Source organism: Flavobacterium sp. 9AF, from assembly GCF_902506265.1.
Classification (GTDB): Bacteria; Bacteroidota; Bacteroidia; order Flavobacteriales; family Flavobacteriaceae; genus Flavobacterium.
Map to the genome: position 1 here is coordinate 173,015 of NZ_LR733556.1, position 115,343 is coordinate 288,357.

Here is a 115,343-nt window from a genome sequence, read left to right on the forward strand (position 1 = left end):
TGATAATGATATTTAATTTCTTTAAAATCATCATCAAACATCCATAATACAGGGTGGAATTCTACAAAAACAAATTTGCCATTGGGTTTTAAACTCTGTGAAATTACTTTTGCCCATTTGTTTAAATCGGGAAGCCAACCAATTGTACCATAACTCGTATATACTATATCAAATTTTTGATTAATATGTTGTAAAGTATCATATACATCAGAACAGATAAAAGTAGTGTCTAATTGTAATTTTAGATTGAATTCTTTTGCTTTTTCAATGGCTTTATCAGATAAGTCTATTCCAGTTACTTTAGCTCCCAAACGAGCTAATGAAAGTGAATCTTGACCAAAATGGCATTGCAAGTGTAATATGGTTTTGTCTTTTATGTTTCCTAATAATTCTAAATCGATTTTTGGAACCGAATTCTTTCCGTTCATAAAAGATTCCATATCATAAAATTTAGAATCAATATGAATGGGGACTTTATTGTTCCAAGAAGTCTTATTCTTAAAAATATAATCGTCAGTGTTCATAAAGCTTATTTCTTGTACACAAGATATAAAAAAGGAAAGCAAATACAATTCAATTTTAGGTGTTTTTTTGTATTACCTACTCTGTAATTATTATGCTTATTGTATATACGGTTAAACTAAAAATTCCATTTGAATGTCAGCCCTATCATACTCATTTTCTTTCATAGGTACTTCTGTAAAACCATATTTGATATATAAATTTAGTGCCTTTTTTAATTTTCTATTAGAGAGTAGCATTATCTTATTGGCTTTTTTTTTCTGTGCAAAAGTAATACAAGCATCCATTAGTAAATTACTTAATTTAAGACCTTGAAACTTTTTATCTACAGCTAGTTTTGCAAGTTCAAATGTTGTTTCGTTTACTTTTTGCATGGCAACTGTTCCAGCTATTTCATTGTTAACAAGGCAAAAGAAAATCATTCCGCCAGGGTCTAATATATAACTTTCAATGTTGTTAAAAACATCATTATCGTGTGGTTCTATTACGAAATACTCTTCAAGCCAAGCTTTGTTTAAATCGATAAAATGATTTTTATACTCAGTTTGATAAGAAATAATAAGCGGTTTCATTTGTAATTAATTAGAATAGCAAAATTAGATAAAGAAGAAGATATTTTATAGTTTATTTATAAATCTTTTAGATATAATATTAGTAAATTTGTAGCTTAAAATTTAAATAAACAAGAGATGCAAGACGGAATTTATGCAAAATTTACTACTCCTAAAGGTAGTATATTAGTAAAATTAACACACGATAAAACACCAGGGACAGTAGGAAATTTTGTTGGATTAGCTGAAGGACAGTTGGAAAACAAAGCAAAAGCAATGGGTACACCTTATTATAATGGATTAAAATTTCATCGTGTTATTCCTGATTTTATGATACAAGGTGGATGTCCGTTAGGAACGGGAACGGGTGATGGAGGTTATAAATTTGATGATGAATTTCATCCAGAATTAAAACATGACAAACCAGGAGTTTTGTCTATGGCAAATGCGGGTCCTGGAACCAATGGTTCTCAATTTTTTATAACACATGTGCCAACCCCATGGTTAGATGGTAAACATTCTGTTTTTGGTCATGTGGTAGAAGGACAAGATGTTGTTGATGCTGTTGCTCAAGGTGATGTACTAGAATCAGTTGAAATTATAAGAGTAGGTGAGGAAGCTAAAAATTGGAATGCAATTGAGGCTTTTAGAACTTTTGAAGGTTCTCGTGAGAAAAGATTAGCGGAACAAAAAAGATTAGCGGAAGAAGCTTTAGAAAAATTAGCAGCAGGTTTTCAAAAAACGGAAAGTGGTTTACGTTACCAAATTATTCAAAAAGGAAATGGTAAACAAGCAGAAAAAGGAAAAAAAGTTTCTGTACATTATCAAGGCGCTTTAGATAACGGCCAAGTTTTTGATTCTTCATATAAGAGAAAACAACCTATCGATTTTCAATTAGGTGTTGGTCAAGTTATTGAAGGTTGGGATGAAGGAATTGCTTTATTACAAGTAGGAGATAAAGCCCGTTTTGTAATTCCTTCTTATTTAGGATATGGTTCTAGAGGAGCAGGAGGAGTTATTCCACCAGACGCCACTTTAGTTTTTGATGTAGAATTAATGGATGTTAGATAATAAGGTAGTAGCGATAAGTAATTAGTTATCAAAATATTATTTCTCAATAAAAGCATAAATCCCGATTTTTTTTCGGGATTTTTAATTTTTGAAAAGTAAATATTGTAGGATGATTTTTTATATTTGATATTACAAAATCCAAAAAAAGATACACCATCGAAAATTCAGCAATAATTATACAACATTTTGAAAAGTTTATTTCTGTAAGTGAGCCTTTAAAAAGAGAGTTATTAAAAAGAATGGAATTTAAGCAGTTTCAAAAAGGTGAATTAATACACGATGCTTCTAAAGTCTGCACTAAAAGTTATTTTATACAAAATGGTCTTTTGAGAAGTTTTTTTCTAAAGGAAGGAAAGGAAATTACTGAATATTTTTGTTGTGAAGGAGAGTGGATAAATTCCCCTAGAAGTTTAAGAGAAAGAAAAGTGGATGTATACTTTATTGACGCTATTGAAAATACAGATACTTTTTGTTTGGATATAAAAGATTTAGGTTATTTATTTGATCATTTTCCAGAAATGGAAAGATATGCTCGACTTTCTATGGGAACCATTTTAGGTCATTTTCTTGAGCGAGTAACTATTTTAAGATTTACTACAGCTAAAGAAAAATATAATCATTTTTGTGAAGTATATAATGCTATTTATCATAGAATTCCATTAGGAATGGTTGCTTCTTATTTGGGAATCACACAAGAAACCCTCAGTCGTATTAGAAAATGATTTTTTTTGATATAAGTCAAAAGTTTTGAATTTTTAAAAGTTTTTCTTTGTTGAAATTAAAATCTTTTAAAATGAAAAAACTTTTAAAAATAGCAGTAATGCTTGTATTTCTTGTGTTCGGGATTTATGTTTTTTTAGAAAATTATAAACCAGCACTAGATAAAAATCATGGTAAAATAAGATGTACACTATATGTTGGTAAGTCGGAAAACCAACCTTTAATAGTGGGTTTTGGAGGTTCAGAAGGAGGTAATCCATGGGAAAGTAATTATTGGAAACCGACTAGAGAAGAGTTTTTAAAAAGAGGATATGCTTTTTTAGCTGTTGAATATTTTGGAGGTAAAACAACTGCTTCTAATTTAGATCGAATTTCTCTAAATGCAATTTATGATTCGATTATCAAAGCTTCAAGACATCCTAAAATTCAAGCAAACAAAATAGCGATTGTTGGTGGGTCAAAAGGGGGTGAATTAGTTTTGAATTTAGCTAGTTTATATCCCGAAATTGATGCTGTAGTGGCTATCGTGGCTAGTAATGTAAGTTTTGCAGGATTAACAATCATGAGTAATACATCTTCCTGGACTTATAACAATAAAGAAATTCCATTTATTTTACCTCCTTATTCAACTATTCCAGCATTGTTAAAAGGGGATCGTTTTACCGCTTTCCAATTGATGTTAAATGATGAAGATCAAGTAAAAAAGGCAGAAATTCCTGTTGAAAAAATGAATGCTAATGTTTTACTTATTTCTGCAACTAAAGATGAAGAATGGCCTTCTACTGCAATGAGCGAAGCTATTGTGAAAAGATTAAATGAGAAGAATTATAAAAAATATTACAAACATATTCCTGTTGTAGGAGGTCATACAGAGCCTTTGAAGCACTTTGATAGGGTGTATGATTTTTTGGATAACCACTTTAAAGATGAATAGAAAGTTGTTTTTACATTAAATATGTTTTGAAAAAATCGTCATAAGAGAAATTATATTTTCTTCGTTTTTGTATTTTTACCCAAAACTAATTTAAATTATGAAGATAAAAATAATTACAGGATTCATTCTCGGTGTTTTTTTAGTAGCTTGTTCTTCAAGCAAAAAAACGGTAGAAACAATTGAAGTAGTAGAAAAAAAACAAACTGAGCTTTCACCAGAACATGCGCAAGGTAAATTGTTGTATGAAAACAATTGCGGTAAATGCCATGCCTTATTTAGTGCAGATAAATATACAAAAGAACAATGGGAGCCTATTGTTTTAAGAATGCAAAAAAAGGCCAGAATTACAGATGAGCAACGTGAATTAGTCTATAATTATTTAGTAATGAATAAATAAACTTTTTTGGCTCGTTTTTTGCTTATTTTATAGTAAATAACGAGCTCTTTTTTTACTATGAAATATCTTTTTTCTATTCTCTTTCTTCTTTACTCTATTTTTGTTTTTAGCCAAATTCAACATTGTGGTTATGATTTTACTTCTTATATTGTAGTAAATGCACATGAAAATGGTGTCCTTGAAAATGCTAAAGATTTAAAAATTACAATTGTTAATGAAAACGGAAAAGAAGTAATCAACATAAATAATATGTATAGTTGGAATAAAGGGAATGAACCATTGATTTTTACTAAAAATTATTTGGTTAACAAAGAAGGAGAAAAAGAACGTTATTTTTTTCCTTATGCAAAGGACAATTATTTTATTTCAGTTGCCAATACTTTTCCCGCTGAAAACTTTAGCATTAAAATAGAAGACTCAAAAGGTATTTATAAAACGCAAACTATTTCTTTACAAAGTTTTAATTTGTATATATTATGTTCTTCTGAAAATGAAAAAGCTAAGATGTTTGGTAAAAGAACAAATAATCCGGTTGAGGTAATTTTGGAAAAAAAGTAGTTTTTATTTTTAATTTAATCATTTCATTTATAGTCTTGTAAAGTATGTGATTTTATGATTTTAAATGTTTTATATTTCTTCTTTTATATTAATTTTCCGAAAAAATGGATTCAGTATTTTGTTAAAAACAGAAAGATAAAAATATTGAAAATTATTGCTAAAAAGGGGCATTATAAAAATAGAATCCAGATTGCAGAAAGTTTAAAATTATTAAATGATGAAGAAAAAGCTGAATTAATTTCAATACAAATTGATGATTCTATTGAGGTTGTTTTTGAAAAAGCAATTGAAGTGGCGCATACTAGTAAAGTAAGCCGTCAACTTAAACAAAAAATGGAAGAACGAAAAACAATTTGGGCTGCTAAAAAAATAAATGAAGAACTGCAAAAAGAAATTACTTCTAAAAAATTAAAAGATACAACCAACTATAAACGTAAATTTGGTTCTGGTGAATCTTTGGATACGGTTAAAAAAATGTTGAAAAAGCCAATAAATACTGGGAAATGGTTTTAAATAATGTAATGAAAATAAGAAAAATAAGGAAAAAAAGCTTTTTATATTTTTATCTTTCTGTTCCAATATTATTATTGCTAACAATCTTCCTTATTTCTTTTTCTTATGAGAAATCATGGAGTTATAATTGGGAAGGTATTCGTGAAAATCTTAAAGATTCAATTAGTTTATATAGGACAAATTCTATAACAAGTGGTGTTGGAGAAAATGGTTCTGATTTTTCTTTTGAGGTAGAAAGAAGAAATTGGATAATGAAATATGCAACTATAAAAGAACTTGAAAAACTTAGTTTATATCCTGATGGGACAATTAAGGCTATAGCTTATGAAGGTTTGTTACGAAATAAATTATATTTTAAAAAATATGACTTAATTTTAAAAATTTTAAATGATGAAGATATTGTTGCTTATCAATCTGGATGTTTGGGTTATACAATTTCATTAAGGGATTATTTTATGGATTATGTTTTACAATTGAATCCTGAAAGAAGTTTTGAATTTACAACAAATTTAGGCTTTGGTTTAAGTGATGAAGAAAAATATAAAATTATTGCAGAATATAAAAGCTATTTGTTAATTAAATAAATATTTAGTTAGGGTTTATAATTTTATCGTTTTATCTTTTGAAAAGAGATTAATGTAAATTCCTAGCAAAATACAGTTAACCTAATCATACTACTTCCATTTTATTCCACATCCGATACTCGGTTTTTGTATTTCATTTAAATGTCTATTGTAAATAATACTGTCGATCGCATTTCTTAAATCGCTACCACTTACGGGAATTCCGTTCCCAGGTCGAGAATCATCGAGTTGACCTCTGTAAATTAAACGATCCATAGCATCAAAAAGATAAAAATCAGGAGTGCAAGCGGCATCATATTTTTTGGCTATTTCTTGGCTTTCATCAAACAAGTAGGGAAAATCAATTTTATTTTCTAAGGCAAAATCGGCCATTTTTTCAGGGCTATCTTGTGGGTATTTTATAATATCATTACTAGAAATAGCAACGATACCTATGCCTTGTACTCTATAGTCATTTGCAATCATTACAATTTCATCAATTACATGTAAAACAAATGGGCAATGATTACAAATAAAAATAACTAGAGTTCCTTTATGTCCTTTACAGTCTGAAAATGTAAAATGAGAATTAAAATTGGCTGCGGGTAATGAAAAATCAGTTGCTTTTGTGCCAAGAGAAAGCATGTTAGAAGGTGTTTGTGCCATTGCCTTTGAAATTTGATTTGATTTTGAAAATCGTTTTTCTATAATTATTATACGCAAGATTTGAAAAATTGTTACAAATTACTTAGTTTTATATGTTAAACAATAAAGCATGAAAACATTAGCTGATTGGTTCAAAGAATATGGTACAAGTCATCAAAATCAAACGAATAAAAAAATTCATTATATCTGTGTGCCAACTATCTTTTTTTCTGTAGTTGGATTAGTGTTAAGTATCCCAAATGATTTTTTATTATCTATCACTGACTTGCATCCCGTAGTTGCCAATTGGGCTTTTTTAATATTACTATTGGTGTTGTTCTTTTATTATAGATTGTCAGTTAAAATGGGTATTCAAATGACTTTATTTGCCACATTTTGTTTAGTAGGAAATTATTTAATTGCTCAGAAAGTACCTTTGTTTTGGTTTTCTATTGCTATCTTTGCGTTGGCATGGATTGGTCAGTTTTACGGGCATAAAATAGAAGGGAAAAAACCTTCTTTTTTAAAAGATTTACAATTTTTATTAATTGGCCCTGCTTGGGTTATATATTCTTTATTTAATGGAAGATAATTTAATTTCTTGGAGTGATTTTGAAAAAGTAGCAATTCATGTAGGAACAATTGTTGAGGTTAATAATTTTCCTGAAGCTAAAAAGCCTGCTTATCAGTTACAAATAGATTTTGGTAAACAGATAGGGATTAGAAAATCTTCTGCACAAATTACCGCTCGATATAAAAAGGAAGAGTTAATAGGAAAACAGATTATAGCTGTAATTAATTTTCCAAAGAAACAAATAGGTAAGTTTATGAGCGAATGTTTGGTATTAGGTCTAGTGGGTGATGTTAACGATGTAGTTTTATTATCTCCCGATTTTCCTGTTCCTAATGGTTTAAGAATGGCATAAAAAAAGTCCGAATTAACGGACTTTATTTTTTTCTAAAGAAAATGATTAAATATCATCAAAATCTATATTGGTGAAATTGTCTGTAGATGAAGTTTCAGATGTTGCTTCTGAATACATTTCTTTTTTGAAATCTTTTTGGTGTCTTTCAGAAATTACTTCTTCTCCTTTTTGTGATACAACAAAGTCTGTCATTTCGTCTAAAATCTCTTTAAAAGCAACAAAATCTTCTTTATATAAATAGATTTTATGTTTTTTAAAGTGGTACGAACCATCCTCTTCTGTAAATTTTTTACTTTCAGTAATGGTAATGTAATAATCATCAGCTTTAGTAGCTCTTACATCGAAGAAATATGTTCTTCTTCCAGCTCTTAATACTTTAGAAAAAATATCTTCTTTTTCTAACATTTCATTTTCTCTCATAATCCAAACTGTCAATTTTTAGTTTTATGTTTTCCAAAAGTCTAAAAAAAAAATGTATAAAGCAATATTTTAGACAATTTCTTTTTCAGATAGTTGTTTGTTATATAAATCTTTATAATAACCCTCTTGATTTATTAATTGATTATGAGAACCTTGTTGAATGATTTTTCCGTCTTCTAAAATAATGATAAAATCAGCATTTTTGGCTGAAGAAACTCTGTGACTTACTAATAGGGTGGTCTTATTTTTGCAAAAATCCATTAAGTTGTTAAGTATAGTTTCTTCAGTTTCAGTGTCTACAGCACTTAAACAATCGTCTAATAATAAAATAGGCGCGTTTTTAATAATAGCTCTAGCAATGGAAACACGTTGTTTTTGACCGCCTGATAAAGTTATGCCTCTTTCTCCTAAAATGGTTTCATATTGGTTAGTAAAACCTTCAATATTATGATGTACATAGGCTTTTTTTGCTGCTTCAATTACTTGCTCGTCGGTAGCATTTTCGTTTCCAAACTTGATATTGTTTTTTATGGTGTCAGAAAAAAGAAAAGCATCTTGTGGTACGACTCCAATGTTATTTCTTAAATCATTTAGGTTGACTTGTTTGATAGGGTGATTATCTATGAAAATTGTACCCGAAGTAACGTCATATAAACGACTTAATAATGATAATAAGGTAGATTTGCCTGATCCCGTTTTTCCAAGAATAGCTAAGGTTTGTCCAGATTGTACCGTAAAACTTATATTTTCTAAAGCTTGTATATTGGTATCGTCATAAATGAATGATACATTTTCAAAGCGAATATTTCCTTCAATAGTTGAGTGTGTTTCAACTTGATTGAAAATTTCTGGTTTGGTTTTTAAGAATTCGTTTATCCTTTTTTGTGAAGCTTCAGCTTCTTGAACTAGAGAAGAAACCCATCCTAATGATGCTACAGGCCAAGTAAGCATGTTAATGTATAAAATAAACTGGGCAATTACACCTATATCTGGAATCGTTCCATTGATATACATCATACCTCCTACATAAATAACAACTAAATTGCTTAATCCAATGAGTAAAATCATCAATGGACCAAATAATGAGTTAGTTTTGGCTAAACTCATGGCTTTTTCATTGCTATCCTTGGTAAGACTGGAAAATTCATCTATTTTTTGATTTTCTATGGAATATGCTTTGATAACTCTTATTCCAGAAAACATTTCCTGAGCAAAAGAAGATAAGGATGATAAGTTTTGTTGAAATAAACCACTTTTTACATTTATCTGCGAACTTATTTTAAAGACCCCGTAGGAAAGCAAAGGTAAAGGTATTAGAGAGTATAAGGTTAATGTAGGGGAAATCAAGGCCATTTGTATGATAACAACTATAAAAACAATAAGAGTGTTAACAGAGTACATCACTGATGGGCCAACATACATTCTCACTTTGCTCACATCTTCACTTATTCTGTTCATCAAATCTCCTGTTCTATTTTGCTTGTAAAATTTCTGACTTAAAACTTGATAATGATTATAAATTTCATTTTTTAAATCAAATTCAATGTGTCTCGACATTACAATTAAGGTTTGTCTCATCAAAAATGTTAAGAAACCTCCTATTAAAGCTGCTAAAAGAGTGTAAATGAAGTTGTCAACTAAAATGCTATAAGCTTCTTCTTTTGAAATAGCACTATTTTCAATAGCTCTAAGCGAATCTCCAAAAAATTTAGGTACAAATAATTTAAAAATTTGTGCAGCTATAGTAATTATTATTCCTAGTAAAAAACGGTATTTGTATTTTATGAAATATTTATTTAAATATTGTAATTCTTTCATATATGATTTCTGAGTGAAGTTTTTTTTGTTAAAAAGCTAAAAAATTATGAATTATAGTTGATAAAATAAAAATTAAAAATCGGCAATAAAATTATCATATCTGTAAAAATATTTTAAAATATTGAAATATTTTAAAATTATCCGTAATATTGTGTTTAATTATTGAATAATTTTCAACACTTAAATTATATGTCAACAGAACTATTACAAGCAAACGAGCTACATAAAATTGATCCAGTTTTTGGTCAAGTTTCATTTGACGGACATGAGCAAGTTGTTTTTTGCCATGACAAAGATACAGGATTAAAAGCAATTATTGGTATACATAACACAGTTTTAGGACCTGCTTTAGGTGGAACAAGAATGTGGAATTATACAAACGAATGGGAAGCTTTAAATGATGTTTTGCGTTTATCACGTGGTATGACGTTTAAAAACTCTATTTCAGGTTTAAATTTAGGAGGTGGTAAAGCAGTAATCATAGGAGATGCTAAGACACAAAAAACACCAGAATTAATGAGACGTTTTGGTCAATTTGTAGATTCATTATCTGGAAAATACATTACTGCTGAAGATGTAGGGATGGAAACGAAAGATATGGATACAGTAAGAGAAGTAACTCAATATGTATCAGGTATATCTGAAAGTAAAGGAGGATCAGGTAATCCTTCGCCAATTACTGCTTATGGTGTTTTTATGGGAATGAAAGCAGCAGCAAAATACCAGTTTGGTTCAGATAACTTAGAAGGTAAAAAAGTGTTAGTACAAGGAATTGGTCATGTAGGAGAAGTTTTGGTTGATCACCTTACAAAATCGGGTGCAATTGTAACAATATCTGATATTAATGAAGATAGATTACATGAAGTAGGTTCGAAATATGGTGCTAAAATATTTTCAGGAGAGGATCTATATGGTTCAGATGTTGATATTTACGCTCCTTGTGCTTTAGGTGCAACCATAAACGATGATACTATTGTAAAATTAAAAGCTAAAATTATTGCAGGTGCGGCAAATAATCAATTAGCTAATGAAGTAAAACACGGTCAAATTTTAAAAGAAAAAGGAATATTATATGCTCCAGATTTCTTAATAAATGCTGGTGGAGTAATCAATGTATATTCTGAATTGGCTCACCTTACAAAAGCTCAAGTAATGGAAAAAACAGAAAATATCTATAATACTGCACTTGAAATATTTGATTTTTCGGCTAAAAACAATATCACAACACATCAAGCCGCTCTTTCAATTGCTCAACAAAGAATTGATGACAGAAAAAAAGAGTTACAGAGTAAATAATATTTAAATAATATTGTATTTTTGCAAAGCGAAAGAGTTTCTTTCGCTTTCTTAATTTTTAAAAGTTCTTATAATAGGATGTTAAGTAGAAGACATATACGTGTAAAAGTAATGCAGAGTATTTATGCCATGCATCAACACCAAGCTGAAAACTTGGACAAAGAGGAGAAATTCTTGTTTCAAAGCATTGAAAATATGCATGATTTATATTTATTAATACTCTCAGCATTAATAGAAATACGCGAAAAAGAAGAGGAATATTTAGAATTAGCTTCAAAAAAATATTTAGCAACTAAAGAAGAGCGAAATCCCAACAAAAAATTTGTAAATAATAAAATTTTAAAATTGCTAGGTAATAGTGATTCTTTAAATACTATTCTAGATGATAGAAGTATCACTAATTGGAAACGTAACGATGATATTATTTTATTTTTGTTAGAAGCCATAAAAGAAAGTGAAATTTATAGTAATTATATGAAAAATGATACTATAAATGATGATTTTAATACTGATAAAGAATTTATCGCTTCTTTATTCACAGAGGTTATAGCTCCTAATGATAAATTATACGACTATTTAGAAGAGCACAAGCTAACTTGGCTAGATGATTTACCTGCAGTTAATACTTTGATTTTAAAACAATTGAAGCAAGTTAGAGTTACGGATGAAGATTTTAATGTATCTAAATTGTACAAAGATTTAGACGATAAGGAGTATGTTAAAAATTTATTTAGAAAAACAGTTCTTAACGAAGTGGAATTGTCTAAAGAATATATTGATAAAACGCCTAATTGGGATACTGAACGAATAGCCGAAATAGATACAATTATTCTTAAAATGGCCATTTGTGAATTGTTAAAATTCCCATCTATACCAGCAAAAGTAACAATTAACGAATATTTAGAAATTGCAAAAGAATATTCTACTCCAAAAAGTAGTATTTTTATCAATGGAATATTAGATAATTTAGTTAAAGATTTTGAAAAAGAAAACCGCTTAAATAAAGCGGGAAGAGGATTATTATAAACAAATAAAAATTTAGTTATGTTAAAAAAAACAGCAAACCTATTAATGGTGTCCTTACTTTTTTCTGCATTAGCATGTAAAGATAATGGTTCTGCAAAAATTACTGAAGAAGATATGAAAACTTTCGAATCGGAAGCAGTAGCTACAACTCCTGCAAATAATGCAGCTACCGTAACAGATGCACAATCAGTGCAAACTACGAAACCAGTTGATGGGAAATACCCTAAAATTCAATTCAATAAATTAGAGCATGATTTTGGAACGATAAAATCAGGAGAAAAAGTCGAAACTGAATTTATAGTTAAAAATATAGGTGAAGCTGATTTAGTTATATTGGATGCTGTGGGAAGCTGTGGTTGCACAGTGCCAAATCCTCCAAAAGAACCAATTAAGCCTGGAGCATCTGCACCAATAAAAGTTAGTTTTGATTCTACTAATAAATCAGGGCAACAAAGTAAAACGGTTACTTTAACCACAAATACTGAAATAGGTAAAGAAAACTTTACGATTAAAGCTAATGTACTTCCAAAAGAGGGAAGTGGAATTTCTAAATAAACTTAAACTATTGATATGGAATACGGAATGATTGCAAACATATTACTAATAATAGTGATATTTTACTTTTTTATGATACGTCCGCAACAACAAAGAGCAAAAAAAGAAAAAGCATTTGAAGCCTCTTTAAAAGTTGGTGATAAAGTAATTACTAAAGCGGGTATTCATGGAAAAGTTGCTGAATTAGCTGAAAATACTGTAGTTATAGAAACTATGGCAGGAAAGATTAAAATGGAAAAATCAGCTATTTCTTTAGAGATGAGTGCTAAACTTACAGAAAAAGAGAATAAATAGTCATTTTGTTTTCTAAGCTAAAAAAACCCAAATAACGTTTAAGTAATTTGGGTTTTTTATTTTACTAGTAATAATGTGTCTTTATTCCATTGATAATATTTCTTTAATATTGATCTACCATTTTCATTATAAATAATAGAGTCACTTTCTAGAAGATGCTTTTTGTCATTTCTAAATATATTGGGTAGATGTTTGCTCGTTTGTATAAATGTCATTTTTTTTTGAGCATCAATTAGAATTAGATATCCGTATGATAAGCCAAGTCCATTTGTAGCATATCTTTGAATATATAAATCATTTAAATTGTCAAAATTATAATCTTTTATTTTGTAATTAAAACTATGTAGATTAAAATCATTTTTTAAAAATAAATGGTCATTTAAAATCCAATTTCTCTTATTAAGACTATACAATTTTAAACCTATCAATCTTTTATAAAAATAGAGGACAGCAAGAATAAATTGAATTTGATGTGCTAAAAAAAATCCGCGCAGAAGATTTGACAAATAATCATAGGAACTAATTAAACTTCTATATTTATCATCTTTTTGTAATAAAACATACCCATTGATATTAAAAAAAAGAGAAGAATAGTTTTTTACTCTAAGTAAGATTTGATCAGCAGTTAAATCCTTTTGATCTTTTCTAACGTAGAATTTATTTGAATTAATAATTGTAGCTATCTCTGTAGCTGACAAAAAATTATTATTCTCTCTTAATACTTTCTCTATAGCTTCATGTAATGTCATAATCATTTTATTTTTGATCCTCCGCAACAATACCCAACTTGTCATCCTGAGCCTGTCGAAGGATCTCATCATCTACCATAACCTGCCTATTCATCAACATAGGCAACAACCAATTTCGTAGCGATGCGAGTTCATGGTTTTTTGTTAAATTATTTTTTTGCTTCTTTTAAACTTTTTAAAATCCACTCATAATTACTTTAGTTTTTTGAATTCTTCAACACCCTGAATTAATCCATTTACAACATCTCTAATGTCATTTTTATATTTAGTTATGTTTTCATTTTTCAAGTGTTGATTCACTTTAGGGTGATACATAATCTTTAAGACTTTATACGTTTTAAAAATTCTTTCAACTAATTCTTTTGATTCAAGAAAAATAGTTTCATTTATAATGTCTTTAGGAATTAAAAGCGAGTCTCTAAAGTCGGTATAAAAGCCCTTGTTTTTATTCTCATTAAATTGTTCTAATAATTTAATTCTCACCCCAGTTTTTATGAAAGGTTTAGCGGCATTTTTTAAATCAATCAATAAATTAAAAACCTCATTGAATGTTTCATTCTTAAATTTTTGCAACTTCGATTTTTCATTTTTTTCATATTCTAAACCACTTTCGATAAAGCCATTGATTATCTCTAACATTTTTGCCAGTTCGTGTCTTATTTTATGGTCGCTAAAAAACTTTTTTGCATCTTTAATGCGATAAACACTATAACCTTCACTATGCAATAAAACAAGCATAGCTTTAATAATTTCTTCTGAACTTAAAATAAGCAATGAGGAAGCTGTACTATAGGATTTATTCTGATTTGCAATAAGTAAAGCATCCTTTTTAAGCTTCTGAGCATTTTTATAAATGGGCTCATGTAGCTTTTTAGATTTCTCAGGAGATTGATTCAAAAAATTACTCATATCTAACCCTTTTTATATGCAACCTTATCCTCAGCAACCATACTTAACTTGTCATCCTGAGCCTGTCGAAGGATCTCATCACCCACCGTAACCTGCCCATTCATCAACATAGGCAGTAACCAATCGCGTAACGATGCGAGTTCTTGGTTTTCTTTTAGATTATTTTCGATTTGATTGTAAAATGACGAAACTACTTTGTTATAAATTTCTTTTAATTCCTTAGTACAATCTAAAATTTTAATATCAGAAAAATCCCCTTTATTCATATTCACTAAAACAGCTCCTTGTTTTGCTGTTGAACTGTTAAATTCAAAGAATTTTTTTAAAGCATTTAATAAAAAATATCTATTATAAGCTTTAGTTATTGAAATTGAATTAATTTGTTGATTTGTCTGACATTCTTTACCTACTATCCCTATAACACCAATAGTACCAATACATGAAACACAAATATCGCCAGGCCTAAGATATTTTGATGACTGACTATCTGCTCCAAGTTTTGTTAATGTTCTTTCACTATTAAATATATATAACTGTTTTCTAATGTCATCAATTGTTACAAAAGGAATTTCACCTCCAAAATACTCTTCAACTGCGGTAGAAGGAGTTTTTCCTGTCACAATATTATTTTCAATATCAATTAATCTTTTAACCTCCCACCCTACAGGAATCTCCCTCTTCAACTCTTCATTGTAAACCATTTTACCACCTGATGACTTATATGGCTTTCCATTAGCATCTGGAAAATCAAACTGTACAAACCAATAATCATAAAAGGTTTTAGCCATAGCTTCTAACTCCATATTGATTTTGTTGTTTAACTCAATTTTAGCATCTAAATCAGAAAGAACTTTGGCGATTTTTTGTTGTTCAGCTAATGGAATTAAAGGAAATTCTAATTTTCTAAAATTTGTTGTAGCTTGTGCTAAGGCTGGAACTCCAACATGATTTTTAAATGAAAGAAGTCTTTTTTGACCTTCATTCGTATGAAAGTAGTATGTAAAATATGCAGGATCTACTTTGTCAGCTTTTAAAGTAACTTTAAATTGACTTTGGGATATTACATAATTATCATATAATGAATTTTCTGGAATGAATGCAATTTGACCTAGGGTCCCTCGGTGTGTAATAACAATATCACCTCTTTTGACATTTGCTTTTTTTAATGACTTGGCCTTTTCTAGAGTAACATAATTGAATGATTCCTCTGTTAATCTCACACCAGTAACATTAGAGCCGTTAAGAACAGGAACACCTTTGTCTACAAAATTATCTACCTTTATATCTGAACCAAATGGCCCCATTGAAATTTCATCAATTAGTTCATTCATTTCAATCATAACTCTACTCATACATCAATCTCTTCAAATTATTTTGAATTTCATTTTCCAAAATTTTGCTTTTGTTAAATAAGCTTTCTAAATTGCTTTCAAAGGTTTTCATTTTACTAGTAAATTCATCAGCGGTAATATCCACATATTCAATTTTTACTTCAAAATATTGCCCGGCACTTAAACTGTAGTTCTTCGCTTTAATGTCGTCATAACTTACTACTACCGAGAAATCGTCAACAGCTACCTTATCGTTAAACGTTTTAATAATGTGTTCTTCTTCTTCGGGTTGCAATACCGTTTTTTGGTTTTTGCCTTCTTTTATGGTAACGCCTAATTTAGAGGCATCTATCAATACCACATCGCCTTGGTTTTGTTTGTCTAAAAAGAGTACGGAAACGTTGGTACCCGTAGTTGCAAAAATATTACTTGGCATGCTTACCACACCTGCCAACATTTTACGGGCTACCATTTGTTCGCGTATTTTTTTATCAATACCACTTTGTGCGGTAATAAAACCGGTAGGCACTACAATAGCGGCTTTTCCGTTATCAGTCAACGAGTGCATAATGTGTTGCAAGAACAGCAAATAAATCGCCATGCTTTCTTTTTTGGCTTTGGGTACATTAGGTATGCCTGCAAAAAAGCGGTCGTGGTTTTCTTTGGTATCTAACTCATCACGGTAATCTGAAAAATCCAATTTAAAAGGAGGATTACTCACGATGTAATCAAACTGTTGCAATTGGCCGTTTTTATCTTTGTGATATGGATCTAAAATGGTATTCCCTTTTACAATATTCGGTATCGAGTGCACCAAATTGTTTAAAATCAAGTTCAAACGCAACAAGTTAGACGATTTTTGCGAAATATCTTGCGAATACACCGTACATTTATCTTCTCCAATTTGATGGGCTAAATTCATTAACAAAGTCCCCGAACCCGCACTTGGATCGTAACAGGTAACACTGTGTACTTCTTCGGTTACTAAACAACGCGCCATAATTTTAGCTACAGCATGTGGGGTAAAGTATTCGGCATATTTTCCACCGCTATTGGTGTTGTAATCTTTAATTAAGTATTCAAAAATAGTCGCATAAAAATCAAACTTTTCATGAAAAATATGCTCAAAACTAAAGTTCACCAATTTGTTAATGATGGCTTTGCAAAACTCATCACGTTTATCGGTAACGTATTTACTAATGTTTTCAAACAATACAATTTTCTCGCCACCTTCTGTCATTACCGAGAAGATTTCACTATTTGCAGCAGCAATAGCCAACAAAGTAGTATCAAAAAGTTCCGCAAATTTAGGTTCGTTTTGACGTTCAAATAAACTTGAAATTAACTGCTCGGGTTTTATGTTTGCCGTGCTTTCACTCATTTGAAGTGTTAGCATTTCTAAATCATCCTCCGTTAAATTACGAAGTGTATCTTCCCATTTTTCAGCATTGGCAATGGTAGGTTCTAGTTCTTTAATTTCGTGAACAAACTTGTCGTTCAAGAATTTATATAGAAAAACTTGGGTTATAATTTTAAATTCGTTTCCGTCATTTCCCAAACCATAATTAGCACAAACGCTTTTTAGTTCGTCTATGAGGTTTTTGGTTTGCGTTTCAAATTGTAAACTAGTGGTCATTGTTTTTTTGTTTTTTATTTTTTTTGTTCTCTTTTTATTCTTTTCATAATCTTGTCATGCCGAGGTAACGAGGCATCTCTCTCCTTTGCCCTTCACTCTTTTTTGTCCTGCTGACGCTAGGAAGCATCTAGTTTCCTCCTTCGTCGGAATGACAAACAAGGGGAAAGTCAACGAGGCATCTCACAGAATTGTCCTGCTGGCGCTAGGAAGCATCCCTCTCCTTTGTCCTTCACTCTGTTTTGTCCTGCTGACGCTAGGAAGCATCTAGTTTCCTCCTTCGTCGGAAAGACAAACAGGGCGTCTGGATTCCTCCTTCGTCGGAATGACAAACAGGACGTTCCTCCTTCGTCGGAATGACAAACAAGGGGAAAGTCAACGAGGCATCTCTCTCCTTTGCCCTTCACTCTCCCTTGTCATGCGCTCTCCTTTGTCATGCTGACGCTAGGAAGCATCTGGATTCCTCCTTCGTCGGAATGACAAACCCAACGGAATGACAAATAAAGCGTAATGACAAATAAAGCGTAATGACAAACAGGATGCATTGATAATCTTTCTTAATACGCAATAAACGCCATGTCTGGATTCACTTTCCGTATTAGTGCGTCCTTTTTCTCTCTTCTCCAACCTTTTAATTCTTTTTCCCGAGCAATTGCCTCCTGTATCCAGGTAAACTTTTCATAATACACCAAATACTTTACATTGTATCGGGCTGTAAAAGACTTCGTTTTTTCAGCAATACCTTTTTCGTGTTGTTCCAATCTCACTTTCAAATTATTGGTTACACCAATGTATAACACCGTTTTGTTCACATTAGTGAGTATATAGACAAAATAAGTATGAAAGCCTTCTCCTTGTAACATAATTACGCCACTCTTCCGTAAAATTCGTTCATATATTCTTTTACAATCATATGATTGATGCGTTTAGATGTAGCGGCATCTAATGCAATATGATTTTTATTTTTGAATTGATCTATTAAAATACGAATCATCATTTTTTCTGCAAAGCTTTCATTTTCTAATACTTTTGCATTTTGCATGATTTGATTGTCGATTTCCTTTTTCAATCCTTGCAAGGCTTCAAACAGCTTACTTTCACTATCTGTTAACGGATCTTTTTCCATTAATCGTTTGTGCAAACGAGCGTATTTTTCATCATTATCATATTTGGCGCGAAGTAACGCATTTTTGCGTTCTAATTCTTTGGCTTTATCATAAATTTCTTGAAGTGCTTTGATATTCGCTTCCATTTCTTCTTTGGTCACTTCACTTAAATTTTTCTTTTTAAACAAGCGTTCCAATTCTTCTTTCAAGGAAACAAAATGCGGGTCTTTTTGGTCAAAATTACCTCCAAGCATTTCTCTCGTTTTTTGAAGCGTGTTTTTCAATTCATCAGCCAAAACCATTTCTTCTTCTTTGATTTTCACAAAGGCAAATAAAACGTCTTCTAAAGCTACATTCAATAAATTGGTGGTATCTACATTTTGCTCTAGAGCTTCTTTGGTATTGATTAATGCCAAATGATTATTAGCTTCACGCGATAAAATGGTTAATTTATGAAAATCGAGTTGTTGCAATAATTCATAATTTCCAGAAAGTCGGATTAAGTTGTACAAACTCTTCGCATTATTCAAAACACGTGTTAACTTCAACATGTCTGTTCTATTGCTAATTTGAGAAATTTGTTGTTGGAAGATTTCAGCATTTGAAGTATCGTAATGAAACAACACGTCTTTTATTTCCTTTATTTCTTCTTTAATTTCTTCAGCCGATTTAAAAAGATTAGAATAATGCACCATTTCATCACCTAACTCTTCTTGCAACTCATTAAAATAATCGCGATTGGTTTTGTCAAACTCTTTTTGAATGTCGGCAAAATCCACTACATAACCATAACGAAAATCTTTGTAGGTTCTATTTACGCGTGTTAAGGTCTGTAATAAATTATGCGCTTTGATTACTCTGCCCACATATAGTTTTTTCAATCGTGGGGCATCAAAACCAGTGAGCAACATATTGTACACAAACAACAAATCAATCTTTCCATCTTTAAAATCTTCTACCCGGTCTTTTCGCTCTTCTTTTGTACCAATGTCGTGCAATATAACCGCTGCCGATTTTACTTTGCTCTCTTCTAATTTTTGGTTTCCATACGATGTTTTATCTTCTGCAGCAATATTGAAAGATTGCTTTTGAACTTGATATTTTGCTTCAAAAATTTCATACATCATTTTAGCTTGATCGGAAGAATCACAAACCACCATTCCGCCAATAGAATTATCATTAAACGAAATTCTGGCTCTTTCAAAATCTTGCACAATGTAATCTAACATGGGTTCCACAAAACGATGATGCGCATATACTAGCGTTTTGTCGGCATTCCCTTTTAAAATGTCAATAGACTCTAAAGCCTCTTTTAATTTTAATTGGTAATTGGTTTCAATTTCTTCACGAATCAAACGCAAAGTATATCCATCGGCAATAGAAGAATTGTAGTAATATTTGTGAATATAACTACCAAATAAACTTCTTGTATTGTAATCCGTTCCTAATAATGGTGTACCTGTTAAGCCAATTTTAATGGCATTCTCATCTGATTCTTTTAGATTTGCTAAGAAACTACCTTTAGGGTTATAACTGCGGTGTACTTCGTCTAAAAAATACACACGTTGAATATTTAAATTGTAATCGGTATTTTGAACGACATCAGGATCGTCTTGAAACTTTTGGATATTTACAACTGTAATTTCAGGTTTTCCTGAGCTGTTATGAATAACAGAAGTGGTTTTAATGTCTTTTGCAAACTCTTCACGCGAATTGATATTGTGTACCACCAATCCTCTACTTCTAAATTCTTTTCCTGCTTGAATGAGTAAATCAATTCGATCTACAATAAAATAGAACTTTGGAACTACTTTCTTCGATTGAAAATAACGTGTTAAATATTTGACATTATAATAAGTTAAAGCTGTTTTACCACTTCCTTGTGTGTGCCAAATAATGCCATTTTTTACACCTTCTTCTAATTTCTGCTCAATAGCTTTTGTAGCAAACAATTGCGGATAACGCATAATGTGCTTTTGCAATCCTTTGTTATCTTTTACGTAAGCAAATCCAAATTGCAAAATAAACGCCAAACGTTCTTTTTGAAATAACGACGTACAAATGCTGTTCGTTGGCGATTTAGGATTTTTATTCGTTAAAAACTCAGGAGAATTTTTTATACTCAATAAATTATTATCCTTTAAAACAACGTTTTCTAAATCGTCTTCAACCGTAGATAAAAGCGATTCTAAATCAAAGGTTTCTTCTTCTCTAAAATAATTGAAAATGGGCTTATAGTAAGAAGTTGTCGAATAAAAAGCACCTTGTAAAGGTTGCAATGCATGGTCATCGTATTCCATGTTATTGGAGAACACCATAAACTGCGTTAAGTTGATAAAAGGTCGGAATTTTTTATTTTGAAAACGTGTTTGTAACCTTTTATGTTCTGCTTGAATCCCATCTAAATTATTTGGCTTTTTAACCTCTATAAAAACCAATGGCAATCCGTTTATCAAAAGTACTATATCAGGACGAAACTCGTCTTCGTCTTTTTTATACGTCAATTCAGTAACAACATGAAAAGTATTATTTTCAAAATTCTCAAAATCTATTAATCGAATCCCTGATTGATCAATTAGTTTTTCATAAAAAACTTTTCCTAAATCTTCATTTTCTAAAGTAAGCGCTAATTCCGCATAAAATTTATCGGCTTCTGCTTCATTAAGTTCATGATTCAAACGAAGTAGATTTTCTTTAAAAATATCCGTAAAAATATTGGTTGACACATCCCATACCTGATTTTTTAAAGAAAGATATTGATACCCTAAACGTATCAAATGCAGTATAGTAGGTATCTTGACTCTTGAATCTTCGTTGAATTTCATTCATTTACAATGTTAACTTTCAAACTTAGCAAAAAATATTGGTATAGTCAATAAGTATTTCTACCTGTTTTTACAAAGATAAAAAGGATATTAAAAAGAAGTTTACGGAAAACCGTATTTAGTAACTAGTGATTAGTAACTAGTGATTAGTAACTAGTAATTAGGAGTTAGTAATTAGGAGTTAGTAATTAGTAATTAGTAATTAGTAATTAGGAGTTAGTAATTAGTAATTAGGAATTAAGAATTAGTTGCTAACATATGAACACCAACCCAAACCTCACAACCCACAACAGACAACAGATAACAGATAACAGACAACCACCAACCCACAAAAAAAACTCCCTGCCACCACAGCAAAGAGTTTTTTAATAACTACATTCCAAAGTTTACAAAACCTCTAAAACATGCAGTACGTTAAACGATTCATTTTTCAACGAATACTGCACCCCATTAATCTCTTGGTAAAACGTGAGCGAAATTAAAAACAATTGCACACCAGTACCCGTAGGAACACTCGTAGGCGTTAGAGTAGGAGAACTAGCCGTTAAGTTAATCGGTACATTTACCACAGGGCTGTAGCGCAATTCCGAAACCTCAGTTTCAAAATCAATAGCTAACACCGCACTTTGCAAACTCACATGCGTGGCACCTTGAGGCAATTGCAATTGCTCAGCAGGTACAAAATCAACAATACTAACACTTCCTGTAGTCGTGTCTAAATCATAAGAAGCATAAAACACACTCTTAAATGGCGCATTACCATTAAAATCAAACCCTTTTAAAGCCAGTTTCCCCTCAGTAGAAGTTAAACCAATACTCACTTTACGTTTGCCCCTAGCAGAAACCGTATCCAAGTTTTTAACACGAGACATCATACCCAGTAAGCGACTCGATAATTGACTGTCCTTAGCCTTAAAAACCAAACTTCCTAAAGCCAAGCGCAACACCTTGCCACTGCTACCGCTATGCCCAAATTCGGAGTTATTCTCTCTCGTGCGCACAAAATTGTCCTCACTCTCAATGCGCTCTTTAGAAATTCCCCCTTTTCTTCTCACAAAAGTTCTACCGTCTTTTTTGTAGAAAGTTAAGTCTTCAACTGTCCCTTCAATTTTGATAATACCATTAGACTTGGCCATAATTAAAAAATTTAAAATTTATACTATGATGATCTCAAAATCACCCGCCTAACCAAAATCAAGCACAATGCCAAAAAGCCAAAAAAGAAACAAGCCATTGCCGTAAAAGGTTGATATTGCCTTTTTTGCCGAATAATACCAAAAGCATTGCTAAAAAAATGTTAATAGATAATTCCTACAAAAAATTGGAATAATTATTGTTTTCACAAAAAAATACAAAGCCGTATCAAAGCCGTATCAAAGCCGTATCAAAGCCGTATCAAAGCCGAGGATAAGTGGACTATAAAGTACGGAAACTGTTATAATATAAAAAAGATACAAAAAAAAGAATGATACCTCATTCTAGCAAAAGCATTAATTCGCCCTGTTAATACAATTGCATTTAAAAAAAAGACACTATTTCAAAAGAATAGCCATACAAACAAAATAAAAACAAAAAGCGAATTATAATTCTTTAAACAACAGTAAACATGAAAAGAGTATGTATCTACCCAAAAGACATTCAAAGAATAACAGGGAAAAGCGAAAGACAATGCAGAAATATTATAGCAAGAATTAAAAAAGAACTACAAAAAGAAAAACACCAGTTAGTAACTATTCAAGAATTTTGTGACTACATGGGTTTAGAAAGCACTTATGTACAACAATTTATAAATTAACACTAATTACAAACAAAATTGTATTTTAGCAACTTGTTTGTATTTTTGTTTTTAGCCCTGTTTTTACAAAGATGAAATGTAATACACCAGAAAGTACCTTTACAACAATACAAAAACAAAGCGCACAATAAAAAAAGACAGCATAAAAAAACAATTTGGGTAATAAAAACAAACTTTTGATACTATTCATAGATATATCAAAAGGCACATCCCGAAAAGCCTCAAAAGAGTAGGGTAATTTTACAAAAATAAAACATGAAAAAACAAATTGTAAAAGGAATCATTATTTCCTTTTTAGTGCTGTCTTTGCCAAGTTGCGAAAAAGAATTCGAAGACAATGCAACCACTACAGCCAAAGCAGAAGAACCCTTAGCCAGAGTACAAAACCAAAACGGAATACTCATATTTAGCGATTATGATGAATTAGAAGCAGTAAATGCACGATTAGCTTCATTACCTTTTGACCAACTCGACATTTGGGAAAATCAAAACAATTTTCTATCACTTGCCTCCATAGATAGAAAAATTAATGAAGCCGAAGTACAACACCAAGAAACCTTTTTTAAAGGACTCAATCCAGATCTTACAGTAGCAGAATACCAGTCTTTAGGATATCGCTATGAACACACAGCCATTTATAAAAACTATTTAAACAAAGGCACGATTGTTAGAAACATAGAAACAGATGGATCGATTTCAACCGAATTAGCAGTCAAAAATCATGGTTATCTAAACGTTCTGAACTTTGAAGGAAAAGTTATAGTAGGAAATGAATTAGTATGGTTTGCAGATGATGGTACATTTGTGTATAAAAAAAATAGTACAAATTTGCTACGTAAATCAAGTATAGATACCCATGTGGCCTCTAAATTAAACGGACAATACAATTTCAACAAAGGAACAGGAAATAGTAGCAATAGATGGATAACAGATCCAGCTAAAGGAAGCAATTATAGATATTATGGAAAAGTAATTTTTACTTCTAGCTTTACAGTATCTTCCTTAAGCCAAAACTTTTACTGGGAAGCTAGAGCAGAGCAAAAAAAGTTTGGAAACTGGAACACCAGAAACAACTATAATCCCATTTGGGGTTGTGCAGCCAACTGGTCTTATGATTACTGGATTATCTACCCAGGTGCAGGCTTTGGTACTGTAAGAGATGGAAGCATGTATCCACTACCTAATTCATCAGGAAAACCCACTTCCCCTTATTATGTATCCAATTTAAATACCAATTATACAGTAAGAAGTTTGCAGTTTTCAAGTATGTACACTATAGTTCCAGCCAGTATAGGATATTCTTTCTTTGATAATGTAAGAGTTTACAACTACAATTTCGTGTTTAAATATTCAGGAGGCGCTTCGGGATATAATTATACAGCGTATTAATAACTAACTTTTTTAAAAATCAATTAAAAGGAACTAAAAAGCATAAAAAAAACCGCAAAGTTTTTACTTTGCGGTTTTTTAGGTTACAGAAAATATTATTCTAAAAAACGTTCTATTCTCATTACTTTCTCACCTTTACAATAGGGTATTTTACATACAGGGCTATAATAGCAATTGCCATTATATATATAATCTACTTCTCCAGAAACTAATACGCCAATAACTTTATGAGTATAAAAATTAAAAACAGGCGAACCAGAGTTACCTTGAAAACTATCTAAAGAGGTATAAAAATAAAAAGGGTTAGTATTTTCTTCTATAAATGCATTTAACGCCACTTTTAAAGGTAAACCAGTGGGATGACCAATCATATAAACTTCACTTTCTTTTGCTACTGCGACAGATGAGTTTTCCCATTCTAAAGCAACTTTATCAAACTCACGATCAACAGTAAACTCAACTAGATCTAAATCAAGATTTTTTCTCAATATTGTTTTGGGAAAATAGATATCTTTCGCATTGAAATAATAATCTGTAGCTCCTGTTTTTGCTACTAAAATTTTATATCCAAAAACCACTATATAATCTTTTATATCTCTTTCAAAAACATGATTTGCAGTAATCATTGATGTTTTTGAAATAATGAATGCAGTACCAATCCCAGAAACAGGTTGATTGTAAAATGCTTGGTCACTACATAAATTATATAACTTGCCTAGTGTTTTTGAAGTATCTAAAAGATAAGTATCTTGAGCAAATTGTGTAAGATTCTCTTTTTCTATTAACATAGCAACAGATTCACTCTTGGTAAGTAACTGAAATTGCCAGTCACTATTTGGATTAAGTTGTAAAAGTTCAATTCGACTATCAAATTGAGAAGGGCCAGATAAACGAACCGTTGTATTACTATTCTCAAGATTTGTAGCATAATTTTTTTCAACAGCTGAAATTAATAACGAATCAATAGGCTTACTATCTTGTTGAGTTGTTTTGGAATTATTTTGTGCTTCCGTTTTACTTTCAATATTACCTAATTGCTGATCGATTTGTTGTAATAAATTTTCTTTTACAATAAATTCGGCATCGTTATGTAATAATTTTGCTTCATTACTTAAAACTTTTATGTGAGTTTCATCAACTTTTATTTGATTAATATTACTTTCAAATATTTTTTTATCAAGTATCATTTGCATCTTTTTTTCATCTATTTGTTTTTTTTCTTGATTTTGAGCATTAACAAGACTAAACAAAGGAGATGTTAGAAGATATATATAGAAAATAATTCTCATTTTTAATCTTTGTATTTCCCTGAAAGGGTTAATAAGGGAATATCAATAGTAATACCTAAATTTAATCTATAAGAATCAACAGATATAAAATCGTTAGTACCATTGGGAATATCTCTCAATTTAGGTCCATATTGGAATCCTAAATTAATTGTAAAAGGAGAATTTCTAAAACCGTACACACCATATAGACCAGGAGAAAAGATATCATTAAAATTAAAATCGGGTAGTGTTTCAGTGTCCTTTTCATCATCTAAACGTAAACGCACCGGAGCAGCAATATCAATTACAGGGATAAAAAGACCAAAGGTACCACCTTTTATTCCTGAGCACCAAGGTTGAATGTAGAAACCTATAGGTGCTGTAAAACCAATATTGTAAGCAGTATCTTGATCTTCTGAAAATTCAAAACCTCCTATTATACCTGGAAAAGAATTAATGGAATAATAACTTGTAGCACTTTCTTTTAATGAAGAGCTTCCTACTGGTAATGCAAAGGCATCTATAGCCTTTTCAACATCTTCTGCATTGGATGCAAGCGAAATATCATTAATAAAGTGAATAATTTTTAAGGCTTGTGTATCTTTTAAAACATCGTTATTATTGATATAATCAGGAATAAAAGCTATAAACAAATCATTTAACTCTCTTTCAATTGTTAAGGTGTTATCTTCTTCATGAAATATTTTAGTAGTAAAGAGAGATTCTGTATAGGTATCTAGTTTACTTGCAAAATATTTTTGTACTGTTTCTGATTGTCCTTTATCTTTTAAATACTGAATAATTTCTGTTTTTATTTTTTCTGTATTAATACCAAAATGAATTAACACATTTGTTCTATTTTTTTTTATCTCATTTTTTACATTTTTAAGTGCTTCTTTAAAATCTGAAACTTTCTCTTTTTCACAAAGTATATCTAAACTCTTTTTTAAATCATTTAAATTAATATTATCGCTTAGTTTTAGACTAATAATTTTTAAAGGGTTTTTTAATTCTTTAATAGCATCGTTATTAATTTCTGGATCAAATGATTTACTAATTGTTACTAGATCCATTTGCCCTTCAAGTAATATTTTAGTTTTATATAGATTGACTTTGACTTCTTGTTCCGTGTTTTTTAACCACAAAGGAATTTCAATGGCTTTTATAACAGCATTGGCATACTTTTTTTCATGTAAATCCAGCACTAAATCATTTGCACTAGATGAAATAGAAAAGTAAGGAATTAATTTTTGTTTGAAATCATAGTCTAAATTATTTGGTAAAGCAATTACACCATAATCGTTTTTTAAAAGTAAATCTGCAGTAGCTACTACTTCTTCGGTAAAACCTAAAATGTCCTTAATAAAATCATGTATTTCAATATAGGCTATAGTTTCATTATTTTTATTCTTCTTTTTAATTGATTGTGCAGTAGTATGAATTTTTTCGGCATATTTTACCACAGAAATCATATTGTCTTTTATAAAATAAAAATCTTTTATTCCTGATTTAATAGCATCTACTGTTAAAACACTCATTATATTTTTTATATCTAATTTAGAAATAGAATTGTCTTTCTTTCTGAAATCAACAGTAAAATATTTTAAATTTTGTTGGTGTAAAAAACCAAAATATAAAAAATAAAAGTTAGTCTCATTGCCATAATTTGAAATAAAATCAATACTAGCAAATTTTTGTTCACCATTATCTACAACGGTTAAACTATAAGCTAACATAGAGGCTAATCGCAAGCTTTGCGCAATATTATATTTGTCCTTATTTTCTGGATTATTTCTCCAATTAACCAAAGCCCTGCTATTTTCTAAAAGTTCAAAATAATCTACTGGGTTTTTAATTTTGGAAAGTTGCGAAAGTACTTCAAGACCATCAAAAGCAAACTCTAAATCAGGCTTGTCTTTAATATAGTATTGTATTTTAGGCAAATCACGTAAGTTTTTGGTATTTTCTAATATTGTATTTAAATCTTGTTCAATGTATTGTTTCAATTCATTTGTGAAATTTAATAATTGATTGGCATTAAAACGTTTTAGATAATTAGTTGTTTTAGGTAAAATAACAGTTAATTCCTGACTATAATTTTCTGGAGTAGGATTTTCTAAATACGTTCTTATTTTATCTATAGCATGGAGGGTTAATTCTTCTTTTATACGTTTTGCTAAAAAACGACTCAAGCCATCAATAATAGTTTCAAAAGCTAAATCACCACCTATAAAAGGTAATGATTTTTGAACAGAAGATTGATAATTATACTGAGCCAAATAATCAATCTGATTTTTATTTAATTTCTCATACTTATCTTTAAACAAAGTAATGACTTCTACTAAATAGGGATTGTCAGAACCATAAAGGGTTTTAATTTTTTCCAAATAATTAAAATCAAAAGCATATTTTTTATTGAAATAATTAATTCTAGAATTTTGTAAGTCATCTTGAATAGTTTTAAGGTCATCTTTTACAGTATCAATTTTGTAATCGTTGTTTATTGTAATGTTATTTTTTGAAAAAGAGTTAAATGCTTTTTGTGCATTTGTATATCCAGTATCACTTTTAATAAGCTCATCATTAATAGATGTATTTACCTGAAGTGTTTCTTTTTTAGTATCTTTTAAATAGGATTTAAAAATAGCTATTACCTTTTCTCTGTCTGTGTTAATTTCTTCTAATCGAGTATCTGGATTAATTGTACTATAATCTTTTCTTAATAGGTCAATTAATATAGCGGCATCGCCCATAACTGGAGCCGATTTCTGACTAAAAGTGACACAAGTAATTAGGAATAGTAATAAAGCAATTGTTTTTTTCATGTTGTTTTGGTTTTAGTTCCTATTATGAGTTATAAAATTACAATTTCAGCTACATCTTATAACAGGTATTTTTACCTGTTTTCCGCCTTTGTATGATGTAACTATTATTTAATTTATTGTAATGTAAAGAATTACTGCATAAAAATAAAATTTCCTATGCTAAAAATCAATACCCCTTTCGGGTAATTTTTGAGTCTTAAAGTCATAAAGTCGAAAGTCATAAAGTCGAAAGTCATAAAGTCGAAAGTCATAAAGTCGAAAGTCATAAAGTCGAAAGTCATAAAGTGGTTATGAATTAGGAATTAAGAATTAGGAGTTAGTTGCTAACTTATGAACACCAACCCACAACAAACACAGACAACAAACAACCATCGACCCAAACTTCACAACCCACAACCCATAACCCACAACAGACAACCCACAACCCACAACAGACAACCACCAACCACCAACCATAAAAAAAACCGCCTGATACAACTACCAGACAGTTTTTAAAAAAAATCAACAAATGGCTATTTATTTTGGATACTCTTTAAAATTACTTTTTCTAGTTTACCAAAATCATAGACATAAAAGTTTTTAGCATCGTTCATGGCTACAAAAATTCCTTTAGGAAAAACGGTACCCAATGTATTAGTCACTACATCACAACCGTCAGTTTCTAATGTGGTTAAGTTTACAGCCGTTATAAAAGCATTGGTTTTACGGTCATAAACATTAAAAAGCCCACGTTGCTGATCGGAAACAATAATATAACCCGATTCTACACCTGTTTTAGCAATAGCAATACCTTCAATATCACTTTCAAAATCGGTTGTCCCAAACAAACTGATTTCTGCATTGCCTTTTTCAGGTTCAGCATAATATTTGCGCACTCCGTGTTGCTCATCTGAATAATAAATAAAGCCCATTTCATTGTCTACTGCTATCGCTTCAATTTCTTTTTTACCGCTAAACTTCCCAAACTTACGCACGAGATTTAATGTTACTCCTGAAGAAGTGGAAACCAATTCGTATTGGTATAAATAATCTTCTTTTGGCCCAGTTTTTCTACCTACTATCAGATACACTTTGTCGCTCACAGGAGCATGATAAATCGCAATGCCCATAGGTGCTTGAAAGTCAGGTTGCGTCGCATCGGCAAACACCTTAAAACCACCATTGTCTAAAGGTTGCATATCGGGTACCGAAAACACACGTACTTGGTTCTTTTCTCTTTCCGTAAAAGCAATAATATCAACTTTAGTAGAATCGTTGAGTTTAAAATTATAGGTTAAATCAATATTGTTAGGACGTTCAATATTACGAATGGTTTTACTTTCGATAATTTTACCTTGTAAATCAAAAGCATAGATAGCTCCATTAGTTTCTTTATCGGTACCAAAAATAATACTTTGAGAAGCATCTTTTGGGTTAACCCAAATTGCAGGATCATCCGTATCATTGATGGTGTTTTCAGTAATAACATCAGGAGGTAAGGTCAAAACAACTGACTTTTGTTGGCAACTGCATACTGCCAGTAATAGGATACTATAAAAAATAGATTTCATGGTTTTAAATTATAAATAGTTGTTAGTTGTTAGTGATTAGGAACTAGTAATTCGTAATTCATAATTCGACTAATATAAATCATATTTAAGACCAAAAGTCAAGCGTTGCCCATAAAATTCGGCTTGTTGTGTTCTACTTCGTACCGATTGATAGTAACGTAACGGTTGGTTTGTAATATTCTTTAATTCGCCGTACAAACTTAGTTTTTTTGACAAGCTTATGCCAATATTAAAGTCTAAAAATAACTGTTGGTCATAATAACGATCTTCAAAACTATTGCCACCAATTTCATCGATATAAGCATCAGAGAAATTAGCTGAAAAGCGCGCATTAAAAAATTTATTCGCGTAGCCTAAGGAAGCGTTTAATAAATTTGGAGCTGTATTGGGTAAGTCTAAATCATCACGTTCTTCACCATCTTCGTTGCGTATTCCAGTGGCTTTAGAAGTTAAGAACGTATAGTTGAGATAGAAACTAAAGTTTTTAGCAAAACCAGGTAAGAAATCTAATTGTCTTTGAAAAGCAAATTCAGCACCCAAAATAGTAGCATCATCACCGTTTAAAGGTTGGTACACACGATAACCTGTAGTTCCATTACCCAATGCATCAGAAGTTGTTTCTGCTTGGTATTGGTACACAAAATCATTAATCTTTTTATAGAACAAACCACCAGAAAGCAAACCAACACTTTTAAAATAGTATTCGCCAATAAGATCAAAGTTCATCGAAGTAGTGGCTTTTAAATTGGGATTACCAATAAAAATTTCTTCATCACTAGAAACAATATCAATAGTAGGGATTAAATCTACATAATTCGGTCTGGCTAAAGTATTCGTCCATGCCAAACGGAAAACCGTATTGTTGTTAGGAGCATATTTAAAATGCACACCTGGTAATACATTGGTATATGCATTTTCCTTAGTAACTGTTCCTACTAAATCGTCTTCATCTTCAATTTGATTACCTGTAGCTTTTAAATCAGTTGCTTCTACACGTACTCCTACCAATGTTTGTAATTTATCGGTTATATTTTGAGTAGTCATAACATAACCTGCCCATACATTTTCAGTCACATTAAAATTGGCTCTTAAAAATTCAGATGGCACCGATTCGCCGTTTACTAATGTTAAATCACCAAGCCAATTCGCATCGATATACCCTCCTAAATTGTATTTATCACCCGCTAAGAAATCGTCATCTGATAAGTCTTTTAAACCGGTTAGATTCATTGTTGGATAGGCACTTTCTAAATCATATTCAAAGAAGTTGTTGTCTCTACTTTTCTTTTTAAAACGACCTCTGGCACCTAGTTTAATCGTTCCGTTTGATGTACCAAAAAGAGAAGCTGGTAGTTCAAAATGCGTAAAGAAATTGACATCATCTTCTTCCGTATATTGATATTCTTCTGTAATTTCATCAAATTCAAAAGCATCAAAGGCAGTAGCATCCGCTGGATTTTCAGCATATAACATAGGGAACTTGTTATCAGAAAAGTCATTTAGTACCGTATATTCGGTTTCATATTTAGCATAACGTTCGTTTTTTCTTTCTTCCGAAGCTTTGGCATACGAAACCATCCAATCGGTTTTTACTTTACCTAAGAAATGCTTTCCGCCCAAAGAATAGTTTTGCATTCTTTGGTCTTCCAAACGACGGTTTTTGTTTCTATTGTTATCAATACCCCCTTTGGTTTCTTTAGCTATTTCCGCAGGAAAGCGTGACGGTATACCATTGGTAATGGTAAAATCACCCGCTTCCATATCTTCTGCATCAAGCATTTCATAAGAAGTACGGTATCTATTTTCACGATCATCTCTCCAGTTGTACATCGATTTTAAATACAAATTATGGTTTGGGTTAATTTGGTAATCCAAGTTAGCCGAAAAGCTTCTTCTTACTCTTTGTACTAAGTATTTTCTGGTTTCAAATGCTTTGGTATATGGATTTACTGGTACTTCCTCTAAAATAGGGTCACCATTTACATCATCTACACCCGTATAATATTCAAATTCATCTGTCCATTCCGCTTCAATATTATCTGAACCAAAATCGGTATCATTAATAGAAGCGGCTACCATCCAACCTAATTTTTTGTCTTTGGTACGGTCACCAATAAGTAGCGAACCGTTTAAAATACGTTTGTTGGTTATAAAACTAATTCCAGAACCCAAAGTACTTGATAATCGGAACTGTTGCGGTGCTGTTGCCGTAACTAAGTTAATCGAACCCCCTAATGCATCCCCATCCATATCTGGTGTAACCGCTTTGGTTAACTCAATAGTTTGGATCATATCGGAAGGAATTAAATCCATTTGTACGTTTCTATTATCGCCTTCCGCGGAAGGGATTCTACTGCCATTTAATGTAACTGAATTCAATTGAGGGGACAAACCGCGAACAATAATATTTCGTGCTTCTCCTTGATCTACTTGCATAGTTACACCCGAAATACGTTTTACCGCATCACCAATATTCGCATCTGGGAATTTCCCAATTTGGTCTGTAGAAACTACATTTGTAATATTGATGTTGTTTTTCTGGGTATTTAAAGCCTTAGCTTGTCCGCTTAAGCCATAGGATATTAATTCAACCTCATTTAAAGTAACACTTTTAGGTTTCATAGTAATAAAAAGGGTAGTAGTTTGGTTTTCTACCACTGTAACTTCTTGTTTTAAGTCTTCATAACCTAAGAAAGCAATTTGAATTTGGTAAGTTCCTGCCGGAATAGAAAGCATTGAAAATTTACCATCGAAGTCGGTTGTTGCTCCTTTATTCAAGGAAGAAATAAGAACAGTTGCACCAGGTAAGTAGAAATTATTTTCATCTACAATAGTACCTGTAATACTTCCTTTTTGAGCAGTTGCAGTACACGTTATTAGGGTTAAAAACAACGTTACAAATAGCCTTTTAACAAAGCACATTTTTCTCATTTTTTTTAGTTTTACATTCTTAGCAAATGTAGTATTCATAAGGGTTTATTTATTTTTAACTAAGGCAACAAAGAGGCAACAAACTCTTTTTTATTAGTTACAACAAGGCAACAATAACAGTTTATTTACATTAAGCTAACTCTAAGAAAAAAAGACGATTTTTTTCTTACAATTCGAGTAAAAAAGTAATTAATTCTGCTTTAGCATCGATAGGTAATTTTTTTCTAAAACGATGTCTTGCTACGCGAACACTATCGGGTGTAACACGAAGAATAGTGGCAATCTCTTTGGAAGACAAATTGAGTCGTAATAAAATGCCCAGTTTTAATTCGGCAGGAGAGAGGCTTTCGGTGGCAATTTGAGAGAGTTTTTTAATAAAATCGGGGTGTATTTCTTCAAAGAATATGGTAAATTCTTCCCATTCATTCTCTTGTTGTAAAACAAAATCAATTTCGTTTGAAATCTCTTTAACTTTTGTTTCTAATAACTCGTTTTTTCGACCCATACTATTCTTTAACTTAGTTGAAAGTTCGGATAGCATTTTGTTTTTTTGAGCAATATGTAAGCTATAGCGAGAAAGTGCAGCTGTTTTTAATTCTAAATCGCGGTGTAAATTCTTTTCTTCGATTTCTTTTTTCTCTAATTCTGCCTTTAAGGTTTGTTGTTTGTAATTCTGAATTTTAAGTGTTGTTTTTCTCTTTTTTTGGTAATATATATACATAACAACCACAGCAAATAGGAGTGATAATGCTAAAATAAGTATGGTTTTTTGATTGGCTCTACTTGCTTTATTTTGTTCCTGTAAAATTTTTATTTGGTTTTCTTTCTGATTGATTTTATAATCGGCTTGTAAGAGATTAACTAGGTTTTTATTTTCATTGGCCACGGCTTTTTGATTGTAATCATCTGCTAGGAGTTTATGTTCATAAGCTTTTTCATAATTTGAAAGTAAGGCATAAGCCTTGGCTAAATCTTTATGTCCACTTTCTAATAAGTGATTGTCATTTAGTTTTTTAGCTAAGTTTAGAGATGAATTGGTATAAGGAATTCCAATGTTTACCTGTCCTTTTTTTCGGTACACATCGCCTAGATTATTTAAAACATTAGCTTCTTGTTTAGTTTGCGAGCCTTTGAGGAGAAGGAAAGCTTTATTAAAATAGTCATAGGCTTTATCAAACTGTTCCAAATCTTCATAAATACTCCCCATATTTTCATATACCACTGCAATTTCTAAGCTATCCTTTTGGTTATTAAAAAAAGTAAGGCTTTTATTTTCAAATGCTAAAGCGGTCTCATACTTGCCTCTTTTTTCAGCATTTTCCCCTAATAAACTAAAAGCTAATGCTTGTCCTTTGGTATATTGTAATTGTTTTGCAACAGTTAATGCTTCCTGTAAAAAAGGTTGTGCTTGCTCGTATTTGTGCATCGCATGATTGACTTTACCAATGGCATTATTAATTTGGACAAACAAACTGTCCTTTTTGCTAGTTTGTATTTGTTTTAGTGCTTCTTGATAATAAGATAAGGCATTGGCATATAAACCGTATTGACTGTAAATTGTACCTAATTCTAGCATTTTCAAAGCTATGGTTTGGTTGTTTTTACTTTTTAAAGCCAGATCAAGCCCACTTTTTTTATTTTTCAACTGGGTTTCAAGCCAATCATTTTGTGAAAATAGCGTAGTGGTAGTTAATAAAATCAGTAAAAATAAACGCTTAAACATCTAGATTAAATTAACTTGCAAATAAGAAAGAATTGCGTTAAACAATAATGATTTTAAAGTTAAGTAATGATTAAGATTTATGTTAATTAATAAAATAATAAGTTAAGTAAAAACTATAAATAAAAAAAGAGTGCCTTTACGACACTCTTTTTAAAGTAATACTTAACAACAAACTTGTAAACATGGCCAACAAATGACAGATTATTACTCGACTGTAATACTCTTTTTTGTTCTAAGAAACTATATACAAATGATATGCCACAAATGGTAAGAAGTGTGTAATAAATATGTTAAATGCATGAAAAAAACTGAAATTTTATGTACCTGTACATAAAAATTTAGGTTATTGGGATAAATTGATATAAGAAATAGATAAAAAAATAGGAGAGCAGAGTAGAAAACTACCTTTACAGATAAATTCCTGATTCAGCTTTTTTCAAAACCACCTTTGTTAGGCGCTTTGTATCTTCATTTTTTTAATCGTTTTATTTATTACAAATATTTCGAAAATCATTAAGCAAAAAACTAGGATTGTAGTCACCCAGAATGCTAATTTAGCTTCACTTTCTTTCATATAAGAAGCTGATGGATCTGAATAACCAAGACCAATATTGGGATTATAAAAAAAATTAGCAAAATAAATTAAAACAACAACACAGATTAGATTTACTACTAAAAGAATTGAGTTTGTAATTAAATTTTCAAATTTTTTAGATACCATCCTATAAATGTAAAATAACAGAAAAAATAGTAAAGTTACTAAGATAAAACCTTTCCAAAGTTCCATAAAAAGGTGAATAGATTGGAAAAATAGGTATGGTGTATGGAAGTCGAAAAATAATATTGAGGTAGTTATGCTACAGAATATTGGAGCAAAAAACCAAATTACTTCTTTTAAATATTTGTTCATGTTTATCAAGATTTTTTTTGTATTGCTCCCAATGTTTTCACAGCTACAAGTAGTGGCGTTGCATAAACACCAAGCCATAACAAATATAAACTTATTTTAGAAAATTCGTAGATACGAGCACAAAGTGCGAACTGGTGAAACAATTTTCGGAATAGAACTAAACTAGCCATTACTTGTAACCGCTTCTAGCCACAGTTAATTCTTTTCTATTTTATAATATTCAACCCAATCTTTTATTCTTCCAACAAACATTTTAAGATAGTTTTCAGTCAGAAATATATTTGACCAATCAAATCTTTGAGCTTGAACACCAAGATAAAAAACAAAAATTGATGCTCCAGTTTCTGGAATTAAGTTTATCTCTTCATCTGATAATTTTCGGAATTCTTTGTAACCTTCAAGAAAACATTTTACCTTTAATTCGTATTGATTTTTGTCTTGTTCGATGAAAAATAATTGTTTACAGAAATACCCAACATCTAAAATAAGTATTCCATTTCCACAATTATCAAAATCGAATATAGTTATTTCATTTTCTGTATTTATGCTGAAATTGTCATACCAAATATCAAGATGAACAATTCCCTTTTGGTTATCTTTTAAATTACTTTCTTTAAAGGTTTTTGATATTTTTTCACCAATTTCTTTTAAAAATTTCATTTCATTTAAATCTTCGGAAAAAAATGGCTTTAAATAATTATATGATTTTTTTAAAAGTATTTCTGAATCATAATTTACTCTATCGATTTTCTTGCTTGCCGTTATATTATGAATTTTGGCAATAAGAGAACCAATAGCAAAGCAATTCTCATTTGTCATAAGTCGTTTTTTCTCACCATTTGCAAATGAAAAAAGTACTACATAACGAATTCCTTCAGGAGCATTAATTTCTTGAATTAATTCATCATTTTTATCAGAAATTGGAAATGAAATAGAAAGGTTGTTGCTTTTGAGTATTTTTAAGAGTTCTAATTCCTCCTTGATTTCAGTTTTACTTCTCCAATTATGACAGTAGACTCTAGCTACATATTTTGTGTTTGAGTCTGATATAAAATAAGTATGATTTACTCCAGTTCTAAATAATTTACATTCAAAATTGTTATTTAGGTTGTATTTTTCTATTATAAAATTGCCTAAATCTTTTTCTGATAATGTAGAAGCAATCACTGGGAATGTTGTCATTCGGTTTCGTTTTGGTTTAATTGTGGCTAACGGTTTGGCAATAACTTGTTGTTGGCAGTTATTTTTTCATCAAGTTGCTATTCATTACGATTTCTCTAATTTTAATTTCAAACTCGTAAAACAAGTCTATGTTTTCATTAGACTGATTTTCTAAAACAACTACGTCCACGTCTGTTTCAGGAAAATAAACTTTAAATGATACAAAACCTGAACCGCCACCTGTATGTCCAACATATTTAATTGGTGTTTTGTCACTTATTCTTACTCCATAACCATAGCCAATCTTTTCTTTTCCAAAAGCGTTATGTTGTGCAGTAATGCTATAACTTGTCATCAATTTATAGGTTTCTGGTTTTAAAACTTTTCCTTTGTGCAATAACTTGTCCCAAATGTTTAAGTCAGTTATATTTGAGATAATTCCAGCAGCAGAAACTTTTTCGTTGTTCTCAATAGGTGTTTCTTCAAGTTTGAAATTATTGTTTGTATTTCGATAGCCTTGGACTCTATTTTGAGTTTTACCTTGTTCAAAGCAATAAGTATTTTTCATTTTCAGTTCTCTAAACAAGTCGTTTGCAACGTCAATATATTTTCGACCCGTAACTTTTTCAATTATCTTTCCAAGCATAATATAAGTAGTGTTACCATACTTGAAGTCAGAACCAGGTTTGAAAAGTAAGGGTTTGTCAATGTCAGTTATTCCAGCTGAAAAGTTTAATAACTGGTGAACTGTAACAGTGTCTGCCCAACTTTGAGGCAAGTCGGGCAAATATTTTCTAACTGGGCTTTGCAAATCAATTTTCCCTTTTTCAAACTCTTTTAAAGTCAAAACAGCAGTAATTTGTTTGCTGTTTGACATAATAATAAAATTGTCATTAGTTGTTAGTGGTGTCTTTTTTTTAAAATTTGAATATCCAAATGCTTTTTTATATTTTGTTTTTCCCTTTTGAGTAATCAAAATAACTCCGTTGAAACTTCTTGGGCTTGTCGTTTTGATTAAACTGTCAATTTTGGCAGAATAATCGTCTTTTTCTTGTCCGTAACTGTTACAACTTACTAAAAAAGTTGTAAAAAAAATGGTTAAAAGTCTAAGTGTTTGTTTCATTAAAATTGTCTTGATTTTTTTGTTCTGTTGTTTACGGTCGGTTTGTCATAATTGCCACCAACGGCAGTCTGTGAAAAAACTCAGAAACCCCACCAAATATAACCAAAATAGTTTGTTAAAAAAGACAAATTTTCGTATTTTTAATAATGCAACACATTCAAGGAATCTCCCGTAATCAGTTATATCTGTCCAGCTTAGAAGATAAAATTACCCTAGATAATCCAGTCCGATTTATAGATGCTTTTGTGGGTTGTATTGATCTACAAAAGATAGGGTTTGTGCCCGTAATTTTAAAAAACAAACCTCGTTTAAATCACTTTAAATGAGGTTTTGTAATATGTTTTTTTGGAGTTATTTTAAAAAATAGTAGTTGTGCAACAGTTACCGTTGTTGTAGGCAGTGCTTTTATTTGGTTTCTTTTTTTATTAAATTTTTACCCATAAAATATATTCCGATTATAATAAATGGAATACTCAAAATTTGTCCCATATTTAATTTCATTCCTTCTTCAAATTCCACTTGATTTACTTTTACATACTCGATTAAAATTCTCATTGTAAAAATTAAAGTAATTGCCAAGCCAAACATAAATCCATTTCCTAACTTTATTTTTTTAGTTTTGTAAACAGTAAAAATTATAATGAAAATTATAAAATATGAAATTGCTTCATAAAGTTGGGCAGGATGTCTTGGTAAATTGTCAACTTTTCTAAAAATAAAAGCCCAAGGCATTGTTGTCGGATTACCAATCATTTCAGAGTTCATCAAATTAGCAAGTCTAATAAATGTTGCTCCAAGTGGCGCAACTATAGAAATTAAATCTAGTATTTTAAGATATTTTATTTCATATTTTTTTGAATATAAAAAAAGAGAAATAATAAGTCCTATTGTTCCTCCGTGACTTGCTAATCCGCTATAACCAATAAATTTTATTTCTCCAATTTGATTTATTTTTATTGGTAAAAACATTTCTAAAATATTTTTTGAATAATATTCAAAGTCATAAAATAAACAATGTCCAAGTCTTGCTCCAACAAATATTCCGATTATTCCATATATGAATAATGCTTCGTGTGCATTATCTTTTAAATTTTCTCTTTTGTAAATTCCTTTTAGTATGTAGGTACTCAAAAGCAAACCACCACCAAAAAAAAGTCCGTAATATTTTAATGGAAATCCATAAATGTTAATTATTTCAGAGTCAAAATCCCAATTAATATATAATCCAATCATATTTTTTTATTAATTTCTGTTTTCTGCGTTTTTTTGGTAAACTAGACACTAACGTTTTGTCACTTGCTTTCAGTGGCGTAAATTTAAGACAAAAGGTTTCAAGTACAAAACTCTTTGTAGAATTTTCGGAGAAAATTCCGAAATAGCCCGAACTTAGCAATAGCGTAAAATCGCGATTAGCTGTGGTTTTTATTTTTTCTCACTGTTCAACATTTTCCTTTTCTTTTTCAGTTTATCATATTCGAAATATGATTTCATTTCTTGAATCAACAGTTTGTTGATATTTAGTATTTCATTAATACTTATTTCGTTTTCTCTCAAGAATTTTAAATCGTCCAAAATAACTCCTTGATTCTTTAAAACTGTTTTTTCAACCTTCAAGCCAATCCACCTTTTTTCTTTAATTTCCCTTTGAACTGATTTTAACGAATCAAACTTATCATGAAAAGTTATTATTGAATAATAATGCTCGATTAACATAAAAATTGCATTTAGCTTGTGATGTTCCTTCTTTGATAATTTATCTCCAAACTCCAAAGTTTTTTCATCAAGATTTTCAATATTTATACTTTTCAAAGCATTTTTGATTCTATGAATTGTAAACAATATGTTTTGAAAATTAAGTAATATTCCAAACGCAAATAATGGATGAATGGTTTCCTTATTTTTAGAATAATCTTTTTCAAACCCTTTAATGAATTCATCAAAAGTTAAACTTAAATCATCTAGATTTTCTGAATCTAATATTTTTTTATATGAGAACTTATCATAAGTCAAAAGATTCCAAACTACTCCAATTCTCTTTTTTATATAAAGATGAAACCCATATTTAATTTTGTTTTCTTCATATTTTTTTGAATGTAAGGTATTAAAACTGCTGCGATTAGTGAAAGAACTGCAATCAGTAAAAACCATAAATTCCAATCGATTTTATCGCCTTCTTCAATAATTTTAACTTTTATTGGTTCAGCTATTTTAATCGAATCTATCTTCTTTTCAATCATTAGTTTTTATTTTAGATTTACTTCTTTTGAAATTGAGGTGTCGGAAAATCACAGCTAACGTCCCGTCAGCTTTGTGTCATGCGAGGATTTTTATTACTAATGCTTACAAATATACCGAAAAGAGTGAAAGATAAATGTTTAAAATAGGAGAGAAGGCAAACATAGGATTCTCCCGATAAACATCCAAACCCCAATTTCTTAAAACCGCTGTTAGTGGTAGTAAATGTTTAAGATTCCACACCAAGTAAAATTTGGACTTTGCCATTTTCTAATTCATAGACTTCGATTGAACTTAAATCTAAATCACCAATATCATGTCCCCAAATTCCATATTTACCATCAGTTTCATTTCTATTGATTAAACCTTCTCTTTTCTCAATAGGAATTGTTTTTGTTTCAGCAGTTTTTTCTTCAGTATTGTAGATTTCGTGATACTTTTTGCTAATTTCTAGAATTAATTGTTTTCTAGTAAATCCTTTTTCGTTACTCTTTAAAATAAATGAAGCTGGATTATTTAATGGATAATCAATAACAACTGTTATTTCTGAATTTGGAATAACTATTTTGTCAGCATCAATTAATCTATCGATTTCACTTTTTGGATTTTCAATACTAACCCAAGGTATAATGCCGTCTTCAAAATCTTTTGCTTCGTCACTATTTGCTTTAATCCCAAATTCAATACTAGAAATTAGATTCCCAAGATTGTCTTGTGATTTATTTTGAGAATCTGATTCTTTTTGATTTAGAACTTTTAAATAATCTTCGTTATTTGAATTTGTTTTTTGTTCTGAAGGCTTTTGAAAATTACAACTGATTAAAAAAGCTGCAAAAGAAAGTAATAATGTTTTGGTTTTCATTTACTTATAGTTTGGTTTTTAATTGCCACTAACGGTCTAGTGTATGAGCAGTAGCGGATTAGAAACCACTAACTTTTCGGTTAAACACTTACCTTTATTTATATTCATTTAGTTTCAATTTAGCACAAAACCCGTTATTGCTTATACACATTGTTGTGTGCTGGCTATTTTCACTTTACTCTTAATATTTTAGCATCAAAGTCAGCCATTAAATATACTCGGTCAAACTTTGATTCCATTTTATAATTTTCAGATTCGTTTAATTCATATGATACAGAAGAAAGTGAACCAATTAAAAGAACTAACCATAATTCGGTTAATTGCTTTTCACTTGTCCTATATCCCAAAATTTTAGATTCTTTTTTTTCTATTTCTGTTTTCAAACGTTCTCTTGTCAGGTATTCCGCTTGCCAATTTTTTTCTTTATATGAAAATGAAACTTGAGAATGCCTTGTTGTTCTTATATTGGTAATTTTTTCAGGCAGTTCAAAGTCCGTTTCCATTCGTGTCCATTGCACATAATCTGCAATTTGTTCCGCTAATTTCGGTTTGTCCTTTTGTGAATAATTCCATTCGTCATTTTGTATTGAAATTGTCGCGTGAACATTAGTATCCGGATATTTTTTTTCAAATCTTTGTTCTGCATAGTCCAATAGGGTTTTAACTCTGAAATATCTTTGGGCGTCTTCTGTTAGAATTTGGGTGTGTTCAAGTCCGATTAAACTATTGTTTAGTTCAATAATAAAATCAGGATTTGGTGGTTGTGGTTTGTCCACAATCCGAATTTCAGAGTCAATTTTGTAGGCGAACTTTCCAATTTGACAAACTTCAAGAATTTCTTGTTTGTTCAAGTCGAAATTGTCAAGAATTGGATAAATAATTTGACCCAATTCCTGTTTTTCCTTTTTCGCTCTTTCAATTAGCTTTTTAAGTTCTTCTTTGTCTATTTGTAAGTTCATTTTTTCAGCTTGCACACAACTAGTATATATACGCTACTACCTAGCTCCAATCTACCTAATATAGGGTGTATAGGTCCTACAAACTAGCGTTTTTCAAATATATTATTTTTCTATTTACAAATGATAAAAAAAGTTTTGTAAAACCACATAAGTTAATTTTAGGGTGTTTCAATGTCAAATTCAATGGCAATAGCAATATCAAATTAAACGAACAACCAACAACCATCAACTGACAACCATCAACTCACAACCCACAACTCACAACCAACAACTCAAAAAAACAGGTATTTCTACCTATAAATGCCTGCCGTATTCTTTGTTACTTTGGGTAAACTAATCCAAACAATAAACAACCCGAATATGGCTAGTACCAAAAATCAAAAGGCAATGTATGACCAGGTGGTTTCTATTTTAGATACTGTACAAGGAAATACCATTCCCAGTTATCAAGGCCTGTATGCCTTCTGGCAAAATCCAGAGGTATTCCTCAATGCGTCTTTGTATGGGCAACGCTTAATTGCTCCTCAAGACGGACTTACGACCCAAACAACGGCTTCAGGATGTTGTGGTAGTAGTGCTCCCGCAACCCATACACCCGATAAAACCATGAGTCCCGTAAAAACAGAAGGCTGCTGTGGTTCTCAAGAAACCGCAACGGCACCTATCGATAGTCAACCGAAACTGACTTCTTCGGCTAACTTAGCAGCACCTAAAGTAACTACTGATTGCTGGCCTTCGGGTGGCAGTAGTGGTGGAGGTGGTGCTTTTCCAACGGTGAAAAGAAGCGATCAATCGGGGATTATCATCGGTTTAAAAGGCCAATATCCTTTCGATGGAAGTATGTTTCCTAAATTGTTATGGGACACAACCAATGAGGCAACTGCTGAACAAATTCAGTTTATTGCCAATTGGATCGATTCGGGCTGCCCGTTGACGTTAGAAGAGGAACAAACGAATAAATTGCAATTGGTTTCCACAGCCAAAGTGAGCAATTTAGTGGCTTTAGCTCGTGGTGAAATGTTACATACACAAGCGCAAGCACCTACCAATGAAAGCAAATCAAGTGTGAATGGCTTAACCGTTCGTAAAGAAATTAGTTCGTTAACTGCTGAAGAATTGGAAACGTTCCGTGAAGCGATTAATTGCATGAATCAATACAACGACTATTGGCAAGACGATAGAAGTTTCGATTATTGGGCACGCATTCACACCAATTCGTGTCAGCACGGTTGGGAGCAATTCTTACCTTGGCACCGTTTGTATTTGTATTTCTTCGAACAAAAATTACAAGATTACAATCCCAACATTTCATTGACGTATTGGTCTTGGACCGATTATGCAGATGTAAATACGAATACGTTTAACAATTCGCAATTCGATTTAGGAGTTATTCCCGATGCGTACGGTTGTTTTTTAACTACCAAAGGGTTTGAAAAACTAAGCACGATGAAAGCCACTGACGGTTCGTTGTTGTTTTCACCCAAAGAAACCACCGCATTGGCTTCGTTAACCAAAAAAGGCACGATTTTCAATTCGGGATTGCGTTTCTTAAAAGCAGCAGGTATCGATTATGAAATTATCAATCAGAATAATGTTGCCATTTGGTCACCCAAAATCAATGCCTTGTATACCGTTTTAAAAGAAGTCAATCCCTTATGGTTTCCAAATAGATGGCCAGGTTCTTTAAATGGTACGGCTGCCATTTCACAATACCCAACCAAAGACGATATTGCCTTAATTTTAGACATTAATAACTTTGCCGATATGGGTGGTGGTTCGGCTTACGACCACTATTTTGGCGCTTTGGAAAAAGTCCACAACGGCATGCATAATTTTTCTGGGGGAACCAATCCGAATTACCCTGATAATAACAAAGATTGGGTTAAGATATACCAAAAACTAAACCTAACTCCAGATCCACAAAATTTAGACAATCCTATTTACGGTTGGATGACCGATAATCGTACCACCGCATTTGATCCGTTGTTTTGGGGACATCATTCTAATGTAGACCGTATTTGGGCGAAATGGCAAGAACAACATAATGGTACGCCACTAGAAATGGATGCGGTTATGGCTCCTTGGACTTTAACGGTTAAAGAATCGATGAGCATTCAGAAATTAGGCTATACCTATATGAGAGATTCGGTGTTTTATCCGGTTTCTAATGCGGTGGGTTTAACCCAATTTAAAGCAGCTCCAGCACAAGTGTCGCAAACCACTTTACAAGCACACCGCAAAGCGGAAATTGTATTGCACCGCGTTCAAATGGGGAATTTGCAAAATGCGAGTATTCGTGTTTTCTTAAACACGCCTGATGCTTCTGTAGACACGCCTATTACCGATAATCCTAATTTTGTAGAAGCCTTTTCTACTTTTAACGGCAGTTGTTTTGGTGGTCCAGGACATTGTAATTTACCCTTACCCAATACGCGTACATTCGATAGAAGACCGTTGCACAATCACGAACCTCGAAATTATAAAATCGATGCTTCAGATGCGGTACAACGTGTTTTAAATAATGGAGCGAAAAACATTACTGTGCAATTGGTAATCGTAGGCTTAAACGGAAAACCAGTTGAAAATGCGGTATTCATAGAAGGGGTTTCATTAAATTTTATGGATTAAAAAAACAAAACAAATGAGCAAATCATATACGACATTCAAAATACATCCTAGTATCGGAATTGCGAGATTAGGGAATTCAGACCAATTTTACATCGCTCCAGAGCAACCAGGTACTTTGCCAATTGCTTGTGATACTTCGGGTAAAGAAAAACAAGATGCCAATGGAAATCCGGTACGTGTTTCTTCCTTTAAAGACGATAACGATTTATCAAAAATCAAAAAGCAAGCCGCTCGTTTTCGTGTTTTTGCTTATGCTGATGAAGGCGATAGCGAAGGCAAAGAGATTCAAGTAGGTGGTAAATATAATTTTATTTATCAAACGGCAGTAACCGCTCCAAGAATAGTGGAAGGAACCGTAACTGATATTGATTGGACCGTACATTTAGCGAATAAAAAGGCTTCTTGGTATGAGTTTCAGGAGACCAATGGCCAACACGGTTATGCGCCCGATCATCCGTTAAGAAACCCAGAAGTTACCCAACCCGATTTAAGAAGACAATTGATTATCGATCCAGGGCCTGTAACGGTGAACTTAAAGAACAATCAAGGTGCTTTTGCAAAATTTGGTTCGGAAAGTAAAAGAAATGACAACAGTAAAAATAAAAAAGTTGCCTATCCGCAAACCTTTCCTCCAGCAGATATTCAACCCAATTCGATTGAGACTTTGGGAAGTGTTTTGGTCAACGAACAAGATAAAAACATTCGTTTGTTAGTCCTTGGTGGGAATGGAAATTCGGGTTCTACCAAAACTCCTGTAATAGACAATTTTGTAAATAACGACGGTTGGTTTGACGATATTTCCGACGGACCAGTTACCGCTAAAATAGAATATACGTTTATTAATGTAACGTATGATGGGGACAAAGAGATCAAAACCAAAACCAAAGCGACTATGGAAGTTCAAGTTCCAGCTTGGGTAGTGGTGGGTTATCCCAGATATGCACCAGAACTGGAAGATATGATTACCATGGACGAAACCCTATACGATATTTTTGTACGTAATATGGCTTACGAACCAAGGCTTTTTGGAGTGCCACCTTTTACTATGGAAAATAATAGTCCTACAACCCAAGAAGAATTGGATTTTTGGAAAAATGCAGCGCGTTTTAATCCGGATTATTATCCTAAATTCTATAGAGATATTTGGCCTATTTTAAGAAGACCTTACGAACAAACTACGTTTACTATGGTATTTGACCCAAGTGATGGAGGTGATCCTCACAATAGAGGTACGGGCGGTAATTTAAGTCAGGCTGCCTTATCACAACCACCACAAAATGGAGAAGATCCTAATTTCAAGTTGCGCCAATTTGTATTGGGTATCATGAGAAAAAGTTCGCAAACCAATGAATATACTGTGGAAGGCAATGCAAAATCAGCAAACAAACCTCGTTTAATGCCGATGTTGTGTGGTAATAATCCGTTAACCAATGTTTCACCCGATAAGTTTTTAGCGATGCGACCTACCCAATTGTTCTTTTTAAGACAATGGGCAGCTGGTAAATTCGTTAATGAATGTCTGGAATGGGAGGAAGGCAATGCCTATTGTTCAAATCCTTGGGCATTACCACCTACAACCGGAATTGGTATCGATAGAGGCGTTTTAGGAAATGCCGTTGGAGGTGCATTTTGTCCAGGTGCAGAAATGACTTGGATTATGAAAAATCCAGCTATTTATAGTGAACCGTATCGTATCAAACATGCAAACTATGTTCCAGGAGCTTTAAGTATCCCCAAACCAATTGCAGATAAAGATGGCAGTACGGCTCCGAATCTAAAAGCGGGTTTAGAACCAGGAGATTTAACCAAATATATAGGCGTGCCTTGGCAAGCTGATTTCCATGAATGTACCGATCAAAATGTAGATGTTACCTATGAAAATTGGAATAACATTTACCCTGATTCCACGGGAGATCCAGTGCAACAGCAAATTGCGTACAACATTCCGTGGTGGCCAGCCCATAGACCTATGGTGGTATTTGAATCTTTGAACGGTCCGCAAGTGTATTGGGCTTCAGGAATTCCAGATAATAATGCAGGAGATTTACAAATGGTGGAAGCTTGGAAAGACTTAGGTTTCATCGTATCGAGTGGAGAAGGCAATAACAAACAATTTTATCAAGTAGAACGCAATAACGAAGCTTTAGGTGAACCCGTACAACCTGGAAACCGCATTTTAGGGCTTGGTGATACGCGTTCGAAATCAAAAAAATAAAACTATGAATACAGCAATAAATGGCGTCCCAGAAGTTCTTACCGGACTATGGACGTATAGAAGTTTTTTAAGTAATCCAGACGTAACAGCTGATTTTGACAGCTTGGAGTTTGGTCGAGGCACCATTAAAATTAATGAAGGTCCGATGCAAACCTTTGACGGATTAATATTTGGTCCGGGTTGGGAATTAAAACTAACCGGTTCTATTGGATATGGCAATCCATTTACGGTTCAATTTCAAGGAAAAGGAGTAGTAGGAGGAGCTGAATGGATTTACAATTATGTGGGTTATTTTGTACCAAATTGGGTAAATGGAGTCAATCAAAGACCAGCTTTGGTAGGAACCATAGTAAGAGTTATTCCACATCCAACAGGAGCAAATGGAGATTCCACAGCACCAGCTGGTGTAGTGGCCCAATGGATAGCTGTAAAACAAGATGAAGACTAAGAATGAAGTATGATGTAATCATAATAGGAGCAGGAGTAGCAGGTTGTGCTACCGCATTGGCTTTAAAAAAGGTCAATAAAGACTTGCATATTGCTATTATGGAACGCAGTGCATCAGCTGAGAATACTTTTAAAATAGGAGAAACATTGCCACCCCAAGCCTCTAAACAATTTCAAAATTTAGGGATTTGGGAGGCATTTTTAGCCTGTAATTTTTCTTCTTCTTATGGAACGTCATCGGTTTGGGGTTCCCATACGGTTTATACCAACGAATATATTTTTTCTCCTTATGGTTATGGTTGGAATTTAGACCGAAATGCTTTCGATCAGTTTATGATAAAGCAAGCCAAAGAAAAAGGAGTTGAAGTGTATTGGAATACGAGTTGTATCCATTCGCATAGGGAAAACGAACAATGGATATTGGCGTGTGAAAACAATCATGATAAACTACTTCTAAACACTTCTTTTGTAGTAGATGCTACTGGAAAAAAAGCCGCTTTTTCTGCGCTACAAGGCACGGAAAAAATAAAAAAAGACAAACAGGTAGGCGTGTATCGTTTTTATGATTTAAAACAAGCGAATACGACTGATATAAAAGAAGGTATAGTGGTGGAAACGGATGCTAATGGTTGGTGGTATAGTGCCACTTTGCCCAACCAAAAATTAGTTTTGGGTTACCTAACGGATTCTGATATTGCTTCTAATCTGAAAATGAAGGTCACCTCTCATTTTGAAGACCAATTACAACAAACGGCTATAACCGCGACAAGAGTAGCAACACTATCGGATACCACAACTCCTTTTTTAGTCGCTGCTCAAACCCAATATTTAAAATCGTGTGTGGGAGAAGGTTGGTTAGCAGTGGGCGATGCCGCTTCCAGTTATGACCCTATTTCTTCTTTGGGAATCTATAAAGCTTTAGTAATGAGTCAATGGGCGAGTTTTGCTATCCAAGATTTCTTAAAAAAAGAGCGTATTGGTTTGCGAAAATATCAAAATTTAGTAACCCATGATTTTGAAGTATATGAAAAGAAAAGAAAAGAATTTTACCAACAAGAAAGCCGCTTTTCCAATACTCTTTTTTGGAAAAGAAGACATGAAAATAATGTATAACTAAAACCAACTAGCATGAAACAACAAAAATTAGTAACTAAGATTGCACTCTTAGGCTTGGCAAGCTTTTTCTTCTCCTGTGATAAAAAAGGAGATCCTTATGAGAAAATCGAACAACCCTTTGAATTATCTGCCTCCATTCCAGTAGATGTAAACCCAGAACTGCAAGATAAATTAAAAAAACAAGGTGATATTTATGCATTAAATGAAGCTTTTAACGAATATAGTTGGCAAGCTATGATAGCCATTTTTTGGCCTAGAGATAAAGAAGGAAAACCAATGCCAAATTTTACAGATGAAGGAAAATCTACTTGGTTAGGCTGGAAAGAAGCGGCTCAAGTGTATCGAAAAGATGGAGGTGTACCTGCACCTTGGGAAAGTCCGAGAGTAAAAGCAGGTTATAATTTGACTGCTAATATGTTAGAAGAGCATACTGTGCGTGTTTTTTTATCCTCCGAAACGCCAACACATAAAGTTAAATCAAAAAATGTAGCAGATGAAACCGATCAAGCTTTTGCGGGTCAATTATTTGATCAGAATGGGAATCTGGTATATTATGAAGTATTGATGAATAAAGAAGAATTTGATTATGTTGTTGCTAACAAGTTATATAATATTAATGGTCAAATTGATTTTTCTAAAAATGGAGCAATAGCTAATTTCCCAGCGGGAGACTTTGCTACTACTCAACTTGGAGCGGTGGAAATTAAATTTGCTTGGAAAATATTAACCGACAGGGATCACAAAGAGCGTTACTATAGGAATTTTGGTTATGTTTTAGATCCTTCTGGAAAAATGGAGAAAAAAGAACTTGGCATGATAGGATTTCACATTAGTCAAAAGACGCCTACAGGGAAGCAATGGGTTTGGTCTACTTTTGAACATATTGATAATTTAGATCAGAATACGATGGAAAAAGAAGGAAAAAGAAAACTAATTCACCCTTCTTTAACAAATCCTGAATGCGAAATATGTCCTGTAAATGTAGATGTAACTAATGGAGGTACAACTTACAAACACAACACAGGAAAACATGGAAATTATTGGACAATTTCTGGAGATACAACAGATAAATATTTTGCCAATAGTGATATTATGAAAACACAAGCAAAAAGAATGGTTGATATTCCTGTGCGTGTACAACAGATTAATAAACGAGTTCAAAATTATTTAAAATCTGTCAATAGTGTGTTTCAATATTATCAATTAATAGATACTCAATATCCCTTAGATCAAAATTCAACTCCCGATTCTCACACTGAAGATGGGTATCGTTTGCCAGGCTCGGTTACAAATAAATCGGGTGGAAGACCTAATTTGGCATACTTGACTAATATAACTATGGAAACCTTTTTTCAAGGAGGCAACCAATTGGCATCTAATCTAATGGAAGCCAATCCTGCTAGTGATATAACCATTTTTGGAACAGAAAGTTGTATGGGCTGTCATTCCAGTGCAGGAATTTACAATGGAATTAATAATGGTCAATTTACTACTGGAGACCAATTATCTGGAGATTTTAGTTGGTTATTATCTCAAAGAGCACAATGGGATGAAAAAGTACCAAGGCCTTTAACTCCTCCAAATAAAAAATAACTAACTCTTTTATAATTTCAATAACATTTAAGTTATTGTTCACTTCTACAAAGGATACTTTTAATACTGTGATAAGTAAAAAAAGTATCCTAGGGGAGTTGAATTTTAATTTTCTACAATGGGTAATTGATGCAAAATTTTTATAACATCAATAGAAGAATCGGAAGAAGCACCATTAACAAATACTCCTTTTTTACCTTCTTTAGATTGAATTCCATATACCCAAGATTCATCATCGGGATTTGTATTTCCTTCATATCTATATATATGATGAATTTCAAAATTTTCAGGATTTTTTTCTAATTCTTTTTCGTTGATATTAAAATCATAATCGTATCCTTTTTCTTTTAACATTTTTAATGCTTCTGATACGGAAGCATAGTGATATCTTTTTTTCATAGCTGTTATATTTGAATGTATATTATAAAATTAGCCTTTTTCCATTTATTAATTTTTAAAGTAATGTTAAAGTAGGGGAAATTTAAAAAATGTTGTAAATTTGCATTCGCAGACTGCCTTATCGTTCCTTTTATTAGGAGAGGAAAGTCCGGACACCACAGAGTAGCATAATGGGTAATGCCCATCCATCGAAAGGTGAGGACAAGTGCAACAGAAAGTATGTACAGGTTAAGCTGTAGTGAAACCAGGTAAACTCTATGCGGTGAAATGCCAAGTATATCAACAACTCTAACTTCGGTTAGATAAGAGCTACTCGTTCGATGTTGAAGGGTAGGCAGCTTGAACTAAGCAGTAATGTTTAGTCTAGATAAATGATAAGGCTCCTTTTTGGAGACAGAATCCGGCTTATAGGTCTGCTTTTTTTAATCTTCTTTTATTTTTATAAATGTTATTAATTCGTTAAATACTAATTATCATAGCCGTATGCTGTTTTTTTTTAATTAAATTTATAAGAAAAAGGTAGAAATCATATTATAATTTAATTAAAACTAAAAATAGATATGGAAACTGAAAATTTAAAAATTGAATTAGTAAAAAAAATACTTTCAATAGATGATGTATCAATTTTAGAAAGTATTTCTCAGTTTATAGACGAAAAAAAAGAGAATAGCTATGATAAATTTTATTTTAATGAAGATGATGAGACACAAAAAGGAATCGAAACTATAATTAAAATGGTTAACGAATTTAAATAATTAAAAATTTTCATCATCATTTTCTTCTTCGTATTCCTCTTCGTCAAAATCAAATTCAAAAAAAGAAAAAACAGTACCACCATAACTTTTTGAGAAAGAAAAATTAATTAAATGGTCTAGTTTAGTATGCTTGGAATGTTCAATGATAAGCATTCCTTCTTCGTCAAGTATCTTGTTTTCAAATATTTGTAAAGCTATTTTTTCAAAATCTTCTTGAGACAAATCATAAGGTGGATCTGCAAAAATGATATCATATGAAGTATTACATTTTTCTAAATATTTGAACGAGTCCGATTTTATAGCTGAAATATCTAAATCTAATTCATGAGCCGTTTTTTTAATAAATGCGATACAACCCATGTCAGCATCTATGGCTACTACGGTATTACTACCTCTTGAAGCAAATTCATAACCAATGTTTCCTGTACCTGCAAATAATTCTAGAATTTTTAAACCACTAAAATTAAAATAATTATTCAAGATATTAAAAAGAGCCTCTTTAGCCATATCTGTAGTAGGTCTAACGGGTAACTTTTTAGGAGCTTGTATTCTCTTGCCTTTATGTTTTCCTGAAATTATTCTCATGAATGGAAAAGTATAAAATTATTTCTTATTTCTAATTCTGTTCGTTCTAAAATGTTGACCCATTGTTTGGTATCGAGTAGCCTGCAATTTCGTATAAATTTATAGGCTAATTTAAAATAATCGTCTGACTCTGTTATGTTTCCAAATAAGTGCATTTCAATTGTTTCCGCACTTAATTGCAATTGTTCATAGGTAAAAAGAATATAATAGATAAAATCTTCTGGAGTATTATATTCAAAAGAGTTGAAAAGGAGTAATTGTTGATTCTTTACTACAATTATTTCAAAATGATCTTTTTGTACATGTATAAATACTTCTTTCTCATCATTTCCAATAGATATATCTAAAACTTTTTTTACTACTATCGAATTTACATTTTTATATTCAAACGATTTAAATTGATCTAATAAGAAATTGTTAATATTTACATAAGGTACATAAATATTATTTATTCCATAATTATCTATTCTATCAAAAGAGAAGAAATCGGTATCAAAAACTTTTACATTATATTGTAAATAGCTTCCTAAATGTTGAGAATCAAATAATACTTCTGGAACAAATGTATTTAAAGCATTATCGTGTAAAACTAAAATTTCATCATATGAATTAGAAAGTATAGTATGATCAATGAATATTTTCCACAATTGCTCTTCAATTACACTGTTTTTTGCATACTCAACATTGTTATAGGCAATTACTTTTTTTGTAATTAAATCGAAAACACAAAAAGAAAGTCCACTCAGAGAAACCTGAATGGACAATTTTTTATAGTTTTTTGTTGTAATATCGTTATTCGTTATTACCATATCTTTTTGGCCAGTTTCCAGTTAGTGTTACATCCACTAAAGAACCTAGAACTATTTTATCTCCGTTTATTTCGTTAATATCTTCTACTTTATTCTCTTGAGCTAACAATTCTTCATCAAGACCAGCTAAAAGAGCATTTTTGTCAATTATAGCTTCTAAAACAGGAAGTTTTGTTTCATTTCTTTCTACAAAAGTAGTTTTCATTACAACAGGAACTTCAATATCTTTAAATTTAACAGAACTTAAATTTTTATATCTATCATTTCCTCTAAATAATGAGTCTTTTACAGAAACTGTACCAATTTTATTGATGATAACAGTATCTTTAAAGAATCCACCCACACCGTCAGCACCAACAGTAATTCTGAAAGCAGCATTTTTCTTGTGATCAATAATAGTTGTATCTTTTCGAGTTACAATATCAAAAGTTCCATTATCTATAAAAGCGACAAGCTTTTCAAATGAATCTGCATATTCACCATTTACTTTTTTATAACCTAATTGTGCTTTTTTAAGATCTAATAATGTTTTAACAGCTACTTTATAGCGCTCGTTTTTCTCTTCGTCAAAACGAATAGGTTTCATAATAGATTCATAAATTAGATATGCTAAGAAAATAGTTGCAGCCCATAAAAGTATAGAAACAACAGGTCTAGCACCACTCGGTAGAAATTTATCTATCAATTTAACCAAGGCAAAAGCAACAAGGCATGTGGCAATTACAGTAAAGATTAGTAACATTTATATTTAATTTTTTAGTTATATGGTACGCAAATCTACAATTTTTTTTTCTTCCCAAAAGAATTTCTTAAAAAAATCATCAGTATATTTGAAAAAATTATACAAGCCTACATTAAGTTATGACAAATTCTTCTCTGTTTTACAAAACTTTACGAGATAATTTTCCTTTTGAACCCACATTAAAACAAGATATATTTTTTCAAAAAATTGCTGATTTTGTCCAAAATAATAAGGAAAATGAAATTTTTGTTTTGAAAGGATATGCAGGTACAGGGAAAACAACACTTATTTCTACTTTAGTAAATTGTCTTAAAGATGTAGGAAAAAAATATGTTTTACTAGCACCAACAGGTAGGGCCGCTAAAGTAATTAGTAGTTATTCCCAAAAGCCTGCTTTTACGATTCATAAACGAATTTATTTTCCAAAAAAGAGTCAGTCGGGAGCTGTTGCTTTTACCTTACAACAAAATAAATTTAAGAATACAGTTTTTATAGTAGATGAATCTTCCATGATTTCAGACACTTCGCAAGAATCTAAGCTATATGAAAATGGTTCATTGCTAGATGATTTAATACATTATATAGACCAAGGAGTTAATTGTAAATTAATATTGATAGGAGACACAGCTCAGCTGCCTCCTGTTAATTTGGAAGTTAGTCCAGCTTTAGATAGTGATTTGTTATCTTTGAATTTTAGAAAGGAAATTCATCAAATTGAACTCGATGAAGTGATGCGTCAAGCAGTTACTTCTGGGATTTTATTTAATGCTACAGAAATAAGAGAAGAATTAAAATCTCATTTCGTAGAACGATTTAAATTTCAAGTAAAAGGCTTCAAAGACATTATTCGATTGCAAGATGGTTATGAAATTGAAGATGCCATTTATCAATCTTTTGAAAAAAATGGAGTAGAAGATACTACTTTTATTGTTAGATCAAATAAAAGAGCTAATCAGTATAACCAACAAATTAGAGCAAAAATTTTAAATAGAGAAGGTGAGTTATCTACTGGAGATTTATTAATGGTGGTAAAAAATAATTATTTTTGGTTAAAAGAAAATTCAGACGCAGGTTTTATTGCAAATGGAGATATTATTGAAGTTTTGAAAATTAATAAGATGCAAGAATTGTACGGTTTTCGATTTGCTGATGTTACTGTACGAATGATTGATTATCCTAACCAACCCTCTTTTGAAACCATGTTACTTTTAGATACTATTACCAGTGAATCGCCTTCATTAACTTATGAAGAATCAAATCAACTTTATCAGGAAGTTATGAAAGATTATGAAGAGGAGAAACAACAATATAGAAAATTTTTGAAGGTAAAAAATAATCCTCACTTTAATGCTTTACAAGTTAAATTTTCTTATGCAATGACTTGTCATAAATCGCAAGGAGGTCAATGGAATACAGTTTTTATTGAACAACCTTATTTACCTAATGGAATAGATAGAGATTATTTAAGATGGTTATATACTGCTGTTACAAGAGCAAAAGAAACCTTATATTTGATTGGATTTAAAGAGGAGAATTTTGAAAATTAAAGTATTTATATGGTAGAAACAATTATAAGTATCTGTTTAGGCATAGGACTAGCTGCTTCAGCTGGGTTTAGGGTTTTTGTTCCTTTACTTATTTTAAGTATTGCTACTTATTTTGACTATGTACCTGTAAGTGATACTTTTAGTTGGATAGGCAGTATAACAGCCATTATTTGTTTAACTATTGCTACAATAATTGAAATTATGGCTTATTATATTCCTTATGTTGATAATTTGTTAGATGCATTAGCAATACCCTTGGCTAGTATAGCAGGAACTCTGGTTATGGCTTCTACAATGATAGATTTAGATCCAATGTTTACTTGGGGTTTAGCTATTATTGCTGGTGGAGGAACGGCTGCAGCTATTTCTACTGCTACAACTACTACTCGAGCTACCTCTACTGCAACTACTGGAGGACTTGCCAATTCAATTGTTTCAACAACTGAAACAGCAACAGCTTCATTTGTTTCTATAACGGCTATTTTTTTTCCAATAATAGCATTTTTAGTTGTTATTTTTATTGTTATTTTCGGAATAAAAATATTCAGAAAGTTTTTTAGAAAATAAAATGAAAATTAACTTTTTATCAGAGAGATATTTTAAATATATTTTTAAGATTTAAAATAAATTGCAATGTATTGAAAATCAAATAAACACAATTTTAAAAATAAATATGTATTTATTTATGAAACATTTAAATCAAATCAACTACTAATCATAACTCATGAAGATTATAGTAAAATAAAAAATATTAGACCAATATAAATAGAACAAAATGAAGATTATAGCTGTTATTCCCGCACGATATGCATCTACTCGTTTTCATGCTAAATTAATGCAAGATTTAGGAGGTAAAACGGTTATTCTAAGAACTTATGAAGCGGCATTGGCAACCCAATTATTTGATGATGTTTTTGTAGTTACTGATTCGAAACTTATTTATAATGAGATAGTTATTAATAACGGGAAAGCAATAATGAGTAGTAAAGAGCACGAAAGTGGAAGTGATAGAATAGCAGAAGCTGTAGAAAATATGATGGTGGATATTGTAGTTAATGTACAAGGAGATGAGCCTTTTATTGATAAAAAACCATTGCAAGAATTAATTACTGTGTTTAATGAAGATGTAGAAAATAGAGTGGATTTAGCTTCATTAATGTTTGAAATAAAGGAGAAAACGGAAATTGAAAACCCTAACAATGTTAAGGTAATAACAGATCAAAATGGTTTTGCATTATATTTTTCTCGATCAGTAATTCCATATCCTAGAGAAATAAATGTAGGTGTTCGTTATATGAAACACATTGGTATTTATGCATTTAGAAAACAAGCTCTCATGGATTTTTATAGTTTGCCTATGCTTTCACTTGAAGCTTCAGAGAAATTAGAACAATTACGTTATTTGGAATATGGAAAAAGAATAAAGATGGTAGAAACATCTCACGGAAGTATTGGGATAGATACTTTAGAAGATTTAGAAAAAGCAAGATTGTTGATACAATAATTTTGTGAATGAGTGCTTATTTTTGGTTACAATTTACGATTTATAATAGAAAATTAAAAGAATTTGGTGTACCACCAATTCTTGCCTATTTTCTATTAGGGATTATTTTTTTCTATTTTTCAAAATTATTATTTGAAAAAGTAGAATATGGCAGTTATTTATATGCTTTTTTCCCAATTATTTTAGTAGTTCAATCTTCAGAAGTAAATAAAAACGATTTTTTGCGATTAATCTTTTCAAGAAAAATTTTTTATATGATAAAACTAATAGAAAATTTAATTATCACATTACCTTTTCTTTTAGGGCTGTTATATTTTAAACTTTATTTAATAGCAACTACGCTATTAATTTTAATTGTTGCACTGGTCTTTGTAAGTTTTAGAAAAACTTACCAAATTACTATCAAAACACCTTTTTCAAAACATCCGTTTGAATTTTGTATTGGTTTTAGAAAAAATATATTAATTTTTATAGGTTGTTATTTTTTAGCTTACATGGGAATTGAAGTATCCAATTTCAATTTAACACTGTTTTCATTATTTGCCACTCAATTGACTTGTTTGTCTTTTTATTTTTTACCAGAAGATATTTTTTATGTTTGGATGTATTCTTTCAATCCAAAAGAATTTATTAGGTACAAATTTAAAGTAGCAGTAGCTTATTCTTCAATATTAACTTTTCCTATTTTTATTTCAACCCTTATTTTTTTTCCTGAAGAGATTTGGATTGTATTAGGTGTAATGATCTTAAATGTTGTTATAATGCTAGCAGGAATTATTGCAAAATATGCAGCCTATCCAGATAAAATTTCCATTCGCGAGACCATTTTACTCCTATTTATTGTTTGGTTACCACCCCTTTTACTATTTGTAATACCGTATTTATATTCTCGTTCTCTAAAAAAATTAAAAACTATTCTACATGATTCAGATAATTAATCTAGAAAAATCTTTTGCAAATAAGCTTATTTTGGATCAAATAAATTTTGTATTTGAAGAAGGTAAAATATACGGCATTGTGGGTGAAAATGGAGCAGGAAAAACAACTTTATTTAAATGTATTTCTGGGATAGAAAATTATAAGGGAGTTATAACTTCAAATATGGGAGTATTAAAAGATAAATTAGGGTTTCTTCAAACAGAATCTTTTTTCTTTCCAAAAATGACAGGGAATGAATATCTCCAATTATTATGCAATGCTAGAAAAATTGATGAGCAAGAATTTGATAAAAAGAATATTTTCAATTTACCTCTGCAACAATATGCTTCAACCTATTCAACTGGGATGAAAAAAAAATTAGCTTTAACAGGCATTTTGTTGCAAAAAAATGATATTTATATTTTAGACGAACCTTTTAATGGTGTGGACATTCAAAGTAATATGATTATTACAGAAATCATATTGGCATTAAAAGAAAAAGGCAAATGCGTTTTAATTTCTTCTCATATTTTTTCTACTCTCAAAGACACTTGTGATTTTATTCTAATTTTAAAGAAGGGTAGAATTGAAAATTTAAATTTTTTCAATTAAAATAAGTTGATTGTAATATTCTACTTTTGAAAAACTTTTAGAATAATATTTCTCATTTTCAAATTGCTTAATAAAATTATTGTTACGATCTATTTTTTTATCGTCTAAAATCATGGTATTGAACAATATAAAACCTTTGTATTGAAGTATTTGTTTACAATTGTTAATGAATTTTTTTTCGAATAAAAAGTTAGGCATCTCTGTATCTTCAAAAATATCTATGATTATCAAATCATATTTTTTATCTCGTTTTTCTACAAATTCATTAGCATCAGCAATAACAGTTTGATAGTTTTGAATTTGATGAAGTCCAAAAAAACGATCAGCAATAGCAATAGTATTTTCATCAATTTCAACACCAGTAATGTTACCTTTAAAGCCTATTTCTTTAATTATCGTTTTAATTACACTTCCGCCTGCTACTCCCAAAATAAGAATCTCGTTCATTTTTAAGATTCGATCAAAACCAATAAAATATAATCCTTTTCTAAGTACTTTTTGTAAACTTCCATAGGAATAATTGGTATTTTTTGAATCGAGTACTAATTTTCCATTATTCCAAGTAACTTCAAGATTTCCACTTGTTTTAGACGATTTTTCATAAATTTTTATAGGAATAATATAGCTCAAAAGTCGTTTAATCATACAAATAGTTTCTATTTGTAAATATAATTTTAATTTTACATGAAATTAGTATAGATGAAACAAAAAATATATCAATTTTTATTTACTAAAGTTTTTGGATGGAAAGTTGTAGGAACTATTCAACCAGAAATTAAAAAATGCATTGTAATTGCTGTACCACATACAAGTTGGTGGGATTTTTTTTTAGGTGTTTTTGCGAGAGGTATATTAAATGTGGAGATTAATTTTTTAGCTAAAAAAGAACTTTTTATTTTTCCATTTAATTATTTTTTTAAATGGATGGGAGGTGCACCTTTAAACAGAGGAAAAAAAGAGAATAAAGTAGATGCTATTGCAAAAGTTTTCTCAAATAAAGAAGTGTTTAGATTGGCTATTGCACCCGAAGGGACTAGAAAAAAAGTAGAGGTTTGGCGAACGGGATTTTACTATATGGCTTTAAAAGCAAATATTCCCATTATTCCTGGCGTTTTTGATTATGGTAACAAACAAGTTATATTTCATAAACCATTTTATCCTACAGGAAATATAAATGAAGATTTAAAAGTATTGCATTCTTATTACAAAGGGGTAAAAGGGAAATTTCCAGAGAAAAGTTTTAATCTTTAAGATAGTAGTTACTTTTTAGGAGCATACTTTTTAAAAGTTCCGTCTTTAAAAAATATTACAATATAATCTATTGGTTCGTCTGTAGTGCTTATATTTTCAATAAATGAAGTAGACTCTTGTTTATTTTCATATATTGGATTATTTGGGGCTGTTTCAATTTCACTAAATAAATCAGTTGGATTTATAATTTCTTTATTTTCCGTTTTAATATTATTTTGAATAGGAGGAGTTACTTTTTTTTCTTCTATTTTTTGTTCCAATTTTGGAAATGTACCATTACCATTTAAAATCCAATATAAATCCACTTCAGGAAAAATTTCAACAACTTTTAAAATAAAATCCAAACTAGGCTTATTTCTACCCGATAGAAGATGAGATATACTTGATCGCTGTACATCTATTCTATCAGCAAAAGCTGAAGCGGATAATCCATAATAATCGAGTATTATTTGGAGTCTTTTAATAAAATCGTCTATGTTTACCATTGTAACTTACTTAAACTGGTTTTAGTGTTTACAAAAGTAAATAAAGAAAAAGAAATGACCAAATTTAATCAGGTTACAATTGTAAACATAAGAATTTTAGGTTACACTAATTATTTAAATTAATAGTTTTAAATAATTGATTTATAATAAATTACAGTATTGTTGTTGAAAATATTTAAATTAAATTGACTTATGTAAAACGGCTATTATAAATCGGTTTAAACCTGTTTACAAGAATAAACAAAAGAGGTTTTTTAAATGTTTACAGATGTAAAGAATATCTTGTTTACATTTGTAACAGAAACCTTTGTTATGAATAGTTTACAATTAGCAACAAAAAATTTTGAGCAAAATTTAACCGGTAGATATGTTACAAATGACCATATTTTACCTCTTTTAAAAAAATTACCATCACATTTTAAAGTACATGTTGAAGGTAAATCTGTTTTAGAAAATAATATTTATAGTGTGCAATATGGTGTGGGCAATATTAAAATTTTAGCCTGGTCACAGATGCATGGAAACGAGTCAACTACAACAAAAGCATTATTTGATTTATTTAATTATTTATCATCGGAAGACCAATTTACTTTAGATTGGTATAATAAGTTTACTTTATATTTTATTCCTATTCTAAATCCTGATGGAGCCAAAGTTTATACTAGAGCAAATGCAAATCAAATAGATTTAAATAGAGATTCTCTTGAAATAACTCAGCCAGAAAGCAAGCTTTTAAGAATGATTTATGAAGATTTTAATCCTGATTATTGTTTTAACCTTCATGATCAGCGTACAATTTTTGGTACAGAAAATTATGTTTTACCAGCAACAGTATCATTTTTGTCACCCGCTTTTAATGATTCTAGAGATTTTAATGAAACGAGATTGGCAGCTATAAATATCATCAATGTAATGAATAATCATTTGCAGCAGTATATTCCTAATCAAATTGGCAGATTTGATGACTCTTTTAATATAAATTGTATTGGGGATTATTTTACTTCTCGTAATACTCCTACAATTCTTTTTGAAGCAGGTCATTTTGAAAAAGATTACAAAAGAGATATTGTAAGAAAATACATATTTTGCGCTTTATTTTCAGCGTTAAATGCTATTAACGAAAACGTTATAGTTAATAAAAATTTGGACGATTACTTAAAAATTTCTCAAAATTCTAAGTGTTTTTATGATTTTCTTTATAAAAATGTTAGAATTTTTGATAATTCTCAAGAAAAATTAATTAACTTTGCAGCACAATATAATGAGATATTAAAAGAAGGAGAAATTCATTTTGAAGCTGTAATTGTTCAAATTGATGATTTAGAGCATATTGCAGGACATTATGAATTCGATGCCAAAGGAGCGTTATTTAATGCTAGTTATGGAAATCAACCTAAGATAGGTGAGTTAGCCAATTTTTCTATAGCTGAGACAATTAAATTTATAAATGGAGAACAATATCAAGAGCTATAAACCGTTTAAGTTAAAATAAATTTATATAATTCTCTTATGAGTAAGTTTCGTTTAGATGAAGTTGATCATCAAATATTAGATATGTTGATTGACAATACAAGAGTTCCATTTACAGATATTGCAAAAAAATTATTAATATCTGCTGGAACAGTGCATGTTAGGGTTAAGAAAATGGAAGATGCAGGAATTATTCAAGGATCTTCATTAACATTGGATTACGAAAAATTAGGTTATTCTTTTATTGCTTATGTGGGTGTATTTCTTCATAACACTTCTCAAACTAAGTTTGTTTTAGAAAGAATTAATCAAATTCCGTATGTTACGGTTGCTCACGTTACTACTGGTAAATTTAATATCTTTTGTAAAATTAGAGCTAGAGATACAAAACATGCTAAGGAAGTTATTTTTATGATTGACGATATTGATGGGGTTTACAGAACAGAAACGATGATTTCTTTAGAAGAAAGCATTAATGATAAAAAACGTTTAATGCATACTATTTTTAAAGAACTTTAATATAATAATCCCGATAATTCGGGATTTTTTATTTTATAATTGTATTGAAATGAAATTACAAGAAAATGAATTTGCTCCTTATTATGCAAATTATATTATAAAATCGTTACTGCATACAGATATATTAGAGGGATTAAAGAAGCAACAAGATGCAGTTGTTTCTTTTTTTACTTCATTGCCTTCAGATAAATTAGAATATCAATACCAAACAGGTAAATGGACACCTAAGGATATATTATTACATTTAAACGATGCAGAGAGAATTTTTGCTTATAGAGCATTGCGCATATCTAGAAATGATCAAACACCTTTGTCGGGTTTTGAAGAAGATGATTATGTACCTTTTGGGAATGCAAATGTAAGAAGTATCGAAAACCTAATTGATGAATATGTATCTATTAGAAATGCAACGATTACTTTGTTTAAAAACTTTTCCGAAGAAGATTTAATGAGAATAGGTATTGCGTCTAACGCTTCCGTATCTGTTAGAGCTATTGGTTATATCATTCTAGGGCATGAATTGCATCATATGAGTGTAATTAAAGAACGATATTTATAAAAAAAATAAAAAATAAGAGGCATTTTTAAATGCCTCTTATTTTTTATTAATGTTTAGTCTTCATCTGAATCATCATCGTCATCTTCATCTTCTTCTCCTTTTTCTTCCGTTTCATCTCTATCTCTATCATCATCGTCTTCATCATCATCATCTACATCATCATCAAGGTCAATGCCTTTGATAGGATCTAAAACTGGTACATCTATTGTATCGTCAATATCGTCATCATCCTCATAGTTTTCTATTCTATCAGCTAATTTTGTACTCACTTTTACCAAGTAAATAGTATCTTCAGTGCGTACTTCTACAGCTTCAATAGCTTCATTCTTAGCATTTTTAAAACGGATAATGTCTGACTCGTCATATCCTTCAGGAAATTTTTCAACTAATAAAGTCAAAATTTCGTTTGTCAATTTTGCGTAATCAACAATAACTCTTTTCATTGGGTTGTTTTTATTCATAGATATTTTTCAAAAGTAATATCCTAAATCAAATTATCAAACAATTTTTATAAAAAAAAATAAAAAAAATTACTGGCCTAAAATATAAGCGAAAATTAAAGGTGCAACTATCGTAGCATCAGACTCTACTATAAATTTAGGAGTTGTAATGTCTAGTTTTCCCCAAGTAATTTTTTCATTTGGAACTGCTCCAGAATAGGAACCATAACTCGTTGTTGAATCTGAGATTTGACAAAAATAAGCCCAAAATGGCACATCATGCATTTCCATGTCTTGGTATAACATGGGAACAACACAAATTGGAAAATCACCTGCAATTCCACCTCCAATTTGGAAGAAACCAATACCTTTTCCTTCACAATTATCTCGATACCAATCGGCTAACCACATCATATATTCAATTCCACTTTTCATTGTAGTGGCTTTGAATTCTTGTTTGATACAATATGAAGCAAATATGTTACCCATTGTACTATCTTCCCAACCAGGTACTACAATTGGTAAATTTTTCTCAGCAGCTGCAACCATCCAAGAATCTTTTGGATCAATTTCATAATATTGTTCTAAAACACCAGAATTAATCATTTGATACATAAATTCATGAGGAAAATATCTTTCTCCAGATTTATCTGCTTTATTCCAAATATCAAATAAATGCGACTGTAATCTTCTGAATGCTTCTTCTTCTGGAATACATGTGTCTGTAACGCGATTGTAATGATTTTCTAATAAATCCCATTCTTCTTGTGGAGATAAATCTCTATAATTAGGCACTCTTTTATAAGAATTATGAGCTACTAAGTTCATAATGTCTTCTTCTAAATTTGCACCAGTACATGAAATGATGTGAATTTTATCTTGGCGAATCATTTCTGCTAATGATTTTCCTAACTCAGCTGTACTCATAGCACCAGCTAAAGTAACCATCATTTTTCCATTATCTAACAAATGCTCTTCATAACCTTTTGCAGCATCTACTAAGGCAGCAGCATTAAAATGTAAATAATGTTTTTCAATAAATTGACTAATTGGTCCTTTCATTTTTTCTTTTTGTTATGATTATAGGGTTTAAATGCCCTTAATTCCCTAAATGGGAAAATTATTTATTTTTGACTCATTGGCAAAATGCTCTATTGACTCATTATTTTTTATTATAACCTAAAATATTTAAAACTTCTTCAGCATTTTGTTGTTGTGAAAACACTTCGGTTGCTAAAATTCCGTTTTTGTCGCGGTCAATTAAAATATGTTTTGGTTGCGGAATTAAACAATGGTGTAAACCTCCAAAACCTCCAATTGTTTCTTGATATGCACCTGTATTAAAGAAACCTATATATAATGGTTTCTCTTTATTATATTTTGGTAAATACACCGCATTCATATGCTGTTCAGAATTATAATAATCGTCACTATCGCAAGTCATTCCACCTAATAAAACTCTTTCATAAGTATCATTCCATCTATTTACAGCAAGCATAACAAATCGTTTGTTAATAGCCCATGTATCGGGTAGTGTTGTAATAAAAGAAGAGTCTATCATATTCCAATATTCTCTGTCATTTTGCTGTTTTTGGTACAAAACTTCATAGATAGCTCCTCCAGATTCTCCTACAGTAAAGGAACCGAATTCAGTAAAAATATTAGGTACATCTATTTCTGCTTCATCGCAAGCAATTTTAATTTGATTTAAGATTTCATCAATCATATATTGGTAATCATATTCAAATGCTAATGAGTTTTTAATAGGAAAACCACCACCAATATTTAAACTGTCTAAAGTAGGACACTCTCTTTTTAAGGCAATGTATACTTTCATACATTTTAAAAGTTCGTTCCAATAGTAAGCCGTGTCTCTAATTCCAGTATTGATAAAAAAGTGAAGCATTTTTAGCTCTAATTTTTTATTTTCCTGAATTTGTTTTCTGTAAAAAGGTAAAATATTTTTATAGCCAATACCTAAACGAGAAGTATAAAATTCAAATTTAGGTTCTTCTTCAGCTGCAATACGAATGCCAATTTTGATTTTACTTTTAATTTTTTCTTGTAAAAGATCTAATTCTTCATAATTGTCAATAATTGGAATAGTGTTTTTATGACCATTATTAATTAATCGAGCAATATTTTCAATATATTGATCTCGTTTAAAACCATTGCATATTACAAAAGTGTTTTTATTAATCTTTCCTTGTTCAATTAAATTTTCTACAATATTAATGTCAAATGCAGAAGAAGTTTCTATGTGAATATTGTTTTTGAGTGCTTCATTCAAGACAAATTCAAAATGCGAACTTTTTGTACAATAGCAATAAAAATATTTTGCATCGTAATCGTGTTTTTCCATTGCATTACGAAACCAAGTTTTCGCTCTTTTTATATTTTTTGAAATTTTAGGTAAATAGGTGAATTTCAGAGGTGTACCATATTCTTCCACTAATTTCATTAAATCAATGCCATGAAATTGTAAAGTATCTTTATTTAAAGTGAATTCTTCTTGAGGAAAATAAAAAGTTTGGTTAATTAAATCGTAATATTTTGTATTCATTTTGAAAAATAAGATTTTAAAGTTTATAGAATAATAAATGGAACTGGATTTATTATTTTTTACACTCTAATATTTGAAAATTGAATTAAAAGTTTTTCCTTAAAGGTTTTAGAAAAAATAAAGCTATCAATAAAAGAAAAAGTAGTTAATAAAAAAGACAAACTGACAAGGAAGTCAGTTAATAATTTTCCACTACAGTAGTATTTTGTAAAAATAAAAATTTCGTTTTCTTTCATTCGCACAAAGGTAAAAAAATATTATTACGAAATATAATGATGTAATTAAAATTAATTAAGATTTATAATCTTCAAAAGCTTTGTAAATTAGATTGTTTTCACATGTTTCATTGATTTTACAGTGACCAATTTTATTTAGTAAAGCAAATTGTACAGTACCAAACTCATTTTTTTTGTCATAAATGAGTAAATCAATACAATTTTCAATATCGTTTTGATCAAATGTTACTTTATGATAAATATCACTCAAAATGTATTTAATTTCATGATGTTCTTCTGTGCTAAGTAATCCTTTTTCTTTAGAAATATAACTTTCTAAAATCATTCCAATAGCAATAGCTTCACCGTGAAGTAAGCTTTTTTTATTTTCATTTTCTAAGAAATAACTTTCGATGGCATGACCTAAAGTATGTCCGAAATTTAATGCTTTTCGAATACCGTTTTCTGTTAAATCTTGTGTAACAATTTCGTTTTTTATGACTACAGATTGATGAATTAAATTATCTAAATCATCTGTATTTAATGTAGATATATTTTTTAATTTATTCCAATAACTTATGTCATATATTAAACCGTGTTTCAGCATTTCAGCAAATCCCGAACGCATTTGTTCGCCAGGTAAGGTTTCTAAAAAATGCGTATCAATAATAACTGCTGTGGGTTCTTTGATAACCCCAATTTGATTTTTTAAGTTTCCTAAATCAACACCATTTTTTCCACCAATTGAAGCATCAACCATAGATAATAAGGTGGTAGGAATATTAATGAAATCTATCCCTCTTTTAAATGTACATGCAATAAATCCTCCAATATCGGTTATCACTCCACCACCTAAATTTAAAATGATGCTTTTACGATCACCGCCTAATTCGGTTAAAGAATGCCAAACTTGCAAACAAGTTTCAATATTTTTAAATTCTTCACCTGCTTCCAATTCAATTATTTCAATTTCAATTTCAGTGGCTACTTGAGCTAAAAAATGAGGTAAACAATAATTTGAAGTGTTCTCATCAACTATAATGAATATTTTGGAATACGTTTGAGGTAATAAAATGTTATTTAGATACTCATATCCCTTTTCGTTGAAAAAAACCTGATAATTATTGGCTTGAATGGTTTGCATGATAATAGATTTCAATTTATTGCAAAATAAGGCATTTTTTATTTAAAATTACAAAGGTGTAAAGTATATTTGCATCACTAAAACTAAGCCAAATAATGGAAAAAATATTTAATAACACAGAAGTTGCTTTTTCACTAAAAAGTGATACAGAACTAGAAAGAGCTTATTTCTTGTTTAAATTAATTGAAAGTCAGCCACTTGTAAGAATTGGAACCGCTGTAACAAATTTTGCTTTAAAAGCACATTTACCTGTAGAAGGATTAATTAGGAGTACAGTTTTTGATCATTTTTGTGGTGGAGTTAATGAAAAAGATTGTCTTTCAGTTGTAGATAAAATGTTTACTAAAGGAGTTTCTTCTGTATTAGATTATTCAGTTGAAGGAAAAGAAGAAGAAGATCAGTTTGATGCTGCTTTAGCCATGACTTTAAAAACTATTGAATTTGCTAAAGAACGTTTGGCCATTCCTTTTGCTGTTTTTAAACCTACAGGTTTAGGTCGTTTCGCATTATATCAAAAAATAGGTGAAGGAAAATCGTTTACTGATGAAGAAAAAGCAGAATGGAATAGGGTTGTAGCTCGTTTTGATACGGTTTGTAAAATGGCTTATGACAAAGATGTAGCGGTTTTAATAGATGGAGAAGAAAGTTGGATGCAAGACGCAGCAGATGATTTAGTTATGGAAATGATGCGTAAGTACAATAAAGAAAAAGCCATAGTTTTTAATACCTTGCAAATGTACCGATGGGATAGAATGGAATATTTGAGAAAATTAAATGCTATTGCTAAAGCTGAAGATTTTTACATTGGAATGAAACTAGTGCGTGGAGCTTATATGGAAAAAGAAAACGCAAGGGCTGAAGAAAAAGGGTATAAATCGCCTATTTGTCCTAGCAAACAAGCAACGGATGAAAATTATGATACTGCAGTTACTTATATGTTAGATCATATTGATCATATGGCAATTTTTGCTGGTACACATAATGAAAACAGTTCGTATCAATTAATGGAATTAATGGCAGAACGAAATATTGCTAAAAATGATTCTAGAATCTTTTTTGGACAATTATATGGCATGAGTGATAATATCAGCTATAATTTAGCGGCTAATGGTTATAACGTCGCAAAATATTTACCTTTTGGACCAGTTAGAGATGTTATGCCTTACTTGATCAGAAGAGCAGAAGAAAACACTTCTGTTGCGGGACAAACAAGTAGAGAACTTGATTTAATTAAAAAAGAAAGAGCCAGAAGAAAATTATAAAGCAAAAATCCCTTGAAAAAGGGATTTTTTTATTATTAAAAGAAATAATTGACTAAATGTTTTGTATTTTTAGTTTACCAATAAACAACAAATATGAAAAATGATAATTCTAAAGAACCCTTTGTAATTGTAATTCCTATTTATGACGGTGTAGATTATATGGATATTGCTGCTCCAAGAGAAATATTTGGATGGCTTTCTAAAGACACTACTTTTGAAAGAGAGGTGAAGATTTATTACGTAGGAGGAAATCAGCCTACTTTTACAACCATTAATGGAGTAAAAATAGCGATTGAAGCTACTTTTGAGGATGATTTTGTACAAAAACCGAACTTGATTTGGGTACCCGGAGGAGATGCCGATGTATTAGCAACAATGATTGCGGATAAAGATTCACTATTTACAGCTTATATTACTAAAGTAGGTTCTCAAGCGGATTGGGTTTGTTCGGTTTGTGAAGGAGCAATATTGCTAGCTAATACAGGATTATTAAATGGTCATACGATTACTACGCATTGGGCTTTTGTTAATTGTTTTGGAAAATATCCTGAAGTAACTGTTGCAGAAGGACATCCTAGATATGTAAAATCTGGAAATAGAGTTACTGGAGGAGGCATTTCTTCTGGTTTGGATGAAGCTTTATATTTAGTGGAGTTAATTGCAGGAAAAGAAAGCGCAATTTCGGTGCAAAGAACCATACAATATTATCCTAAACCTCCTGTTCATAGTGAAATACCTACTGCTGGTTTATGTCCTGTAGTTAATCTGAATAGTTAGTTGTTATTGAGGTTTTTGTTAAAAAAAAAGATGTTTAAATTTGTTTAATTAATCTTATTTTTTGAGCATCAATTTCATTAAAATTGGATATAATTTGATTCGCTAAAGACAAATCTTGGTTTTTTGAATTTTCACTTCTGTATCCTAAACAATAAATACCAGCCGCTTTAGAAGCAATAACACCATTAGTACTATCTTCAATTACAATGCAATTATCTTTGGGATGAATTGATAAATTAGCAGCATATTCAAAAATGGCAGGATGTGGTTTGGATTGTGGAAAATCTTCACCTGAAACGATATGTGAAAAATAAGGATGCAAATGGAATCGATTAAATACTTTGTTAATGGTACTTTTTGAAGCTGATGAAGCAACAATTAATTGAAAATCATTATGAAATAGATCTTTGATTAAATTTTCTACACCATCTATTAAAAAGAGGTCGGGTTTCGAATCGAAAGCATCATTAAATAAATGACGTTTTCTTAAAATTAAAGATTCAACATCTTGGTCAAGAGCATATAAATTTTTTAATTTTTGAAACACATTGCGAGTAGAATTACCAGTAAAACTAGCATATATTTCATCTGTAACAGAAATATTTAATTCTTTAAAATGTTGTTGATAAGCATAATGGTGAACGGGTTCTGTATCAACAATAACGCCATCCATATCAAAAATAACAGTGTGAATCATTTTTTTAAATTTTCACAAAAATAGGATTAAAAAAGAAATTTTATCTAAGTATTAAACCTTTTTAATTAATTTTAGTCTAATGTTAAAAGTGAATAAAATTGCAAGACGAAAAAGTATTCATTCAACGCTTATTAAATACGAAAACTCAACAAGAAGCTTTTCGTGAGTTATTGCAATTATATCAAAAACCACTATATAATCATATAAGAAATATAGTTTTAAATCACGACGATACAGATGATGTTTTGCAAAATACATTTCTGAAAATATTTCAAAATATCCCAAAATTTAAAGGTGAAAGTAAACTTTTTTCTTGGATTTATAGAATTGCAACAAATGAAGCGTTGACTTTTCTTCAACAGAAAGCCAAGAAAACAGGAATAAGTAGTGAAGAAATTCAACAGAAAGAACTTAATAAATTAGAAAGTGATGTTTTTTTTGATGGTAACGAAATTCAATTGAAATTACAAAAAGCTATTGCTACCTTACCTGAAAAACAACAGTTGGTTTTTAAAATGAAATATTTTGAAGAATTAAAATATGAAGAAATTTCTGAAATTGTGGATACCTCTGTTGGAGCACTAAAAGCAAGTTATCATTTAGCAGTAAAAAAAATTGAAGATTATTTAAAAACAAATTAAACCATAGTAAGAAAATAAAGTCTAATGAATATGAAAGATTTTAATTTAGATGTTGAACCCAAAATAAAATCAGGATTTCAGATTCCTGAAAATTACTTTGAACAATTTGAAAGTAAGATGTTAAATCAATTACCTAAAAATGAAAGCAAAGTAGTTTCTTTATTTCATAGAAAGCAAATTTGGATATCAAGTATTGCAGCTTTATTATTAGTAATGATAGCCATTCCTGTATATCAATCGATGAATAAAAACAATGCAATTGAAGTAACAACATTAGAAAATTATTTAGTTAGTGAATATTCAACTTATGATATTATAGATAAATTAAGTACAGAGGATATCAATGCATTAGAAAACGATCTTACCTTAAATGATGATGCTGTAGAATCTTATCTATTAGAAACACAAAATATAGACTACTATTTAAATCAATAACCATGAAAAGAAAATTGACTTTATTACTAATTTTAATAGTTAGTTTTTCGTTTGCTCAAGGAGGGATGAAAGAAAAAAAAGAAAAAATAAAAGCATTAAAAGTTGCTTATATCACTGAAAAATTAGATTTAACTGCCGAAGAAGCTCAAAAGTTTTGGCCTGTTTATAATGCATTTGACGATAAGCAATTTGAAATCAAACATAATAAGATGAGAACCATTGTAAATCAGTTTGAAAGCGGTGGTTTTGAATCCTTATCCGAAAAAGAAGCTTTAGAACTCATTACTAAAATGGAAGATTATGAAGATGAAATGCATACTTTGAAAAAGAAGTATATAAAAGATTTGATAAAAGTAATACCAGCTAAAAAAATAATTAAATTAAAAAAAGCTGAAGAAGAATTTAATCGAAAATTATTAAGAGAGTTTAGAGGAAAAAAAGACTAAAAGAATAGCTGTTATTAAATTTTTAAGACAATAAATTAACAAAAAAGGTTTGACGATGTATATTACGGTCGAACCTTTTTTATTTAGAGTTTAGATTTAATTGTTTTTATTAACTATCTAATGCATTTTTATAAGCCCTTAAGCATCTTTCCCTAGCTTCTTTATGATCTACAATTGGTTTTGGATATTTTGAAGTTTCATATTCAGGAATCCATTTTTTTATATACACTAAATCTTTATCAAATTTTTTAATTTGTTCCGTAGGATTGAAAATTCGAAAATAAGGTGCTGCATCAACTCCTGAACCTGAAGCCCATTGCCAATTGCCCACATTACTTGCTTGTTCATAATCTAATAGTTTTTCAGCAAAATAGGTTTCACCCCAACGCCAATCAATCAAAAGGTGTTTACATAAAAAGCTGGCTACAATCATACGCACCCTATTGTGCATATGAGCCGTAGCATTTAATTCACGCATACCTGCATCAACAAAAGGATAACCTGTTTTTCCTTCACACCATTTTTTAAATTCATCCTCCTTATTTCTCCATTCAATGGCATCGTATTTTGGTTTAAAGCTTTTAGTAATTGTAAGTGGAAAATGCCATAAAATTTGCATAAAAAATTCTCTCCAAATAAGTTCCTTTAAAAAAGTTTCATTTTTTATAGACATTGCTTTTTTTACCATTGCTCTAATCGATACCGTACCAAATCGTAAATGTATTCCAAGTAAAGAAGTGCCATGAATAGCTGGAAAATTCCTGTTTTCTTCATAATTACTGATTAATTTTTCCGAAACATTATATTCTGGAAGCTTAATTTTTGTTGTTTTAAAACCAATATCATCTAAGCTAAGAAAAGGGTAATTGTGTTTTGCAATTTGATCTAATTTATCTTCGGAAGCATAATGTAAAAGTGGGGTGTTTTGTAATCTTTCTTTCCATTTTTTACAATAAGGAGTATAAACAACATAAGGACTGCCATCATCTTTTATTACTTCCTCTTTTTCGAAAATAACTTGGTCTTTTGATGTTTTAAAAGTAATATTGTTTTCTTTAAATAATTGGTAAACTTCTTTATCTCTTTTACGCGCGTAAGGCTCGTAATCATGATTAGTAAAAACCGTATTTATTTTATTTTCTTGAATTAATTTTTCGAATATTTTTTTGGGTTCACCTAAGAATACAGCTAGCGATTTTCCCTTTTTTTCAAGTTGCTTTTGCATCAAATCTAATTGCTCATGAATAAATTGAACACGTGGATCTTGTTTAGTTAATTCATTTAAAATTGTGAGATCGAAGATGAATAGGGGTAATACTTTTTCTGTTTCATTTAAAGCATGAAAAAGCCCTGTATTATCATGTAATCGCAAATCTCGTCGGAACCAAAATATATTCATTGTTATTATTATTTAAGCGATTAAGTAGTTTAATAATTAAAGGTTTAAGCGTTTAAATTGGTTACACTAACAAAATTAAATAATCTAAAAAGGTAACTTTTAAACATTTTTTAAAATTAGATAATGACAGACAAAGTTGACATTCCTCCATCAACATGAAAAACTTGGCCCGTAATCCAATTGCTTTTGTCTGATAATAGAAAAGCGGCCATTTCTGCAATATCGTTTGATGCTCCAAATTTCTTTAGAGGATTTCTCTCAGCAGCTTTTTCTCTTTTAACATCATTATTCAAAAATTTATCTGCAAGAGGTGTATCTGTTAGGGAAGGAGCAATAACATTTACTCTTATTTTTGGAGCATATTCTGCGGCAAAAGCTTTTGCAAATCCTTCAATGGCTCCTTTAGAAGCCGCTACACTACTATGAAATGGCATTCCAATGTTTGTTGCTATTGAGCTAAAAAACACAAGACTTGATTGTTTTGATGCTAAAAGATTGGGTAAAATAGTTTGTAGAACTTTTACCATATTAAGAAAATTTATTTGTAAATCATTTTCAAAAGCTTCAATTTTAATATTTTTAAATGGTCTTAGATTAATACTACCAGGTAAAAATACAAATCCATCTATTGGGTAAGGCAACATTTCTAAATTTATTGCGTCTGAGTTGGCATCGAATGGGATATGATGTATTGAAGAATCTAAGTTTTCCGCGGTCCTAGAAGCTATATAAACAGTATTTTCTTCTTTTAAGATTTCAGCTAATGCATAGCCTATACCATAAGATCCACCTATTAATAATATGTTTTTTTTCATAATGATAAAATTAGTAATGATAATTCAATGTTATTTAATGTAAAAAGAAATACGGTAAACTTTTGATAGTGAAAATTTTAAATTTTATTTGTATTCACCAAAAAGTTCGATTAACTTATTTTTTCTATATTCAAAGATTTCATTTAATTTAGGTTTTACTAAAAATGGATGTAGCAATTGACCTATAATTCCTAAAGGGATTTTATAATCTACAATATCTTCCATTTCAACACCTCCAGGAATTTCTTTTAAAAAATGCTTGTGATGCCAAAGTGAGTATGGACCAAAACGTTGTTCATCAACAAAATATTTTTTGTCTTGAACATGAGTAATTTCAGTTACCCATTTTGTTCTAATATTAAGAACTGGTGTTACAATATATTGAATTATTTGCCCTGCATACATTGGTTTATCCGCACCAGTTAAGATGTGAAATCCCATATAATCAGGTGTAATTGTTTTTAAATTTTTTGGATTAGACAAAAAATCCCAAGCTTCTGAAATTGATATTGGCAAATTCTGTTTCGTATGTAATGTATATATTCTCATAAAATTATTTTTTGTTTAACAAAAATACAAAAATATTAAACAAAAATATTTTAATTTTAGGAATAGCTTAACATAATACACATTGAAATTTATTAATTTCGTAGGATAGATAATTATTATAAATAAATAAATAAAAAATGAAAAAGTTATTTTTTACAGGTTTGTTAGCTGTAAGTATGTTTGCTTCACAAGCACAAGTTAAGACTCCTCAAGCTAGTCCTGCTGCAAAAGTAGATCAAGTTGTGGGATTAGCAGATATTGTTATTGAATATTCAAGACCTGGAGCAAAAGGAAGAACAGTTTATGGGGATTTAGTTCCTTATGGAAAAAATTGGAGAACTGGGGCTAATGCTAATACTATTTTTACTGTTGATCAAGATATTAAAGTTTCTGGAAAAGCATTAAAAAAAGGAAAATATGCATTATATACTACTCCAAAAGCGGATAGCTGGGATGTTATTTTTTATTCCTCTACAGATAATTGGGGTTTACCTGAAAATTGGGATGAAACTAAAGTTGCTTTAAGAGTGAGTGTTAAACCAGAAACTTTAATGCGCTCAGTAGAATCATTTACAATTTCAATTAATAATATTACGAATGATGCAGCTACATTAGATTTAGAATGGGAAAGAACATTAATTTCTGTTCCGTTTACGGTTCCTACAAATGAAGTGGCTATGGCAAGTATCGAAAAAGCACTTGCGGGTCCATCTTATGCAGATTATTTTTCTGCCGCTCAATATTTTTATCAATCTAATAATGATATGAATAAAGCATTAACATGGGTAAATAAGGCAATTGAATTAACCCCGAGTGATAGAGAAACGCCATTTTGGTATTTACGTTTAAAATCTTTGATTCAAGCAAAAACTGGAGATAAGAAAGGTGCTATTACAACTGCTAAAGCTTCTTTAGAAGGGGCTAAAAAAGCAGGTAATGCCGATTATGAAAAAATGAACAAAGACAGCATAGCTGAATGGTCTAAATAATAAAAAAGTGACTAGTTTCATAAAATTAATTTTTACGAACCTAGTCACACAATTAACAATATAAAAACTTTTGTTAGATGCTAGTTAGATTATTCTTAGCATCTATTTTTTTGTAAATTTCTGATATTCCTTTGGATGACAGAAGTGCATCATCTTCAGATACAGCAATTTCATAAGAAACTTTTTTTAAATCATTCTCAATTTTTAAAACATATTTACCAGAAGGAAATTGCTCTAAATTGTAAGTTTTTTTAATTCCTTTTTCTCCCGTAGCTTTTTCAGAATAAATTTTCTGACCTTCTTGATCATAAATTGTTATTGTAGCCTCTTGAATACTATTTATTGAAAAAGTAATTTGTTTCCCATTTTTGTTTTTAACATAAAGCAAAAAATCTAAACCATCATTTGCTTGAACCTTCACAGTAGATAAAAATACTACTAATACTAAACTTAATTTTAAAATACTTCTCATAATTGTAATTTTTAAATTAAAACTTGTTTGTTTGTTGATGTTACAAATTTATATAGCTAACAATTGAAAAATCACAAGAAAATTGACTAATATATATGTTATATTACCTTTTTCGAAAACGTTTTAGTGAATATGGGTTAAAATAACATATATTTAAAATGTAATTTTTCAACAAATTATTTATCACTATAATAAAAAAACAATTGTTTTTTTTAATTAAATTTATTTTTATGCTTTTTTATCATCGTTTTGGTTCAGAAAAATATTTAATTTTAAAATAATTTTTCCAATGAAGTGTAAATATGAAAAATTATTTTTCCTCAAAAAGAAAAGGCAGATAACACAATAATAATTAATGTTTTACGAAAACGATATAGGTTAAAAATTCAGTTTTTATGTGAAATTTAGCTATTTTTAAAAGTAATTTTATTTCATATGAAAAGTTATGCTCCTTCTTTTGAAGTTATTGTTCCTAATTTTGGAAGTTCATTTACCTATTCACTTTATACAGAAAGTACTAACAATAAATCTGAAATTTGGCATTATCACCCAGAAATTGAACTTGTTTATATAAACGGTGGTTCTGGAAAAAGGCAAATAGGTAGCCATATATCATATTATACCGATGGAGACTTAATTTTAATCGGCAGTAATTTGCCTCATTGTGGATTTACTAACGAACATACTGGAAATAAAGTTGAAACTGTAATTCAATTTAAACCTGATTTTTTAGGGTCAAGTTTTTTTGATATAATTGAAATTGAAAAGATAAAGAGTTTGTTGCAACATGCTAAAGTAGGTATTGCATTTGATAAAGAAACAAAGACTAAAATTGGTATTCAAATAGAAAAAATGCAAATTCAAAAACCGCTTGAAAGGTTATTAATGTTAATTAATATCTTAAATGAACTTGCTATTTCAAAAGATAGTATCCTTCTTAATGCTGATGGATTTTCATTAGCGACGCAAATGCAAGACAATGATAAAATAAACATTGTATTTAATTTTGTTAAAGATGGTTTTCAAGAGCCTATTGCTTTAGAAAATGTTGCGGACTTAGTGAGTATGACGGTACCTTCTTTTTGTAGATTTTTTAAAAAAATTACCAATAAAACTTTTACCACTTTTGTCAATGAATATCGATTGGTTCATGCTTGTAAATTGTTAAGTGAAAATCCAATTAGTATTTCTGAAGTTTGCTTTCAAAGTGGTTTTAATAATTTTAGTCATTTTAATAAACTTTTTAAAGAATATACTGGAAAAAGCGCTTCTCAATATAGAAATGAATTAAAAAAAGTGATAAAATAAAAAGAGCCTATTTAAATAAGCTCTTCTGAATCGTTAGGAATCTTTTTTTTATTTATTATCAACTGAGCTAAATAGGAGAGGAATAAAGTAAGCACTACACCTATAAAATTAAGCCATAAATAGCTTAGTTTATCATCTTCTTCTTGAATATGTATATAAAAATAGTAGATTATAAAAATAATTGTTTGACTTATACATGCTCCAATAAAAATAGCGTTTCCCTTAATATATTTAATATAAAAACCAACCAAAAAAATTCCTAATACTGTACCATAGAAAATAGATCCAATAATATTGACTAATTGGATTAAGTTTTCAAATAGAGAGCTAATACAGGCAAATCCTATAGCAACAATCCCCCAAAATAATGTAAAATACTGAGTAGCATAAACATAGTGTTTGTCAGATTTATCACCCACATTTCTTTTATAAATATCTATTGCTGTAGTGGCAGCTAAAGAATTTAATCCAGAAGCACTTGATGACATTGCTGCACTAAAAATAACAGCAAGTAATAATCCTAATAAACCTTTTGGTAAATAATGAAGAATGAAATACAAAAAAACATAATCCTTATCATTTGTTTCGGAATTAGAATCCACTTTTTTAATAATTTCTTTAGCATCTTCTCTTAATTCTTTTTCCTTTAGTGATAAAGCCACCATTTGTTTTCTTAGAGCAGGATTATCAAAATCATTGTGTTGTAACTGTTCAATGTATATTTTATTAACTACTTTTTTCTCCTCATTAACAAATTGTAATTTTTCTTCAATTTTTTCATAATTTGTTTTGTAAACAGAAGCTTTAACTTTATTTACATTATTAGGGTTAAAATGGAGAGGTGTATCATTAAATTGAAAAAAAACAAAGACAAGTACACCAGTAAGTAAAATAAAAAATTGCATAGGGACTTTCAAAATACCATTCATAATTAATCCCATTTGACTTTCACTTATTGATTTTCCTGAAAGATATCTACCTACTTGAGATTGATCGGTTCCAAAATAGGAAAGCATTAAGAAAAAGCCGCCTGTTATACCACTCCAAAATGTATATCTTGTTTTGGGATTATAGGAAAAATCTAGTATGTCCATCTTTCCATTGGCACCAGCTACATGCAGAATATTACCAAAGTCAATTTCTGGAGGTAAATAATTTAGTATTAAGAAAAAAGTAATAAACATACCTGAAAGAATAACAAACATTTGTTGTTTTTGGGTTATGTTTACAGCTTTTGTTCCACCTGTTACTGTATAAACGATTACCAAAACCCCTATAATGATATTTAAAAAGGTGAGATTCCAACCCAATAAAGCTGACAAAATTATGGAAGGAGCATAAATTGTAATTCCAGTACCCAAACCTCTTTGTATTAAGAATAATACTGCTGCCAATGTTCTTGTACGAATATCAAATCGCTGTTCTAAATATTCATAAGCCGTATATACTTTTAATTTGTGATATATAGGAATGAAAGTATAAGCAATAACAATCATTGCAAGTGGTAGTCCAAAATAAAACTGAACAAATCCCATACCATCATGATATGCTTGACCCGGAGTAGAAAGAAAAGTAATAGCACTTGCTTGAGTTGCCATTACAGATAAACCAACTGTAAACCAAGGGGTTTCGTTATTATCTAAAAGATAATCTTTTACGTTTGCACTGCCTTTGGTTTTTAATGCACCATACACAACAATAAAAAGAAGGGTACAAGAAAGAACAATCCAATCTAAATTTTCCATTTTATGAATAAATTTCCATGATTAAAACGAAAATTAAAATATATAGTGCATTTAAAATGAGCACATAATTATAGCTTCTTTTCCATTCGTTTTTTTCTCTTTCCATATTGTTTTATTTATCTAGTGAAATTAGATTAACTAATAAACGGTAAGCTCCAGATACACCTTCCGGTAATTCTCTAAAGAAACTTAAACCTGTATAAATATAATTCCCTTTTCCATACTTTGCAACTAATAAAGCTCCTTGTTTTTGTTCTTCCCCTTCATCTGCAGCTGATAGAATAGGAGTGAAGGCATTATCCCATTTATTTGGATAATATAATCCTTGTTCTTGAACCCAATTTTCAAAATCTTTTGCCGTGATTTTATTTGGGGTATTCAAAACTGGATTTTTAGGATCTAAAAAAGTAACTATTGCATTTTCATTGGTTACACGATCTCTTGAAATGCTTAATTCGTAAGGCGCAACTTCATTTGTAAGTAAACCATTATTAGTATTATATTGTACAATTAAATTTCCGCCATTTTCAACATATTTGAATAATTCTTTTTGCTTGAATTTTAAATCTTCAATGGTATTAAAAGCCCTTATTCCTAGAATGATAGCATCAAATTTTGTTAAATTTTCAAATTGTAATTCTGTAGGATTTATATAAGTAATATTGTATCCTATGTTTTCTAAATATTTACCCACTTCATCTCCAGCTCCTATCAAATATCCAATATTTTTCCCTTTGGTTTGAATATCTAATTTTACCAGTTTTCCTTCTGAAGGTTCTAAAATTGTTTGTTTAGGTATATGGTTGTAGTTAATTTCTACATATTCGAATTGGTGTTTTTCGTTATCAGATTGTAACTCAACACTAAAATCTGTGTTACTTTCTTCTTTGGGTGGAAAAACTTGAAATGTAATTATTTTTTCATCATTTTTTGCAGCAATAGAAAAGGGAATCTCTTTGGGTTGAATATGCCAATTATTTGGTAATATTAATTTTGCAATCCCAGAACTATTATTTTTATGAGCTTTAAGTTTAATTGAAACCTCTTTTGGTTGATTAGTATTAAAGATAGATACTTTATTAATAATTTCTGAAGTAGTTTCAGGTAAAATTGAAAAAGGTATATAGGTTTCTCCTATTTTGCTATCGTTTTTTTTATATACTAAATTTTTCACAAAATCGATTGTAATCCCTTCAATTTCTGCAGTAAAAATAATAGGGAATTGAATTTTTTCTTCAGGCAGTATGCGTATTGTTTTATTAGGTACTTGATACATACCAATTGAAGGTTTTTCTTTCAACCAAAATAAATTGGTATATTCAAATGTATTTGGAATTGTAAAGTTTTTTTCTTCAAATGTTACTTTTTGGTTATTTGAAAGAGAAATTTGTTTGTCTTTTTTTTCTTGATTTAAAAGGGCATAGCTTAATAATTTTATATTAGAATTACTTCTATTAATGGCTTCTATATTTAGAGTTATTACTTCATTTTTTGTAGCTGTTTCTACAGATGCTACTGCTTCAAGATATAAACCACTACATGCTTCAATAATTTTTAAAATTTGTTTTGATTTATCAGTTTTCCAATGGGAATTTTCTAATTTTTGAATAAGTTGATAAGCTTTTATCAGTTGTGGAATATGTTTTTCTGGATTTTTGAAATCAAAATTTTCTTCAATAGGGTATAAAATTTTCCCAATACTTTCACCACCTTTGATACGTTTCCAAGAAGTGTCAATTCCTTGAAAAAGGGTATTAGCATTTGGTAAGTCACCTTTTAATAACTCTAAGTATTCTATTTCACTTCCTCTTGAACCTGTTGAGCCAAAACCTTGGCATTGATGCTGACTTCTACTTAAAGCAGCAATTTCATGGTTGCTTTTTCCTTTTAATGGATAATAGACATTAGCATTAAAACCTACCAAATTTGATTTATCGGCTTTTTCAAATGCTTCTTCGCTACCATAAAACCACCAAGAAGTATTAAAAAAAACGCGTTTAGGCTTTTCAGATAATTTATCATAAGCTTCCAAACTTAAAAGAGCTGAAGCAGTATGATGACCATGAGTTGTACCAGGTGTTCTGTGATTGAAACGATTAATAACTATATCTGGACGAAAACTTTCCATAACTTGTATTACATCTTCTAAAACTTGTTCTTTATTCCATATGGAAAATGTTTCGTTTGGTTCTTTTGAATAACCAAAGTCATTAGCGCGGGTAAAAAATTGATTACCACCATCTATGTTTCTTGCTGCTAATAATTCTTGTGTTCTAATAGCCCCTAGTTTTTCTCTTAGTTCTGGACCAATCAGATTTTGACCACCATCTCCTCGAGTAAGAGATAAATAAGCTGTTTCTGCATGATAATAATTTGAGAAATAAGTAATTAAACGGGTGTTCTCATCATCTGGATGTGCGGCTACATATAGTACTTTACCTAAAAAATTTAGTTTCTGTATTTCTTCAAAAATTTGATTCGAATTTAATTTTTTAGGAGCCTGTGCTTGAATAAATATTGTAAATAGTAAAACTAAATATGTAATTTTTTTTGTCATGAGTCTTATTTTTAATTTCATTAATTGAAATTCAGCCTAAAATTAAAAAAGGAAGCTTTAAATTCTTCCTTTTTAACATTAATTTATAAGATAAACTAATCTGTAAACTCTCTATCTTCAAAAGTATGTTTAATTAATAAGATACCTTTTTGCATTAAAAGAGTATTCGGATAAGTAATTGTTTCATCATCACTATTTTTCAAGACAATATAAAAGGCTTTAATATCTTCTATTTCGCCTTCTAATGGAAAGTCTTTATCTAAAATCTTTATTTTATCCCCTATTTTAAAAGGATAAGAAAAGAAAAGAATTATTCCTGCTGTTATATTACTTAAAATAGACCATTGTGCAAAAGAGGCAACACCCACAACAGCAAATAGGGAAGAAATAAAAAGAAGTATTTGCTCTCTTTTAACACCCCAAATAATTACTATTGAAATTATTGCTAATAAGCCTATTAAGATATTTATGTACTTAATTACTAGATTTGTTCTGTGTTCTAGTGATTCATTTATTTTTGCAAATTTCTTGACGATTTCAGAAGAAGCAATTCGCAAAATAAAATAAATACAAATAGTAATGAAAGTTAATATTTCTTCGTGTAAATAAGGATTATCAATTAATTTTAGCATATTCTAATAGTTTGGTATATACTTTTTCTACAGGTAAACCGACTACATTTGTGTAGGAACCGTCTATGCATATAATGCCTATTAGCCCAATCCATTCTTGAATGCCATAAGAGCCAGCTTTATCAAAAGGTTTATAAATTTCAAGATAATAATTAATTTCATCATTTGATAATTCCTTAAAACTCACCTTAGTTACTTCATGAATTGTTTCAATAGAATTTATAGTTTTAAAACAAACCGAAGTAATTACCTGATGTGTTTTACCTGATAATGAAAGTAACATTTGAAAGGCATCTTCATAATTTTTAGGTTTACCTAATGCTTGGTCTTCATGCCAAACAATTGTATCACTTGTTATTAGTAAATCATTAGTATGCAACACTTGAAAAGCATTCGCTTTTAATTGAGCAAGATAGTTGGTTATTTCTTCTGCTTTTAAAGATTGAGGATAAACTTCTTCAATTTCTTTCAATTGAATAACAAAAGGTACATTCATTTCTTGAAAGAATTGTTGTCTTCTAGGAGAACCAGAAGCCAAAATAATATTGTATTTAGATAATTTGTCCTTGAGCATTTTTAATTGAATATGTTATGACTACAATTGATAAAATTCCAAATAATAAAACCAATTTTAAAATAGTACTAATATGTTTAAATTCATTTTTTGTTTTTGCTGACCATAATTTAATTATTGTATAAATTAATGGACCAATTATTAATAATAAGCCATAAATTAATACTAGATTGAAGGCAGCTAAATTTTCGTTAATATAATAAATAAGCAGAAGAATTGGAAGTAAAAGTAAGATACTTAATAATTTAGCTGTTCTTGTTTTACCTAAAACAATTGGAATAGTTTGTATTCCAGATGCATAATCTCCATCCGTATCTTCAATATCTTTAACGATTTCTCTTATCCAATTAATTATAAAAGCAAAAACCGCATAATCAAACAAAACATTATGTGCTTGTTTCATTTGTTGAATATTACCTTCATATATTGTTGGGAATAAATCAAAAACACCTATAATTATAATACTGAATGATAGTGTAAGAGCAACTACAAGGTTACTTATAATTATAATTTTTTTTAAATAAGTCGAATAAACATAAAGTAAAGCGGCTATAAATATAAACAAAGTGAATAATCCTTTTTTCCCAATAGCATTTGATAAATAAAACCCAATTCCCACACCTGTAATATTAAAAAAGACATATAAGTTGTAGGCCGCATTTTCAGTAATTGTTTTACCTACAATACGACTTTTGGGCTTTGTAATTTCGTCATTATCTTGATCAATTATATTGTTAATGATATAACCAGCCGCAGCAATGCAAACAGTAGAAAGAACAAGCAACGCAAACTGAAAATCTGATAATGCTAAAAAATTTCCTGAAGGAGTTAATAATGTAAATGTAGCATATTTTAAATAGGTATATCTAAAAAGAAATTGCATCAAGGCAATCATAATTAGATTTTGATATCGAATGAGTTTGAGGTATTTCATTTTTTTAAGTAAAAAGTAAAAAGTAAAAAGTGAATTGACAAAATTAAGCAATCAACACATTAATCATATTTAGCATCAAAATGTTCCATCCATTTATGTTGTACTTTCATTACTTGTTCGATAACGTCTCGAACGCATCCTTTTCCTCCCTCTTTATGAGAAATATATTTAGATAAGGCCTTTATTTCAGGTACTGCATTTTGAGGACAAGTTGGTAATCCCACTAATTTCATAACATGATAATCTGGAATGTCGTCACCCATGTATAAAACTTGTTCGGGTTGAATATTATAAATATCGATAAACTCTTTAAACGTTTCTACTTTATCGGAAACGCCTAAATGAATATCGGTAATGCCTAAGTTTCTTAAACGAACGCGTACACCTTCATTACTTCCTCCAGAAATAATGCAAACCGTATAACCATTTTCCACTGCAGCTTTCATGGCATATCCATCGCGAATATTCATATTGCGAAGCATTTCTCCTGTTTGAGTAACATGTATGGTTCCATCAGTAAGTACTCCATCTACATCTAAAATAAACGTAGTAATGTTGTTCATTAGTTCTTTATAGCTCTTTTGCGACATGTTGTATAGATTGCGTTAAAAGTTGGTAAATATCTTGATAATTTGAGTTTTTTAAAAATTCTAAATGCTTTTCTATTGTTTTAGTATCGTTTCGTAATGCAGGACCAGTTTGTGCCTCTTTAGGATTTAATTGAGTAATCTTAGCAGCAGTTTCTAAAATAAGAGCGTGTAAAATTTCAAAAGGAATGTTGTTTTCTTTACAAATTTGATTTCCAATTTGAAATAAATGATTGGTAAAATTATTTACAAAAACAGCTGCGACATGTAATGCTTTTCTTTGTTCAGAAGAAATGGCATATACCTTATTTGATATCGCTTTCCCTATAATTTCTAAACTTTTATAATCACTCATGTTTTCAGTCTCTAAACAAAGTGGAATGGAAGAGAAGTCCACTTCTTTACTTTTTGAAAATGTTTGTAAAGGATAAAAAACACCTTTTCTATTCTTACTATTTAAAATGGAGAGTTCGGAAGTTCCAGAGGTATGTACTACTAATCTATTTTCAAAGGGTAATTGATTGGAAACTTCTTCAATGGCATTATCAGAAACAGCAACAATATATACATCTGCTGCTTTAATAGCTTGATAATTAAAAATAATTTGATCTTCAGAAAGTAAAGCTGTCATCGTATTTTTGGTACGAGCAACTACTTGAACTAATTCAATATTTTTTGCTTTCAGAAGCACTTTCACTAGATGATGTGCTACATTACCACTACCAATAACGATTACTTTTAACATGTGGCTAAAATACTATTTTTTTGCTTAATGACATTGTTCAACACGATCAATCTTAAGGAATTGTTATTTATAAAATTTAAATGGTTCAAACTTAATTTTTTGAAGTATTTTTGCCTTCTTAAAAATATTTTATGAAGAAAATCTACTTTTTATTACTTGTTTTATTTGGATTGAATGTACAAGCACAAATTATTAACTTTCCTGATGCTAATTTTAAAGCGAAGTTGTTGAGCGCGAGTTCAAGCAACCAGATTGCTTCAACTGAAGTTCCTAATGTATATGGAAATGTTACTACTTATACTACTATTGATACCAATAATAATGGTGAAATAGAAGAAAGTGAAGCGGCATTGATTACTTATTTGAATGTTCAACAATCAAATATTGCAGATTTGACTGGAATTAATTATTTTGTTAATCTTTTATCTTTGAACTGTATTATTAACCAATTAATAGCAGTTGATGTTACACAAAATATTAATTTACAGCGATTAAGATTAGATTTAAATGATTTAATTAGTTTAGATGTATCTCAAAATTTATATTTGAAAAAGCTAAGTATACCATATAATGATATATCAACATTAGATCTTACTCAGAACTTATATTTAGAAAGCTTAGATTGTAGAAATAATGACTTAGTTAATTTAAATTTAACTCAGAATCCTTATTTAAATGATCTACTTTGTTTAAGTAATCAATTGACATATTTAGATGTTACTCAAAATCTACTTTTATTATCTCTACAATGTGGTTTAAATCAGTTATCTAGTTTAAATGTTACTCAGAATACACTTTTAGAAACTTTAAATTTTCAATACAATCAATTAACTGATATTGATATAAGTCAAAACTATAATTTAATAAGATTGTTCTGTAGAAATAATCAATTAACTAATTTAGACATTACACATTTGCCACAATTACGAACATTAGATTGCAATAATAATCAATTAACCACTTTATTAATCAAAAATAATAATCCTTTATGGATAAACAATATAGGAGATACTAATGGTGTTGGTCTACAATTTTCCAATAACTTTAATCTTCAATATATTTGTGCAGATGAAGAAGATTTACAAATGGTAGAACAAAAAGTATTAAATTATGGTTATACGAATTGTCATGTAAATTCCTATTGCTCTTTTGTTCCAGGAGGTGATTATTTTTCAATTGAAGGACAAACCATATACGATTATAATAGCAACGGTTGCGATTTAAATGATTTAAATTATTCCAACTTAAGATTTTCAATTACTGACGGGACAAATTCTGGACATTTAATATCAAATCAATCAGGTAATTATTTTATCCCTGTTCAAGCAGGTTCACATACAATTACGCCAATATTAGAAAACCCGACTTATTTTAATATCTCCCCAACAAGTCTTACAGTAGATTTCCCAGCGCAAGCTAATCCTTTTACTCAAGATTTTTGTGTTACTGCAAATGGTATTCATTCAGATGTTGAAATAGTTGTTTTACCAATAATTTCAGCAAGACCAGGTTTTGATGCTAAATATAAAATTTCGTATAGAAATAAAGGTAATCAAGTTGAAAATGGTAGTGTTTCGCTAACTTTTGATGATGCTATTTTAGATTATCTATCTTCAAATCCTGTTTTTAATAGTGCTGCAACAAATTCTTACACATGGAATTATAGCAATTTACAACCTTTTGAGACTAGAGAAATTGAAATAATTTTCAATGTAAATTCACCTACAGAAACTCCATCTGTAAATATTGATGATGTTTTAAATTACACTGCTGTTATTTCAACTGCAAATACAGATGAAACTCCAGATGACAATGAATTTACTTTGCATCAAACGGTTGTAGGATCTTATGATCCAAATGACAAAACCTGTTTAGAAGGAGAAACGGTTGGTCCAGATATGATAGGTGAGTATGTGCATTATTTGATTCGCTTTGAAAATACGGGAACCTATCCTGCTGAAAATATTGTAGTAAAAGACATGATAGATGTAACTAAATTTGATATTGCAACTTTAGTACCTTTAAAAGGGAGTCATGATTTTTATACACGAATTAANGTGTTTAATGACTTAATTAACTGTCCAGTTAAAGAATAAATGCTAACTTTTGTAGTTTCTGTTATATTTGATAAGTGAACTTTATTGTCTGCACAATAGACGTTTGTAATCATTTTATCATTAAATGAATCTGAACTTAAAGTAGCACTAACATTTGCTCCTGTAACTTCCATTTTATATAAATTACAAGCTGAACTACCATATACATATAATCTACCTCCTGTAGGTGAAGTATAATTTGCTGTAAAAATGACTAAATCAGCGTTAGTTCCATCATTTGAAATTCCTTCACCAATAGAGCTACTTCCGTCAGTTACATAAACTGTTCTTTGTGTGCCATTGCTTCCTGTTTTAAACCATACTTTAACCGTACAAGGTCCATCTACGTCAAAAAACAGATAACGTTGTATAGGCATATAAGTTGGAGGTGTTACACCACCACCACCATTTAACTGGAATCTTCTTGGTGCTGTAAATCCATCATCAAATGTGGCATTACTACTCGTAACCGCTCCAAAGTTTGAATTAGTTGCTATTGGATATAATCCAAGATTGTCTACAATTATTGGTGAAGTTCCTATTCCAGAACTTAATGGCCAAGTAGTATCATCATTTCCAAAATCCCAAACTTTTGTTTGTGCCATTGAGATACTTGAAAAAAGTATCAAAGTTAAAATTGAATAAAGTAATTTTGTTTTCATATTTCTGTTTTTTATAAGTTTTGTAATCGATTAAGTAATTAAAAAAAATATTGAATTAGTTCTTAACAAACTTCCAAAATTCTATTTTATCATTGTATTTTATATTGCAAGAATAAGCACCTACTGCAAGGTTTTCAATAGAAATTTTTAATGTATCATTAGCTAGAATATTCTTATATTTATGTTCGCTTATTTTTTGTCCATTTAATGAATATATTTCTAATTCAACTTTATTATTTATTGCATATGGAAAATAAATTCCAATACTTTTATCATCCATAGCACTAAAAAAGCGAATGTTTTGTTCATTTAACTTTGGATTTGAAAGTGTTGAACAACTACTTGGGCTTATTGCTCCAGATGAGGAAACTTGTAAAGTAGCTCCAGCACCACAGGTTGGGTCTGTTAATAATGCTTCCACTTCATTTACTGGAACGGGTGTTGTACTATAAGATGGTGCCGAAACAGAGCCAACATTTGAAGCTCCATTTAAGCAATTGTTAAATGCAATAGCTACAGTTCCTCCATCCCCACTATAATAAGTATAAGCATTTGCAACATTGGCAAAATTAGTATTTTCTACATAGCAAGTAGAATTATTGGTACCACCACCTAATCCAATAGCTTTTGCACTAGCCACAGAAGTATTATAGTAGCAACTTAATAAATGCAATTCCGCATTTCTTGCACGCGGCATTCTTTCTTTACATCCATTTGCCCAATAACAATTTTGAAAAGTAATACTGTAGTGACCATCAGCAGTAACATCAGTTGCGGAAGAGCCAACTAAATTGGTAAAACGATGATCATTTGATCCACCTGATCCTCCAGCAATTGGCGCTTTTAAATAAGTAAATTTGCACCATGAAATGGTTATGTTATCTGCAGCACCTTTATTATCAAAATTACCATCCATTCCATCTTGAAATTCACAATGATCTACCCAAATGTTTGTACCTTCATTGGTTAGATTATCTCTTCCATCAACATCATACGCTCCAGGACCTTCAAAAATTAAATTTCTAATAATCACATTATTAGAGTTTGGTTTGATATTTAAAATGCCAGAATTAGCAGCAGAAAGAGCCGAGTTTCCAACTGTAATTTGTGTATTTCTTAATTTGGCTCCAGGTAATCCTATAATTGATTTATTATTTAATTGTACACTAGTATAATCACAATCAATCGTTCCCGATACTAAGATTACAGCGTTAGCAGCAGAAGTTGATAATAATGCATTTTTAAAAGCGGTGTAAGTTGATACAGTTACTGGTGTTGCATTACCTCCACCTGTCGTATTTGTACCAAAACCTTGAGGGGTTGCCATATAATAGTTTTGTCCAAAAGAACTGATTGAATAAATTAGGGAACAGAAAACTAAAAGGTATATTTTCATATTTTATTTTTAAAACGTTATAACTTTATGAGATTGTTGATTGTTAGCATCATTTATTATAACTAACCAAATTCCTTGACTCATTTCAATTTGTTTGTCTGAATTGATTTCAAATGATTGTGTCAACGCACCGTTGAGAGCATAAATTTTAACAGCTGTAAGTGATGTTACATTTTTAATATAAATTTGGTTCTTAAATGATGTAACTTTTACTGTTGGAATTTGTTCAAAAGGAGTATTTCCTAATACATCATCAGCAATTAATTGTGGAAATGGGTCCCAATTATCATTACCTTTTGTAAAGTTAAAAGTTGTAATTTCAGTACCATCATTAAGGTATGGAGTACTTAAAGAAGTGCTCCATGAAGCTCTATTAGGTGTATTATTTACTGAAGATTGTTCAATACTTCCATATTCATACATACCACTTGAATTTCCACCAAGTGTATTTTGCCAACCTAAAGGCATAATAAGAGAGTTACCCACAAAACTAGGATAATTAGAGGTTTCTATTGTAGTATTGTAAAATACAACCTCACTTGTATTGGCTTGCCACGGACGTCCAAAATAACCTGGTTTTGCTCTGTAGATAGAAGCTGTTTCTGTACCAGGTTGTGCAGTAGTAATTGTACACTCATACATTAAAAAGCCACGTCCCGAACTTTGTTGAGCTGCAGTAATATAAGCCGAATCATTTGAAGCATCACTTACATTCATGCTTAATTTAGACTTATAAAATACCACATCCATTGCTCCAAAAATATAATCGACAGCTCCCATTATTTCTCCTTTATAAACCGCTACTCTAGCACCAGTTCCTCCAAAAAATGAATCTTGTCGGCCTACTACTCTACAATTATTTAAAACTACTTTTTGTATATTATTTTTTATAGCAATTGCAGCCGCTCTTTCCACAAAAGTTCTATCTTGTACTGAAGTATTACCAACATTTGTTGGCCTAATACCTGGACTTCCATTTGTCCATGCAACAACTACATCTTGTGCCTCTTTATTGGATATATATTGATTAAAAGAATTTTCAAAAATGATGTTTTCTGCTTCAAAACCATCGGCAGCAATAACTACAGTAGCATTCCAATAGGAACCATTCGTTGTTCCTGCACCAGTATTTATATAAGAAGCATATCCATTTTGAATATTTACATTTAAAACATCTTGATGCCATTTTTGATCTGATGACATACTGTAATAGGTATATCCATGCCCGTAATATGAAGTTATTCTAACTGCATTTGGATCGATATCAACTCCTGCATTTAAAAGTCCAATAGTAGGATTAGTTGCAGCATTTTTCAATGCTACTAATGGTTGATTTATAACCAACATTTCTTCATAATTTCCAGGATCTATTAGAATTGTTACTCTTTCAGTATTAGTTCTTACCATTTGTGAAACAGCCGTTAATGCTTCATTAATTGTTTCAAAATCTTTATTTATTCCAACTGTAATAATTGGACTATATGGCATTGTTCCCCCAATTTTAATATTGGTAAAATAAGTAGTTGCATTAACATTAATTGTAATAAAACCCGAACCTGAACCCGTGTATGTATATTCTATACTATCAGTAGTTGATGTTGTTCCAGTTGAGTTTATTGTACTAATTGGAGAGCCATTTTCAATTAAAAAATTAGCAGAATAATAGTATTCAATTGTAATTTTGTCTCCTACATTAACAGGTATTTGAATGGAAGAACCTGCTTGAGCTATTAAATGACCTTGACTGATTGAATTAGAAATGTTTCCTGAAAAAAGTAACCCTTTGTAAGCTGAATTTGAAGTTGTGATTACTTGGTCATTAAAAGGCCAATTGATAACGGGTTCAAAACTAACATTCTTAGAAGTTGCATTACCGTTAACAAAAAGATTAGATGTTAATGCCATTTGTAAAGGATAAAGATCTAAACCACTTGCTGTAATAGCATATACGCCATCTCTTAAACTTATTCCATTAATTGATGAAAAATTATAATTATAATTCGGTTCATTTAAATTAGAGAAAGTAAGTTGTAAATCGTTTTCTTCTGCAGATGTTAATCCTGTTGTAGTAATTGAAATGGGATATGTTTGCTTTAGTGAAAAAGTAATATCTGAATTTGTATTAGCATTTGATATTGTAATTGCATTTGAATCTAATTGATAATCATTTACACCTATTCCAGCAATAGTATAAGTAATATTTGCTTCCAATTGAACTGAATATGTTGAGTTTGAAACATTAATTATAGGATTTGGAACATAAGTTGTATTGGCTGAAGCATCTGCTGTATAAGATAATTGTAAATCATTTATCGTTGTTCCTAAACCAATAATTGAACCCGTTACTTCATATAAATTAACTTCTAAAATGGATATATTATGTGTGAAAGTGGAATCAATAACTGTAGTTAAATCTAGTATTTCCCCATTTGTTATAATAAATCCATTGGCATCCATTAAACTTACATTATAACTATATCCTTGTGGTAAATTAACTTCATAAGTATTATTTGCATTCATTTGAGCTGTCCAAGACTTTCCTGCCAAATTGGTAAACACAATTGCATAATTACTAGGAATAGAAGTAGCTTGAGATAGATCTATTGCACCTGAAACATTCGTATAAACAGCTGATTTTCTGTAAATTCTATAAAAACTAGCTTTTCCATTAGCAACATAAAATCTAAAATCACCTGCATTTTTTGCAACAAATTTAGCCTCAGTAGTTGCACCACTAGTAGATGTTAAATTTATGATGTCTGTTTGTAAACTTGGATTGTTTACATCAATAAAAGTTAAATCGCCTCCAGCATCTGTCCTTGATACAATTGTTACTTCGTCATCTTCGTTCAAAGTTAATTGCATGAATCTATTTATAGGATTTCCGTTAGACATATTTGGAGTGCCATTACAATATACTCTACCTGAGAAATTGCTAACACTTGCTATATTAGCATCATACCTCGTTAAATTTGTATTTGTGGTTCTTAGCCTATCTCCACTATTTCCTGTCCAAGATAAGTTACCAGAAGTGAAACTTACTGGAAAATTAATTGCTGTACTTCCAGGTGTTATAGTATTATTATACCAAGAATTGATAATTGATTCATCTAAATGATTGTTATAAGTTGAAACATCTAACTGAGTCGCTCCAAAATCCCAAACATCAATATTTTGAGAATAACTTTTAAAAATTGAGCATATAGTTAAGAAAGCTATAAAAAGTATTTTTTTATTCATAATATTGTATTTATTTGATTTTGAAATAACTATATTTTATCTATGTTATTGAGTTTTTTAAATAATTTGTTTACCGAATAAATAGTCTTTATAAAACCTATTTATTCGATAAAACAAATCATTAACTATAATCTAACTCAAATATTTACATACTTAGTAACCATAATCATTAACAAGAGCTCCATTACTAGAATCTAAGAACACTTGCCAAATAGGCCAAAATTGTCTGTTATTAGGATTTGTAGCACTACTATATAATGCATTTATTTTAGAATCGGTAAGATTATCCCATTGGAAAGCGGTATAATCTGGACCAGGAACCGTATTTTCATTTCTATTTAGTCCATAAATTATTAATGTTTCATTATCAGCAGCATATTTATAGTATAAAGTGGTAGGAACATCAAAATAATCACCCGCTCTCTGTTGTAAATCAAACATTTTTGATTTAGCTTCAATTAATTTAGTTTCTAGTAGATTCCAACGTATTAGTGCTTGTTTACGTTCCATTTCTCCAGTAAATTCATATTTATGCTCTTCAACTATGGCATCAAACATTTGTTGTTTGCTTCCTAAAGCGTTCACATAAGCATCTACTTTGGTTGTATGTAAAGAAGAATCAAACGCTCTCATTCTTAACTCCTTCAAATAGGGAGCTGCTGCACTAGGTCCTTGCAATTCATTAGCCGTTTCTGCTGCCATTAATAAAATTTCAGCATAACGCATATATATTTTATTCACTCCATCATCATTAGTTGAAGTAACAATTCTACTCATCCATTCATAGCGATATTTCCCAAAATACCATTTATTTAATGCTCCCAGTTGTTGCTTTGCTATACCATTTGAAGCAGCACCATATAAATAAGGTACACAAGTAACGTCTCTTCTAGTATCTTCTTCATCATAATCGTAAAATATAAAAGGTAATGGACCCGCTTGACCACCTCTATTGTTACCATTAGAATGGTATTGGTCATTAGTTGTATGTTTCACTGCAAAAGTGAATAACATTCTTCCTCTTCCCGCAGAAAAAGGAATTTCCCATAATGATTCTCCTCCAGCTTGTGTATTTTCTTGATTGTATTTTCTCCATAAGCCTTCAAAAGTTGTTTCTAAATGAGCTGTTCCACTATCTATAATTGATTTACATTCGTTGAAAGCTAAAGTGTACATATTTTGAACCGAAAGTGCAGGATCATTACTTCTTCTTACACCATCAGGATATTGTTGAAACCCAGATGCTGCAAGTGCCAGTCTAGCTCTTAAACCTTTTACAAAAGCTTTATTTACCCTTTCTACACTTGTAGTTGTTGCGTTTCCATTTGGCCATGGAACCAAATCTGAAGCTTCACCTAAATCATCAATTAATTGTTTGTAAATAATATCTCTACTAGATTTAGGTAAATAAAGTGTTTCTGTAGTTATAGGTTCAAAACGAGCTGGAACATCTCCCCATGTTTTTAATAAATCGGCATAATAAACAGCTCTAAGCGTTAAAGCTTCACCTAATAAATAACCTAATTCTGATCCAGGTGTTGGATTACCATAAGTACGTAATCCTCTTATACAAATATTAGCTCTCTCAATACCTTGATACATTTTATCCCAAGCATTGTTAGAAGTATTCATCTGTGAATTATTTGGCAGAGCATTATAGTTACATAATGTTGCATTGTCATTAGATGTTGATTCTGAAGAGTTATACCATTCAATATCTGTATTCATTCCATACCAAGGTAAGAAACGACCTCTATAAGAATTGGTTTCACCAAAAGGCACTTTTATACCATCTACTGCACCTTGAGCTAAACCAGGAGTTGAAAAAATAACTGATTCATCTAAAGTAGATAAAGTCTTTGATTCTAAATAATCTTCTTCACAAGAACTTAAAATTGAACTTATGATTATTGCAAAAACTAATATTCTATTTTTCATTTTATAATAGTGTTTTAGTTATTAAAAATTTAAATTTAATCCTAATAGTACCTGTCTACTTTTTGGATAAGGTGAATAATCAACTCCAGGAGTATATGGGGTTTGTCTTCTTGTAGATACTTCCGGATCAAACCCTGAATATTTTGTCCAAACAAAAACATTACTTACTGTACTATATAATCTTAGTCTTGAAATACCTATTTTTTCAATAGCATCTTTAGGCAAACTATATCCTAAAGTGATTGTGTTTAATCTTAAGAAAGAACCATCTTCTACTGCCCAATCTGAAAATACATAATTTGAAAAAGGTGACCACATGGTAGTATTTTCATTTAAAGTGGCTAATTGAGTGGGATCAGTAACTAAACTTCCTGTTGCTGGATCAACATTATTCCATCTAGTACCTTCTGCCATAGTAGTTAATAAATTTCTAAATTGACCACCGTTTGGAGTTGCTGTAGAATGCTCAATCTTAGTAGCATTATAAATATCGTTTCCATAACTCCAGTTGAAACCAGCTGAAAAATCAAAGTTGGAATAATTAGCGTTAATAATAAATCCACCAGTGTGCTTAGGATTTGCATTACCAATTATTGTTCTATCTTCTAAATTAATAACTCCATCACCATTTGTATCTTTAATTTTCATTGAACCTGGAACTACAGTAGTTCCAATAACCGATGAAGAATTAGGAATTCCACTTTTTAAAGTATATGTACCACCAGAATAATCAAAATCAGATACTTCATAGCGTCCATCATTTTGAAAACCATACATTAACCCAATAGGCTGACCCACATTAACTAAAAAATCATTGTCTATTGCTGTTGATGCCCATCTAGAAGCTGCGCCAAAATCACTTAAATCACCTAGAGAATTAATACTATTTTTATTTAAACTAATATTAAAGGCAAAATTTAAATTAAATTTATCATTTTTAACTGCATCTATATTTAAAGTTGCTTCAATTCCTTTATTTTGAATTTCACCCATATTTCTATATTGCGTATTATATCCTGTTCCTGGAATAGGGAAATTAATTAATAAATCACTAGTCAAATTCTTATAGGTGTCAAATGTTCCACTAACTCTCCCATTAAGAACTTCAAAATCAATTCCTAAATTTTGAGTAGTAGTCGTTTCCCATTTTAAATCAGGATTAGCTAGTACATTTGAAGCAGCCCAATAACTGTTTACGTTATTAATCCAAGAAGTTACTGAAGATTGGAAAGGCTGAATTGTTTGTCCTACAGGTATGTTATTATTACCTGCTTTTCCATAACTAACACGAACTTTCAAAAGGTCTAACCATTTGGATTCTTGTAGAAAACTTTCTTCAGATATTTTCCAAGCCGCTGCTAAAGATGGGAAATAACCCCATCTATTTTTTCCTAAGAATTTACTTGATCCATCTGCACGGTAAGTTGCTGTAAGCAAATATTTATTTTTAAAATCATAATTTATTCTTCCAAAAAACGATAACAATTTATCTTCTGGCAAATTGTAATTTTCTGTTGAAAAAGGTACACCTTGAGTGGTTAAATTAATTGCATTCTCAAATGAGAAAAATTTTGGATATGCATGAATTGTATTAGTTAATGTATTGGAAGTAAAATTAATAGTTTCTCCTCCTAATAAGATTTTTAAATTATGATTATTACCGAGTAATTTTTTAAAATCATAATTTAAAGTAGTTGCGTTTCTAAATCTTTTATCATCTCTATTACTAAATATTAATGCTGGCATACCTTGATTCTCAACAGCAGGAGCATTATTTACATAATACGTACTTTTTCCATAAAAACGATAATCAGAAAATTTATAATAATCGATACCAAAATCTGTAGATAATTGAAGTTCATCTGTAATATTCCAAGAAATACCTCCTAACATATTAAAATTTCTTCTAAATTGACGTCTGTTATTATCTTCAACAGTTATATAAGGATTTATTAAATTACTAGCTAAATCTTCATCTGTACTACTACTTGTAACACCATCAATATCAAAAGGTGCATAACCAATGAAATGTTTCATACGAGAATCTGCAGTAGATTTTTCATTTTGTTCGTTGGCTCCACCTCCATTTATTTCTGTATTAGAATAGCGAACCGTATAATTCAAATTGATTTTATCATTAGGTTTACTTTTTAAACGTAAGGATAAGTTATCTCTCTTATAATCGGAACCAACCATTATTCCTTTTAGATCATAATGAGTATAATTAAAATTATAATTAATTTTATCTGAACCGCCTCTTACACTCAAATCATGATTTTGAACAATTCCTGTTCGTCCAAAAATATTATCTTGCCAGTTAGTCGTAGGCGTATTGTTGTATTGATTAATATCAGACCATGTTCCTAAATAATCTTCAAAAGAAGCAAGATCATTACTTAATAAAGCGTATTCATATTGCCAATTCACGTAATCTCTTGAATTATTTATATCAAGTGTTTTACGAATTTTATTAAAACCTGCGAAAGTATTATAGGATACTTCAATTTTATCTCCTTTTGTGCCTGATTTTGTTGTAATTAAAATAACTCCATAAGCTCCTCTTGAACCATAGATGGCAGTTGAAGAGGCATCTTTTAATACTGTAATTGTCTCGATATTGGATGGAGAAATATCACTAATACTTGTTACTGGAAAACCATCAACAATGTATAATGGAGAAGCATCTTGAGACAAAGAACCACCACCTCTTACTCTAATATTAATTTCGGCATCAGGAGCACCTTCAGAAGCAGTAACTTTAAGCCCTGCTATTTGTCCTGTTAAAGCTTCTGCAACATTTGTAACAGGTCTTTTAAGAATTTCTTCGCTACTCACTGAAGCTACGGAACCTGTTAAATCTGATTTCTTAGAAGTACCGTAACCAATTACAATTACTTCGTCTAGTTTTTTAGTATCTTGAATAAGATTAACATTCAATTTAGTTTGCCCATTTAATTGAATTTCTTTGGTTTGATAGCCAATATAACTAAAAACTAAAATTGCATTCGGATTAGTTAATTCCAATGTAAAAATACCATCAAAATTAGTTGATTGTCCATTTTTAGTCCCTTTTTCATATATATTTACACCCGGTATAGGTAGTTTATCTTCTGAATCTACAACTGTTCCAGTAATTTTAATTCTTTCATTTTGAGCGTATCCTTTATCAAGGAAAAAGAATGACAGAAATAAAGCAATTAAAAAAAGATGCCTATTGGTTAATAAAGTTCTCATCTTCATAATTTATTTAGTTTTAATTAAGGTTGTTAGTTACTTTTCTTTTATTTATATAGGTATTAATAAACTTCACATTATTTACATTTTTTAATGAAAAATTATTTTGAACGGTATCCACTGATACGTTTTTAAATTGTATATTTTCAATAATAGAGTTTTCTAATCCATCTGCTAGAATGACATATTTTCCAGAATTTTTGACAGTTACATCTTCTAAAAAAATATTTTTTACTTTAGGTATAAAAGAACCTTCTTGGTTGTCATAGATGCTGTATTTCAAATTTATTTTTAAAAGAGCTTCTTTTACTTCTCCTACTTTTAAATTTTTAACATATACACCATCAACAATACCTCCTCTTCTTGTATTGGTTTTTATGCGAATGGCACGTTCTAAATTTGGACTATCCATGCTACAATTTTCAACAAAAACGTTTTTAACACCAGCAGACATTTCACTTCCTATAACAACGCCTCCATGACCATCTATCATTTTACAATTTTGCACTACAATATTTTCACTACTAATTGCCACTCTTCTACCTTCAGCATCTCTACCCGCTTTAATTGCTATACAATCGTCACCTGTATTAAAAGTTGAATTTTTGATAATCACATTTTTAGAATATTCAGGATCACAACCATCATTATTTGGACCATGACTTTTAATATTAACATTATCTACAATAACAGCATTACATTTAATGGGATGAATAATCCAAAATGGAGCATTTAATATGGTTATATCTTTAATTAACACATTGGTACATTCAAAAGGTTCAATAAAATTTGGACGTAAATAATGGTTTGTACCAAATATCCTTTGTTCGACTGGAACATTATTTTGTCCCATATCCATTAATGTGGGTAAGTTTAAACTGTCCTTTTGCGAAGGTTGTCCCTCTTGGTATCCATATGTATGTCCTTCTGATGTACTTCCTTTCCATGGCCACCAATTATTTTCATTTGCTTGACCATTTAATATTCCTTTTCCTGTTATAGCAATATTGTTTTTTTTATAAGCATAGATTAATGGTGAATAATTCATTAATTCAATTCCTTCAAATGAAGTATGAACTAAAGGCAGATAATCATTAGGATTTGTTGAAAATATAATTTCTGCTTTTTCTTCTAAGTGTAGATTTACATTACTTTCTAAATGAATTGGTCCAGTTAAATATTTTCCAGATGGAACTAAAACTATACCTCCTCCTTCTTTCGCACATTTATCTATTGCTTTTTTTATAGCCATGCTATTTAAAGTTTTTCCATCAGCAATAGCGCCAAAATCTTTTATATTATAAATAGCATTTTTAAATTTTGGTTCTTGAACATTTTTAATTATAGCATCTAATTGAGAAGTATATTTATCTTCTTGAATAGTGTTTGTTTGTTTTTCTTTATTTTGATTACATGATGCAAATATTGTTACTGTTAATAGCAGACAAAAAATCCCTTTTATTTTAAAATTATATTTCATATTAAAATTATTATTTACCGTAATCGATTACGAAAATAAATAAAACACTTCTATCAAACAAATATTTTTTAATAAAAAATAAAAAAAAATATATAATAATTATTTGATACATAATAATTATATGAAATATTTGTGATATTGCTATTATAAAATAATTGAATAAGTTCATAATTATAATTATTTTTGTCATACTAAATCCGGATTTTAATAGTTATTTAGTTTAAAAATTTAGATTACTTTCGATACATGAAAAAAAAAACAACTATTTACGATATTGCTAAGAAACTAAATATTACCGCTGCAACAGTATCGAGAGCGCTTAATAATCAAAATGATGTTAGTGAAGCTACTAAAGAATTAGTAGTTAAGACAGCAAAAAAGATGAATTATGAGCAGAATAAATTGGCATTAGCACTAAAAAGTGGAAAAAGCAACAATGTAGGTGTTATTGTGCCTAGAGTTGATAGTAATTTTTTTGGCTCAGTAATACGAGGTATTGAACAAGAATTAAATCCACATGGGTATCATATTATCATCTGTCAAACTGATGGAAACGAAATAAAAGAAGAAGATAATATTGAAGCTCTTTTAAATGCCCAAGTTGATGGTATTTTAATATCTACATCAAGTAGTAAAAATTCAATATTTGAAAGAATTCTAAAAAAAGATGTTCCTCTTATCTTTTTTGATAGAAAAAAATCATTAAATAATGTGAGTTCGGTTACAATAAATGATTTTAATGGTGGTTACAAGGCTACACAACACCTAATAGACACAGGCAGAACAAAGATTGCTCATTTTTCAGGGGATACCAATATAGAAATTTTTAAGGACCGCTTTTTGGGTTATAAACAGGCATTATTAGACAACAATATCGATTACGAACCTGATTATGTTGTACGAATAGAAAGTAATTTGGATGATGGAAAAAAAGCGATTAAAAAATTACTTTCCATGAAAAATCCTCCAGATGCTTTATTCTCTGCCAGCGATTTTGCTGCTTTAGGTGCGATCCAACAATTAAAAGAAAAAGGAATTAAAATTCCTGAGGATTTTTCTGTAATTGGATTTAGTAATGAACCTTTTACCAAATTTATGGAACTTTCCATTAGTACTATAGATCAATTTCCTAGAGAAATGGGTAAAATGACAGCCAAAGTCTTTTTGGAACAAATCAATAATACAGAGAAAGTAAAAATTGAGAAAAAAGTTATTTTAGAACCCGAATTAATTATTAGAAAATCGACAAGCAATTCATTATAAAAGAAAAGCCGTTTAAAATAAACGGCTTTTTTTATCTATAAGGAAACTCCTCTTTTCCAAGGAATAAAATCATTTTGATTTAAAAGTTTCGCTTTTGTTATCGTTTTACCACTTGCAACATCAATAATAAAATGAAGCATCTCCTCTCCCATTTCTTCAATTGTCTTTTCTCCTCTAATAATGGCACCTGTATCGATATCAATAATATCAGGCATTTTTTGAGCTAATTCTGAATTGGATGATACTTTAATTATGGGAGCAATGGGATTACCTGTTGGTGTACCTAAACCAGTAGTAAATAATACAACTGTTGCTCCCGAACCTACCATAGCGGTTGTACTCTCTACATCATTTCCTGGTGTATTTAGTAGATTTAAACCTGTAGTGGATACATATTCTCCATAATCTAAAACATCACAAACGGGTGAAGTACCTCCTTTTTTTGCTGCACCTGCCGATTTCATAGCATCTGTAATTAAACCATCTTTAATATTTCCAGGAGACGGATTCATATCGAAACCAGAGCCAGCATCCACAACCGATTTTTCAAAGGCTTTCATTAGGTCTAAAAATTTTTCACCTTTTTCTTCTTTGACACAACGATTGACTAATTCTTGTTCGACACCACATAATTCTGGAAATTCTGATAAGATAGCTGTACCACCTAAAGCCGCTAATAAATCAGATACATGGCCTAAGGTTGGGTTAGCAGAAATACCTGAAAACCCATCAGAACCCCCGCATTCTAAACCTACTCTCAGTTTAGATAAAGGAGCTGGTTTTCGTTCTATTTTATTGGCTTCTTTTATTGCTTCAAAAGAATCTTTAATAATAGCAGATAACATTTCATCAACGGTACCCATTTTTTGTTGTTCATAGATAATTATAGGCTTCTTTGAGTTTGGATTAATGGTTTGCAACGCTTGTTTAAAAATTTCAATTTGCAAATTTTGACAACCTAAACTCAACACCGTAGCACCCGCAACATTTGGATTATTAACATAACCCGCTAATAACTTTGCCAATAATTCAGAGTCTTGTCTAATACCTCCACACCCCCCTTGGTGTGTGATAAATTTCACATCAATATTTTCAAAAACATTCTCAGAAACCGTTTCTTCATCAGCTGATGCGCCACTATTTACTAAAGAACGCAACAACATTTGATGTTTATTAACCTTATGTTTTAAAAGTTCTTTTTCAAATATTTCTTTTAAAATTTCAATGTTTCTATTTTCACAAAAGACCAAAGGAAAAAACAACCAAACGTTTTCTGTTCCCACTTGTCCATCTTCACGATGATATCCTAAAAAAGTTTTATCTTTCCATTTTTCAATATTTGGAGCAACCCAAGAAATGGAACCTGTTTTTCCGAATACTTTTTCACTTTGATGTGAAACGTTAATCGTAGTTAGTACTTCCCCTTTTTCAATAGCAGTATCGGCCTTACCTACTAATACTCCATACATGACTATTCGATCTCCTTTTTCAAAATCCTGAGCTGCAATTTTATGTTTTGCTTTCACTGATTTTGTAATCGTAATTGTAGTACCTTCAAAAGTCACTTTTTCACCTTCATTTAAATCGACAAGTGCTACAATCACATTGTCTGAAGGATGTACTTTTATTAATTGCTTTTGCATGATTACCTTCTTAAGAATTGAATTTCATTTTAAAATTTTCAAAACCAATTTCTATTCCATTGGTTTCAATTTCACTTAGAGCTGTTACAACAGCTTCAGCTAATCCTTTTACTTCGAGTAAATTGCATTCCCAAAAATCTTTATTTTCTAAAGTTAAATTGACAATTTTAGGTAAGTCTTTGGTTTTCCAAAGTGTGCTAAAAAAAGATATGATTTCAGCGTTATCATTAATTGGCAAAGCTTTTCCGTTCCAATCACCCTTATAGAATTGGATTAAACAAGCCAATGAAAAAGTGAGATGTAAAGGTAATTCTTGAGTATTGGTAACATATGTTAATAGACTTGGCAAAACTCTTACTTTAAATTTTGAAACGGTATTTAAAGCAATATCCGATAATTTATGAATGATAAATGGATTTCTAAAACGATCCATTACCTCTTCTGCATAATTCGCAATCTCAGTAGGATTCATGTCAAGCGTACTGTTGATTTCGTGTATTACTTCATCCACAAAATTTCCAGTAAATGTACCGTCTACTGTTTCTCTTACCGTTTCATTTCCATATAAAATAGAGAATGGTACCATGGATGTGTGTGCTCCATTTAATATACGAACTTTTAAAGTTCTAAAATCTTGCATGTCCTCTACAATTTTTACATTCAAATCGGTTTTATGAAAGGGCAGCTTTTGTTTTAAAGCTTCATCACCTTCAATTACCCAAAGAAAAAAAGGTTCTGCTGTAACAATTAAATTATCGGAATAATTTAGTTTATTATTGTATTCTTCTATTTCATTTTTTGGATAACCAGGAACAATTCTGTCAACTAAAGTATTGTGATAGGTACAAGCTTCTAATAACCATGTTTTGAATGCATTATCCAAATTCCATAAATCACAATACTGCAATAAAATACTCTTTAAAGTAGCTGCATTATAATTTATTAATTCACAAGGTATAATGGTTACTCCTTTGCTAAAATCACCTTTAAAATGTTGAAATCTTTCGTGCAATAAAATAGCTAATTTTGCAGGGAAAGAAGCCGGAGGTTGCATAGTTGGTAAATCGCTATCTACAAATTCGATTCCTGCTTCAGTCGTATTTGAAATTATAAATTGCAACTCTTCTTCTTTAGCTAAATCTAAGAAATTTTTAAATTCGGTATAAGGATTAATCCCTTTTACTACATTTTTAATTAAGGCAATATCTTGAATTTTTTCTCCTTTTTTTACACCATTCATGAAGAGTGTATATAATCCATCTTGATCATTTAGCATATGCACTAAACCACCGGCAAGTGGTTGTACCACTGCAATACCAGCATTAAAGTCGAGTTCTGTATTCAATCTTTGAAAAGCATAGTCTACAAAGGCTCTCAAGAAATTACCTTCACCAAACTGTACCACTTTAATAGGAAAAGAAACTGGTTCTTGTATGCTTGCTCTATTTAATTTTTGTTTTATTGTATTTTTCATTTCTTTAAAATTTACTTTTTATTTATAAAGTAATTACGGGTTCATTTATAAATTAGTAATCGGACTGTATTTTGGTACCAAAGTTTTCATTACCATCCAACCAATTAGATAACATACAGCGCAGATAGAAAAAATAATGAAATATCCAGCTTCGATTCCTTTAAATCCAAGGAATACCATATTTGTGTTTTCGCTAAAATCAAATAATACTCCTGATCCTTTATTGATTAACGTAGAACCTAATCCACCTGCTAAACCTCCAATTCCAGTTACAGTTGCGATGGCTTTTTTAGGGAACATATCACCTACAGTTGTAAAAATATTGGCTGACCAAGCTTGATGCGCTGCTCCAGCAATACCAATTATAATTACAGGAATCCAATACGTATAATGTCCTAAAGGTTGTGCTACTAATGCTAATAAAGGGAAAAAAGCAAAAATTAGCATGGCTTTCATTCTACCTTCGTATGGGTTCATTCCTTTTTTATCTACAAAATAGGTTGGTAACCACCCTCCTACAATTGAAACTAACGTAATCATATATAAAATAAACAAAGGGAATGCTGCTTGTGTTGCGTCCATTTGATATACAGAACTCAAATAAGCTGGTGTCCAAAATAAGAAAAACCACCAAACGCCATCAGTCATAAATTTTCCAAAAGCAAATGCCCAAGTTTGTTTGTATTTAAAACATTCTAGTAAAGAAGTTTTTTTAGAAGATTCTGGAACATATCCTTCTATTTTGCTATCCGAAATGGTATCTTGTTGTATGTATGCTAATTCCGCTGCATTAACACGTGGATGTTTCTCTGGTTTGTCATAGATAAATATCCAAAATCCCATCCAAACAAATCCCAATGCACCAATAATTATAAAAGCCATTTCCCAACCGTAAGCATCTGCGATGAAAGGAATAGTTACTGGGGCCATTAAAGCGCCAACTGTTGCTCCTGCGTTAAAAATACTCGTTGAAAATGCCCTGTCTTTTTTTGGAAAATATTCCGCAGTAGCTTTAATAGCTGCTGGAAAATTACCCGCTTCTCCTAAAGCAAGTACAAAGCGAGCAAATATAAATAAAGTAACACTGACTGATATCACCAAACCAGTATCGTTAATAGTTTCAATGATATCCTTTGCTTCCTGAAAACCAACAAACCAACTTCCAGTAATGTATCCTGAGGTTGCGATACCAGCAAAAGCGTGTAAACAAGCTCCCACAGACCAAACGCCTATAGCCCATAGAAACCCTTTTTTGGTATCCATAACATCCACAAATCTACCAGCAAATAATAAGGATATAGCATAAAATATTGAAAATAATGCAGTTATATTTCCGTAATCGTTATTTGTCCAATGAAATTCAGGAGCGATATAATCTTTCCAAGTTAAGGAAAGCACTTGTCGGTCCAAGTAATTAATTGTTGTTGCGACAAATAAAAGTCCGCAAATGGTCCATCTAAAATGACTGGTCTTTTTTGGAGTTATTTCACTCATATATTTTGTATTTAGCTCTATTTTTAAAATAGATAGTATTATTTTCTTATTTTTTGAATGATTGCCAAAGTATTTTTTACTTGATTGGTAAGTACAATATACTCTTGATTCTTAATGATTTCGTTTGAAATTAATTGTGACCCCATTCCCACACATGTTACACCTGCTTGAAACCAGTGGGCTAGATTTTCTTCATTTGGAGAAACTCCACCCGTTGGCATAATAGCGGTCCATGGTTGGGGTGCTAAGGCACTTTTAACAAAATTCGGACCGTAGATATCACCTGGAAATAGTTTTACAATTTCACAGCCTAGTTCTTCTGCTTTGGCTATTTCTGTTAAAGAACCACAACCTGGTGACCATAACACTTTTCTTCGGTTACAAACGATTGCAATATCTTCTCTTAAAACAGGAGTTACGATAAAATTGGCTCCCAATAACATGTATAAAGATGCTGCTGCGGCATCTGTTACTGAGCCTACCCCTAGAATCATTCCTGGTAATTCTTTTGTGGTATATTGCATTAATTCTGTAAAAACATGATGTGCAAAATCACCTCTTGAAGTAAATTCAAATAAGCGCGCACCACCATCATAGCAAGCTTTTACTACTTTTTTACAAATTTCAATGTCTGCGTTATAGTACAATGGTACTAAGCCCGTTTCTTTCATTTTCTGAAATACTTCAATACGAGTAAATTGAGCCATAACTATTTTATATTTTTTAATAAATTTTCGAAAATGGATAAGCAATAGGTTTTAGACACTTTATCACTTTCTTCTTTTTGAATTTGTATACACGCTACTGGAATATTTTTATTGGGAGCATGTTTATAACGGATAATTTTTTCGTCAAATGCTGAAAAAACGATTGCCGCATCCACACTTCCATCATTTACATCATACAAATATTCGGTCACTTTATTAATTTCTTCGAAAGATTGAAATAACATAATTCGGTAACCGAATTTTGTAGCACTTAATTCTAATTCACAAAGAATATCACTATAAATTGAGTCATTTATTTTGGGTACAATAACCGCTACAATATACGATTTACACCCTCGAAGTGCCAGAGCATTTTTATTAGGCTTATAATTGATTTTACAAGCATAATCTTGAATTATTTTTTTGGTATCGTGATTAATGTCATCTTTATCATTCAAGGCTTTAGAAACCGTTGAAATGGAAAAACCTGTTAAATGCGATATTTTCTTTAATGTAATCATCTTTTTTAAATTTAAAGCTATTTAACGAGATACTTTTGCAGAACCATCTCCTTCAATAATATGCTCAATTTCTTCTAAAGTAGCTAAATTATAATCCCCTACAATTGTATGTTTTAAACAGCAGGCAGCGACTGCAAATTCTAATGTCTTTTGATTCTCAAAGGATGGATTCAATAACCCATAAATTAATCCTCCCATAAAAGCATCACCCGTACCTACTCTATCGACAACTGGTGTAACTTCTTTAACCGCTGCTTTATAAATTTTTTTTCCGTCATATAAAATACCTCCAATTTTTTGATGAGATGCGTTAATGGAATATCGTAAGGTGGTAGCAGCTATTTTTAAATTTGTGCAATGATCAAAAAGCTTTTCATACAAACTAGGTAATACATTTTCATCTGTGTAATTAGGAGCCACTTTTTCTTTTCCTAGCATAAAATAAGCCGTATCTATATCTCCTAAAATAACATGACAATACTGAAGTAATTCAGGCATAATATCAGCAGGAGTTTTACCATATTTCCATAGTTTAGAGCGATAATTTAAGTCACATGAAATGGTTAGACCTAATTTATGAGCCGTTTTAATAGCTAACAAACATTCATCAGCTGCATTTTGTGAAATTGCGGGAGTAATACCACTCCAATGAAACCATGTTTTTCCTGTTAGAATTTTTTCCCAATCAAAAGTTCCAGGTTGTATCGTTGCAATTGCACTATTAGCTCTATCATAAACCACATTACTGCCTCTATTACCTGCTCCAGTCTCTAAAAAATAAATACCTAATCGATCACCTCCAAAAAGAACATTTTCAGAAGTAACATTCATTTTACGCATTTCTTTTAAGGCACAATGTCCAATTTCATTGTCTGGTATGCGCGTTACAAACTCTGCCTCAACACCATAATTCGCTAACGAAACAGCAACATTGAATTCACCACCACCATAAGATGCAGCAAAACTTTTCGATTGGCTGAATCGCAAATGCCTTTCAGTTGACAAACGCAACATGATTTCACCAAAAGTAACAACATTATTCATAACCCACTTATTTTAAAAAGTCTTCTCTTGATGGACTAAACGATTCTATTAATACACCCTCTTCTAAACAGATAACTCCATGTTTTTGATTAGATGGAATAAAAAAAGAATCCCCAGTATGTAATATTTTTTTTACTTCTTCTATTTGTACTTCAAAAGTACCTGAAGCAATGTAAGCTGCTTGAGAATGAAAATGATGATGTAAATATCCAATTCCACCTTTTTTAAAACGAACAATTGTTAACATTAAAGAATTATCGTATCCAACTATAGCTCTTTGTAAATTGTCATCAATTTTTTCCCAATTATAATTTTTACTCTCTGAAAACATATTTTATTGAAAATTAAAATATTCTTTAGCGTTAAAATAACTAATATCTGCAACCATTTTACCTATCCATTCCATTTCATTTGGCAATTCACCTCTTTGAATTTCATCTCCTAAAAGGTTACATAAAATTCTTCTAAAATATTCATGTCTTGGAAAAGATAAGAAACTTCTAGAATCGGTTAACATTCCTATAAAACAACTAATTAATCCCATATTTGATAAGGCATTCAATTGTTTAGTCATTCCGTCTTTTTGATCCAAAAACCACCATCCTGATCCAAATTGTACTTTGCCTTTAACACTTCCATCATTAAAGTTACCAATCATCGTTGCCATGACTTCATTATCAGCTGGATTTAAATTATAGATTATGGTTTTGGTTAATTTATCTTTACTATCTAAAGCATTTAAAAAAGTAGATAATTTTTGAGCCTGTGGATAATCTCCGATAGAATCCCAACCTGTATCTGGTCCTAAAATGCGGTGCATACGTGCATTATTATTTCGTAAAGCCCCTAAATGAAATTGCTGAACCCAACCTAATTCATGATAGGATTCTGAAAGAAATAATAAAATAGCACTTTGAAACTTTAAAATTTCGTCCTGATTTAAAACTCCATTTTGACGCTTTCTTTTAAAGATAGCATCAATTTCAGCTTCTGTAAAATTTTCAAAATAAATATGTTCTAAACCATGATCTGAAAGTCTACAGCCATTTTCATTAAAATAATTCATTCTTTTTAGAAGCGCTTCACATAAGTTGGTGTACGAATTAATTTCTATTCCTGACACTGTAGCCAAAGTATCTAAGTAATCATTATAACCCTCATTAGATATTAAAATAGCTTTATCAGGCCTAAAAGCAGTACTGACTTTTATTTCAAAATTACTTTTTGCTAATTGCTTATGATAATTTAAGTTATCAATTGGGTCTTCTGTAGTACAAACAAACTCTGCATTTACTTTGCGCAATAAGTTTTGTGTACTGAATTCCTTATTTAAGATTTTTTCAGTCGCTTCATCAAAAATTCGATTAGCCGATTTTTCATTTAATAATTCATTAATATTAAAATATCTCGCTAATTCTAAATGTGTCCAATGATACAAAGGATTTCGCATGGTATAAGGAACTGTTTTCCCCCATTGTTGAAACTTCTCTCTATCAGAAGCATTACCCGTTATAAATTGCTCCTTAATACCTAAAGTACGCATGGCTCTCCATTTATAATGATCGCCATTGATCCAAACTTTAGTTATATTTTCAAAAACATGATCCTCTGCAATTAATTGAGGAGATAAATGATTGTGATAATCTATAATCGGTTGGTTTTTAGAATAGTTATGATATAACTCTTCCGCATATTTATTTTCTAGTAGAAAATTATCGTGTATAAAGTGTGTACTCATTTTTATAAAATTATTCTTCGTTAGAAGGTTTACCAATGGTAGCCAAAATACCACCGTCTACATATACAATTTGACCATTTACAAAGTCACTAGCATTAGAGGCTAAAAAGATAACAGTTCCAGCTAAATCATCAGGATTACCCCATCGAGCTGCAGGTGTTCTGTTAATTATAAAATCATTAAAAGGATGACCATCAACACGAATAGGTTCAGTTTGTGAGGTAGCAAAATAACCTGGTCCAATTCCATTCACTTGGATATTGTATTTTGCCCATTCAGTAGCCAAATTTTTTGTTAACATTTTCAAGCCACCTTTTGCTGCTGCATAAGCTGAAACCGTATTGCGACCTAGTTCACTCATCATGGAACAAATATTAATAATTTTTCCTTCTCTTCTTTCAATCATCTGTTTCGCTACTAGTTGAGACATTATGAAAGGACCTACTAAATCCACATCAATTACTTTTCTAAAATCGGATACAGGCATAGTAACTGCTAATTCTCTTTTGATAATTCCAGCATTATTTACTAATATGTGTATGTCTCCTAATTCTTTAGTTATAATAGAAAAGTATTTAGCTGCATCCAATTCATTGGTAACATCAAACAAATAACCAGAAGCGGTAAATCCTTTACCTCTATAATAATTTAAAGCTTCTTCCATTTTTGAAGGAGTTGTTCCAGTAATAACTAATTCTGCACCAGCATTAGCGAGACCTTCAGCCATAGCCATACCTAAGCCATGTGTTCCTCCTGTTATTAAAGCTCTCTTTCCTTTTAGGCTAAATAATTTCATTTTATTTTAATTGGTTAGGTGCAACAATATCCATATCTCCATAATCTAAATTTTCTCCCGCCATTCCCCATATAAAGGAATAATTTGAAGTACCACAACCTGAATGAATAGACCATTCAGGAGACAATACAGCTTGATTATTTTGTAAAAAAATATGTCTTGTATGCTCTGGTTCACCCATGAAATGCGAAATTGTTTGTCCTTCTTCTAAATCAAAATAAAAATAGGCTTCCATCCTTCTATTGTGAGTATGTGCTGGCATGGTATTCCAAACATTACCAGATAAAAGTTCCGTTAAACCCATTTGCAATTGACAAGTTTCCACTACACTATTCACAATTAATTTATTGATGATTCTTTTATTGGCATATTTTTCATCACCTAAATGCACAACCTCTGCATTTTCTTTAGTTACTTTTTTAGTTGGAAAATGTTTGTGAGCGGGAGCAGAATTAATGTAAAATAAAGCAGGATTTTTATCACTACTTGAAAACAAAACAGAAACGGCACCTGATCCTATATATAAAGCTTCTTTTTTATTTAATTCGTATACTTCCCCATCTACCGTAACTTTACCTTTTCCTCCTACGTTGATTATACCTAATTCTCTTCTATCTAAAAAGTTTTCAGATTTTAAATAAGGTAAAGTTTGTAATTGTAAATCTTCAGTTACAGGCATTATTCCTCCTACGATATACCTATCATACATAGAATAAGTTAAACGGATTTCCTCAGGTTGAAATAAATTCTCAATTAAAAAATGTTTTCTTATTTCATTTGTATCATACTTTCTTGCATCTTCAGGATGAGTTGCATATCTAAAATCTGTTGTAATCATATATTTATTTTCGTAATCGATTACGTAAAAGACATAGAACCATTATATTAAACCCAGATGGAACAATCAAAAATGCTTTTGTCAATTTATTTGATGCACATTTTGAAAAGAATTTATAATTATAAATTTTTCATAAAATATAAAAGAGCGGTTTTCATAGAAAACCGCTCTTTTTAGTTAAATATAATTCTAAAATAATTATTTATTTCCTTTTTCAAAATCAGCAATAAACTGAGCTAAACCAATGTCTGTCAAAGGGTGTTTTAACAATCCTAATATAGATGACAATGGTCCTGTCATTACATCAGCTCCAATTTTAGCACAGTTAACTACGTGCATAGTATGACGTACAGAAGCTGCTAAAATTTGTGTTTCAAAACCATAGTTGTCATAAATTTGACGAATTTCTTCAATTAAATTCAAACCATCTGTAGATACATCGTCTAATCTTCCTAAAAATGGAGAGCAATAAGTCGCACCAGCTTTAGCTGCTAACAAAGCTTGTCCTGCAGAAAAAATTAAAGTTACATTCGTTTTTATTCCTTTATCAGAAAAATATTTACATGCTTTGATTCCTTCTTTTGTCATCGGTAATTTCACAACGATTTGCTCATGTAAATCTGCTAATTCTTCACCTTCTTTAATCATACCATCATAATCTACAGCATTTACTTCTGCACTTACATCACCATCTACTACATTACAAATATCAACATAGTGCTTTAAGATATTGTTTTTTCCTGTAATTCCCTCTTTTGCCATTAATGATGGATTTGTTGTTACTCCATCTAAAATCCCTAACGCTTGTGCTTCTTTAATTTGGTCTAAGTTAGCTGTGTCAATAAAAAATTTCATACTTTTTTGTTTTATATACTAAGTGTGTTGTTTTAAAAATGCAAAATTACAATTTATTTGTTGAGATTTAGAAATAAAATACTACAACTTATAATGATTCATTAATAAACGTTCATAAACAGTATCTGGTAATATTCTCTTTAAAACAATAGAAAACTTTTGCATAAAAGCTCCTACTTTATAATGAATTCTTGGTTTTTTAGTATTTATAATTTTTAAAACTACTTCAGCCATTTCTTTAGGATCACTGCCTGAATCAACATGTTCGTTCATCATTTCTAATGTCATCCCATAGGTCTTTTCATAAGCAGATCCTTTTATAACAGGTGCATGATATCTTCTTGCTGCAATATTGGTAGCAAAATCACCAGGAGCTACATTTGTAATTCGAATTCCAAAAGATTGTACTTCCATATTCATGGCTTCAGTAACGAGTTCCAAAGCACCTTTAGATGCCGAATAAACCCCTCTAAAAGGCAATCCCATATACCCAGCTATAGAAGTTATATTGATAATTAATCCTTTTTTTTGCTCGCGCATTTGTGGTAAAACCGCTTTCATTACTTCTATTGGTCCAAACAAATTGGTTTCAAAATTATTTTTTATTTCATCACTTGGAATTTCTTCTAGTGGTCCAGTAATACCTACACCAGCATTATTAATCAGCACATCTATCCTGCCTTCTTTGGCAATTAATTCTGCAACTGCTTGATGAATACTTTCAACGTTTCTTACATCTAAAGCTAATAGTGGTATTCTTGAATTTGAAACATTTTGAGGATTCCTACTCGTACCATATATAATAAATCCTTTATCTAATAAATATTCTCCAATGGCTTTACCAATTCCCGAAGATGCTCCTGTAATAAAAATAACTTTGCTCATTTTTTATATTTAAAATGCTAAATTAAAACTTTTAAGAAGTTATTTAAAGCTATTTCAAATAAATTCCTAAACCTGGTTTTTCAGATAGTAGAATTTTACCATTTTGAATAGTTGTTCCAATTGCTAAATCGTTAGCAATTAAATTTGCTCCATCTAAATCTACATAATCTGCAAAAGGACTTAAGACAGCACCAGCCGAAATACCAACAGTACTTTCCGTCATACATCCAATCATAATTTTGAAATTATTTGCTTTTGCTTCTTTAATTAATTCTAATGCAGGTGTTAATCCACCGACTTTAACCAATTTAATATTAATTGTCTTATAATGTGATTTTAAATTAAATAAACTTTCTTTTCCTTGACAATCTTCATCGGCCATCCAATTCACTTTTTTTGAGGCATTTAATTGTACATAATTGGAATAACCAACTGGCATAGGTTGTTCAATATAATGCAATCTTTCAGCAAGTGAAGTATCTTCTAATAGTTTGCAATCTTCAATTGAAAAACTACCATTAGCGTCTAAAGCAATTTCTTTTTTCGTATTTAAAAGTGTTCGAATAGAATCAAGATTACACTTATTACACTTTACTTTAAATTTTTGCCAATTTAAGACATTAATTTTCTCAATTTGTTTCTCAATTGGAGCAATACTTATGGTGAATGATGATTCTGGAAGTGTCGAATAGGATATGCTATTAAGATTTAAAAAATTTTTATTTTCAAGTTTCCCAAATAAATCCCAATAAGCGCAATCTAAAGCTGAAGTTAAAAAAGAAGATAAATTATTTTTTTTCAATAATTCATAAAATGTAACGGGATGCTCCATTTTATAGGTTTCTATTTTGCATTGAATTTGTCTTAATTCTTTTACTAAATCGTCAATTTTAATCCCATAGTAATCTATTGCAGTACACTCTCCATAACCAATAACTCCATTCTTGTTTAATGAAACAATTAACGCTTCACGGTAACTATAAGCACCATAACTGATAGTAAAAGTCTCTTTCAATTGGAATCGAATTACTTGCCAATCTAATTTCATAAGCAAAAGAATTGGTATAAAAATAAAAAATCTCCTTTAAGGAGACTATAGATAAGCAAAAAGAATATAAATAAAAAAATGGCAAGCGACCTACATCGCACCGCTACAACCACATACCCTTGCTGCGTTCCCACCCTGGGGGAGTCTGCAGGAGCTGGTCGTGTAGGACTTGCCGGTGCAAATATACAAACATTTTATATTTTTGCAAGGACAATTGTAACTTTAAAAAATCGTTGTATATTGTACTAATAAAATTTTACTCCAATGATGAATCTTAAGCCTTTCGCTTTCATACTATTAAGCATTTTTATCCATTCATGCGGTAATGATAAAAATATTGAAAAAAATTTATTTTCTATTGATACTTCTTCACTAAAACAGGTTTATCAGCTTGATGAACAAGTTGATTTAATAATAAAAAATGAAAAAAATGAGACTATTGATTCTGTTATTTATACCATAAATGGGGCAAAAATTGGTTCAACAAAAAATAACAACACATTAAAATTTGAATTAGCTAATCAAAAATTAGGATATCAAAGTATAAAAGCAATGGTGTACGCAAATGGTAATTCACATGAAGTCGATGCCAATTTTATGGTGGCTTCAAATATTGATCCCAAACCATTAAAGTATAAAATTGTAAATACGTATCCTCATGATAGTAAAGCTTACACGCAAGGTTTTGAATTCTATAGAGATACCCTTTTTGAAGGTACTGGTAATGGAGAAGGAAAAGGAACAGGAACTAGAGGTATTTCTAGTTTACGTAAAACCAATTATAAGACAGGCGAAGTATATAAAATAGTTCCTCTTGCACAAGAATATTTTGGAGAAGGAATTACTATTTTAAACAACAAAGTATACCAATTAACATGGTTGAATAATGAAGGATATGTATATAATGCTGATAATTTAGAAAAAATTAAAACATTCAAGTATTTTAAACAAATGCAAGGTTGGGGTTTAACTAATGATGGCACAAAACTGTACATGAGCGAAGGCAGTGAAAAAATATATGTTTTAGATCCAGAAACGCTTCAAGAAGTTGACTATATTAATGTTTACACCAAGAAAGCTAAAATTGAATCTTTAAATGAATTAGAATGGATTGAAGGCAAAATATGGGCCAATGTATATGGACGAGATGCTATAGCAGTAATAAATCCAAAGAATGGTGCTGTTGAAGGTATTCTAGATTTAAGTAATTTAAAAACAAAAGTCACTCAACATCCTGATATAGATGTTCTAAATGGTATTGCTTATAACCCAAAAACAAAAACCGTTTTCTTAACAGGAAAAAATTGGGATAAAACATTTGAAATTGTCTTAGAATAAATTAATTACAATGGCAACTAAAATTAGAATAAATGTCCCCTCTCCTTGTCATGAAAATTGGCATGCCATGGCAAAAGTGGAAAAAGGGCGATTTTGTTCTAGTTGTCAGAAAAAAGTACACGATTTTACAAACGCTACAGATACTCAAATCATCGCTGCTATTGATGGTAATGACAATTTATGTGGCCGTTTTTTGAAAAGTCAATTAGATCGAACGATTGAAAAACCCAATCAAAAAAGAAAGAAATGGTTGGCTTTAGCAACCTTAACTGGATTTTTAAGTTGGGGTACACAAGAGGTTTTTTCTCAAGGTGAACCTGTTAAAATGGTTCAAACGGATACGAAAGTTAACTTTAATAAAATCTCTCCTACTTTAAAACAAGAAATAATGTTTGTAGGGTCAGTTTATGATACGGAAGGACCTTTAGCTGGTGCTACAATAAATGTAAAGGGAACACAAAATTACACAACTTCAGATTTTAATGGCAACTTTTCAATAAAAGCGAAATCTGGTGACACCTTAGTAGTTAATTATATTGGTTACAAGACTTACGAAGAAATAGTTTTTCAAAACATAAAAGAATATAAAATTATTTTAGAAGAAAACAGGAGAATCGAGGATGAAGTAATTGTAGTTGCAGGTGGTGCTTTTATTAAAAGAAGCTTCTTCGGCAGAATCTTTCATAGAATTGGAAATTTTTTTCGATAAAATGTGTTCGAAAAGTAGTATTATATAAGTTATTTTAACTAATTGTATAAACACTTTTCGAACACACCATTTTTTATACAGAATATAATAACGGTTTTATTTTGGGCAAATAATCAGTAACTTTATCAATCCACTTTTTAGCTATTCTCATTTCTTCTCCCATGATAAAATCCTTTGAATCTGCTTTAAAAAATTGTAGTACAACTTTTTCTTTATGCTCTTTTAATTCAAAAACGACTTCTAAACTATCTGTCATTTTTAAACTAGCTTTTTTTAAATTAGTATAACAATCTTTTATTTGATTTGTAGGAATTTTTATTTTTTCATTATAATCATTTTTATTTCTGATAAAAAAAATAAACTCTTTGTCTGTACTAATTCCTATTATTGAATCATCTGTCCAAGTGTCAAATTCAATAATACTTTTATTTTCTTCTTGAGCAAAACTATTTAATTTTGCTAATAAACGTTTTCTTTTTTTATTTAATCTATTATTTATTATTAGAATAGGAATAAATATTATTACAAAGAATATTATTCCCATAAGACTACCAAATGTATCCATTATATATTTTATTTTTGTTAATTATTCTTCTTTAAGTCTTAAAAAAAATAATTACCAAAAACTATGAAAAGGGTATGCAATGTGAAACTTTTGAAAATAAAGAAAATTAGAATTCAATATTTTCTTCTTGATATTTAATGTAAAGGATAAGAGTTTTTCTAAATATCTTAAAGGTATAGAATAATAATTTGAAAAGGGTTTATAGT

The 115,343-nt window shown here is 30.4% G+C and carries 106 protein-coding genes and 2 other RNA genes (1 of these 108 cut by a window edge); 42 read left to right on the top strand and 66 right to left on the bottom strand.

Going from position 1 to position 115,343, the window contains the following annotated elements; all coding sequences use genetic code 11:
- Positions 1 to 524 carry the 5' portion of a bifunctional 2-polyprenyl-6-hydroxyphenol methylase/3-demethylubiquinol 3-O-methyltransferase UbiG gene (locus HALO113_RS00880; RefSeq protein ID WP_159777224.1) on the bottom strand. 277 nt of this gene lie to the left of the window's left edge, so only the first 524 of its 801 coding nucleotides appear in the window; it begins with the start codon at positions 522 to 524; its stop codon lies off the left edge, out of view.
- A 111-nt stretch (positions 525 to 635) separates the two neighbouring features.
- Positions 636 to 1,094 (bottom strand): GNAT family N-acetyltransferase, encoded by a 459-nt coding sequence (locus HALO113_RS00885; protein WP_159777225.1) that lies wholly within the window; start codon positions 1,092 to 1,094, stop codon positions 636 to 638.
- A gap of 117 nt (positions 1,095 to 1,211) precedes the next feature.
- Between HALO113_RS00885 and HALO113_RS00890 the strand changes: the two genes are divergently transcribed.
- The 7 genes from HALO113_RS00890 (at position 1,212) to HALO113_RS00920 (ending at position 5,850) form a co-directional block, all read left to right on the top strand.
- Positions 1,212 to 2,144, top strand: coding sequence for a peptidylprolyl isomerase (locus HALO113_RS00890; RefSeq protein WP_159777226.1), 933 nt, complete (start codon positions 1,212 to 1,214; stop codon positions 2,142 to 2,144).
- Positions 2,145 to 2,383: 239 nt separating this feature from the next.
- The gene (locus HALO113_RS00895; protein ID WP_159777227.1) at positions 2,384 to 2,866 is read left to right on the top strand and encodes a Crp/Fnr family transcriptional regulator; all 483 of its coding nucleotides are present in this window, start codon (positions 2,384 to 2,386) and stop codon (positions 2,864 to 2,866) included.
- A 71-nt stretch (positions 2,867 to 2,937) separates the two neighbouring features.
- Positions 2,938 to 3,798 (top strand): acyl-CoA thioester hydrolase/BAAT C-terminal domain-containing protein, encoded by an 861-nt coding sequence (locus HALO113_RS00900; RefSeq protein WP_159777228.1) that lies wholly within the window; start codon positions 2,938 to 2,940, stop codon positions 3,796 to 3,798.
- A gap of 97 nt (positions 3,799 to 3,895) precedes the next feature.
- Positions 3,896 to 4,195 (top strand): cytochrome c, encoded by a 300-nt coding sequence (locus HALO113_RS00905; protein WP_159777229.1) that lies wholly within the window; start codon positions 3,896 to 3,898, stop codon positions 4,193 to 4,195.
- A gap of 57 nt (positions 4,196 to 4,252) precedes the next feature.
- Positions 4,253 to 4,753 (top strand): hypothetical protein, encoded by a 501-nt coding sequence (locus HALO113_RS00910; protein WP_159777230.1) that lies wholly within the window; start codon positions 4,253 to 4,255, stop codon positions 4,751 to 4,753.
- Between the two features lie 144 nt (positions 4,754 to 4,897).
- A complete protein-coding gene (locus HALO113_RS00915; protein WP_159777231.1) occupies positions 4,898 to 5,266 on the top strand; it encodes a hypothetical protein in 369 nt (122 codons plus the stop codon).
- 74 nt (positions 5,267 to 5,340) lie between these two features.
- Complete coding sequence (locus tag HALO113_RS00920; protein WP_236554557.1) at positions 5,341 to 5,850, top strand: hypothetical protein; 510 nt, start codon at positions 5,341 to 5,343, stop codon at positions 5,848 to 5,850.
- A gap of 90 nt (positions 5,851 to 5,940) precedes the next feature.
- Here HALO113_RS00920 and HALO113_RS00925 read toward each other — a convergent pair whose 3' ends face one another.
- Positions 5,941 to 6,495 carry a thioredoxin family protein gene (locus HALO113_RS00925; protein WP_159777233.1) on the bottom strand — a complete coding sequence of 185 codons (555 nt, stop codon included), beginning with the start codon at positions 6,493 to 6,495 and terminating at the stop codon, positions 5,941 to 5,943.
- 109 nt (positions 6,496 to 6,604) lie between these two features.
- Between HALO113_RS00925 and HALO113_RS00930 the strand changes: the two genes are divergently transcribed.
- Together HALO113_RS00930 and HALO113_RS00935 are read left to right on the top strand one after the other, a co-directional pair.
- Positions 6,605 to 7,066 carry a DUF962 domain-containing protein gene (locus HALO113_RS00930; protein WP_159777234.1) on the top strand — a complete coding sequence of 154 codons (462 nt, stop codon included), beginning with the start codon at positions 6,605 to 6,607 and terminating at the stop codon, positions 7,064 to 7,066.
- Positions 7,056 to 7,400, top strand: a complete 345-nt coding sequence (locus HALO113_RS00935) for a tRNA-binding protein (RefSeq protein ID WP_159777235.1) — start codon at positions 7,056 to 7,058, stop codon at positions 7,398 to 7,400. Before HALO113_RS00930 ends, HALO113_RS00935 begins: the two co-directional genes overlap by 11 nt.
- A 45-nt stretch (positions 7,401 to 7,445) precedes the next feature.
- On the opposite strand, the gene HALO113_RS00940 is transcribed toward HALO113_RS00935, so the two are convergent.
- Both HALO113_RS00940 and HALO113_RS00945 read right to left on the bottom strand, forming a co-directional pair.
- Positions 7,446 to 7,820, bottom strand: coding sequence for a PUR family DNA/RNA-binding protein (locus tag HALO113_RS00940; RefSeq protein WP_159777236.1), 375 nt, complete (start codon positions 7,818 to 7,820; stop codon positions 7,446 to 7,448).
- Between the two features lie 69 nt (positions 7,821 to 7,889).
- A complete protein-coding gene (locus tag HALO113_RS00945; protein WP_159777237.1) occupies positions 7,890 to 9,638 on the bottom strand; it encodes an ABC transporter ATP-binding protein in 1,749 nt (582 codons plus the stop codon).
- Positions 9,639 to 9,827: 189 nt separating this feature from the next.
- On the opposite strand from HALO113_RS00945, the gene HALO113_RS00950 reads away from it, so the two are divergent.
- The 4 genes from HALO113_RS00950 to yajC all read left to right on the top strand — a co-directional run bounded on the left by HALO113_RS00950 (position 9,828) and on the right by yajC (position 12,809).
- Positions 9,828 to 10,934: a Glu/Leu/Phe/Val dehydrogenase dimerization domain-containing protein gene (locus HALO113_RS00950; RefSeq protein ID WP_159777238.1), complete on the top strand. Its 1,107-nt coding sequence runs from the start codon at positions 9,828 to 9,830 to the stop codon at positions 10,932 to 10,934.
- Positions 10,935 to 11,012: 78 nt separating this feature from the next.
- On the top strand, positions 11,013 to 11,960 hold the full coding sequence (nusB, locus tag HALO113_RS00955; RefSeq protein WP_201297543.1) for a transcription antitermination factor NusB: 948 nt from the start codon (positions 11,013 to 11,015) through the stop codon (positions 11,958 to 11,960).
- A gap of 18 nt (positions 11,961 to 11,978) precedes the next feature.
- Positions 11,979 to 12,515: a DUF1573 domain-containing protein gene (locus HALO113_RS00960; protein WP_159777239.1), complete on the top strand. Its 537-nt coding sequence runs from the start codon at positions 11,979 to 11,981 to the stop codon at positions 12,513 to 12,515.
- Positions 12,516 to 12,530: 15 nt separating this feature from the next.
- On the top strand, positions 12,531 to 12,809 hold the full coding sequence (yajC, locus tag HALO113_RS00965) for a preprotein translocase subunit YajC (RefSeq protein WP_159777240.1): 279 nt from the start codon (positions 12,531 to 12,533) through the stop codon (positions 12,807 to 12,809).
- 56 nt (positions 12,810 to 12,865) lie between these two features.
- On the opposite strand, the gene HALO113_RS00970 is transcribed toward yajC, so the two are convergent.
- From HALO113_RS00970 to HALO113_RS01000, 7 genes are all read right to left on the bottom strand, one after another.
- Positions 12,866 to 13,558 (bottom strand): hypothetical protein, encoded by a 693-nt coding sequence (locus HALO113_RS00970; RefSeq protein WP_159777241.1) that lies wholly within the window; start codon positions 13,556 to 13,558, stop codon positions 12,866 to 12,868.
- A gap of 192 nt (positions 13,559 to 13,750) precedes the next feature.
- A complete protein-coding gene (locus HALO113_RS00975) occupies positions 13,751 to 14,467 on the bottom strand; it encodes an AbiV family abortive infection protein (RefSeq protein WP_159777242.1) in 717 nt (238 codons plus the stop codon).
- Positions 14,468 to 14,469: 2 nt separating this feature from the next.
- Positions 14,470 to 15,819 carry a restriction endonuclease subunit S gene (locus tag HALO113_RS00980; protein ID WP_159777243.1) on the bottom strand — a complete coding sequence of 450 codons (1,350 nt, stop codon included), beginning with the start codon at positions 15,817 to 15,819 and terminating at the stop codon, positions 14,470 to 14,472.
- A complete protein-coding gene (locus tag HALO113_RS00985) occupies positions 15,812 to 17,434 on the bottom strand; it encodes a class I SAM-dependent DNA methyltransferase (RefSeq protein WP_159777244.1) in 1,623 nt (540 codons plus the stop codon). Before HALO113_RS00985 ends, HALO113_RS00980 begins: the two co-directional genes overlap by 8 nt.
- A 554-nt stretch (positions 17,435 to 17,988) precedes the next feature.
- On the bottom strand, positions 17,989 to 18,294 hold the full coding sequence (locus HALO113_RS00990; RefSeq protein WP_159777245.1) for a GIY-YIG nuclease family protein: 306 nt from the start codon (positions 18,292 to 18,294) through the stop codon (positions 17,989 to 17,991).
- Positions 18,295 to 18,296: 2 nt separating this feature from the next.
- Positions 18,297 to 21,362: a type I restriction endonuclease subunit R gene (locus tag HALO113_RS00995; protein WP_159777246.1), complete on the bottom strand. Its 3,066-nt coding sequence runs from the start codon at positions 21,360 to 21,362 to the stop codon at positions 18,297 to 18,299.
- Between the two features lie 386 nt (positions 21,363 to 21,748).
- On the bottom strand, positions 21,749 to 22,363 hold the full coding sequence (locus HALO113_RS01000; RefSeq protein ID WP_236554558.1) for a hypothetical protein: 615 nt from the start codon (positions 22,361 to 22,363) through the stop codon (positions 21,749 to 21,751).
- 605 nt (positions 22,364 to 22,968) lie between these two features.
- Between HALO113_RS01000 and HALO113_RS01005 the strand changes: the two genes are divergently transcribed.
- The gene (locus tag HALO113_RS01005) at positions 22,969 to 23,157 is read left to right on the top strand and encodes a hypothetical protein (protein ID WP_159777248.1); all 189 of its coding nucleotides are present in this window, start codon (positions 22,969 to 22,971) and stop codon (positions 23,155 to 23,157) included.
- A gap of 255 nt (positions 23,158 to 23,412) precedes the next feature.
- On the top strand, positions 23,413 to 24,546 hold the full coding sequence (locus tag HALO113_RS01010; protein ID WP_159777249.1) for a hypothetical protein: 1,134 nt from the start codon (positions 23,413 to 23,415) through the stop codon (positions 24,544 to 24,546).
- Positions 24,547 to 24,641: 95 nt separating this feature from the next.
- Here HALO113_RS01010 and HALO113_RS01015 read toward each other — a convergent pair whose 3' ends face one another.
- From HALO113_RS01015 to HALO113_RS01070, 12 genes are all read right to left on the bottom strand, one after another.
- Positions 24,642 to 25,835 (bottom strand): serine protease, encoded by a 1,194-nt coding sequence (locus tag HALO113_RS01015; RefSeq protein ID WP_159777250.1) that lies wholly within the window; start codon positions 25,833 to 25,835, stop codon positions 24,642 to 24,644.
- Between the two features lie 2 nt (positions 25,836 to 25,837).
- Complete coding sequence (locus tag HALO113_RS01020) at positions 25,838 to 28,639, bottom strand: hypothetical protein (RefSeq protein ID WP_159777251.1); 2,802 nt, start codon at positions 28,637 to 28,639, stop codon at positions 25,838 to 25,840.
- A 512-nt stretch (positions 28,640 to 29,151) separates the two neighbouring features.
- Entirely contained in the window at positions 29,152 to 30,189 is a 1,038-nt protein-coding gene (locus HALO113_RS01025; protein ID WP_159777252.1) for a phytase, read from the bottom strand.
- A 69-nt stretch (positions 30,190 to 30,258) separates the two neighbouring features.
- A complete protein-coding gene (locus tag HALO113_RS01030) occupies positions 30,259 to 33,159 on the bottom strand; it encodes a TonB-dependent receptor (protein ID WP_236554560.1) in 2,901 nt (966 codons plus the stop codon).
- A 127-nt stretch (positions 33,160 to 33,286) separates the two neighbouring features.
- Positions 33,287 to 34,843, bottom strand: coding sequence for a tetratricopeptide repeat protein (locus HALO113_RS01035; RefSeq protein ID WP_159777253.1), 1,557 nt, complete (start codon positions 34,841 to 34,843; stop codon positions 33,287 to 33,289).
- A gap of 1,105 nt (positions 34,844 to 35,948) precedes the next feature.
- Entirely contained in the window at positions 35,949 to 36,935 is a 987-nt protein-coding gene (locus tag HALO113_RS01040; RefSeq protein ID WP_159777254.1) for a phosphotransferase, read from the bottom strand.
- 58 nt (positions 36,936 to 36,993) lie between these two features.
- Complete coding sequence (locus HALO113_RS01045) at positions 36,994 to 38,037, bottom strand: serine hydrolase (RefSeq protein WP_159777255.1); 1,044 nt, start codon at positions 38,035 to 38,037, stop codon at positions 36,994 to 36,996.
- Positions 38,038 to 38,442: 405 nt separating this feature from the next.
- Complete coding sequence (gene lgt, locus HALO113_RS01050) at positions 38,443 to 39,270, bottom strand: prolipoprotein diacylglyceryl transferase (protein ID WP_159777256.1); 828 nt, start codon at positions 39,268 to 39,270, stop codon at positions 38,443 to 38,445.
- A gap of 189 nt (positions 39,271 to 39,459) precedes the next feature.
- Complete coding sequence (locus HALO113_RS01055) at positions 39,460 to 40,047, bottom strand: hypothetical protein (RefSeq protein WP_159777257.1); 588 nt, start codon at positions 40,045 to 40,047, stop codon at positions 39,460 to 39,462.
- 29 nt (positions 40,048 to 40,076) lie between these two features.
- On the bottom strand, positions 40,077 to 40,274 hold the full coding sequence (locus HALO113_RS01060; RefSeq protein ID WP_159777258.1) for a hypothetical protein: 198 nt from the start codon (positions 40,272 to 40,274) through the stop codon (positions 40,077 to 40,079).
- Positions 40,275 to 40,501: 227 nt separating this feature from the next.
- The gene (locus HALO113_RS01065) at positions 40,502 to 41,134 is read right to left on the bottom strand and encodes a hypothetical protein (RefSeq protein ID WP_159777259.1); all 633 of its coding nucleotides are present in this window, start codon (positions 41,132 to 41,134) and stop codon (positions 40,502 to 40,504) included.
- 170 nt (positions 41,135 to 41,304) lie between these two features.
- On the bottom strand, positions 41,305 to 42,093 hold the full coding sequence (locus HALO113_RS01070; protein ID WP_159777260.1) for a hypothetical protein: 789 nt from the start codon (positions 42,091 to 42,093) through the stop codon (positions 41,305 to 41,307).
- Positions 42,094 to 42,453: 360 nt separating this feature from the next.
- Here HALO113_RS01070 and HALO113_RS01075 point away from each other — a divergent pair, with 360 nt between their 5' ends.
- From HALO113_RS01075 to HALO113_RS01095, 5 genes are read left to right on the top strand one after another with little or no spacing between them, the layout of a single operon-like run.
- Positions 42,454 to 44,721: a tyrosinase family protein gene (locus HALO113_RS01075; protein WP_159777261.1), complete on the top strand. Its 2,268-nt coding sequence runs from the start codon at positions 42,454 to 42,456 to the stop codon at positions 44,719 to 44,721.
- Between the two features lie 13 nt (positions 44,722 to 44,734).
- The gene (locus tag HALO113_RS01080) at positions 44,735 to 46,936 is read left to right on the top strand and encodes a LodA/GoxA family CTQ-dependent oxidase (protein ID WP_159777262.1); all 2,202 of its coding nucleotides are present in this window, start codon (positions 44,735 to 44,737) and stop codon (positions 46,934 to 46,936) included.
- 4 nt (positions 46,937 to 46,940) lie between these two features.
- Positions 46,941 to 47,384, top strand: coding sequence for a hypothetical protein (locus HALO113_RS01085; protein ID WP_159777263.1), 444 nt, complete (start codon positions 46,941 to 46,943; stop codon positions 47,382 to 47,384).
- A 2-nt stretch (positions 47,385 to 47,386) separates the two neighbouring features.
- Positions 47,387 to 48,496: an NAD(P)/FAD-dependent oxidoreductase gene (locus tag HALO113_RS01090; protein WP_159777264.1), complete on the top strand. Its 1,110-nt coding sequence runs from the start codon at positions 47,387 to 47,389 to the stop codon at positions 48,494 to 48,496.
- A 15-nt stretch (positions 48,497 to 48,511) separates the two neighbouring features.
- A complete protein-coding gene (locus HALO113_RS01095) occupies positions 48,512 to 50,092 on the top strand; it encodes a hypothetical protein (RefSeq protein ID WP_159777265.1) in 1,581 nt (526 codons plus the stop codon).
- A 105-nt stretch (positions 50,093 to 50,197) separates the two neighbouring features.
- Here the strand turns inward: HALO113_RS01095 and HALO113_RS01100 are convergent, their stop codons facing one another.
- Positions 50,198 to 50,491: a hypothetical protein gene (locus HALO113_RS01100; protein ID WP_159777266.1), complete on the bottom strand. Its 294-nt coding sequence runs from the start codon at positions 50,489 to 50,491 to the stop codon at positions 50,198 to 50,200.
- A gap of 105 nt (positions 50,492 to 50,596) precedes the next feature.
- Between HALO113_RS01100 and rnpB the strand changes: the two genes are divergently transcribed.
- Positions 50,597 to 50,915, top strand: an RNA gene (gene rnpB, locus HALO113_RS01105) — RNase P RNA component class A.
- Positions 50,916 to 51,051: 136 nt separating this feature from the next.
- A complete protein-coding gene (locus HALO113_RS01110) occupies positions 51,052 to 51,246 on the top strand; it encodes a hypothetical protein (RefSeq protein ID WP_159777267.1) in 195 nt (64 codons plus the stop codon).
- On the opposite strand, the gene rsmD is transcribed toward HALO113_RS01110, so the two are convergent.
- The 3 genes from rsmD to HALO113_RS01125 are packed head-to-tail and all read right to left on the bottom strand — an operon-like array spanning position 51,247 to position 53,382.
- Entirely contained in the window at positions 51,247 to 51,831 is a 585-nt protein-coding gene (rsmD, locus tag HALO113_RS01115) for a 16S rRNA (guanine(966)-N(2))-methyltransferase RsmD (RefSeq protein WP_159777268.1), read from the bottom strand.
- The gene (locus tag HALO113_RS01120) at positions 51,828 to 52,640 is read right to left on the bottom strand and encodes a DUF3822 family protein (RefSeq protein WP_159777269.1); all 813 of its coding nucleotides are present in this window, start codon (positions 52,638 to 52,640) and stop codon (positions 51,828 to 51,830) included. The genes rsmD and HALO113_RS01120 overlap by 4 nt, the downstream gene beginning before the upstream one ends.
- Positions 52,624 to 53,382, bottom strand: coding sequence for a hypothetical protein (locus HALO113_RS01125; RefSeq protein WP_159777270.1), 759 nt, complete (start codon positions 53,380 to 53,382; stop codon positions 52,624 to 52,626). Before HALO113_RS01125 ends, HALO113_RS01120 begins: the two co-directional genes overlap by 17 nt.
- 119 nt (positions 53,383 to 53,501) lie before the next feature.
- Here HALO113_RS01125 and HALO113_RS01130 point away from each other — a divergent pair, with 119 nt between their 5' ends.
- From HALO113_RS01130 to HALO113_RS01150, 5 genes are all read left to right on the top strand, one after another.
- Complete coding sequence (locus HALO113_RS01130) at positions 53,502 to 54,929, top strand: ATP-dependent RecD-like DNA helicase (RefSeq protein ID WP_159777271.1); 1,428 nt, start codon at positions 53,502 to 53,504, stop codon at positions 54,927 to 54,929.
- 9 nt (positions 54,930 to 54,938) lie between these two features.
- Complete coding sequence (locus HALO113_RS01135) at positions 54,939 to 55,496, top strand: DUF4126 domain-containing protein (protein WP_159777272.1); 558 nt, start codon at positions 54,939 to 54,941, stop codon at positions 55,494 to 55,496.
- Between the two features lie 208 nt (positions 55,497 to 55,704).
- On the top strand, positions 55,705 to 56,433 hold the full coding sequence (gene kdsB, locus HALO113_RS01140; RefSeq protein ID WP_159777273.1) for a 3-deoxy-manno-octulosonate cytidylyltransferase: 729 nt from the start codon (positions 55,705 to 55,707) through the stop codon (positions 56,431 to 56,433).
- A gap of 8 nt (positions 56,434 to 56,441) precedes the next feature.
- Complete coding sequence (locus HALO113_RS01145) at positions 56,442 to 57,371, top strand: hypothetical protein (protein WP_159777274.1); 930 nt, start codon at positions 56,442 to 56,444, stop codon at positions 57,369 to 57,371.
- Positions 57,355 to 57,963, top strand: coding sequence for an ATP-binding cassette domain-containing protein (locus tag HALO113_RS01150; RefSeq protein ID WP_159777275.1), 609 nt, complete (start codon positions 57,355 to 57,357; stop codon positions 57,961 to 57,963). Before HALO113_RS01145 ends, HALO113_RS01150 begins: the two co-directional genes overlap by 17 nt.
- Here the strand turns inward: HALO113_RS01150 and HALO113_RS01155 are convergent.
- Entirely contained in the window at positions 57,946 to 58,608 is a 663-nt protein-coding gene (locus tag HALO113_RS01155) for a spermidine synthase (protein ID WP_159777276.1), read from the bottom strand. The genes HALO113_RS01150 and HALO113_RS01155 overlap by 18 nt on opposite strands.
- A gap of 54 nt (positions 58,609 to 58,662) precedes the next feature.
- On the opposite strand from HALO113_RS01155, the gene HALO113_RS01160 reads away from it, so the two are divergent.
- Positions 58,663 to 59,214: a 1-acyl-sn-glycerol-3-phosphate acyltransferase gene (locus tag HALO113_RS01160; RefSeq protein ID WP_159777277.1), complete on the top strand. Its 552-nt coding sequence runs from the start codon at positions 58,663 to 58,665 to the stop codon at positions 59,212 to 59,214.
- Between the two features lie 8 nt (positions 59,215 to 59,222).
- Here the strand turns inward: HALO113_RS01160 and HALO113_RS01165 are convergent, their stop codons facing one another.
- On the bottom strand, positions 59,223 to 59,699 hold the full coding sequence (locus tag HALO113_RS01165; RefSeq protein WP_159777278.1) for a helix-turn-helix transcriptional regulator: 477 nt from the start codon (positions 59,697 to 59,699) through the stop codon (positions 59,223 to 59,225).
- 258 nt (positions 59,700 to 59,957) lie between these two features.
- Here HALO113_RS01165 and HALO113_RS01170 point away from each other — a divergent pair, with 258 nt between their 5' ends.
- From HALO113_RS01170 to HALO113_RS01180, 3 genes are read left to right on the top strand one after another with little or no spacing between them, the layout of a single operon-like run.
- The gene (locus HALO113_RS01170) at positions 59,958 to 61,172 is read left to right on the top strand and encodes a M14 metallopeptidase family protein (protein WP_370519285.1); all 1,215 of its coding nucleotides are present in this window, start codon (positions 59,958 to 59,960) and stop codon (positions 61,170 to 61,172) included.
- Between the two features lie 36 nt (positions 61,173 to 61,208).
- Positions 61,209 to 61,688, top strand: coding sequence for an Lrp/AsnC family transcriptional regulator (locus HALO113_RS01175; RefSeq protein WP_130733730.1), 480 nt, complete (start codon positions 61,209 to 61,211; stop codon positions 61,686 to 61,688).
- A 49-nt stretch (positions 61,689 to 61,737) separates the two neighbouring features.
- Complete coding sequence (locus tag HALO113_RS01180; RefSeq protein WP_159777279.1) at positions 61,738 to 62,247, top strand: DinB family protein; 510 nt, start codon at positions 61,738 to 61,740, stop codon at positions 62,245 to 62,247.
- Between the two features lie 53 nt (positions 62,248 to 62,300).
- Here HALO113_RS01180 and HALO113_RS01185 read toward each other — a convergent pair whose 3' ends face one another.
- The 4 genes from HALO113_RS01185 to aroB all read right to left on the bottom strand — a co-directional run bounded on the left by HALO113_RS01185 (position 62,301) and on the right by aroB (position 66,609).
- On the bottom strand, positions 62,301 to 62,690 hold the full coding sequence (locus HALO113_RS01185; RefSeq protein ID WP_159777280.1) for a DNA primase: 390 nt from the start codon (positions 62,688 to 62,690) through the stop codon (positions 62,301 to 62,303).
- 87 nt (positions 62,691 to 62,777) lie between these two features.
- Positions 62,778 to 63,749 carry a deoxyhypusine synthase family protein gene (locus HALO113_RS01190; RefSeq protein WP_159777281.1) on the bottom strand — a complete coding sequence of 324 codons (972 nt, stop codon included), beginning with the start codon at positions 63,747 to 63,749 and terminating at the stop codon, positions 62,778 to 62,780.
- Positions 63,750 to 63,849: 100 nt separating this feature from the next.
- A complete protein-coding gene (locus HALO113_RS01195; protein WP_159777282.1) occupies positions 63,850 to 65,250 on the bottom strand; it encodes an arginine decarboxylase in 1,401 nt (466 codons plus the stop codon).
- Between the two features lie 291 nt (positions 65,251 to 65,541).
- The gene (gene aroB / locus HALO113_RS01200; protein ID WP_159777283.1) at positions 65,542 to 66,609 is read right to left on the bottom strand and encodes a 3-dehydroquinate synthase; all 1,068 of its coding nucleotides are present in this window, start codon (positions 66,607 to 66,609) and stop codon (positions 65,542 to 65,544) included.
- 95 nt (positions 66,610 to 66,704) lie between these two features.
- Here aroB and HALO113_RS01205 point away from each other — a divergent pair, with 95 nt between their 5' ends.
- The gene (locus tag HALO113_RS01205) at positions 66,705 to 67,871 is read left to right on the top strand and encodes a proline dehydrogenase family protein (protein WP_159777284.1); all 1,167 of its coding nucleotides are present in this window, start codon (positions 66,705 to 66,707) and stop codon (positions 67,869 to 67,871) included.
- 93 nt (positions 67,872 to 67,964) lie between these two features.
- Entirely contained in the window at positions 67,965 to 68,648 is a 684-nt protein-coding gene (locus HALO113_RS01210; RefSeq protein WP_159777285.1) for a DJ-1/PfpI family protein, read from the top strand.
- A 34-nt stretch (positions 68,649 to 68,682) separates the two neighbouring features.
- On the opposite strand, the gene HALO113_RS01215 is transcribed toward HALO113_RS01210, so the two are convergent.
- Complete coding sequence (locus HALO113_RS01215) at positions 68,683 to 69,345, bottom strand: HAD family phosphatase (RefSeq protein ID WP_159777286.1); 663 nt, start codon at positions 69,343 to 69,345, stop codon at positions 68,683 to 68,685.
- A gap of 98 nt (positions 69,346 to 69,443) precedes the next feature.
- Between HALO113_RS01215 and HALO113_RS01220 the strand changes: the two genes are divergently transcribed.
- From HALO113_RS01220 to HALO113_RS01230, 3 genes are read left to right on the top strand one after another with little or no spacing between them, the layout of a single operon-like run.
- A complete protein-coding gene (locus HALO113_RS01220) occupies positions 69,444 to 69,986 on the top strand; it encodes an RNA polymerase sigma factor (RefSeq protein ID WP_159777287.1) in 543 nt (180 codons plus the stop codon).
- 30 nt (positions 69,987 to 70,016) lie between these two features.
- Positions 70,017 to 70,421: a hypothetical protein gene (locus HALO113_RS01225; protein WP_159777288.1), complete on the top strand. Its 405-nt coding sequence runs from the start codon at positions 70,017 to 70,019 to the stop codon at positions 70,419 to 70,421.
- A gap of 2 nt (positions 70,422 to 70,423) precedes the next feature.
- The gene (locus HALO113_RS01230; RefSeq protein ID WP_159777289.1) at positions 70,424 to 70,867 is read left to right on the top strand and encodes a sensor of ECF-type sigma factor; all 444 of its coding nucleotides are present in this window, start codon (positions 70,424 to 70,426) and stop codon (positions 70,865 to 70,867) included.
- Between the two features lie 109 nt (positions 70,868 to 70,976).
- Here HALO113_RS01230 and HALO113_RS01235 read toward each other — a convergent pair whose 3' ends face one another.
- The 3 genes from HALO113_RS01235 to HALO113_RS01245 all read right to left on the bottom strand — a co-directional run bounded on the left by HALO113_RS01235 (position 70,977) and on the right by HALO113_RS01245 (position 73,630).
- The gene (locus tag HALO113_RS01235) at positions 70,977 to 72,266 is read right to left on the bottom strand and encodes a deoxyribodipyrimidine photo-lyase (RefSeq protein ID WP_159777290.1); all 1,290 of its coding nucleotides are present in this window, start codon (positions 72,264 to 72,266) and stop codon (positions 70,977 to 70,979) included.
- 116 nt (positions 72,267 to 72,382) lie between these two features.
- Positions 72,383 to 73,081, bottom strand: a complete 699-nt coding sequence (locus tag HALO113_RS01240; RefSeq protein ID WP_159777291.1) for an SDR family NAD(P)-dependent oxidoreductase — start codon at positions 73,079 to 73,081, stop codon at positions 72,383 to 72,385.
- An 84-nt stretch (positions 73,082 to 73,165) separates the two neighbouring features.
- On the bottom strand, positions 73,166 to 73,630 hold the full coding sequence (locus HALO113_RS01245) for an SRPBCC family protein (RefSeq protein ID WP_159777292.1): 465 nt from the start codon (positions 73,628 to 73,630) through the stop codon (positions 73,166 to 73,168).
- 137 nt (positions 73,631 to 73,767) lie between these two features.
- Between HALO113_RS01245 and HALO113_RS01250 the strand changes: the two genes are divergently transcribed.
- Positions 73,768 to 74,619, top strand: coding sequence for a DUF2911 domain-containing protein (locus HALO113_RS01250; protein ID WP_159777293.1), 852 nt, complete (start codon positions 73,768 to 73,770; stop codon positions 74,617 to 74,619).
- A gap of 73 nt (positions 74,620 to 74,692) precedes the next feature.
- On the opposite strand, the gene HALO113_RS01255 is transcribed toward HALO113_RS01250, so the two are convergent.
- On the bottom strand, positions 74,693 to 75,091 hold the full coding sequence (locus HALO113_RS01255) for a T9SS type A sorting domain-containing protein (RefSeq protein WP_159777294.1): 399 nt from the start codon (positions 75,089 to 75,091) through the stop codon (positions 74,693 to 74,695).
- 435 nt (positions 75,092 to 75,526) lie between these two features.
- Between HALO113_RS01255 and HALO113_RS01260 the strand changes: the two genes are divergently transcribed.
- On the top strand, positions 75,527 to 76,399 hold the full coding sequence (locus HALO113_RS01260) for an AraC family transcriptional regulator (RefSeq protein WP_159777295.1): 873 nt from the start codon (positions 75,527 to 75,529) through the stop codon (positions 76,397 to 76,399).
- Between the two features lie 11 nt (positions 76,400 to 76,410).
- Here the strand turns inward: HALO113_RS01260 and HALO113_RS01265 are convergent, their stop codons facing one another.
- The 7 genes from HALO113_RS01265 to HALO113_RS01295 all read right to left on the bottom strand — a co-directional run bounded on the left by HALO113_RS01265 (position 76,411) and on the right by HALO113_RS01295 (position 84,173).
- Complete coding sequence (locus HALO113_RS01265; protein WP_159777296.1) at positions 76,411 to 78,144, bottom strand: sodium:solute symporter; 1,734 nt, start codon at positions 78,142 to 78,144, stop codon at positions 76,411 to 76,413.
- 112 nt (positions 78,145 to 78,256) lie between these two features.
- Positions 78,257 to 80,701 (bottom strand): PIG-L family deacetylase, encoded by a 2,445-nt coding sequence (locus HALO113_RS01270; RefSeq protein WP_159777297.1) that lies wholly within the window; start codon positions 80,699 to 80,701, stop codon positions 78,257 to 78,259.
- A 95-nt stretch (positions 80,702 to 80,796) separates the two neighbouring features.
- Entirely contained in the window at positions 80,797 to 81,333 is a 537-nt protein-coding gene (locus HALO113_RS01275) for a mechanosensitive ion channel domain-containing protein (protein WP_159777298.1), read from the bottom strand.
- On the bottom strand, positions 81,317 to 81,907 hold the full coding sequence (locus tag HALO113_RS01280) for a Maf-like protein (protein WP_159777299.1): 591 nt from the start codon (positions 81,905 to 81,907) through the stop codon (positions 81,317 to 81,319). The genes HALO113_RS01275 and HALO113_RS01280 overlap by 17 nt, the downstream gene beginning before the upstream one ends.
- On the bottom strand, positions 81,885 to 82,841 hold the full coding sequence (locus tag HALO113_RS01285) for a geranylgeranylglycerol-phosphate geranylgeranyltransferase (RefSeq protein ID WP_159777300.1): 957 nt from the start codon (positions 82,839 to 82,841) through the stop codon (positions 81,885 to 81,887). Before HALO113_RS01285 ends, HALO113_RS01280 begins: the two co-directional genes overlap by 23 nt.
- Before the next feature lie 59 nt (positions 82,842 to 82,900).
- Positions 82,901 to 83,431 carry an HAD family hydrolase gene (locus HALO113_RS01290; RefSeq protein ID WP_159777301.1) on the bottom strand — a complete coding sequence of 177 codons (531 nt, stop codon included), beginning with the start codon at positions 83,429 to 83,431 and terminating at the stop codon, positions 82,901 to 82,903.
- Positions 83,412 to 84,173: a Rossmann-like and DUF2520 domain-containing protein gene (locus tag HALO113_RS01295; RefSeq protein ID WP_159777302.1), complete on the bottom strand. Its 762-nt coding sequence runs from the start codon at positions 84,171 to 84,173 to the stop codon at positions 83,412 to 83,414. The genes HALO113_RS01290 and HALO113_RS01295 overlap by 20 nt, the downstream gene beginning before the upstream one ends.
- A 131-nt stretch (positions 84,174 to 84,304) precedes the next feature.
- On the opposite strand from HALO113_RS01295, the gene HALO113_RS01300 reads away from it, so the two are divergent.
- On the top strand, positions 84,305 to 86,229 hold a 1,925-nt coding region (locus HALO113_RS01300), incomplete at its 3' end, for a leucine-rich repeat domain-containing protein (RefSeq protein WP_370519286.1).
- A 757-nt stretch (positions 86,230 to 86,986) separates the two neighbouring features.
- Here HALO113_RS01300 and HALO113_RS01305 read toward each other — a convergent pair.
- The 5 genes from HALO113_RS01305 to HALO113_RS01325 form a co-directional block, all read right to left on the bottom strand.
- Positions 86,987 to 88,258 carry a T9SS type A sorting domain-containing protein gene (locus HALO113_RS01305; RefSeq protein WP_236554564.1) on the bottom strand — a complete coding sequence of 424 codons (1,272 nt, stop codon included), beginning with the start codon at positions 88,256 to 88,258 and terminating at the stop codon, positions 86,987 to 86,989.
- A gap of 78 nt (positions 88,259 to 88,336) precedes the next feature.
- Positions 88,337 to 91,567 carry a pectinesterase family protein gene (locus HALO113_RS01310; RefSeq protein ID WP_159777306.1) on the bottom strand — a complete coding sequence of 1,077 codons (3,231 nt, stop codon included), beginning with the start codon at positions 91,565 to 91,567 and terminating at the stop codon, positions 88,337 to 88,339.
- Between the two features lie 153 nt (positions 91,568 to 91,720).
- Positions 91,721 to 93,505, bottom strand: coding sequence for a RagB/SusD family nutrient uptake outer membrane protein (locus HALO113_RS01315; RefSeq protein WP_159777307.1), 1,785 nt, complete (start codon positions 93,503 to 93,505; stop codon positions 91,721 to 91,723).
- Positions 93,506 to 93,526: 21 nt separating this feature from the next.
- Positions 93,527 to 96,739, bottom strand: coding sequence for a TonB-dependent receptor (locus tag HALO113_RS01320; protein ID WP_236554566.1), 3,213 nt, complete (start codon positions 96,737 to 96,739; stop codon positions 93,527 to 93,529).
- 19 nt (positions 96,740 to 96,758) lie between these two features.
- Entirely contained in the window at positions 96,759 to 98,219 is a 1,461-nt protein-coding gene (locus tag HALO113_RS01325; protein WP_159777309.1) for a glycoside hydrolase family 28 protein, read from the bottom strand.
- A gap of 246 nt (positions 98,220 to 98,465) precedes the next feature.
- Here HALO113_RS01325 and HALO113_RS01330 point away from each other — a divergent pair, with 246 nt between their 5' ends.
- Positions 98,466 to 99,482: a LacI family DNA-binding transcriptional regulator gene (locus HALO113_RS01330; protein WP_159777310.1), complete on the top strand. Its 1,017-nt coding sequence runs from the start codon at positions 98,466 to 98,468 to the stop codon at positions 99,480 to 99,482.
- A 35-nt stretch (positions 99,483 to 99,517) separates the two neighbouring features.
- On the opposite strand, the gene HALO113_RS01335 is transcribed toward HALO113_RS01330, so the two are convergent.
- From HALO113_RS01335 to ffs, 14 genes are all read right to left on the bottom strand, one after another.
- A complete protein-coding gene (locus tag HALO113_RS01335; protein ID WP_159777311.1) occupies positions 99,518 to 101,125 on the bottom strand; it encodes a UxaA family hydrolase in 1,608 nt (535 codons plus the stop codon).
- A gap of 10 nt (positions 101,126 to 101,135) precedes the next feature.
- Positions 101,136 to 102,599, bottom strand: coding sequence for a tagaturonate reductase (locus HALO113_RS01340; protein WP_159777312.1), 1,464 nt, complete (start codon positions 102,597 to 102,599; stop codon positions 101,136 to 101,138).
- 45 nt (positions 102,600 to 102,644) lie between these two features.
- A complete protein-coding gene (locus HALO113_RS01345) occupies positions 102,645 to 104,093 on the bottom strand; it encodes an MFS transporter (RefSeq protein ID WP_159777313.1) in 1,449 nt (482 codons plus the stop codon).
- Between the two features lie 38 nt (positions 104,094 to 104,131).
- On the bottom strand, positions 104,132 to 104,800 hold the full coding sequence (locus HALO113_RS01350) for a bifunctional 4-hydroxy-2-oxoglutarate aldolase/2-dehydro-3-deoxy-phosphogluconate aldolase (RefSeq protein ID WP_159777314.1): 669 nt from the start codon (positions 104,798 to 104,800) through the stop codon (positions 104,132 to 104,134).
- A 2-nt stretch (positions 104,801 to 104,802) separates the two neighbouring features.
- Positions 104,803 to 105,321, bottom strand: a complete 519-nt coding sequence (locus tag HALO113_RS01355) for a LacI family DNA-binding transcriptional regulator (RefSeq protein WP_159777315.1) — start codon at positions 105,319 to 105,321, stop codon at positions 104,803 to 104,805.
- Between the two features lie 21 nt (positions 105,322 to 105,342).
- The gene (locus HALO113_RS01360; RefSeq protein WP_159777316.1) at positions 105,343 to 106,365 is read right to left on the bottom strand and encodes a sugar kinase; all 1,023 of its coding nucleotides are present in this window, start codon (positions 106,363 to 106,365) and stop codon (positions 105,343 to 105,345) included.
- A gap of 7 nt (positions 106,366 to 106,372) precedes the next feature.
- Complete coding sequence (locus tag HALO113_RS01365; protein ID WP_159777317.1) at positions 106,373 to 106,696, bottom strand: cupin domain-containing protein; 324 nt, start codon at positions 106,694 to 106,696, stop codon at positions 106,373 to 106,375.
- Positions 106,697 to 106,699: 3 nt separating this feature from the next.
- Positions 106,700 to 108,103 carry a glucuronate isomerase gene (gene uxaC, locus HALO113_RS01370; protein ID WP_159777318.1) on the bottom strand — a complete coding sequence of 468 codons (1,404 nt, stop codon included), beginning with the start codon at positions 108,101 to 108,103 and terminating at the stop codon, positions 106,700 to 106,702.
- A 10-nt stretch (positions 108,104 to 108,113) separates the two neighbouring features.
- A complete protein-coding gene (locus tag HALO113_RS01375) occupies positions 108,114 to 108,899 on the bottom strand; it encodes a gluconate 5-dehydrogenase (protein ID WP_159777319.1) in 786 nt (261 codons plus the stop codon).
- A gap of 1 nt (position 108,900) precedes the next feature.
- A complete protein-coding gene (gene kduI / locus HALO113_RS01380; RefSeq protein ID WP_159777320.1) occupies positions 108,901 to 109,737 on the bottom strand; it encodes a 5-dehydro-4-deoxy-D-glucuronate isomerase in 837 nt (278 codons plus the stop codon).
- A 198-nt stretch (positions 109,738 to 109,935) separates the two neighbouring features.
- On the bottom strand, positions 109,936 to 110,592 hold the full coding sequence (fsa, locus tag HALO113_RS01385; RefSeq protein ID WP_159777321.1) for a fructose-6-phosphate aldolase: 657 nt from the start codon (positions 110,590 to 110,592) through the stop codon (positions 109,936 to 109,938).
- An 81-nt stretch (positions 110,593 to 110,673) separates the two neighbouring features.
- Positions 110,674 to 111,477: an SDR family oxidoreductase gene (locus HALO113_RS01390; RefSeq protein ID WP_159777322.1), complete on the bottom strand. Its 804-nt coding sequence runs from the start codon at positions 111,475 to 111,477 to the stop codon at positions 110,674 to 110,676.
- 49 nt (positions 111,478 to 111,526) lie between these two features.
- Positions 111,527 to 112,525: an enolase C-terminal domain-like protein gene (locus HALO113_RS01395; protein WP_159777323.1), complete on the bottom strand. Its 999-nt coding sequence runs from the start codon at positions 112,523 to 112,525 to the stop codon at positions 111,527 to 111,529.
- Between the two features lie 76 nt (positions 112,526 to 112,601).
- An RNA gene (gene ffs / locus HALO113_RS01400) (signal recognition particle sRNA small type) lies at positions 112,602 to 112,700 on the bottom strand.
- 89 nt (positions 112,701 to 112,789) lie between these two features.
- Between ffs and HALO113_RS01405 the strand changes: the two genes are divergently transcribed.
- Positions 112,790 to 113,863 carry a glutaminyl-peptide cyclotransferase gene (locus HALO113_RS01405; RefSeq protein WP_159777324.1) on the top strand — a complete coding sequence of 358 codons (1,074 nt, stop codon included), beginning with the start codon at positions 112,790 to 112,792 and terminating at the stop codon, positions 113,861 to 113,863.
- A gap of 10 nt (positions 113,864 to 113,873) precedes the next feature.
- Complete coding sequence (locus tag HALO113_RS01410) at positions 113,874 to 114,572, top strand: carboxypeptidase-like regulatory domain-containing protein (RefSeq protein WP_159777325.1); 699 nt, start codon at positions 113,874 to 113,876, stop codon at positions 114,570 to 114,572.
- A gap of 73 nt (positions 114,573 to 114,645) precedes the next feature.
- Here the strand turns inward: HALO113_RS01410 and HALO113_RS01415 are convergent, their stop codons facing one another.
- Positions 114,646 to 115,137, bottom strand: coding sequence for a hypothetical protein (locus HALO113_RS01415; RefSeq protein WP_159777326.1), 492 nt, complete (start codon positions 115,135 to 115,137; stop codon positions 114,646 to 114,648).
- Between the last annotated feature and the right edge of the window lie 206 nt (positions 115,138 to 115,343).

Excerpts from the sequence above, each read along its gene's own strand:
- HALO113_RS01310 (WP_159777306.1), bottom strand. The coding sequence starts at position 91,567 with ATGAATAAAAAAATACTTTTTATAGCTTTCTTAACTATATGCTCAATT.
- HALO113_RS01075 (WP_159777261.1), top strand. The coding sequence starts at position 42,454 with ATGGCTAGTACCAAAAATCAAAAGGCAATGTATGACCAGGTGGTTTCT.
- HALO113_RS01295 (WP_159777302.1), bottom strand. The coding sequence starts at position 84,173 with ATGTTAAAAGTAATCGTTATTGGTAGTGGTAATGTAGCACATCATCTA.
- HALO113_RS00990 (WP_159777245.1), bottom strand. The coding sequence starts at position 18,294 with ATGTTACAAGGAGAAGGCTTTCATACTTATTTTGTCTATATACTCACT.
- HALO113_RS00970 (WP_159777241.1), bottom strand. The coding sequence starts at position 13,558 with ATGACATTACATGAAGCTATAGAGAAAGTATTAAGAGAGAATAATAAT.
- HALO113_RS01020 (WP_159777251.1), bottom strand. The coding sequence starts at position 28,639 with ATGAAAAAAACAATTGCTTTATTACTATTCCTAATTACTTGTGTCACT.
- HALO113_RS01135 (WP_159777272.1), top strand. The coding sequence starts at position 54,939 with ATGGTAGAAACAATTATAAGTATCTGTTTAGGCATAGGACTAGCTGCT.
- HALO113_RS00975 (WP_159777242.1), bottom strand. The coding sequence starts at position 14,467 with ATGAGTAATTTTTTGAATCAATCTCCTGAGAAATCTAAAAAGCTACAT.
- HALO113_RS01040 (WP_159777254.1), bottom strand. The coding sequence starts at position 36,935 with ATGACAACATTCCCAGTGATTGCTTCTACATTATCAGAAAAAGATTTA.
- HALO113_RS00985 (WP_159777244.1), bottom strand. The coding sequence starts at position 17,434 with ATGACCACTAGTTTACAATTTGAAACGCAAACCAAAAACCTCATAGAC.
- HALO113_RS00895 (WP_159777227.1), top strand. The coding sequence starts at position 2,384 with ATGGAATTTAAGCAGTTTCAAAAAGGTGAATTAATACACGATGCTTCT.
- HALO113_RS00960 (WP_159777239.1), top strand. The coding sequence starts at position 11,979 with ATGTTAAAAAAAACAGCAAACCTATTAATGGTGTCCTTACTTTTTTCT.
- HALO113_RS01065 (WP_159777259.1), bottom strand. The coding sequence starts at position 41,134 with ATGAAAACCAAAACATTATTACTTTCTTTTGCAGCTTTTTTAATCAGT.
- HALO113_RS01305 (WP_236554564.1), bottom strand. The coding sequence starts at position 88,258 with ATGGCAACCCCTCAAGGTTTTGGTACAAATACGACAGGTGGAGGTAAT.
- HALO113_RS01290 (WP_159777301.1), bottom strand. The coding sequence starts at position 83,431 with ATGTCGCAAAAGAGCTATAAAGAACTAATGAACAACATTACTACGTTT.
- rsmD (WP_159777268.1), bottom strand. The coding sequence starts at position 51,831 with ATGAGAATAATTTCAGGAAAACATAAAGGCAAGAGAATACAAGCTCCT.
- HALO113_RS00995 (WP_159777246.1), bottom strand. The coding sequence starts at position 21,362 with ATGAAATTCAACGAAGATTCAAGAGTCAAGATACCTACTATACTGCAT.
- uxaC (WP_159777318.1), bottom strand. The coding sequence starts at position 108,103 with ATGAGTACACACTTTATACACGATAATTTTCTACTAGAAAATAAATAT.
- HALO113_RS01080 (WP_159777262.1), top strand. The coding sequence starts at position 44,735 with ATGAGCAAATCATATACGACATTCAAAATACATCCTAGTATCGGAATT.
- HALO113_RS01175 (WP_130733730.1), top strand. The coding sequence starts at position 61,209 with ATGAGTAAGTTTCGTTTAGATGAAGTTGATCATCAAATATTAGATATG.
- HALO113_RS01090 (WP_159777264.1), top strand. The coding sequence starts at position 47,387 with ATGAAGTATGATGTAATCATAATAGGAGCAGGAGTAGCAGGTTGTGCT.
- lgt (WP_159777256.1), bottom strand. The coding sequence starts at position 39,270 with ATGATTGGATTATATATTAATTGGGATTTTGACTCTGAAATAATTAAC.
- HALO113_RS01005 (WP_159777248.1), top strand. The coding sequence starts at position 22,969 with ATGAAAAGAGTATGTATCTACCCAAAAGACATTCAAAGAATAACAGGG.
- HALO113_RS01195 (WP_159777282.1), bottom strand. The coding sequence starts at position 65,250 with ATGAATACAAAATATTACGATTTAATTAACCAAACTTTTTATTTTCCT.
- HALO113_RS01365 (WP_159777317.1), bottom strand. The coding sequence starts at position 106,696 with ATGTTTTCAGAGAGTAAAAATTATAATTGGGAAAAAATTGATGACAAT.
- HALO113_RS01205 (WP_159777284.1), top strand. The coding sequence starts at position 66,705 with ATGGAAAAAATATTTAATAACACAGAAGTTGCTTTTTCACTAAAAAGT.
- HALO113_RS01235 (WP_159777290.1), bottom strand. The coding sequence starts at position 72,266 with ATGAATATATTTTGGTTCCGACGAGATTTGCGATTACATGATAATACA.
- HALO113_RS01180 (WP_159777279.1), top strand. The coding sequence starts at position 61,738 with ATGAAATTACAAGAAAATGAATTTGCTCCTTATTATGCAAATTATATT.
- HALO113_RS00925 (WP_159777233.1), bottom strand. The coding sequence starts at position 6,495 with ATGGCACAAACACCTTCTAACATGCTTTCTCTTGGCACAAAAGCAACT.
- HALO113_RS01355 (WP_159777315.1), bottom strand. The coding sequence starts at position 105,321 with ATGATTACATTAAAGAAAATATCGCATTTAACAGGTTTTTCCATTTCA.
- HALO113_RS01070 (WP_159777260.1), bottom strand. The coding sequence starts at position 42,093 with ATGAACTTACAAATAGACAAAGAAGAACTTAAAAAGCTAATTGAAAGA.
- HALO113_RS01375 (WP_159777319.1), bottom strand. The coding sequence starts at position 108,899 with ATGAAATTATTTAGCCTAAAAGGAAAGAGAGCTTTAATAACAGGAGGA.
- HALO113_RS00980 (WP_159777243.1), bottom strand. The coding sequence starts at position 15,819 with ATGAGTAGAGTTATGATTGAAATGAATGAACTAATTGATGAAATTTCA.
- HALO113_RS01110 (WP_159777267.1), top strand. The coding sequence starts at position 51,052 with ATGGAAACTGAAAATTTAAAAATTGAATTAGTAAAAAAAATACTTTCA.
- HALO113_RS01190 (WP_159777281.1), bottom strand. The coding sequence starts at position 63,749 with ATGAAAGGACCAATTAGTCAATTTATTGAAAAACATTATTTACATTTT.
- HALO113_RS01320 (WP_236554566.1), bottom strand. The coding sequence starts at position 96,739 with ATGAGAACTTTATTAACCAATAGGCATCTTTTTTTAATTGCTTTATTT.
- HALO113_RS01245 (WP_159777292.1), bottom strand. The coding sequence starts at position 73,630 with ATGAGAATATATACATTACATACGAAACAGAATTTGCCAATATCAATT.
- HALO113_RS01405 (WP_159777324.1), top strand. The coding sequence starts at position 112,790 with ATGATGAATCTTAAGCCTTTCGCTTTCATACTATTAAGCATTTTTATC.
- HALO113_RS01150 (WP_159777275.1), top strand. The coding sequence starts at position 57,355 with ATGATTCAGATAATTAATCTAGAAAAATCTTTTGCAAATAAGCTTATT.
- HALO113_RS01125 (WP_159777270.1), bottom strand. The coding sequence starts at position 53,382 with ATGTTACTAATCTTTACTGTAATTGCCACATGCCTTGTTGCTTTTGCC.
- HALO113_RS01085 (WP_159777263.1), top strand. The coding sequence starts at position 46,941 with ATGAATACAGCAATAAATGGCGTCCCAGAAGTTCTTACCGGACTATGG.
- HALO113_RS01210 (WP_159777285.1), top strand. The coding sequence starts at position 67,965 with ATGAAAAATGATAATTCTAAAGAACCCTTTGTAATTGTAATTCCTATT.
- HALO113_RS01330 (WP_159777310.1), top strand. The coding sequence starts at position 98,466 with ATGAAAAAAAAAACAACTATTTACGATATTGCTAAGAAACTAAATATT.
- HALO113_RS01015 (WP_159777250.1), bottom strand. The coding sequence starts at position 25,835 with ATGAGAATTATTTTCTATATATATCTTCTAACATCTCCTTTGTTTAGT.
- HALO113_RS01325 (WP_159777309.1), bottom strand. The coding sequence starts at position 98,219 with ATGAAATATAATTTTAAAATAAAAGGGATTTTTTGTCTGCTATTAACA.
- HALO113_RS01060 (WP_159777258.1), bottom strand. The coding sequence starts at position 40,274 with ATGATTGAAAAGAAGATAGATTCGATTAAAATAGCTGAACCAATAAAA.
- HALO113_RS00950 (WP_159777238.1), top strand. The coding sequence starts at position 9,828 with ATGTCAACAGAACTATTACAAGCAAACGAGCTACATAAAATTGATCCA.
- HALO113_RS01155 (WP_159777276.1), bottom strand. The coding sequence starts at position 58,608 with ATGATTAAACGACTTTTGAGCTATATTATTCCTATAAAAATTTATGAA.
- HALO113_RS01095 (WP_159777265.1), top strand. The coding sequence starts at position 48,512 with ATGAAACAACAAAAATTAGTAACTAAGATTGCACTCTTAGGCTTGGCA.
- HALO113_RS00890 (WP_159777226.1), top strand. The coding sequence starts at position 1,212 with ATGCAAGACGGAATTTATGCAAAATTTACTACTCCTAAAGGTAGTATA.
- aroB (WP_159777283.1), bottom strand. The coding sequence starts at position 66,609 with ATGCAAACCATTCAAGCCAATAATTATCAGGTTTTTTTCAACGAAAAG.
- HALO113_RS01030 (WP_236554560.1), bottom strand. The coding sequence starts at position 33,159 with ATGAATACTACATTTGCTAAGAATGTAAAACTAAAAAAAATGAGAAAA.
- HALO113_RS00885 (WP_159777225.1), bottom strand. The coding sequence starts at position 1,094 with ATGAAACCGCTTATTATTTCTTATCAAACTGAGTATAAAAATCATTTT.
- HALO113_RS01225 (WP_159777288.1), top strand. The coding sequence starts at position 70,017 with ATGAAAGATTTTAATTTAGATGTTGAACCCAAAATAAAATCAGGATTT.
- HALO113_RS01145 (WP_159777274.1), top strand. The coding sequence starts at position 56,442 with ATGAGTGCTTATTTTTGGTTACAATTTACGATTTATAATAGAAAATTA.
- HALO113_RS01345 (WP_159777313.1), bottom strand. The coding sequence starts at position 104,093 with ATGAGTGAAATAACTCCAAAAAAGACCAGTCATTTTAGATGGACCATT.
- HALO113_RS01275 (WP_159777298.1), bottom strand. The coding sequence starts at position 81,333 with ATGCTAAAATTAATTGATAATCCTTATTTACACGAAGAAATATTAACT.
- HALO113_RS00945 (WP_159777237.1), bottom strand. The coding sequence starts at position 9,638 with ATGAAAGAATTACAATATTTAAATAAATATTTCATAAAATACAAATAC.
- HALO113_RS01035 (WP_159777253.1), bottom strand. The coding sequence starts at position 34,843 with ATGTTTAAGCGTTTATTTTTACTGATTTTATTAACTACCACTACGCTA.
- HALO113_RS01390 (WP_159777322.1), bottom strand. The coding sequence starts at position 111,477 with ATGAGCAAAGTTATTTTTATTACAGGAGCATCTTCGGGAATTGGTAAA.
- HALO113_RS00900 (WP_159777228.1), top strand. The coding sequence starts at position 2,938 with ATGAAAAAACTTTTAAAAATAGCAGTAATGCTTGTATTTCTTGTGTTC.
- HALO113_RS01010 (WP_159777249.1), top strand. The coding sequence starts at position 23,413 with ATGAAAAAACAAATTGTAAAAGGAATCATTATTTCCTTTTTAGTGCTG.
- HALO113_RS01130 (WP_159777271.1), top strand. The coding sequence starts at position 53,502 with ATGACAAATTCTTCTCTGTTTTACAAAACTTTACGAGATAATTTTCCT.
- HALO113_RS01315 (WP_159777307.1), bottom strand. The coding sequence starts at position 93,505 with ATGAAAAATAGAATATTAGTTTTTGCAATAATCATAAGTTCAATTTTA.
- HALO113_RS01025 (WP_159777252.1), bottom strand. The coding sequence starts at position 30,189 with ATGAAATCTATTTTTTATAGTATCCTATTACTGGCAGTATGCAGTTGC.
- HALO113_RS00935 (WP_159777235.1), top strand. The coding sequence starts at position 7,056 with ATGGAAGATAATTTAATTTCTTGGAGTGATTTTGAAAAAGTAGCAATT.
- HALO113_RS01350 (WP_159777314.1), bottom strand. The coding sequence starts at position 104,800 with ATGGCTCAATTTACTCGTATTGAAGTATTTCAGAAAATGAAAGAAACG.
- HALO113_RS01260 (WP_159777295.1), top strand. The coding sequence starts at position 75,527 with ATGAAAAGTTATGCTCCTTCTTTTGAAGTTATTGTTCCTAATTTTGGA.
- kdsB (WP_159777273.1), top strand. The coding sequence starts at position 55,705 with ATGAAGATTATAGCTGTTATTCCCGCACGATATGCATCTACTCGTTTT.
- HALO113_RS01265 (WP_159777296.1), bottom strand. The coding sequence starts at position 78,144 with ATGGAAAATTTAGATTGGATTGTTCTTTCTTGTACCCTTCTTTTTATT.
- nusB (WP_201297543.1), top strand. The coding sequence starts at position 11,013 with ATGTTAAGTAGAAGACATATACGTGTAAAAGTAATGCAGAGTATTTAT.
- HALO113_RS01185 (WP_159777280.1), bottom strand. The coding sequence starts at position 62,690 with ATGAAAAGAGTTATTGTTGATTACGCAAAATTGACAAACGAAATTTTG.
- HALO113_RS01250 (WP_159777293.1), top strand. The coding sequence starts at position 73,768 with ATGAAAAAGTTATTTTTTACAGGTTTGTTAGCTGTAAGTATGTTTGCT.
- HALO113_RS01360 (WP_159777316.1), bottom strand. The coding sequence starts at position 106,365 with ATGAATAATGTTGTTACTTTTGGTGAAATCATGTTGCGTTTGTCAACT.
- HALO113_RS01415 (WP_159777326.1), bottom strand. The coding sequence starts at position 115,137 with ATGGATACATTTGGTAGTCTTATGGGAATAATATTCTTTGTAATAATA.
- HALO113_RS01100 (WP_159777266.1), bottom strand. The coding sequence starts at position 50,491 with ATGAAAAAAAGATATCACTATGCTTCCGTATCAGAAGCATTAAAAATG.
- HALO113_RS00930 (WP_159777234.1), top strand. The coding sequence starts at position 6,605 with ATGAAAACATTAGCTGATTGGTTCAAAGAATATGGTACAAGTCATCAA.
- HALO113_RS01230 (WP_159777289.1), top strand. The coding sequence starts at position 70,424 with ATGAAAAGAAAATTGACTTTATTACTAATTTTAATAGTTAGTTTTTCG.
- HALO113_RS01120 (WP_159777269.1), bottom strand. The coding sequence starts at position 52,640 with ATGGTAATAACGAATAACGATATTACAACAAAAAACTATAAAAAATTG.
- HALO113_RS01335 (WP_159777311.1), bottom strand. The coding sequence starts at position 101,125 with ATGCAAAAGCAATTAATAAAAGTACATCCTTCAGACAATGTGATTGTA.
- yajC (WP_159777240.1), top strand. The coding sequence starts at position 12,531 with ATGGAATACGGAATGATTGCAAACATATTACTAATAATAGTGATATTT.
- HALO113_RS01395 (WP_159777323.1), bottom strand. The coding sequence starts at position 112,525 with ATGAAATTAGATTGGCAAGTAATTCGATTCCAATTGAAAGAGACTTTT.
- HALO113_RS01240 (WP_159777291.1), bottom strand. The coding sequence starts at position 73,081 with ATGAAAAAAAACATATTATTAATAGGTGGATCTTATGGTATAGGCTAT.
- kduI (WP_159777320.1), bottom strand. The coding sequence starts at position 109,737 with ATGATTACAACAGATTTTAGATATGCAACTCATCCTGAAGATGCAAGA.
- HALO113_RS00905 (WP_159777229.1), top strand. The coding sequence starts at position 3,896 with ATGAAGATAAAAATAATTACAGGATTCATTCTCGGTGTTTTTTTAGTA.
- HALO113_RS01215 (WP_159777286.1), bottom strand. The coding sequence starts at position 69,345 with ATGATTCACACTGTTATTTTTGATATGGATGGCGTTATTGTTGATACA.
- HALO113_RS00940 (WP_159777236.1), bottom strand. The coding sequence starts at position 7,820 with ATGAGAGAAAATGAAATGTTAGAAAAAGAAGATATTTTTTCTAAAGTA.
- HALO113_RS01270 (WP_159777297.1), bottom strand. The coding sequence starts at position 80,701 with ATGACAAAAAAAATTACATATTTAGTTTTACTATTTACAATATTTATT.
- HALO113_RS01170 (WP_370519285.1), top strand. The coding sequence starts at position 59,958 with ATGTTTACAGATGTAAAGAATATCTTGTTTACATTTGTAACAGAAACC.
- HALO113_RS01410 (WP_159777325.1), top strand. The coding sequence starts at position 113,874 with ATGGCAACTAAAATTAGAATAAATGTCCCCTCTCCTTGTCATGAAAAT.
- HALO113_RS01045 (WP_159777255.1), bottom strand. The coding sequence starts at position 38,037 with ATGAAACAAACACTTAGACTTTTAACCATTTTTTTTACAACTTTTTTA.
- HALO113_RS01340 (WP_159777312.1), bottom strand. The coding sequence starts at position 102,599 with ATGAAAAATACAATAAAACAAAAATTAAATAGAGCAAGCATACAAGAA.
- fsa (WP_159777321.1), bottom strand. The coding sequence starts at position 110,592 with ATGAAATTTTTTATTGACACAGCTAACTTAGACCAAATTAAAGAAGCA.
- HALO113_RS01160 (WP_159777277.1), top strand. The coding sequence starts at position 58,663 with ATGAAACAAAAAATATATCAATTTTTATTTACTAAAGTTTTTGGATGG.
- HALO113_RS01285 (WP_159777300.1), bottom strand. The coding sequence starts at position 82,841 with ATGAAATACCTCAAACTCATTCGATATCAAAATCTAATTATGATTGCC.
- HALO113_RS01280 (WP_159777299.1), bottom strand. The coding sequence starts at position 81,907 with ATGCTCAAGGACAAATTATCTAAATACAATATTATTTTGGCTTCTGGT.
- HALO113_RS01255 (WP_159777294.1), bottom strand. The coding sequence starts at position 75,091 with ATGAGAAGTATTTTAAAATTAAGTTTAGTATTAGTAGTATTTTTATCT.
- HALO113_RS00910 (WP_159777230.1), top strand. The coding sequence starts at position 4,253 with ATGAAATATCTTTTTTCTATTCTCTTTCTTCTTTACTCTATTTTTGTT.
- HALO113_RS01165 (WP_159777278.1), bottom strand. The coding sequence starts at position 59,699 with ATGGTAAACATAGACGATTTTATTAAAAGACTCCAAATAATACTCGAT.